This is a genomic window from Variovorax sp. J31P179 (genome assembly GCF_030316985.1).
Lineage (GTDB): Bacteria > Pseudomonadota > Gammaproteobacteria > Burkholderiales > Burkholderiaceae_C > Variovorax > Variovorax ginsengisoli_B.
The window spans coordinates 1-110,523 of sequence record NZ_JASZYL010000013.1 but is presented as its reverse complement, the minus strand read 5'-3'; the positions used below and the strand labels follow the sequence as shown (position 1 = coordinate 110,523).

The following is a 110,523-nucleotide window of genomic DNA, read 5'->3' as shown; positions in this document are numbered from 1 at the left end:
GATGCCGATGTCATCAAGACGTACGTGGAACTCGGCCTGGGCATCGGGATCGTCGCCGGCATCGCCTTCGAGACCGAGCGCGACACCCGGTTGCGCGCGGTCGATGCCGGCCGGCTGTTCGGAATCAACCTGACCAAGGTCGCGGTGCGGCGCGGCAGCTACCTGCGCGCCTACGTTTATGCCTTCATCGAAGCCTTTTCCCCCACCCTGTCGCGCGCGGCGGTGGAAGAAGCACTGGGCACCCGTGCAGCCGACGAGGGCGAGGCGGTGCCGGCGTCGGCGATGGAGCAGCTGCTGGCACACGCCCAGCACTGACGCGGCGCCTTGCGAAGTCGATCAGGGCCTCGGCGACGGCCGTCGATCGAGCAGGAACCGTCCGAAGTAGGCAGCCAGGCCGGCATGCGCGTCCAGCGGCAGCACGTTCGCAACGTACTGGTCGGGACGCACGACGACCATCGCACCTTGCGCACGGTCGATGCCGCGGAGATCGAAGATGTCGGGACCGTGCTTGAGGTCGGGGCAAAAGGCCTTCTCGTAGTCGATGAGACCGAAGCAGCCCTTGCGCGGCATCAGCATCGAAGGCAGCGCCTCCACCTTGAGCTCGAGGTGCCCCTGCTGGAAGATCGCGCGGACGTCGATGACGCTGTCGATGTCGACATCGGTCCCGGTGGGCGTGAAGCGGCGGATCGGCGAGTCCGGCGAATCCGCAAGGAACGCCATGAGGTCGCGCAGGCGCGTGCCGGCCGCATCGGCGAACGCATAGAGGCGCCAGGCCCCGTCGGCGCGCGCCGCATGGCCGAGCTGGACCGGCTTGGCATCGGCCAGGCGGACGACGGGGCCCGAGTGGAAGCGCATGCCGATCGTGAAACCCTTGGCCAGGTCCTGATGGGTCGACCCGGCCGTCAGCGGGGTCGTTGGCGTGTAGTGCGTCGCGACGCCGGCCGTATAGCGGCCCGACTTGACGAAGTAAGCCTGAAGCTCCTGCGGATCGACGCCGCCGAGTTCCGGATGCTCAGGGTCCCTGGGCGGCGACGCCATGATCTTCGACCACTCCTTGTCGAAGTCGATGAGCCGCTGGGCGATCGCGTGGCGCTCGACGTTGTAGGTGCGCAGCAGTTCAGGGCCGGCACGTCCTTCGAGCACCGATGCAAGCTTCCAGCCCAGGTTGAAGGCGTCCTGCATCGAGACGTTCATGCCCTGGCCGGCCTTCGCGCTGTGGGTGTGGCAGGCATCGCCGGCGATGAAGACCCGCGGCAGGCGCGAGCCAGCCTGGTCCGCGGGGACGTCGTCGAAGCGGTCGGTGACGCGCTGGCCGACCTGGTACACCGCAAACCACACCACCCGCTTGACGTCGAGCGAGTAGGGATGCAGAACGCGCTGGGCGGTGGCGATGACCTTTTCCTGGGTGAAATCCTTGATGGCTTCGCGATGGTTCGGGTCGATGTCGCCGAGGTCGACATAGAGCCGCACCATGTAGCCGCCCTCGCGCGGGATGAGCAGGATATTGCCCTCGTCCGCGGACTGGATGGCGGCCTTGAGCCGGATGTCCGGGAAGTCGGTGACGGCCAGCATGTCGACGACGCCCCAGGCATGGTTGGCGAAGTCACCCTGCGGCATGGCGCCGATCGATTCGCGCACCCCGCTGCGCGCGCCGTCGCAGCCCACCACGTACTTGGCGCGGACCGTGGTCTCGGAACCCTTGGCCACGTCGCGCAAGGTCACCACGACCGGGTGCTCGCCCTCGGGCTCGACCTTCAGGGTGACGAACTCCAGTCCGTAGCTGGCCTCGAGCCGGGTCGGCGACATGCGCATGTAGTCGAGCAGGTACTGCTGCAGCCGGGCCTGGTTGACGATGAGGTGCGGGAACTCGGACAGGCCGTCCTCGGTGTCCTGGACGCGGCCGGTGCGCTCGATGCGCGTACGGTCTTTCTTCGACGGCCGCCAGAAGACGGTCTCGTTGACCCAGTAGGCCTCGCGGATGAGCTTTTGCGCCAGGCCGAAGGCCTCGAACATCTCCACCGTGCGGCAGGCGATGCCGTCGGCCTGGCCGACCTTGAGCGGACCATCGCGGCGCTCGACCAGCCGGGTGCTGATGCTCGGGAAGTTCGACAACTGTGCCGCCAGCAGGGCCCCCGCGGGCCCGCTGCCGACGATGAGGACGTCGACGGTCTCGGGGAGCGCCTCCTTGATGATGTCGGGGTCTCCGGGCGCATAGCCATTGAGATAGAACTGCATGTTGCCTCCGTGATGACAAGAATACGTTGACCTGCGGCCTGGCTCAGGCGCAGGCGGTGCGGATGAATTCGGGCACGACCACCGCCTTGAGCTTCCCGCTGTCTTCTTTCACGCACAGCGCCCGGGTCTCGCGTCCTTCGCAGATCAGGGTGTCGCCCCGCATCACCCGATGGGTCTGGATGAAGACCTTGCCGCGCCATTCCTCGACGCTGGTGTGAATCCCGATGCGCTCGCCATAGGAGGCCGCCGTGTGGAAACGGGTGTGGATCTCCAGCAGCGGCGCGCCGATGCAGCCCGGCAAGTCGGTCATCGCGCGCCAGGGTGGCAGCCCGCAGGCGGTGAAGTAGTGGTGCGACGCGGCATCCATCCATCGCGAGTAGTTCGGAAAGAAGACAATGCCCGCGGGATCGCAGTCGCCGAACTGCACGTCGACGCCATAGGCGATGGTCTTGGTCATGGGTTTCAACTGCTCGCTTCGATAGGGATGATTGTTCTTCGCCATGCACAGGCGCACAGTCGATGTGCCGACACTCGATATAAGGGTTTTCCCTGCATGAAGGCGCTGCGCCCCAGGAGGAACGGATGACCCGCCAGCAACGCGCGCCCGCCATGTCGCTCACGCTCGACGAGTTGCTCGAACAGTCCGCGTGGTTCGTCGAGCTCGACGCGCCCGCGCAGGCGCAGGTTCGCCGCGATGCATCGGAGCGCGCGGTGGCGATGGGCGATTCGCTGGGCCACCACGGCGAGCAGCAGCACGCCTGGTACGGCGTTCTCGAAGGGCTGGTCAAGTGGGCGATCACCGCGCACGATGGGCGGACAGTGTCCCTGGGTGGCCAGTCGGTCGGCAGCTGGTTCGGAGAGGGCACGCTGATCCGCAACACGCCGCGCCAGTCGGACCTGGTGGCGCTGCGCTACAGCAGGGTGGCGCAGATCCCGTTCGACACCTTCGACTGGCTGCGCCGCAACCGACCGACATTCAACGACTTCATCCTGCTGCAGGTGAATGAGCGACTGCATTGGTTCATGGGCAACTACGCGGCGCAGGGCCTGCTGGACACCGACAGTCTGGTGGCCCGCGCACTCATGGGCATGGTGCATCCGCTCGCGAACCCGCGCGGCGAGCGCCATCTTCAGATATCGCAGGAAGAACTCGCCAATCTCGCCGCCGTCTCGCGGCAGAGCTGCAACAGCGCCTTGATGCGATTCAAGAACGCCGGCCTGGTGCGCAGCGAATACGCAGGCATCGTCGTGCTCGACCTTCCCGGCCTGCAACGGCTGGTGCCGTAGCCGACCCAGGGCCCGCACCGCACCTCGGGTTTTCCCTGATTCGAACTGTCGGCCGATCGACTGCGGCAAAACGGGCCGCCCGGAATGATGCGTGCCATGGCATGGCGCCATCACAAGGAGACACGCAATGAACCACGCAGCGTCGGTGGCCCATGGGGTCGCGGACATCCACCCGTCATCGCTCCGATCCGCGGAGGACGGCATCTATCGCAGGATCAGCTGGCGGGTGATGCCGATCGTGCTGGTCGCCTACGTCTTCGCCTTCCTCGACCGCATCAACGTCGGCTACGCCCAGCTCCAGATGAAGCAGGACCTGGCGTTCTCCGATGCGATCTACGGGCTGGGCGCCGGCCTCTTCTTCGTCACCTATCTGCTGTTCGAGGTGCCGAGCAACCTGCTGCTCGAAAAGATCGGTGCCCGCCTGACCTTCCTGCGCATCATGGTGCTGTGGGGCCTGGCCTCCTCGGCCACGGCCTTCGTCACCGAGCCCTGGCAGTTCTACGGCGTGCGGCTGCTGCTGGGCATGTTCGAGGCCGGCTTCTTCCCCGGCATCATCCTGTACCTCACCTACTGGTATCCGAGCCACCGCCGCGGCCGCGTGACCGGGCTGTTCCTCTTCGGCATGCCGATCACCGGCGTTCTCGGCGGGCCGCTGTCGGGAATGATCATGGGCGGCATGGAAGGCATGGCCGGGATGCACGGCTGGCAGTGGCTGTTCATCGTGCAGGGCCTGCCGACCGTCCTGATCGGCTTCCTGCTCTATCGTCTGCTGCCGAACAAGCCGGCGGAGGCCCCCTGGCTGAGCGACGCCGAGAAGGCGCACGTGCAATCGGTGCTCGACGCCGACCACAAAGCCGACGCGAAGTCCGGCCACCGCGGCAAGCTGGCCGCCGCGCTGTCGGACCCGAAGACCTACGTGCTGGCCTTCGTCTATTTCTGCTGCGCCTGCGCGGTCTACACCGTCACCTTCTGGCTGCCGACGATGATCAAGGGCCTGGGCGTTTCCTCGATCGGGGCGATCGGCTGGATCACCGCCATTCCCTATGTCTTCGGCGCGCTCGGCGTGCTGGTGATCAGCCGCAGTTCGGACCGGTTCAAGGAGCGTCGCTGGCATGTCGGCGGAACCCTTGTCGTGGGTGCCGCGGCGCTGTTCGCCACCTCCTTCCTCGGTACGGCCTTCGCGCCGGTGATGCTGCTGCTGTGCTTCGCGGCCTTCTTCATCTTCGGCGGCGGTTCGCTGTTCTGGTCGATTCCGCCGACCTACCTGAGCCGCGATGCGGCCGCCGCCGGCATTGCCGTGATCAGCTCGCTCGGCATCCTGGGGGGCTTCGTGAGTCCCACGGTGATCGGCTGGATCAAGAGCCTCACCGGCAGCATCCAGATGGGCCTGGGCGCCTTGACCGCGCTGGTCATCGTCGGTGGACTCACGATTTTGATCGCCTTGCCGAAGAGCGCGGTGCGCGTCGGCAGCGACGCCTGATTCCCTTCTTCCCTCCCTACAAGTCCTTTTACCGAGACCCGAGCCATGAGCAAACCCAAAGTCATCGTGACCATCGCCCCGACCGGCGGCATGGCGACCAAGAAGATGAACCCGAACCTGCCGACGCAGCCGCAGGAGATCGCCGACGACACCTACCGCTGCTACAACGCCGGCGCCAGCCTGGTGGCGGTGCATGCGCGCCGGCCCGACGACGAGGCGACCTGCGAGCCGTCGATCTACACCCGCATCAACCGGCTGATCCGCGACAAGTGCGACATCATCCTGAACAACTCCACCGGCGGCGGCATCAACGGCGACATGGTGCGCGAACTGCCCAACGGCCTGTGGGAGATCCAGTGGGAGGAGCGCCTGAAGGGCATGCAGGGCGAAGGCGTCGAGATGTGCACGCTCGATGCGCAGACCGTCATCGCCAGCTTCGGCGGCAAGGAAATCCTTGTGGCGACGCCGCCCACGTGGATCCGACAGATCGCAAGGATGATGAAGGAACGCGGCATCAAGCCCGAGTGGGAGGTGTTCGGCCTGGCGGACATCGTCCAGGACGTCCAGCGCTCGCTCGACGAAGGCCTCGACGACGCGCCTCACTTCATCAACATCGTCATCGGCGCCAACGCCTTCCAGGGCGCCTTGCCCTACACCCCGAAGCTGCTGCAGACGATGGTGGACCACCTGCCGGCGAAGACGGTGTTCAATGTCAGCGCCATCGGCGCGGCGCAGTTGCCGGCGGCGATGAACTCGCTGCTGCTGGGCGGCCATGTGCGTGTCGGGCTCGAGGACAACCTCTACTACGAGCACGGCGTGCTGGCCACCAACGTGCAGCTCGTCGAGCGGCTGGTCCGGCTGATTCGCGAGATGGGCTACGAGCCGGCCACGCCGGCCGAGGCGCGCGCGATCATCGGCCTGGGTCCGCTGTGTTGATGACACCCGGCATCATGAAACCAGCGAGCAGCAAGCTGGCGGTGGTCGGCACGGGGGTGATCGGTGCGGGCTGGGCCACGCACTTCCTCGCTCGCGGCTTCGACGTCACGGCGACCGATCCGGCCCCTGGTGCCGAGCAGCGCCTGCGGGGCCTGGTCGACGCCGGCTGGCCCACCGTCGAGGCCCTCGGCCTGGCCGACGGCGCGTCGCGAGACCGGCTGTCTTTCACGACCGATGTGGCGCAAGCCGTCCGGGACGCCACCTTCATCCAGGAGAGCGGCCCCGAAAGGCTGGACGTCAAGCACGAGTTGATCGCGACCATCGAATCGGCAGCGAAGGCCGATGTCCTCATCGCATCGTCGTCGTCCGGCCTGTCCGCCAGCGAGATCCAGGCGGGCGCCAGGCATCCGGAGCGCATCGTGCTCGGCCATCCCTTCAATCCCACCCACGTCATTCCACTGGTGGAGGTCGGCGGCGGCAAGCTGACGTCGGCCGAGAACGTGGCCAAGGCGATGGCGTTCTACGCGTCGACCGGCAAGAAGCCCATTCGCATCCACAAGGAGGTCAAGGGCCATATCGCGAACCGCCTGCAGGTCGCGCTCTGGCAAGAAGCCATCTCGCTGGTGCAAAGAGGCGTGGCCTCGGTGGAAGACATCGACACCGCGATATCGCACGGTCCCGGGCTGCGATGGGCCCTGCTCGGCCCGTTCATCAACCTGCACGCCTCCGGCGGTCCCGGCGGCATCACCCACCTGCTGCAGCATCTGGGTGCCTCCCAGCGGGAATGGGCACGCGACCTTGGCAAGTATCCGGAAACGGACGACTACATCCAGCAGATTGCGCAAGGCGTCGATGCCGAGCTGGCGGGTCGCGATTTCCCCGGGATGCTGCGCCAGCGCGATGAACTGCTGGTCCAGTTGATTGCGATGAAGGCGGTGCAGGCGCAGATTCCGTAGGGGCGAAAAGGTTTCCACGCAAGCGCCATCGTCGTAGGATGAGACTCGAGCGCCATCGACCGAGCCGGTCGCGTCCACCACGTCGCAAACGAGCTGATCGAAAGCGTTTGGCTATTTCCTGAGGAACGAATGCAAAGCCACTGCACGCGCCATCCTCAGCATTGGCTGTGGCGCAGTTCGGCCAGGTGCGGGCATTCGCCTCATTCGAATCCTGCCCTTCTCAGCCGTCGGTAGAACTCACGGCAATCCTCGATCCGAAAGATTCCGTTCGGCTCGTCTTGCGTGCGCCAGTTGGTCGATCGCACCCGCATGAGGTCCGGACGCTCTTCGACGCGGTAGAACGTGACGGCGACCAGGTAGGGGCCAGGAAACGTCAGCCTGAAGAACTCATGCTCAATCGTCCGCGCCTCATGGACTTCGAGAATTGGCTTGGGTCGCCAGTGGGCGACCAAGGAACTGGCCATTGCATGGGCGTCGTTCATGCCGGAGGAGCGGGGGTTGCGAAAGCGAATATTGCCACGCAGGCGGGAGCAGCGGTGCAGCCCGACGGCGCACTGTTCAAGCTGCCGCAAGGTGCCTGCGGGGGCCATCGTTGGCGATCGATCCCTGATCTCCAACATCGCTACAGCACGGCCTTGTCGGCGGCCGCCACCCTCGCGCTGGCCGCCGGGGCGCTCGGGTCGGCGCCGCCCTAGCCTGCGGACGCGGGCTCGGGCCAGGGCGCCTGCGGTCCGCGCACCGACTCGTAGAAGCGGGCCATCTGCAGCACGCCCAGGTCGTCGAAACGGCGTCCGGCGATCTGCAGGCCGATCGGCAGGCCCGAGGCCGAGTGCCCGCAGTGGATGGATGCCGCCGGCTGGCCGGACTGGTTGAATGGCACCGTGAAATGCGAATCGCGCGTGGACATCTCCGCATCGCTGCCGGTCGACTCCGCAGCGAAGGGCAGCACCGGCGAGACCGGCGCCAGCACGAAGTCATAGGGCCCCGTGGCGGCCGCCGTGGCCGCCTGCATCGACTGCATCCGCGTGAAGGCGCGGAAGCTGTCTTCCGGTGTCAGCGAGGCCGCGAACTCGGCCGCCCCGTGGATGTAGTCCGCCGCCTTCTTCGCCCGCTCGGGTTGCAGGGCGGCCAGGTCGACGCGGCAGCGCATGGTGAAGAAATGCACCAGCCCCAACTGCATCTCGTCCGTGGTCCAGTCCTTCAGCGGCTCGACGATGGCGCCGGCCGCCTCGAAGCAGCGCGCCGCCGCCTGCACCGCGGCGAGGATCTCCGCGTCCACTCGCCAGCCGGAAGCCGACGGTTCGACCCACAGGCCGATGCGCAGTCCGGCGGGCCCGCGCGCCAGGCGCTGCCACGCGATGTCCTGCGGGGGCAGGCCGAGGTAGTCGCGCGGATCGGGACGCGACACGACCTGCATGAGCAGCGCGGCATCGGCCACGGTGCGTGTCATCGGCCCGATCACCCGGGCGGGTGCCGGCGGATCGACCGGCACGCGTCCATGGCTGGGCTTGAGTCCGAACACGCCGCAGAAGCTGGAGGGAATGCGCACCGAGCCGCCAATGTCGGTGCCCAGGTGAAGCGGCCCGTAGCCCGCCGCCGCCGCGGCGCCGGCGCCGGAGCTGGAGCCGCCGGGACTGTGCGCCGTGTTCCAGGGGTTGCGCGTCAGGGGGTGGAAGCTCGACGGCGCGGCGCCCAGGAAGCCGAAGTCCGGCATCGTGGTCTTCGTCACGATCACGGCGCCCGCCTCGCGGACGCGGGCCGCCGCCGGCGCGTCGGCGGCGGCAGGCTTCAGCTCGGTGGCGGCGCTTCCGAGCGGCATGGGCGTACCGCGAGTGGCGATGTTCTCCTTGAGCGTGATCGGCACGCCATCGAGATCGCCTTGCGGCGCGCCCCGTGCCCAGCGCTGCTCGGAAGCCCGGGCGTCCTGCAGCGCGGCCTCGGCGTCGAGTGCGTAGCAGGCGCGGATGCTCGGCTCCCACTGCCCGATGCGGTCGAGCACGGACTGCACGACCTCCACCGGCGACAGGGATCGGTCGCGGTAGCGGGCCAGCAGTTCGATGGCGGACAGTTCGAAGAGGCGGGACGAGGACATGAGGGCGGCTCCTTTCTTGCGAAATATCAAGACCGATCGCCACGATAGCGCCCTGGCGCATCGCGATCTTGAGCGATACCGACCCGACGCGCACAATGACCTGACCAACAACGACAGGAGAGTGAGACATGGACAAGCGTTCTTTCCTCGCGTGCGGGCTTCTGGCAGTTCTCGCGACTGCGTGCACCACCACCTCCACCTCCAGCGGCGATCCAGCGGCCAAGCGCAGCAGCATCGACGCCTCGGTCGACAGCGCCATGTCCAAGCTCTATACCCAGGTGCAGGGCTCACGCGAACTGGTCGGCAAGGCCAGGGGCGTGCTGGTGTTCCCCTCGGTGGTTTCGGCCGGGCTGGGCGTTGGCGGCTCCTACGGACAGGGTGCGCTGCGCGTCGGCGGCAAGTCCGTCGGCTACTACAGCACCACCGCCGCCTCGGTCGGCCTGCTGGCCGGGGCCGACTCCAAGGCTGTCTTCCTGCTCTTCATGACCCAGGATGCGCTCGACAAATTCCGCGCGAGCAATGGCTGGACCGCCGGCGCCGATGCCTCGGTCACCATGCTCAAGGTCGGCGCCTCGGCAGGCATCGACACCCAGACCGCTCAACAACCCATCGTTGGCTTCGCCTGAGCAATGCCGGGCTGATGGCCAACCTGAGTCTTGACGGAACCAAGATCAGCAAGCTCGACCTGTGAGTCCCTGCGCCCCGGGGCGATGGCTGCTGGCGCTGGCGCTGGCGGCCCTGCTGGCTGGATGCTCGCTGCCGCCGCTCGAGGGGCGCAGCGAGTCGCGGGCGTTGTCGGCCGCAGAAGCGCGCGAAACGCCGCTGGGCCGGGCGGTCGGCGACCTGGCGGCGCCGCGTCCGGGACTGACTGGCGTCCATACGCTGGAAGACCCGCGCGAAGCCTTCGCGGCGCGGGTGCAGATGGCGCAGCTCGCCGAGCGCACGCTGGACGTGCAGTACTACATCTGGCGCGACGACATCACTGGCCACCTGCTGCTCGAGGCCTTGCGCGCGGCCGCCGATCGCGGGGTGCGCGTGCGCCTGCTGCTGGACGACTACGGCCATGCGGGGCTCGACGCGGAGCTGGCGGCGCTCGACGCGCATCCCGACGTGGAGGTGCGTCTGTTCAATCCCTTCCCGTTCCGTGCATTCAAGCCGCTGGGCTTCATCACCGACTTCTCGCGCGCCAACCGGCGGATGCACAACAAGAGCTTCACGGCCGACAACGCGATCACGATCCTGGGCGGACGCAACGTCGGCGACGAGTATTTCGGCGCCACCGATGGCGTGCTGTTCGCCGACCTCGATGTGTTGGCGATGGGGCCGGCGGTGGCGCAGGTCTCGAGCGCGTTCGACGCCTATTGGGTCAGTGCCTCGTCCTATCCCATCGCCTCGCTGGTGGCGCCACCCCCTGCCGAAGTCCTGGCCGCCATCCGGCAGCGGACGGCGCTGGTGGAGCGCTCCGAGCCGGCCGCAACGTACAAGCAGGCGGTGCGTGAGCTGCCTTGCTACGGCAGCCTGGTCCGCAAGGACTATTCGCTGGTCTGGGCCCCCGCGCACCTGGTGGTCGACGACCCGTCCAAGGGACTGGCGCTGGCCCAGCCGGAACAGCTGCTGCTGCATCACATGGCCGAGGCGGTCGGGGTGCCGGCGCGCAGCCTCGACCTGGTGTCGCCGTACTTCGTGCCAACCGATGCCGGCACCGACTACTTCGCCGGCCTGGCGCGGACCGGCGTGCGGGTGCGCATCCTCACCAATTCGCTGGCCGCGACCGACGTCCTGGTGGTGCATTCGGGCTATGCACGCCATCGGCAGCCGCTGCTGGCGGCGGGGGTGGCGCTGTACGAACTCCGGCCCGACCCTCGGGAGCAGGCCGCCAAGGCGGCGCGCCGGGACGAGGGCCCGCGCATGCCCGGCGGATCGGGCAGCTCCGGCTCCAGCCTGCATGCGAAAACCTTCGGCGTGGACATGGAGCGCGTCTTCGTCGGTTCTTTCAACTTCGATCCGCGCTCGGCCAAGCTGAACACCGAGCTGGGCCTCGTCATCGACAGCCCGGAGCTTGCCGGCGCGATCGCGCATGTCTTCGAGGTGCGCGCCCCGCGCAGCAGCTGGGAGCTGAGGCTCGACCCCGGGAGCGGGGGCCTGCGCTGGGTGGACGGCAGCGGCCGATCCGTGGCGGTCGAGCCCATGACGAGCTGGTGGCAGCGCGCCGCCGTGCGCTTGCTCGAGCCGCTGCCGATCGACTGGATGCTCTGAGGGCGCACCTTTTTCCGGCGGCAAGGCCTTCAGGAATCGCCGGCGCTGCCGATAGCAGAGGCAGCGCCCGCCTCGAACCCAGGTCTCGAGAGCGTCTTCGATGGCGCGTCGCAAGCTCAACCGGAAAGACCGATGACCGCAACCACTGTGCCTGCAGCCCCGACTCGCAGCGCGACGTCGATGACAGAAGTCTGCACGCCCGAGGAACTGCTGACCCGCCTCGAGGCGCAGGGCCGGATGCCGCTGGTTCGAATCGGGCAGGCGCTGACCTCGCTCGGGATCATCACGGACGCGCAATTGAACGCGGGCCTGGCCGCCCAGCAGCTCGATCGCGCCGTGCCGCTCGGCGAGACACTGGTTCGCATGGGCGCCCTGTCGCGCAGCGACCTGCAATCGGCCCTGGCCCACAAGATGGGCTACCCCCTGGTCGACCTCGACCGGTTCCCGGCCGCGGTGGAGGCGCTCAGGAAAGTCGGCCACAGCGCGGCCCAACGCCTGCAGGTCATGCCGTTGATGGTGTCGAACGGGCGATTGATCGCGGCGCTCGACGATCCGTCGGGTCGCCGTGCCGCCATCGACGAGCTCGAGTTCATCGCCCAGGCGAAGGTGATTCCGGTCCTGGCCCATTGCCGCAATCTCGACCAGGTGCTCAAGAAGGCCTACGAGGCGATCGGCGCGATGGACGCCAAGGCGGCCGCCGACGATCCGTCCAGGCCGATCGAGTTCGACATCGACGCCAGCGAACTGCTCGAGACGCTCGAGAAGGAGGGGCGCGAGCAGACCAGCGAAGAGCTGCCCATCGAGCAGTCGGACAATTCGCTGGTGCGGATGGTGAACCGGATGATCATCGAGGCGCACGCCGAAGGCGTCTCGGACATCCACATCGAGAGCTATCCGGGGCGCGAAAAGATCCGCATCCGCTTTCGCCGCGACGGCCGCCTGTTCACCTATCTCGAACTGCCGCCGAACTATCGCAATGCCATCATCGCGCGGATCAAGATCATGTGTGACCTCGACATCAGCGAGAAGCGCAAGCCGCAGGACGGCAAGATCATCTTCTCGAAGTTCTCGGCGCAGCATCCGCTGGAGCTTCGGGTGGCGACCATTCCGACCAACAACGGCCTGGAAGACGTGGTGATGCGCCTGCTGGCGTCGGCCAATGCGATCGCCCTGGAAAACCTGGGCCTGTCGCCGCGCAATCTCCAGAAGCTGCGCGAAGCCGTCGAGCGGCCGTACGGACTGGTGCTGTGCGTCGGCCCCACCGGCTCGGGCAAGACGACGACACTGCACTCGGCGCTGATGCACATCAACACCCCTGATCGCAAGATCTGGACCGCCGAGGACCCGGTCGAGATCACGCAGCCCGGGCTGCGGCAGGTCCAGGTGAACCCGCGCATCGACTGGACCTTCGCGAAAGCCCTGCGCGCTTTCCTGCGCGCCGATCCGGACGTGGTGATGGTGGGCGAGATCCGCGACGAGGAAACCGCGAAGATGGCGATCGAGGCTTCGCTCACCGGCCACCTGGTGCTGTCGACGCTGCACACCAACAGCGCCGCCGAGACCGTGACCCGGCTGCTCGACATGGGCCTGGACGCCTTCAACTTCGCCGATTCCCTGCTGGCCATCCAGGCGCAGCGATTGGTGCGCAAGCTCTGTTCGAAGTGCGTGACCAGCCGCCCGGCGACGGCGGCCGAAGTCGACGAACTGCTTTCGGACTATCTGCGCGCCTTCGCGGACGGTCTGGAGCCGCCGTCGCGCGATGCCGTGCTCGCGCATTGGCTGCGCCGCTACGGCCGCGAAGGCCAGCTCGTGAGCTCGACCTGCCCGGGCTGCGAGGCCTGCGGCCAGACCGGCTTCCGCGGACGGATCGGCATTCATGAGCTGATGGCGGTGTCGAAGGAGGTGCGCCGCCTGGTGCAGACCCGTTCGCCGCTGGAGACGATCCTCGCGGCAGCGCAGGCCGGCGGAATGCACACCCTGCGCCAGGACGGCATCGAGAAGGTGCTGCAGGGACTGACGACCCTCGGCGAGGTGCGGGCGACGAGCAACGGGTGAGGCTCTCGCGGCCTTGGCCGACAGGGATTGTCGGAAATGGCGGACAGCAACGCCCCGGGGCGACGAAAAACTGGCGGCTTCGCGATCTTGGAGGCCCGCCATGGCAGACGACCCGAAGAAGACCCGTCTCGACCGGAAGCTGATCGCCATCGACGAGCCCCACGAAGTGCGCAGCTGGTCCGAAACCCTCGGCTGCACGGCCGAGCAGCTCAAGGAAGCCGTGAAGGCGGTTGGCCACAGCGCGGAAGCCGTGCGGCTGTTCCTCAAGAAGAACTAGAAACGACCGGGCCTGTCGCCTCCGCGCCGCGCGGGGTCGGCGCGATCCACTACAGTCGGTGGTCATGGTTTGGAGGAAACGGGCGCGGGCCCGTGCATGTGGCGATGAAGACAAAGAAACTTCGGATCACCGGCCCCGGAGGGGCCACGTACAGGCTGGGCGACCCCATGCTGGTCCACGACGGAGAGCTGCTGGTCTGCACCCTTGACCCGGTGCCGGTCAGCCCGACGGGGTCCGAGATCCGGGTGGAGCACTTCACGCCCCCGCTGAGCGGTCTGGAGGAGGCCCGGCATCTGGGCCGGCTCGTCTTCCTGGAGATCTGCGCCTTCGTCGTCGAGCACTTCGAGCAGGTGCAGGCGGTGAGTTTTGCCTTCACGCGCCCCGTGACGATGCTGGCCGGCGCCACCCAGCACTCGGCCGATCGGGCCGAAATCATGCATCGCATCGGGATCGAGAACGTCCAGGTCGCGCCCAAGCCGTCCGCCGTGCCCGGGCACTTCGTCGTCACCGGCGTCTGGCTCTATACCGAACGCAACCTCGCCGCGCTGAACGAGGTGCTCGGCGAACTGCGCGCGCTGTACCGGGATCGCCCGATCGGCTCCGACCCCAAGGGCGGTGCCGGCGTGATCAGGCGGCTGATCGCCGGCTGGCGGGCAGAATCATGAGCGCCTGATCCAGGCCGGCCGCGCGCCGGCGAGGACCGCATCCATGAAGCACCCGCTCGTGACGCAGTTCGCCTTGGCGGCGATCGTCGCGGGTGCCGTGGCGGGCTCGGGCGCCCAGGGTCCGCAGGAGGTCCAGGCGATCTATGCGATCAACCGGCAGGCGGTGGTCCTGCTCGAGCAGGGCCGCTACGACGAAGCGGTCGCGGCCGCGAAGAACGCGGTCGCGCAAGCCGAAGCCCGCCTCGGCAAGGACCACCCGGGGTTGGCGGCCGCGCTGTCGAATCTCGGGCTGGCCTATCTCGACGGTGGCCAATACGACCAGGCGGAGGCGCCCTTGCGCCGCGCCGTCGACATCGGCCGCACCGGCTGGGGTGTCGGGCCGGCGGACATGGGGGCCCTGCTCAACAACCTGGGCTTGTTCTACGGCAGGGTGAACCGGCTCGATGACGCCGAGCGGCTCTACAAGCAGGCCCTGGGCCTCGGCGACGGCATCGGAACACCGCAGCTGTTCGTCGCCACCTGGCTCAACAACCTGGCCAACCTCTACATCCGCGAAGGCCGCTTCCAGGACGCCTGGTCGCTGGCCGAAAAGAGCATGGCGCTGCTGCCGGACCGGTCGAGCCGCGACCCCGCGATCGCCGAGACCTTCAGCCTGATGGCATCGCTGAAGGCGCGCGAAGGGGCGTACGACGACGCCCGGAGGCTGCTCGAATGGGCGCTGGAGATCCGGCTGCGCGCCTTCGGCGACAGCCATCCGGTGACGGCGACCTCGCTGCACGGGCTCGGCGTGGTCCTGGAGGAGCGCGGCGAGCACCGGAAGGCCGAAGACCTGATGCTGCGCGCACTGGCGATCCGAGAGCGGTTGCCCGCCGACCATCCCGACCTCGGACGCAGCCTGATCGACCTGGCCGCCCTCTGCCACGCGGCCGGCAAGCCGGACTGCGCGCAGGCCTACTTCGATCGGGCCTTTGCCAACCTGCGGGCGCGGCTCGCGCAGTACTTCGGCTTCATGAGCGAGGACGAGCGCCTGGGCCTGCTCGAAGACACGGACCGGTTCTTCTCGGCCTATTTCGAATTCGTGCTGGCCTACGCGGGACCGCGGCCGGAGCTTGCCGGCGGCATGTACGACGCGGTGCTGGCGCGCAAGGGGATGGTCGCGGTCAGCGTCCGCGCCCTGCTGGCGCGCATCGAACGCGAGGGCGACCCCCAGGCGATCGCGCTGACGGTGCGGTTGCGCGAACGGCGCACCCTGCTGGCGAACCTGCGGCGCCGCGGCACGACGGGCGACGCTGTCGACCGGCTGGCGCGCGAAGGCGCCGACCTGGAGCGGCAGCTGGCAAGACGCTCGGCTGCGTTCGCCGCGCAGGAGGAGCGAGGCGCCAGGCCGGCCCGATGGCGGGACGTTCGCGCGGCCCTGAAGGCGCAGGAGGCGGCAGTCGAGTACATCGCCTTCGAGCCACCGCGCGGCAACGACCGCGCCGCGCGCCGGCGCTTTGCCGCGCTGGTGCTGACGCCCGGCGACCGCCCTCCCCGGCTGGTCGCGCTCGGCGATGCCGCCAGCCTGGCCGCACCCATGCGGGACTACCGGCGGCGCGCCGGGCTGGCGCGCGATCCGCCGCCGGCCGGCGAACGCAGCTTCCGCGACGCGTTCTGGACACCGCTCGAGCCCGCGTTGGCGGATGCGAAGCGCATCCACCTGGCCCCGGACGACATCCTGAACCAGGTCGCCTGGGCCACCGTCGGGGACGGCGGCGGCCTGCTCGCCGAAAGGCTGGACCTGCGCCTGCTGTCGAGCACGCGCGACCTGCTCGCGGCCCCTGCGCCCGTGTCGGCGAACGGCGCCGTGCTGATCGGCAACGCGGACTTCGGCAGCGCATCGGGCAGGGCAGCCTTTTTTGCGCCGCTGCCGGGCACGCGCGAGGAGATCGCGGCGCTGTCGCGCCTGTTGGCCGGCGCCGGCTGGCAGGTGAAAAGCGTCGAGGGCAAGGCGGCGACCGAGTCCTACCTCAAGGGCGTTCGGCATCCGCGCGTGCTCCATGTGGCCAGCCACGGCTTCTTCGAGCGCCAGGGCGCGCGGCCGGGGACGCCCGAGGACCCGATGCTGCGCTCCGGCCTGGTGCTGGCCGGCGCCAACGAAGGCGCATCGGGCGCGAACGACGACGGCGTGCTGACCGCGCTGGAGGCGTCGATGCTCGATCTGCGCGGCACCGAGCTGGTGGTGCTGAGCGCCTGCGAGACCGGCCTCGGGCGGGTGCTGCAGAGCGAGGGCGTGCTCGGGCTGCGGCGGGCGTTCGAACTGGCCGGCGCGCAGAGCGTGATGATGAGCCTGTGGAAGGTGCCCGACGATGAGACCCGCGTGCTGATGACGCTCTTCTATCGCAAGTGGCTGTCAGGCATGGACAAGCACCTCGCGTTGCGGGATGCTCAGTTGGAACTCCGGCAGATGGTCATCAGGGATCGGGGCCGGGACCGCCCCCAAGCATGGGGCGCTTTCGTTCTCGTGGGACCCTGACGCGAGGAGGCATGACGATGAGACATCCGTTCCTGGCCGCGCTCATACTGGCCGCCGTGCCGCTGGTGCACGCCCAAACCACGTATACCGACCCCGACGGCCGCTACGCCTTGCAGGTGCCACCCGGCTGGCGGGTCGAGGCGCAGTCCGGGGGCGTGTCGTTCCTCAAGGGTCCCGCCTATGCGAGCGTGATGAAGGTCAGCGGCCGCGGTGCGCCCAAGGGGCTGGTCGAGGCGATCGGGCAGAAGTTCCCGTCGCAGTGGCCGCGCTTCGCCGGCACCAGTTCGGGCGATGCCCTCTTCGGCGGCAAGCCGGGCGCCTACGCCTGGTTCACCGGCGTCAATCCGCGCGGCACCGAGGCCGTGCTCAAGATCGTCGCCACGGTGGACGGCGAGACCGGCTATGTCCTGATGATTTCCGCGCCGCGCAGCGATTTCGCGACCTACAAGGGCGACCTGGAACAGATCGAGGCCAGCTTCCGCGTCACGGGGGGGCGCCAGTGAAGGGGCCGATCGGCGTGCAGGGGGCGGGCCAAAGGCTGGCATGCTTCGGCCCTGGATGCGGGTCGTCGCATCGCTCCCATCACTTCCAACGGAGAGTCCCATGTCCCTGTTCTCGCTGGCCGGAAAGGTGGCCATCGTCACCGGCTCGTCGCGCGGCATCGGCCGCGCCATCGCCCTGCGCCTGGCCGAGCACGGCGCCCGGGTCGTGATCTCGTCGCGCAAGGCCGACGCCTGCGCCGAGGTGCGCGACGAAATCAACCGTGCCCAGGGCCCGGGTGCGGCCCTGTCGATCCCCGCCAACATCTCGTCCAAGGACGAGCTGAAGCACCTGGTCGACGAGACCACGCGGCAGCTGGGCCGGATCGACATCGTGGTGTGCAACGCGGCATCGAACCCCTACTACGGCCCGCTCGGCGGCATCGAGGACGACCAGTTCCGCAAGATCCTCGAGAACAACGTCATCGCCAACCACTGGCTGATCAATTTCGCCGTGCCGCAGATGATCGAGCGCAGGGACGGTTCGATCATCATCGTCTCGTCGATCGGCGGGCTGCGCGGCTCGCCGGTGATCGGCGCCTACAACGTCTCGAAGGCGGCCGACTTCCAGCTGGCGCGCAACCTGGCCGTCGAATACGGGCCGCACAACGTGCGCGTGAACTGCATCGCGCCCGGCCTGATCAAGACCGACTTCGCGCGCGCGCTCTGGGAAGACCCCGAGACCCTGCGGCGGCGCACCGACAGCACGCCGCTGCGGCGCATCGGCGAGCCCGACGAGATCGCCGGCGCGGCGGTCTTCCTGGCTTCGCAGGCCGGCGCCTTCATGACCGGGCAGAGCCTGGTCATCGACGGTGGCGTGACCTGCTGATGTCCAAGCCATCGCCGTTGGCAAGGTACGCTTCTTGCCAGCGCGAAGTGCCGCATCACTGAACCCACTCCCCTTCACCGGAACACCATGGATCCCGCCATCAACCTGCCGCAAGTCCTCGCCGAAGTCGAGGCCGTCTTCGACGAATACGAGCGCGCGCTCACGAGCAACGACGTGCCCGCGCTCGACCGCCTGTTCTGGGTGTCTCCCCATACCCTGCGCTACGGCGCCGGCGAGAACCTCTATGGTTTCGAGGCGATCCAGGCGTTTCGCCGGGGCCGGCCTGCGAACAACCTCGAGCGCACCATCACGGCCCGCGCGATCACCACCTTCGGGCAGGACTTCGCGGTCGCCAACATCGAGTTCCGCCGCGAAGGCAGCGAGCGCATCGGCCGCCAGAGCCAGACCTGGGTGCGGATGACGGACGGCTGGCGCGTGGTGTCGGCGCACGTGAGCCTGATGTCATGAGCCGTCACCCAGTGGGCGGCGACGACCGCCTCCAGCGCCTGGCCGATGCCCTCGCCGGCGCCCGGCGCAGCGGCCAGGCCCTGCCGATGGCGCCCTGGCTCGGCTGCCTGCGCGATGCCGACGAGGCCTATGCGGTGCAGGACCGCGTGGCGGCCGCGCTCGGCTGGTTCGGCGGCACGCCGCCGCGCTTCTGGAAGTCGGGCGGGCCCTCGCGCCAGGCGGTGCTCACGCATGCCGGCCTGCCGCCGGCGGGCGTGCAGGCCGTGGCGCCGGGGCAGACGGCCTCGCTGCAGGGGCAGCACTTTCACCGTCGCGGCATCGAGGCCGAAGTCGCCCTGCGCACGCGGCGCGACGTGACGGCCGGGGAAGTCGCCGCATGGGCTGCCGGCACGACCCCTCCGGCGCGCGAACTCGTCGATGCGATGACCGTCTCGGTCGAGGTGGTGGACACCCGCTGGGCTGCGCCGGCGCCGGATGCGCCGGACGTCGCATGGCTGAAGCTCGCCGACCAGCAGTCGCACGGCGCGCTGGTGTTCGGCGAATGGCGCGCCTTCGACGAACGCGACTGGTCGCGCCAGCGCTGTGAAATCAGGATCGGAGGCGTGCAGCCCCAGTCGTTCGAGGGCACCCATCCGCTGGGCGACCCGACCTGGCTGCTGCCGTCGTGGCTGGCCCATGCGACGCGCGGCGGCCGCACGGTGCCCGGCGGCACCGTGGTCACCACCGGCAGCTGGAGCGGCCTCGGCGACGCCGTTTCGGGGGATCGCGTGGAAGTCCGTTTCGCCGACCTCGGCGCGCTCGCCCTGCAGTTCTGAACCGGGCGCCGTCCGGCGCTTCCAGCCCACCGCTCGGCTGCCGCCGCACCCGGCCGACGCCGCATGGCGATCGATTGAGGCATCGTCCGCCTTGTCGTTTGTCGCGCGAGGTGCCCCATGTTCCAGCACGCCCGATCCACGCTGCGCCTCCTGGGCGCGCCGGCCGCCTTGGCCGCTGGCCTGGTCCTGCAGCCGGCCGCCGCCGAGCCGATCTTCAAATGCGGCAAGACCTACACCAACGTGCCCTCCGGCGAGGGGGCGGCGCAGCTCAAATCGCGCGGCTGCGTGCTGGTCGACCCGGACCGGCCGCATGCAGACAAGACGGCAGACATCGCGATCGACGGTTCCCGGCAGATCACGGTGCCGATCGGCCAGGACGGCCGCTTCTGGATCCGTGGCTCGGTCAACGGCTTCCCGGTGCAGTTCGTGATCGACAAGGCATCGACCGTGCAGGCCGGCGTCGCCGTCACCGAGGCCTTCGCCGCCCGCTCCAACCTGATCGGCGGCGCGCCGGCCCATGTCCAGACCAGCGGCGGCATCATGGAAGGAAGGCGGATCGAGGGCGTTCCGATGACCTTCGGTCCGTTCAGGGTGCGGCAGGCGACGGTGGTCGTGGGGTCGCTGGGCGGCAAGTCGCCGGACGCCCTTCTGGGTCAGGAACTGCTGTCGATGTTCGAGGTCACGGCCAACGAGCGCGAGATGACGATCGTGAGCAGAAACGAGTCTGCGCGAGCGCCGTTTCTACCTGTTGACACATCGAAACCCAGAAGGTAGAGTGCCTCTTCACATGAACGAGAAAGCCATGTCTTCCGACCACGTCAAGGCCGAACAAACGATCCAGGAGTGGGGCAATGGCCTGGCGGTGCGACTGACTGCGCCGGTCGCCCGCGCCGCCCGCTTGGCGCGGGGCATGCCCATCACCGTGGAGGTCGTCGAAGGCGGCATTTTTCTGCGCGTTGCTGGCGAGGCCAAGCTGTCGCTCGCGCAGAAACTCAAGGCCTTCGAGCCCTCCAGGCATGGCGGCGAAGCCATGGCCGCAGAGCGTCTTGGCGCCGAATTGTTCTGATGGCAAAGGCGCCATCGTGGGTTCCTGACCGCAGGGACATCATCTGGATCGACTTCAATCCCCAGGTCGGCAGAGAAATGAAGGATCTGCACCCGATGCTGGTGCTTTCTCCCAAGGCATTCAATGATCGAACGAGCCTAGTCATCGGCTTGCCGATGACGACGGCGTCATACAACGACACCAACCCATTCGCCATTCGTTTCAGCGGGCCCAAGAACGTCGACAGCTACGTGCTTGCGCACCAGCCGAAATCCTTCGATTGGCGCTTGCGCAGAGCCAAGGCGCACCCCTGGAAACAGGTGCCGCCTTCGGTCTTCGAAGCGGCTTGCGAAACCTTGAATCAGATCATCGAGATCTGAGCGGCCTTCGCGCGGCCTGGTCCTGGCGGGGACGTCTTCGCCGTCGCCGCATCCAGCAGCAGCGCCGCCATCTCGCGCGCCGCAGCCGCCGCGCTGCCGCCCGTCCCCATCTGGCCGGACACCGAAGCGCCGTCGTAGAGCAGCACCAGCTGGCTCGCCAGGTGGTCGGCATCGGCCGCGCCGGCATCCCGGGCCAGGCCGGTGAACAAGTCCCTCATCCAGTTGCGGGCGTCGTCGCAGGCGCCCTTGACCGGGGTGCCCGGCTTCGACTCCGCCGCCGCCCGGTTGAAGGCGCAGCCGCGATAGCCGGGCGTGGACATGAGTTCTTCCATTGCATCGAAAACGCCCAGCAGCCGGTCGCGCGGGGTCGCGCAGGTCGCCAGCCTGGCGGTGATGCGTGCCTTGCGGGCCGCCTGCCGCGCCTCGAGGTAGGCCCGGATCAGTTCCTCCTTGCTGCCGAAGGTGTCGTAGAGCGAGGCCTTGGCCACGCCCGCGCGCTCGATCACGCGCTCGATGCCGACCGTGTGGATGCTGCCTTCGTAGAAAAGCTCGTCCGCCGCCGCCAGCAGGCGGTCGCGCGCCGAGCGGCGTTCCGGCGCCACCGCTTGTTTCGTTTCCATGGGCTTGACATTACCAGACCGGTCTGTACACTGCAAGCACCAGACAGATCGGTCTGTATGGTTTCTTGAATTCCCGGAGCACGTCCATGACCTCCCTCTGCCCGACCGCCCTCACAGCGCCTGTGCCCACACGCCGCCGCCTCTCGCCGAATGCCGCCTTCCTGCTGCAGGCCTCGATGACGCTGGGCTTTCTCGCGGGATCGAGCGCGCCGACGCCCTTCTATGCGATCTACCAGAAGCAATGGGGCTTCTCGGCCACGATGCTGACCTTGGCCTTCGGGATCTATGCGCTGGCGGTGCTGTCGGCGCTGCTGGTCGGCGGCCGGCTGTCGGACCACGTCGGGCGCCGGCCGATCCTGATCGCCGCCGCCGCGGCGCAGGCCGTGAGCATGCTGGTGTTCGCCACCGCCGACGGGCTGCCCGACCTGCTGCTGGCGCGCGTGGTCCAGGGGCTGTCGGCTGGCGCCGCGATCGCGGCGGCGGGCGCCGGCCTGCTCGACATCGACAAGGGCCGGGGTGCGATCGCGAACTCGGTCGCGCCGATGATGGGCACGGCGGCCGGCGGCCTCGTCGCAGGGCTGATGATCCAGTACCTGCCGGCACCGATGCACCTGGTCTACGCGCTGCTCGGCAGCATCTTCGTGCTGCAGGGCGTCGCGGTGTTCTTCATTGAAGAGACGGCCCCCGTGCGGACGGGCGCATGGGCCTCGCTCAGGCCACGGCTGGCGGTGCCGCTCGCGGTGCGCGGGCCGTTGCTGCTGGCGGCCCCCGCGCTGGTCGCGGTCTGGGCAATGGCCGGCTTCTACGCATCGCTCGGGCCGACGCTGATCCGCAGTTTCGCGGGCACGACCTCGATTCTCCTCGGCGGATTCGCGCTCTTCGTGCTGGCCGGCAGCGGCGCACTGGCGGTGTACCTGATCCGCGAAGCCTCGCCCAGGGCGCTGATGCGGCTCGGCGCCGTCGCCCTGATCGCCGGCATGGCCCTCGTGATGACCGCGATCGCGCAGCATTCGGTGCTGCTGTTCCTGCTCGGCAGCGCGGTCGCGGGGCTGGGCTTCGGAACCGGCTTCCAGGGCGCGCTGCGCAGCGTGGTGCTGCTGATCGCGCCGCAGGAGCGGGCCGGCGTGCTGTCGGTGCTGTTCGTGATCGCCTACCTGGCGATGGGGCTGCCCGCGATGGTGGCGGGGTACGACGTGGCGCACCAGGGCAACATCGTCGTGACGGCCTACGAGTTCGGCAGCGGCGTGGTCCTGCTGGCGCTGCTTGCGCTGTTGGGTACGGCTCGGCGCTGAGGACCGGGGCACCCGGCGCTCTCGTGTGATCCGACGGCGACCGTCGCGCGTATCACCTGCATGACGTCGCACCTCTGCTGGGCCGCCGTGCTGGCCGGCGCCCTTCTGGCAGGCTGCTCGCCTGCGCAAATCGTCAACGGCCTGGTGCCGAGCACCAGCTACCGGCTGGAAACAGGCATGGCCTACGGCCCGCAGCCGCGCCAGCAACTCGACGTCTACCGCCCGCTCGCCGACCGCCCACCCGCGGAAGGCAAGCGTCCGCTGGTCGTCTTTTTCTACGGCGGCAGCTGGACCACTGGCGAGCGGGCCGACTACAGGTTCGTCGGCGAGGCATTGGCGGCACGCGGCGCCGTGGTGGTGATTCCGGACTACCGGCTGTCGCCGCGGGCGACCTACCCCGTGTTCGTCCGCGACAGTGCCACGGCCACCCGATGGGGCATCGACAACGCCGCGCGGCTGGGGGCCGATCCGCGGCAAGTGTTCGTGATGGGCCACAGCGCCGGCGCCTACCTGGCCGCGATGGTGGCGCTGGACGCCCGCTGGCTGCGCGCCGACGGTGGTGATCCGTCGCAACTCGCGGGCTGGATCGGTCTGGCCGGCCCCTACGATTTCCTGCCGATCGGGGATCCGAAGACGCAGGTGGCCTTCAACTGGCCGGAAACGGCACCGGGCTCGCAACCGCTCGCCCATGCCTCCGCCGCTTCGCCGCCGGCGCTGCTGATGGTGGCCACCCACGACCGGTTGGTCGATCCGGCACGCAACACGGGCCGGATGGCCGAACGGCTGCGGACGAGCGGGGTGAAGGTCGAGGTGCGGGCGTTCGATGACCTCGACCACGTCACGTTGATCGGCGCGATGGCAAAGCCGCTCGAATGGATCGGCGGGCCGGTGTTGCCGCCGCTGCTGTCCTTCATCGGCCTGGCGCCCGACCCGCCCGCATCCGGCGAGCCATCAGCCAGCCATAGAGCACCGCATTGAACAGCAACACGCCCGCCCCCAGCCCGATCTGCACCGGGCGCGTCAGGCCTTCGGGATAGATCAGCCCGAGCAGGTAGTGCTCGATGAACCCGCCGCCATAGCCCGCCTCGCCGGCACTGCGGCGCAAGCTGTTCTCGAGCGGCGTCAGCGGACAGATCCAGCCGGCCGACACCACCCAGCCGGCCCAAGCCGCAGCCGGCAGGTGAAGCCATGCGAGGCGCGGCCAGCGCCACACACCCAGGCCGCCGAGGACGGCGAACAGGATGAACAGCCCGTGCAACAGCAGCACGGCGTCGGCCAGCAGGCGGGCGATCATTCCCATGGGAGGGAATGCTACCGCCCGCACCATCGTCAGGCCGGCCCTTCCACGAACACATCGGCATGGAAGCCGGCCGCATCGAGGCCGCAGTGCCTGACCGCCATCTCGCGCACCGCATGGACCATGGCGGGCGAGCCGCAGGCATAGACCTCGTGCCCCGCGAGGTCCGGACAGTGTGCGGCCAGCGCCGCGTCGACCCGGCCGGCAAAGGCGTCATCGCCCTCCCCGGCCGCGCCGTCGCTCAGCGCGGCGACGAAACGGAAGTCCGGCCACTGGCGCTGCCACCGGGCCACGGCCGGTCGCAGGTAGAGGCCTTCGGCCCGGTGCGCGCCCCAGATCAGCGTGATCGGCCGCACGACCCGGCGCTTGGCCATGTCGTCGATCAGGGACTTGACCGGCGCGAAGCCTGTGCCGCCGGCGACGAAGACGATCGGACGCGCCGAGGCGCTGTCGAGCGTGACCGCGCCGAAGGGCAGTTCGATTTCCAGCAGATCGCCCTGCTGCAGCCCCGACACGCGGGCGCTGAAGGCGCCGCCCGGCACGTGGCGGATGTGCAGCGTCAGCGCGTCGCTCTCGTGTGGCGCATTGGCCATCGAATAGCAGCGTGTCGTGCCGTTGCCGGCATCGACCTGCAGGTACTGGCCAGCGTGGAACTTCGCGCGCTGCCCGGCCGGCAGGCGCAGCTGCAGCACCGAGACATCCGGCGCAGCAAGCTGATTCCGGAACACCTTGGCCTGGAAGCGCTTGCGCGCCGTCGGGTCGACGCGGTGCCACGAGACCGGCGCGATCGCCAGGTCGGTGCGCGGCGCGCACATGCAGAAGAGCAGCTGGTCCGGCAGGCAGGCCTCGTTGCGGATCGATGCGCCGGCCAGGCCCTCGACCTCGCCAGCTTCGACCCGCCCGGCACAGTTGCCGCACACGCCCTTGCGGCATGAATGGGGCAGCTCGATGCCGGCGCGCAGGGCGGCATCGAGCACGGATTCGGCGTCGGCACAATCGAATGCAAGGTCGCTGCCGGCAATGGTCACGCGATGGGTCATGGCTTCAGTCTCTGGTGAGCGGTTGTTGCGGCGCACCGGACAGCAGCGCAATGGTTCGCAGCAGTGCCGTGCAGTCGGCGATGCCTCGGCCGGCGATGTCCATCGCACTGCCGTGGCCCACGCTCGACAGGAGCACGTCGGCGCCGATGCTGAGCGCGCTGGCCGCGTTCGGCGCCAGCAGCTTGATCGGGATGTGGCCCTGGTCGTGCAGCATCGCCACGTAGAGATCATGCCGGCGCTGTGCCAGCAGCATGTCGGCTCCGTGGGGGCCGTCGACGCACAGGCCTTCGGTCTGCAGCATGCGCACTGCGGGTTCGACGATGGCGGCATCTTCGGCGCCGAACAGGCCCCCTTCGGAGGCATGCGGGTTGATGCCGAAGACGCCGATCGAAGGAGCGGGAACGCCGAGCACGGCGCAGGCCCTCGCACCTGCACGCGCAGCCGCTGCCACCAACTCGGGCGTCAGCCGGCCGAGCGCGCTGCGCACGCTCTCGTGCAGGGTCGCATGCACGATCCGCAGCCCGCCGCCGACCAGCATCAGGAACACCGAATCCTCCGGCACGGTGCAGACGCGCGCGACCAGCGACGGATAGCCGCTGAAGGCGATGCCGGCCCGATGGATCGCGGTCTCGTGATGCGGGCAGGCGATCACCGCGTCGGCCTCGCCGCGCCGGCAGGCTTCGATCGCCGCGCTCGCCGATGCCACGGCCGAAGCACCCGCCGCGGCGTCGATGCGGCCGGGCCGGGCAGCCTCGGCCGGCAGTTGCCCGGCATCGACGATGCGCAGTTCGCCCAGCAGCGCGCTGCAGCCGAGTGCCGCGGCTGTGCGTTCCAGCACGCCGACGGGGCCGTACAGGGTGATGCCGGCGCGTGTTTCGGCCGGCAGTCCCGCCAGGGCCTTGAGCGCGATTTCAGGGCCGATGCCGTTGGGATCGCCAGCCGCCAGCGCCAGGCGGCGCGGCGGCGCATTCGTGCTCGCGTTCACAGCGGCAGCGCGAGCAGCGTGTCGGTCACCGTGCTGTCGCAGATGGCCACGCGCGACTGCAGCAGCAACCGCCCGTTCCGCCGCACGAAGCGGTCCTGGTAGACGCCGGTGGCGAACACGTCCGTCTGGCCGCTGGCCATGATGCGCGCCACCAGGAAGGGGGTGCGGGCCTCCGCCTGCTCGCCCTCGGCCTTCAGCAGCAGCGGCATGCCGAGGATGTGGCGCAAGCGCTGCCGCTCGTAGATGTTGGCTTCGCGCAGGGCCGCGATGCGGTCTTCGAGCATCGCGCGCGAGTCGGCGTAGACGATGCCGGCGGGCAGGCCCTCGCGCTCGTTCTCGATGTGCGTGATGCGGTAGTCGGCGTCTTCGGCGAAGAAGTCGGGCCACTGCTCGAGTGCATCGCTGTCGATGGCGTCGGCGTAGGCGGCATGGAAGGCGCAGAGCGCCAGCAAGTCGATCATCGTGTTCTTCCTCTGCGGGTCAGGCGCGCATGTGGTGGCGATAGGCCTTCCAGAAGCCGCGTACCGAGGCTTCGGTGGCGCGTCCCTCGCTGGAGACGGTGCTGTCACCGCCCATCTCTACGACCGCGTCGTGGTCGTGGGCGCCGGCGATGCCGCGCTGCACGAAGCCGCCGACCGCACCGTCCTCCATCGAGATGAAGCCGGCCGGTCCGATCAAGTTCGATTGCTTGAGCCGCACCTTGCGCTGCTCGGCCGTGTCGTCGGCGTAGCCCAGGTAGGTCCAGTTGAGCTCGGTGCGCGCCACGCCCTTGGGCAGCACCTGGCGCACCGCGAGGCAGTTCTGGATCTGCTGCAGCACGAAGCCGGGGAAGACCGAGAGGATCTGCAAGGTCACGCCGTCGCCGTACTCGGTGAAGCCGGCCAGCAGGCTCGGGTCCTTGAGGCGATAGCGGTCATTGTCCGAGCGCAGGGCCTGCTCCTTGTACGAGGCGTCCTTCTGGGCTGCCGGGTCGATCATCGAATAGCTCACGTGGTGGCCGCCGCTCTCGTCGACGATCACGCCGCCCTTCTGCGACAGGCGGTTGAGCTCGAAGGTGGTGAAGAACAGGTGCAGCAGGCTCGCGTGGTAGCTGTCCTTGACGTTCTCCACGTACAGCTTCCAGTTGTTCGGCAGCGCCTGCGTGAAGCGGCCGATGACCTCGACCGGCTTGTGCAGCACGCGCTCGATGCGTTGGCAGATCTCGTCCCCGAGGTACTCCTCGATGCCCGGCACGTCCTCGCTGAAGCTGCCGAAGACCAGCCCGCAGAAGGTCGCGATGCGCAGTTTGCGCGGGCCGTGTTCTTCCTTGCAGAAGCCCGCCGGCATGCCGCCCTGCCCCTTCACGCCCTTCTCGAAGGCGACGCCCGTGAGATCGCCCTGGCGGCTGTAGCTCCAGGCGTGGTAGACGCACTGGAAGTTCTCGGCGCGGCCGGACTTCTCGAGCGCGATCAGCGCGCCGCGGTGCGCGCAGCGGTTCTCGAAGGCATAGATCTCGCCGTCGCCGTCGCGCACCACCACCACGGGCGTCTCGCCCGCGAAGGTGGTGCGGTAGCTGCCGCTGTCGGGCAGTTCGGCGTCGAGGCACAGGTAGTTCCAGACCTCGCCGCGGAAGATGCGTACCTGCTCGTCGGCAGCGGTCTGCGCGTCGCTGTAGAGCGCGAACGGAATGCGCGTGAGGCCGGGGCCGGCCCAGTGGATCGGCTGAGTGTCTTGCGTCATGGTGTCAGTCCAGGGTGACGTTGGCGTTCTTGATGACCTTGGCCCACTTGGCCGACTCGGCCTGGATGAACTGTCCGGTCCGGGCGCTGTCCCAGCCGCGCGGCTCTGCGCCCTGCTCGGCGAACTGCCGCTTGACATCCGGCAACGCGAGTGCGTCGGCAAAGGCCTTCTGCGTCGCCTGCACCTTGGCGGCGGGCGTGCCCGGCGGCGCCACGAGCGCAAACCAGGTCACGGCGTTCATGGCCGGCAGCTTCTGCTCGGCGAAGGTGGGGACGTCGGGCAGGACCTGCGCGCGCTGCTCGTCGGCGATCGCGAGGATGCGCAGCCTGCCGCTCTGGTGGAACGGCAGCGACGAGCTCAGGTTGTCGAAGAAGACGTCGATCTGTCCGCCGACCAGGTCGACCAGCGCCGGCGCCGTGCCCTTGTACGGGACATGGACCATGTCGGTTCCGGTCAGCTGCATGAACATGCTGGCGGTCAGGTGCGAGGTGGTGCCGTTGCCCTGCGAGCCGTAGCTGAGCTTGCCGGGGTTCGCCTTCAGGTAGGCGATGAGCTCGGGCACGCTGCGGACCGGCAGCTTGGGGTTCACCACCAGCACGTTGGGCACAGTGGCGATCATCGTGACCGGCACCCATTTCGCGGGATCGAAGCTCAGCTTGCGGTAGAGGTGCTGGTTGATCGCGATCGGCGCCGGCGGCGACGCCAGCAGCGTCTCGCCGTCGGGCGGCGCGTTGAAGACCGATTCGGCGCCTATATTGCCGCCGGCACCGGTGCGGTTCTCGATCACGACGCCGGCAGGGAAGCTGTCGCGCAGCTTCGCGGCGACCACGCGCGGAAGGATGTCCGCGGTGCCGCCGGCCGGGAACGGAACCACGATTCTCAGGGGTTTGCCTGGTTGGGCAGCGGCCGCGCCGGCCAAGAAGGCAGCGGCCAGGCAGGCCGCGCCCAGGCGCCGGGCGAAGGGTTTGATCATGTCTCGGTATCTCCGTGTCATTCGTTCATCGGGGGAAGCCCAAGTGTCTTGATACAGCGCAAGGCAAACAAGCTAGATTTGCGCTATGCGCAAAAATGACGTTGGCGGCTCATCCGCCCCAGAGCCCGTGGACAAGAATTTCGTGGCCTCGCTGCAGAAGGGCATGGAGGTCCTGACCTGTTTCGGCCGCCAGCACAACCGCCTCACCGTGTCGGAGGTGGCGCGGCTCACGGGCGGCTCGCCGGCTTCGGCGCGGCGGTCGCTGCTGACCTTGCGCGCCCTCGGCTACCTCGACAGCGACGGCAAGCGCTTCTGGCTGCTGCCCAAGGTGCTGCTGGTCGCGCATGCTTATCTAGCGTCGCGGCCGACGCCGTCGCTGGCGCAGCCGCTGCTCGACGCGTTGTCGGAGCGCACGCGCGAATCCGCATCGCTCGGGACCTTGCTGGAGGACGACGCAATCATCATCGCGCGCTCGACCGCGCGGCGCAGCCTCAGCATCGGTCTGGGCATCGGGTCGCGGCTGCCGGCGTACTGCTCGGCGCTCGGTCGGGTGCTGCTGGCCAGCCTGCCGTCCGGCGAGGCCGAGCGCCGTGTGCGCGCGATGCCGCGTCGCGCCCTGACGCCGCGCACGGTGTTCGAGGCCGATGCGGTGCTGGCCTTGGTGGACCGCTGCCGCGACGAAGGCTATGCCGGCAGCGACGGCGAACTCGAACTCGGCGTGCGCTCGATGGCGGTGCCGGTGCTGGACCGCGATGGCGCGACGGTGGCCGGCATGAGCATCGCGGTGCGGTCGGAGCGGATGGAACTCATCGAGTTCCGGGATGCCTTCCTGCCGACGCTGCGAAAGGCGAGCGCCAAGCTGACGGCGCGGCTCTATCCGGGGTGAGTCGGGTGCCGCAGAGAATACTCAATCATGCGCACCCGTCTTCGGCGGGTCCATCCACCAGGTCGTCAGCAACGCAGAGCCCGCAAGCAGACGCTGCGGCAACTCGGCATCGGGGCGCCGCAGGTTGCGCTTGTGAAGCATGTAGTACTGCTTGCCGTAGTACAGGGGAACCACGTAGTGCTGATGCAGCAAGAACCTGTCGAGCAGCCGGACAGCCGTTGCAAGGGATGCGCGGTCAGGGCTCTTGACGATGATGTCGATGAGTTCATCGATCACCGGGTCGCTGATCCCGCTGAGGTTCTGGCTGCCCCGCTCGGCCGCGGACTTCGAGCCCAGGTCGTCGTAGAGCTCGTTGCCGGGACTCGATGAGCCGCCCAGGATCTGAATGGTCATGTCGAAGTCGAAGTCGTCGAGCCTCTTCTTGATCAGGGCGGCATCGCGAAGGCGATACTGCAGCGAGATCCCGAGCTTGCCCAGGTTTCTCGCGTAGGGCGCCAGCACGGGTTCCGAACTGCGGTCAGCGATGTCGATCTCGATCACGAATGGCTTGCCGTCGCCGTCGCGCAGCGCGCCATCCCGGTAGGACCAACCCGCCGCCTTCAGCAGCGCCTGCGCTTCGACCAGGTTGCGTCGCAGCCCCTCGGGCGTGTCACCGGTCGCAGCGGGCCGAGGCAATGGCCCCTGCACGACCTTGAGATAGTCCTGCCTGTGCACGAGCCGCGCGATCAGCGCCTGCTCGTCCGGGCCGAGCTCCGGCCTTGCCATCAGGTCGTCGCTGTTCTGGAAGTAGCTGAGGGTCCGAGCTCTGCGCCCATAGAAAAGATGCTGGTTCAGCCAGTCGAAGTCGAAGGCCAGCGCCAGCGCCTGACGCACCCGGATATCGGCGAAGCGGGGCTGGCGCAGGTTCAGTGCCAGGCCCAGCATGCCCGTGATGCGGCGGTGCGAAATCTCGGTCTTGACGATTTCGCCGGAGTCGAAGCGGCGGCCCTTGTAGCGGCGAACCCAGGCGGTGATCGACGTCTCTTCGAGGGCGTCGAGCGCGCCCACCTTGATCGACTCTTCCTCCCCGAGTCGATCCCTGAAGTACTGATAGCTGACCTTGTCGAAGTTGAACATCCCCTTGCGAACCGGAAGATCGGCGGCCCAGTAGTCCGGTCGCCGCCGGAACGAGATGGACTTGCCCAGGTCCACCCTGTCGACGACGTAGGGTCCGCTCGCCACAGGCGGCTCGTCCACGACCTGATCGAAGGGCTTGCCCCGACCCCAGGCTCGGGAGAACACAGGCAACTGCCCGATGATCATGTGCAGCTCTGAATTCCGGCGCTTGAACTCGAAGCGAATCCTGCGATCGTCGATCACGACAGCCGCCTTGATGTCGCTCCAGTAGGAACGAAAGGTCGGGCCGGCCTGCTGGCTCATCAAGGTATCGAAGGAGTGCTTGACGTCCTGCGCCAGCACGGGCGTGTTGTCCGAGAAGCGGGCCTTGGGGTTCAGGCGGAAAGTCACGCTCATCTGGTCAGGGGCGACGAGCACGTCTTCCGCCAGCAGCCCATAGTTCGAGAAAGGCTCGTCTTCGCTGGGCGTCATCAATGAATCGAAGACCAGGCCGTACTCCGCGAACACGAAGCCGTTGCTGCGGTAACCCATGCCGGCCGGGGGCGTTCCCTTGAGCGTGAACGGATTGAGCTTGTCGAAGCTCCCGCTCGCTGAAAGCGTCAGGTGCCCGCCCTTGGGCGCGTCGGGATTGACGTAGTCGAAATGCTTGAAGGAGTCCGGGTACTTGGGCTCGTATCCCATGCCCAGCCCCTGCGCCGCCCACGCAGGCATCGTCAGGGCAATCCACAATCCGACAAGCCAGATTCGCATCTCGGAATTCTGGCCGAGATTGATTCGAAGCCGCGGCGCGAGACACGCCTCCTCCGGGAAAAGAGAAATTTCCGGCGCAGGGAGGGCAACAGCTTGTTTCTAGCGCCCGAGGTCCTTCGCGCTGACCCCCGCGATGCCCCAGTTCTCCTTCGGCACGTCGTGCAGCCAGACCCGCACGTTCTCCCTGGGCGCGCCGACCGCCTCGACGATCGCGTGCGTGACCTTTTCGATCAGCGCCCGCTTCTGCTCCTCACTCCGGCCTTCGATGAGATAGATCTGTGCAAATGGCATGGCTGTCTCCTTCAGGCGAAGCGCAGGCCGACGCTGCCCATGCCCTGCACCCTGAGCGTGACCGAGTCGCCGGCCTTCACCGCCACCGCCTCGGTGATGCCGCCCGACAGGATCAGGGTGCCGGCAGGGATCTCCTCGCCGCGTGCGCCGAGGTGATTCGCCAGCATCGCGATCGCCGCCGCCGGGTGTCCCAGCACCGCGGCGCCGGCGCCGAAGGCCACCGGCTCGCCGTTCTTCTCCAGCACGATGCCGACCGTGCGCAGGTCGACCTCGGCCGCCGGCCGCGGCCGTCCGCCGACCACGAAGCGCGAGGCGGAGGTGTTGTCGGCGACCACGCTCTTCAGGTCGAACTTGAAGTCGCGGTAGCGGCTGTCGATGACCTCGATGCCGGGCAGCACGAAGTCGGTCGCGGCGAGCACCGCGCCGATGTGGCAGCCCGGACCCCTGAGCGGCGCGCGGGTGACGAAGGCGATCTCGGGCTCGACCTTGGGGTGGATCAACTCGGACATGCGGCATTCGCCGCCTTCGGGCACCGCGTAGCTGTCGGCCATGAAGCCGAATACCGGCGTGGTCACGCCCATCTGCTTCATCTTGGCGTGCGAGGTCAGGCCGGCCTTGAGCCCGATGATGCGATGGCCGCGGGCGATCTTGCGCCGCCGGATCTCGTTCTGGATCGCATAGGCGTCGTCCCAGTCCATCTCGGGATACTCGTCGGTGATCTTCGGCGTGTCCTTGGCGCCGAGTTCACAGCCCTCCAGGTGCTCGGCCAGCGCGGCGATGGTGTCGAGGTCGAGCTTCATGCGGCCACCTCCTGCATGGCGCTGCGCGCCCGGGCGAGCGTCATCGCCGTGTCTTCGATCATGTCTTCCTGGCCGCCGACCATGCCGCGGCGCCCGAGCTCGACCAGGATCTCGCGCGCCGGCACGCCGTACTTGGCCTCGGCGCGCTTGGCGAACAGCAGGAAGGACGAGTACACGCCCGCGTAGCCCAGCGTCAGCGAGTCGCGGTCGACCCGGATGACATGGTCCATGATCGGAACCACGCGGTCTTCGGCGACGTCCTGGATGCGGAACACATCGACGCCGGTCTCGATGCCCATGCGGTCGCAGACAGCGACGAAGACCTCCATCGGCGTGTTGCCCGCACCGGCTCCGAGCCCCGCGGCCGCGGCGTCGATGCGGTTGGCACCGGCCTCGACCGCAGCGATGGAATTGGCCACGCCCATCGCCAGGTTGTGGTGGCCGTGGAAGCCGAGTTCGGTCGAAGGCTTCAAGGCCGCGCGCACCGCGGCAATGCGCGCCTTCACGTCCTCCGGAAGCATGTGTCCGGCGGAGTCGGTCACGTAGATGCAGTTGGCGCCATAGCTTTCCATCAGCCGTGCCTGGCTCACCAGCTTCTCGGGGCTGGCCATGTGGGCCATCATGAGAAAGCCCACCGTGTCGAGCCCGAGCTTGCGCGCCATCGCGATGTGCTGCTCGGACACGTCGGCCTCGGTGCAATGGGTGGCGACGCGCACCGTGTGCACGCCGATCCCGTGCGCCATGCGCAGGTGGTCGACGGTGCCGATGCCCGGAATCAGCAGGGCCGAGACTTTCGCGTTCTTCATCAGCGGGATCACCGCGCCGAGGTAGTCCTCGTCGCTGTGCGCCGGAAAACCGTAGTTGACCGAGCTGCCGCCCAGCCCGTCGCCGTGCGTCACCTCGATCAGCGGCACGCCCGCTTCGTCGAGGCCGGTGGCGATGTGGCGCATCTGGTCGAGCGTCATCAGGTGGCGCTTGGGGTGCATGCCGTCGCGCAGCGTCATGTCGTGGACGGTGATCTTTCTGCCCTTGAGAGTCATGGTGCCTCCTATGCCGCAACGGCTTCGGGTTGAAGTTGGCCGGCCAGCATCGACTCGGCGAACAGTTCCGCCGTGCGTGCCGCGGCGGCGGTCATGATGTCGAGGTTGCCCGCGTACTTCGGCAGGTAGTCGCCCAGGCCTTCGACTTCGAGGTAGATCGACACGCGCCTGCCTTCGAACACCGGTCCGTTCACCAGCTTGTAGCCCGGCACGTACCTCTGAACCTCGGCGATCATCCGGTGCACCGACGCCATGATGGCCGCCTGGTCGGGCGCGTCCTCGGTCAGGCAGTGGACGGTGTCGCGCATGATCAGCGGCGGCTCGGCGGGGTTGACGATGATGATCGCCTTGCCCCTGGCGGCGCCGCCGACCTGCTCCACCGCGCCGGCCGTGGTGCGCGTGAACTCGTCGATGTTCCTGCGCGTGCCGGGGCCGACCGAGCGGCTGGCCACGGTGGCGACGATCTCGCCGTAGGCCACGGCCTGCACCTGCGACACGGCGGCCACCATCGGGATCGTGGCTTGGCCGCCGCAGGTGACCATGTTGACGTTCATCGGCGCGTCGCGCAGCTGGTCCTTCAGGTTGACCGAGGGCACGCAGAACGGCCCGATCGCTGCCGGCGTGAGGTCGATCATCCGCACGCCGAGCGCATTGAGCTTGCGCGAGTTCTCGGCATGCACGTAGGCGCTGGTGGCGTCGAAGGCGATCCGGATGTCGTCGGCCTCCACGTGCGGCAGCAGGCCGTCGACGCCGTCGGCGGTGGTCTTGAGCCCCATCTCGCGGGCCCGCTGCAACCCGTCGGACGCGGGGTCGATGCCGACCATCCAGACGGTTTCGAGCAGCGGGCTGCGCTGCAGCTTGGCCAGCAGGTCGGTTCCGATGTTGCCGGGCCCGATCAGGGCGCACTTGATCTTCTTCATGGGTGGATGTCCTTCAATGAAAGCGGACCGAGCAGCCGCCCAGGCCGCCGATCGAAACGCGGAAGTTGTCGCCGGCCGCGGCCGGGAACATCGCGGCCAGTGCACCGGACAGGATGACCTCGCCAGCCTTCAGTCCGATGCCGAGCCGGCCGAGCGTGTTGGCGAGCCAGGCGACGGCATTCACCGGCGAGCCGAGCGCAGCGGCGCCGGCGCCGGTGGCGACGATCTCGCCGTTCTTCTCGAGCACCATGCCGCAGGTGCCGAGGTCGATCCGGCGCGGATCGACCGCGCTGTCGCCGAGCACGAAGACGCCGCAGGAGGCGTTGTCGGCCACGGTGTCGGCAATCTTGATCTTCCAGTCGCGGATGCGCGAGTCGACGATCTCGAAGCAGGGCATGACGCATTCGGTGGCCGCCAGCACGTCGGCGTTGCCGATGCCCGGCCCCATCAGGTCGCGCTTCAGGATGAAGGCGATCTCGCCCTCGGCCTTGGGCTGGATCAGCGTCCGGCTGTCGATCGACTCGCCTTCGCCGACGATCATGCCGTCGAGCAGGTAGCCGAAGTCGGGCTGGAAGACGCCGAGCATGTTCATCACGGCGCGCGAGGTGACGCCGATCTTCTTGCCGACGATGCGCTCGCCGGCATCGAGCCGGCGCGCGATCATGCGCTGCTGCACGTGGTAGGCGTCCTCGATGGTGATGGCCTCGTGGCGGCTGCTGAGCGGCTCCACGACCTGGCGGTCGCGCAGCGCGGTGTAGAGCTCGTCGCCGAGCTGGTGGATGAGCGGGGTGTCCATGGTGGGCATCTCGTGTCGTTGGGATGAATCAATCGGCCTCGGCGAGGAAATCGCCGACCAGCCTCGCAAAGCGGGCACCGTGCTCGATCTGCGTCCAGTGGCCGCAGCGGCCGAACACGTGCAGCTGGCTGTTCGGAATCCAGTCGGCCAGGGTCAGCGAGGTGGCGAGCGGAATCACCTGGTCCTCGCGGCCGTGGATCACCAGCGTCTCGTGAGGCAATGCGCGGATGGCTGCCTCCGGGCTCGCCATGGCGTCGACCCAGCGCTGGCGCGGCGCCGGGAACATCGCGCCGAAGGATTCCTGGAAGCCTGGCTGGATGCTGGCCTCGTAGCGCAGCTGAGCGAGCTCGTCCGTGACCAGCGCGCGGTCATGGGCGAACACGTCCATGATGCGGCGCATGTTCTCGAACGAGGGCGTGTAGCCCCACACGGCATCCAGCCCCTGCGTGATCGCGAAGGGCACGCCCACGCTGCCCATCAGCACCAGCCGGCGCACCCGGTGCGGCGCGCGGATCGCGAGCGCCAGCGACAGCGCGCCGCCGAACGAGTTGCCCACCACGTCGGCGCGCTCGATGTCCAGCTCATCGAGCAGGTCGATCGCCTGCTGTACCCAGGTGTCCATCGTGTAGGCGATGCCCGGCGGGCGATCGGTGTAGCCGAAGCCCGCCATGTCGGGCGCGATGACGCGCCGCGTCTGCGCCAGCACCGGCAGCGCCAGCCGCCAGTTGGCCCAGGCGCTGACCCCGGGGCCCGAGCCATGGATGAACAGCGCCGGCGCGCCCTGCCCCAGGTCGTGCACGTTGGTGTCGAAGGCACCGGTGCGCACCCGCAGGCCGATCTCCGGATGGCTCATGGCCGTTCGCTCCTCACAGCTTGATGCAGACATTGCGCAACTCGGTATAGAACTCGAGCGAATGGACGCCGCCCTCGCGGCCGATCCCCGAGGCCTTGGCGCCGCCGAAGGCGGTCCGCAGGTCGCGCAGGAACCAGCTGTTGATCCAGCAGATGCCGACCTCCACCTGCCGCGCGACGCGGTGCGCCCGCCCAAGGTTCTCGGTCCACACCGTGGTGGCGAGGCCGTAGTCGGTGGCGTTGGCCAGCGCGATGGCTTCTTCCTCGGTGTCGAAGGGCGCGATGTGGCAGCACGGGCCGAAGATCTCCTCGCGGATGACCGCGGCGCTCTCGGGCAGGCCGGTCCAGATGGTCGGCTGCACCCAGTGGCCTTCGGCCAGCGCGCCGGTCATCTGCGGAACGCCGCCGCCGGTGACCACGGTGGCGCCCTCGTCCCTGGCCTTCTGGTAGTACGACAGCACCTTCTGCTGGTGCTCGCGCGAGATCAGCGGGCCGAGGTTCACGCCGGCTTCTTCGGAGGGCCCGGGCTTCAGCGCCTCGGCCCTGGCCTTCAACGCGGAGACGAAGCGCTCGAAGATCGGCCGCTGCACATAGACGCGCTCGGTGCCCAGGCACACCTGGCCGCAGTTCTCGAAGGCCGAGCGCGCGATGCCGGCCACCGCCTTGTCGAAGTCGGCGTCGGCGAACACCAGCCCGGCGTTCTTGCCGCCGAGTTCGAAGGACACCGGCCGCACGCCCTTCGCCGCCGCGGCCATGATGGCCTCGCCGGTGCGCGTCTCGCCCGTGAAGGTGATGCCGTCGACGCCCGGATGCGTGGTCAGGAACTCGCCGGCCGACTGCGGCCCGAAGCCGTGCACCACGTTGTAGACGCCGGGCGGGATGCCGACCGCGTTCATCACTTCGCCGAGCAGGGTGGCGGTGGCCGGCGTCTCTTCCGAGGGCTTGACGACCACCGTGTTGCCGCAGGCCAGCGCCGGTCCGACCTTCCAGGTCATGAGCAGCAGCGGCAGGTTCCACGGGCAGACCACGCCGATCACGCCCAGCGGCGAGCGGATCGCGTAGTTGAGTGCCTGGCCGCCGTCGGGCGTGGCGGTCTCGAAGGTCTCGGTCGGCACGTTCTTGACGATGTCCGCGAACACCTTGAAGTTGGCGGCGCCGCGCGGGATGTCGATGTGCGAGGCCAGCGAATGCGGCTTGCCGGTGTCGGCCATCTCGGCCTGCAGGAAGTCGTCGAACCGACGGTTGATCTCGTCGGCCACGGCGTGCAGCAGCTCGATCCTGCGGCCCACGCTCATGCGACCCCACTCGCCTTGCAGCGCCGCTCGGGCAGCGCGCACGGCGGCGTCGACCTCGGCCGCACCAGCCTCGTGGACGCGGCCGAGCAGCCGGTTGTCGGCCGGCGCGCGGTTGTCGAAGGTCTTCGAGGTGGCGACGAATTCGCCGCCGATGAAGTTGAGGAAATGCTTCACGTCCGGCCCCTCAGGTCACCACCGAAAGGAAGTTCTCGTTGAGCTTGCGGTCGTGATAGAAGATCGCGCGGCCCAGTTCGTCGTCGGTCCATGTCAGCGGCGGCTTGTCCGGATAGAACACGTAGCCGCCCGAGAAGACTTCGTTGCGGTTGCCGCTCGGGTCGAAGAAGTAGATCGTCTCGCCGCGCGTGATGCCGTGCCGCGTCGGCCCGATGTCCAGCGAGACGCGCTTCTTGGTGATGATGTCGGCCGCCTTCAGCACTTCGCCCCAGTTGTCCAGCAGGAAGGACGCGTGGTGGAACTTGTTCTTCTCCGGGTGGCGGATGAAGGCGATGTCGTGCGGCTTGGTCGAGCAGGTCAGGAAGGCGGCGATCGCCATCCGCTCCGGCCCGGCCACCACGCTCTCGGCCAGGTTGAAGCCCAGCACCTCGGTGAAGAGCTTCATCGTGCCGTCGAGGTCGTCGCCGTACAGCAGGCAGTGATCGAAGCGCGAGGGCGCCATGCCCTTGAGATCGTCGGGGGAGATCTCGGGGTTCTCGTAGGGCATACCGTTGCCGACCTTCTCCTTCTCGGCGAAGAGCTCGATCGCATGGCCGGTGGGCACCGTGAAGCGGAAGCGCTTGCCGGTCCGCAGGTGCTCGCCGGCGGCGATCCATTGCATGTCGGTCGCCAGGCCGCTGGCCTCGAGGTCGGCCGCCAGCTTCTCGAGCGTGGCGGGGGAGTCGACCCGGAAGCCCATGAAGTCCATGCCGGCCGTGTCGGCCTCGCGCAGCACCACGCTGTGGTGGTCGTGCTCGTCCCAGGCCTTGAAGTAGATGCGGCCTTGCGCATCGCGCGCGGTCTCGATCAGGCCGAGAACGTCGCGGTAGTGCTTGATGGCCGCTTCCAGGTCGAGCACGCGCAATTGAACGTGGCCCGGTCGCAGTACGCCAGTGAGTGCCATGGTGAGTCTCCTTCGGTGGTTGAAGTTCAGGTGGGGGAACGGGTAGCGTCGGCGAGATGCCGCTCGATGCAGCGCGCCATCCGGGCGACCGCCAGCAGTTGAAGGTCGCTTTGCGGATAGGCGCGGCAGGCCAGCACGTAGCCTTCGGCCTCCTCGTCGGCGCTGATGTGGCTGCGGCTCATGCGCTCGCAGCGGGTGCGGCCGGCTTCGATGCGCACCTTGCAGATGCCGCAGCCGCCGCCGCGGCAGCCGACCGGTATGCCCTTGCGGCCGAGCTGCTCCATGCCGCCGAGCAGGGTCTGGTCGCCGCGGCAGGCATAGCGTTCGCTCGTGTTGCCGATGGCGATCGAGAAGCACGGTGTCGCGGTCATCTCAAAGCGCCTTGAAAAGCGGGCTGCGCGGCGCGGCGGTGGCGGCGTCGGCGGCGGTGAAGAACTTCTCGGTGTAGATGTCGCGCTCGAACAGCCGGCCCTGCATCAGGGTCGCGATGCAGGCCTCGGTCATCGGCGGCGGTCCGCACAGATAGGCCTTGTGGCCGCGGAAGTCGTTCGCGAAGTGCGCCTTCAGCGCCTCATGGGCGTAGCCGCGTGCGCCGCTCCAATCGGCATCCGGCGCCAGGTCGGACAGCACCGGAACGTAGCTGAAGTTCGGATGGCGTTCCGCGAGCGCCTCGAAGACCTCGCTGAAGTAGAGCTCTTCATGGTTGCGCGCGCCCTGGATCAGGGTGATCGGGAGTTCGCAGCCCTCGTTCAGGAGGTCGAGCACCATGGCCTTGGGGCTCGACAGGCCCGAGCCGCCGGCCACGAAGATCATCGGCAGGCGCGCCGACTTGCGAACGAAGAAGCGGCCGTTCGGCGCCGTGAAGCGCAGCGTCTGGCCGACCTGCAACTCGTCGTGCAGCCAGCCCGTGGCGCGGCCCTGAGGCACGCGGCGGATGTGCAGCTCGATCAGGTCCTCATGCGGTGCATTGGCGATCGAAAAAGCCCGCTCGCCCTCGACGCCGGGCACATGCAGCATCAGGTACTGGCCGGCCTGGAACGCAGCAGGCTTGGCGGTGCGCAGCCAGAGCCCGCGGATCGTCGGCGTCAGCATGCGGGCCTCGACCAGCTCGGCGTCGAAGTCCTCGAGCGGCAGGAACTGCGCGTCGGGGTCTTCGTCGATCTCGGCCTCGATCACGAGGTCGGCCTGCGCCGTGGCGCAGCAGGCGAGGATCTTGCCTTCGTCGCGCTCGAAATCCATCAGCGCGAAGTTGGAGGCCTCGCCGTGCTCGCATTCGCCCTCGAGCACCTGCACCTTGCAGGTGCCGCAGACGCCGTGGCCGCAGGCGTGCGGCAGCCAGACGCCGGCGCGCAGGCAGGCGTCCAACACCGTCTGGCCGTCGCGGGCGGCGACGCCTTGTCCGAGCGGCTCGATCATGATCTGGAAGCTCATGGCGTTGGTCCTCGCGGCTTCAGCTGTGCGAGCCCTTGATGCCCTTGAGGCCGGGCACCCGGAAGCGGATCACGGACTTGTGGACCAGGCCGTTGTCGGCCAGCGACTTCGCCGGATCGGGCACGAAGGGCTTGCCCGAGTCGAGCCACTGGGCTTGCCCCCAATCGATCTTCTCGAAGTCGGGATGGCTGCCGTAGACGCCGGGCAGCACCTCGCTCAGGAGCGCGCCGAAGGGCATGGTCGCGGGCAGCGGCAGGCACACGGGCGAGCAGAACAGCAGGTGGTCGTCCCAGCCGATGTAGAGAAGGCGGTTGCCGTGGAAGCGGTCTTCGCTGTCCGCGACGGTGCCGGTGTAGCCGGGGGCGAGTGCAACAACAGACATGGGTTTCTCCTGTGTCGGGTTCGGTGAGCTTCAGGCGACCTTCGGCTGCGCAGGCTGCGCCGACAGGTCCTGGCCGGTCCAGCGCTCCCAGTTCGCCTTGTCCGGCGAGGTGTTGAATTCGCCGTTGTCCGCGCCGTCGTTGATGTGGTAATACTTCAGCACCGCGGCCAGCGGGTCGAAGCCCGGCACCGTCGGGTCGGTGCCCTCGGGGAAGCAGTTGCCCTGGTAGATCTGGTGCACCGGCAGCCAGGCCTGAACGTATTTCTCGGGCTCGTCGTCGAAGATGTCCTTGCAGCCGTCGGAGCAGAAGTGATGCTTCATGCCGTGGTAGCTGCTCTCGCGGTAGCAGATCTTTGTCGGGTCGTCGGGCTCGGTGAAGAACATCGGCACCTGGCAGGTCTGGCACAGCATCGGCAAGGTGTTGTTGAACCAGCGCTTGCCCTGGCGCTCCTGCTCGGCGAGCCACTCGAAGCGCGGGCGATACATCCGGTCGAAGGTCTCGGGGTACTTCTCCGACAGCCAGTCCATTTCTTCGGGCCGCGGCACCCAGACATTGAAGTCGGCAGCGTGGCCGTAGTTGTTGAAGGTGGCCCACGCCTCGTGCGAGAGGCGGCTCTTCTCCTTCGTCGCGACTTCGTGGTACTTGGGCATGCGGATGCCGTAGCGCGCCAGATCCTGGAACAGCGCACCGCCGTTCTTCTCGAAGTACATCTCCCAGGCCTCGGACCAGCTCATCACGCGCTTGGGCAGCATGTAGTCCATCATCATCGCGACCAGGGTCAGCAGGCGGTAGCCGCGCCAGAACCACTTGTCGACCCACTTCTGAACTACGGCCACGTTGTCCGGGTCCTGCTCCAGGATGAACTTCACCACCTCGAGGCCCAGCGTCATGTGGCGCGACTCGTCGCTCTGGGCCGAGAAGCCGAAGGTCACGGTCGCCATGTCGCCGTTGTAGGCGGCGCCGCTCATGAAGGGCATGAACAGCAGGTTGGTCAGAACGTATTCGAACGAGAACGAGATCGCGGTGATGAACTCGAAGGGCCCGGCGCTCATCGCGTCCTCGAAGTAGCTCTTGGGCACCGAGAGGTACCAAACCCGGTCGTGCATGTGCTGCGGATCGTGCAGCCCGTTGAAGTACTTGTTGAAGTGGCTGATGGTGTGGAACTGCGTCTGCGCATGGCGCAGCTCGTCGATCGACTGCATCTGGCAGGCCACGCGGGCGCCGACGCCGCGCAGCGATCGCCCGGCCATCGCATAGCCGCGGTGGGCCGCGTATTCGAGCGGCGAGACGCCGGTCAGGAACAGCTTCAGCGTGTTCAGGTAGCGCGGGTCGCTGATGTTGAACTGGCCGTTGTTCTGCTGGAACGCGTCGATGATCGCGTAGAGCTTCTTTTCCTTCTCGCCCTGGAACTTCCAGTAGGCGTCCATCGTGAGGCGGAACGGGTCTTCCCACTGGTCCCAGTCGTGGATCTTGATGCCCTCGAACTTGTCGAAGGGAAAGACATCGTCCATCGCCTGGTAGGTGGTGTCCCAGCCGAGGCCGCGGGTCATCATCGCGTAGCGTTCCTTCAGGCCGAGCCGGGCGGCGGGGCGCTTGGTGTTGTCTGCGTGGGTCATGGCGTCGTGTCCTTGAATGCGGTGATGCGGTGATGCAGTGGTGCGGTGATGCAGTGGTGCAGTGGTGCGGTGCGCTCAGGCGCCCCAATGGAGGATGAATTCGTCGTCGGTCTCTTCGATGCTTCCGGACAGCGAGATCAGGCTCAGGTGGATCTCCTGCAGGTCCCAGCGGCGGCCGACGCGCTCCTCGACCGAGGCCTGGCGGATCACCAGCCGGCCCGGTGCATCGACCTTGACCATCGCCGGGTAGTCGATGGCGGTGGCGCCGGGGTTGTCGGCGAGGATGGCCTCGACGATGGCGCGTGCGGTCTCGCTGGTCTGCAGCGCGATGAAGACCGGCGGGCGGGCGATGTCTGCGGTGGCGGTGGTCATTCGGGTCTCCTGGGTTGTTGTCATCAAGCGGCGATGCCGAGGCGCGCGGCGCGGGCGTCGAGTTCGGCGGCGACGGCCTGCAGCGCTTCGGCGCCGCCGGCGCCCAGCGCCAAGGCCGACAGCGGTCCGAGCGCATCGACGATCTGCTCGCGCCAGGTCCGGTACCAGGCTGCGAGCTGCGCCTTGTTGGCCGGCGATTCGTCGGCCGCGGTCTTGACCGTGGCGTCGACCCAGCGCAGGTTCTCGTCGAACCAGTCGTTCTGGAACTCGGTCAGCATCGCCAGCGCATTGCCGGTGGCGGCGCTGCGCTCGTTCACGTAGCGCCTGTAGACCAGCGGATACAGCAGGCCGTCGAAGACCAGGTTCTGCGCCACGAAGACCTCGAACCAGTCGCGCGTGACGAACAGGTTTTCCATCAGGCGGCGGACGCCCTGCCAGGCCGGGTGCGAGAGCCAGGCTTCCTTGCCGGCGTCCAGCGCGGCGCCCGAGTTGCCGTCGAGCTGCAGGCCGACGCGCGACAGGTACTGCGCGATGCCCAGCCGGTCCATGGCGGCGAAGATGAAGGGCTGCGTCACCGCGGTGCCGTAGCCGTAGCCGCAGCAGTAGCTGTGGTTCATGTTGGCGCCCCATTCGTAGTGGCGCAGCGGCACCAGCACCTGCTGCAATGATTCGCGGGTGCCGGCGTCGGCCTGGGCCAGCAGCCGGCGCTTCTCGGCGAACTCGAACTGCCGGTCGGCGCCTTCCTGCTGCCGGGCGCGGGTCATCGTGTAGACGCCGTAGTAGAAGTGGCGCGGGTCCTTGAAGCTGTACCAGTCGGCCATCACGATCGCGGTGCGGCGCTTGTCGTAGAGCTCGTACTCGGGCTGCCACAGCGGCCGGTAGTGGAAGTTGGCGGTCGGCTGCATGTCCAGCGTGGCTTCCTGGTAGCGCGAGGCCGGCTTGTCGCCGAGCCGCCGGGCGACGTGCGAGAAGGTCTGGCGGATCGGCCGGATGTCGGTGGTCTTGATGTCGACTTGCACGGGGTGTCTCCTCGGGTGGGGTTCAGGGTCTAGTGATCGATGCCGGGGGCGCCGTAGCGCCACTTCATGCGCTCGAAGTCGAGCCGGGCGCCCTCCTCGGTCGTCAGGTGGCGCACCTGGTGGCGCTCGCAGAATTCGCGGAACTGATCGAACTGCATGACCAGCTCGACCGCCAGTTCGGGGTCGCCGATGGCGAACTCGAACTCGACGAAGCGCGCCTCGCGGGTGCCCGTGACGCGCACGAAGCACGGCTGTCCGGTCATCGCGCTGGCACTGCCGCTGTGCCGGTCCGGCGGGGTTGAAAGGGTCACGTGTTCAATCCATCAAATCCGGGTCGGCAACAGCGCCGCCCCGACCAATAAGGGCAACGCGCGTGCCAGCGCGGCTAAGTGATTGATTTGTATGGACCCGGCCGGTGACCGGGCCGGGTGGTCCGGGTTGTCCCGGATGATGGGGTGATCATTTGCTGCGGTGCAGCGTGATCAAATGGTGAAATCCGCGGGCGCAGGCGCAGGGGCCCGCGGACTCAGGACGCCGGCAGTCCTTCCTTCTTCAACCGGTAGGCCAGCTGCGGCCGCGTGATGCCCAGCAGCCGCGCCGCCTGCGACAGGTTGCCCTTGGCCCGCTGCATGGCCATCTGCATCAGCCGCTGCTCGAGCGATGCGATGTCGATGCTTTCCTCGAGGACGCGCTCGCACAGCGCGTCCAGCGTGCCGCCTTCGGATTGCGTGATCTGGCCGCCGGCACCGAGTTGGCCCTCGACCGGCGCGCCCGAAGGCGAACTCCACAGGTACGCGGCCTCGATGTCGCCATGGTCGGGCGCCAGCAGCACCGCGCGCTCGATCACATTCTCGAGTTCGCGGATGTTGCCCGGCCACGCGTGCTTCATGACCTCGCGCATCGCCTTGTCGGTCAGGCCGCGCAGCTTCTTGCCGTACAGCGTGCTGTACTTCTCGACGAAGCGCCCGACCAGCGCCGGGATGTCGGCCGTGCGCTCGCGCAGCGGCGGAATGGTGATCGGGAAGGTGTTGAGGCGGTAGAAGAGATCGCTCCTGAACTTGCCGGCCTGCATCGCCCGCGGCAGGTCGACGTTGGTCGCCGCGACGATGCGGACATCGACCCGCGTCGCCTGGTCGGCGCCGAGGCGCTCGATCTCGCCGGTCTGCAGCACGCGCAGCAGCTTCACCTGGGTCGCCGGCGGCAGGTCGCCCGCCTCATCGAGAAACAGGGTGCCGCCGTGGGCGCGCTCGAAGCGGCCCGCGCGCGCATGGTGGGCGCCGGTGTAGGCGCCCTTCTCGACCCCGAACAGCTCGGCCTCGATCAGCTCCGCCGGGATCGCGGCGCAGTTGACCGCGATGAAGGGCTGCTTGGCGCGCGGCCCGTTGTCGTGCAGCCAGCGCGCGAACAGCTCCTTGCCGACCCCGGTCTCGCCGAGCAGCAGCACGGTGATGGCGCTCCGGGCGGCCGTCCGCAGCAGGTCGAAGGCCGCGCGAAAGCCCGGCGAGACGCCGACCAGCTTCTGGTCGTATTCGCGGCGCGGCTGCAGGGCGCGCAGGTGTTCGAGCCCGAGGTTGAACTCGATCAGCCGCTCCGCGACGTGGTGCTGCCGGAAGTAGTCGAGGTAGCGCTCGTCCTGCCACTCCTCTGCGACGTGGCCGACGATGCGGCAGCGGCTGTCGCCCATGCTGGTGCACTCGACCTCCTTGAAGACCACCAGCCGGCCCATGAAGGCGCTGGTGTAGCCCGACGCATAGCCGATCTGCGACCAGCATTGCGGATCGTCGCCGTATCCGAAGTCGGCCACGTGGGCCTCGCACTCCCAGGAGTTCTCCCAGACGAACTCGCCGAAGAACTGCTTGTTCTCGAGGTCCATCTCGAGCTTGATCATCTCGACGCTGACGATGCCCTCGATCGAGTGCAGGCGCGGGCCGAGCATGAAGGCGTCTTCGGTGCGCAGGCCGGCGCGGCGCTCCTTGACGGCCAGCTCGCCGTCGCGCTGCCCGGACGCGAAGCCCATGCGCACCAGCAGGCCACGCGCGCGCTCGACGCCCAGCGAATCCAGCAACTCCTTGCGAAGCTCGGCAAAGGCACGCGCATGCAGCAGCAGCATGCGCTGCTCGTCCAGCCAGATGTGGCCGGAGCCCGCGTTGAAGCGCAGGAGAGAAAGAAGTTCTCCCACGTTGTCTCCTTGTATGAAAACCGGTTGCCGATGCAACGCGATGCTATCAGCAGCATCGGCCGGCAGGCGGCCGCGGGAGACTCAGTCGGGCGACTGCGAGACCCGGTCGCGGTACATCTCGCGCAGCCGCGTCTTGAGGAACTTGCCGGTCCCGGTCTTGGGGATCGCGTCGACCCATTCGAAGTCGTCGGGCAACTGGAAACGCGCCAGCTTCGGGCGCAGGAATTCGCGCAGCGCCGGTGCATCGACCTCGGCGCCGGGACGCCGCACCGCCACCACCAGCGGCCGCTCGCCCCACTTGGGGTGGGCGATCGCGACCACCGAGGCCTCGGCCACCGCGGGATGGCCCATGACCAGGTTCTCGAGCTCGACCGAGCTGATCCACTCGCCGCCCGACTTGATCATGTCCTTGCTGCGGTCGACCAGGTGCATGTAGCCGTCGGGGTCGATGGTGCCGATGTCGCCGGTGCGCAGCCAGCCGTCGGCGGTGAACTTGCCCGGGTCGTCCGGCGTCGCGTGGTAGCCGCCCGTGACCCACGGCCCGCGCACCTGCACTTCGCCCGACGCCTTGCCGTCCCAGGGCTGCAGGCCCGCGGCCTCGTCGACGATGCGCATCTCGACCAGCGGCGTGGCGATGCCCTGCATGGCGCGCAGCGCATGCCGCGCCTCGTCGGGCAGCGCGAGATGCTTGGGCTTGATGACCGGCACGCTGCCGAGCGGCGAGGTCTCGGTCATGCCCCAGCCCTGCACGATGTGCATGTCGTGCGAAGCGAAGTTGGCGATCATCGACGGCGGCACCGCGGCGCCGCCGACCAGCATCCGCATGCCCTTCACGAGGCGGCGCTCGCGGGTCGGCTTCTGCATGGCCTGCCAGATCATCATCCAGATGGTCGGCACGCCGAGCGCCATCGTGACCTGGCCTTCTTCCATCAGGTCGAGCAGGTCGTCGCCGCCGAGGTGGGGACCGGGCAGGACCTGTCCGGCGCCGACCATCATGGCCGAGAACGGCACGGCCCAGGCGTTGGCGTGGAACATGGGCGTGACCATCATCACCTGGTCGCGCGCCGACAGCGCGAACAGGTCGGGGATGCAGCCGGTGATGGCGTGCAGCACCATCGAGCGGTGCGAATACACCACGCCCTTCGGCCGGCCCGTGGTGCCCGAGGTGTAGCACATGCCGACAGCCTCGTTCTCGTCCTGCTCGGGGTAGCGGTAGCCGGTGGCGTCGCCTTCGATGAAGTCCTCGTAGCTCTGCAGGCCCGCCGGCAAGGCGGCACCGCTGAACGGCACGACGATGACGCGCGGCTGCTGCCTGAGCAGCGGCGACACGCGCTCCCAGACCGGCAGCAGCACGTCGTCGACGATCAGCACGCGGTCGCCGGCATCGTCCATGATGTAGGCGATGTCCTCGGGTGACAGCCGCAGGTTCAGGGTGTGCAGCACCGCGCCCGCGGCCGGGATGCCGAAGTAGCTCTCGAGGTGCCAGGCATGGTTCCAGCTCATGGTGGCGACCGGGTCGCCGCGGGCGATGCCGGCCTTGTCGCGCAGGGCCTGGGCCAGCTGCCGGGCCCGGCGCCGGATCTCGCGGTAGCTGCGACGGTAGGTCGACTTGTCGGGCAGCCGGCCCAGCACGTTCTGGTCGCCGAAATAGGTGCCGGCGCGGTCGAGGATCTGGTTGGTGCTGAGCTGCACCGGCATCATGGTGGACTTCATCGTCTGTCTCCGTCGAGGGGCGCGAACGAACCGGGGCCGGGCCGGATGATAGGGCTGGGCGAGCCCGGCGCGTTCAAGGGATTCCGAGCAGTTCCAGCGCGAGCGCGTGGGTGCGCGAATGCGGGTCGGCGATCTCATGCAGCACGTCCATGTGGTTGCGCCCCGCCACCGTTTCGGCGGCGACGACCACCGGCCCCCAGGCGCTCGCGATCAGCGCGGACTGGCGCCGGAACTCCTCGCTCTCGTCGCCGCCGACCACGGTCGCCAGCCTGCCGCGGGCGGGCGCGGGCCACAGTGCCGGGCTGAGGCGCCGTGCCGACGCCGCGCTGAGTCCGATATCGGCGGCGAGGAAGGGCGCATGCCGCAGCGGCTCCAGTTCATAGAGGCCCGAGATGGCCAGCGCCGACTTGACCAGATCCGCAGGAAGGTCCACCGCCACCGCCTGCCAGTCGCAGGCCAGCAGCATCGCCGCCAGATGCCCGCCCGCCGAATGGCCGGCCACCACGATGCGCTCGCGGTCGCCGCCGTGGTCGGCCGCGTGCCGCCAGACCCAGGCCAGCGCCTGCGTCAGCTGCATTGCGATGTGCTCGATGCCGACGGCCGGACACAGGGCGTAGTTGAGCTGCGCGACCATCGCGCCCGCGTCGGCGAAAGGCGGCGCCACGAAGGCCTGGTCGCGCTTGTCGAGGGCGCGCCAGTAGCCGCCATGGATGTAGACCAGGACCGGCGCTCCCGCGGCGCCGGCGGCCGGGAGGATGTCGAGCCGTTCGCTGGCGTCATCGCCATAGGCCAGGTCGAGCACCCAGCCGGATCGGGCCAGCGCACGGGCAGAAGCATCGGCCCAATGCCGGAGGATCGCGGGATGCTCCGGGACGCCGGCCCGGGCGTTGTATTGGGCATCGAACCATGCAGGCGACGGGCGCGGCATGGCGTTCAACCGCCCTTGGCGGCCAGCGCCGTCGCCCGGGCGCCATTGGCCTTGGCCGGGCGGCGCCGGGCCGGCTTCTGCTCGGCATCGCGCAGCGCGGCGTCGATCAGCGCGTCGGCCATCCACAGGGCGGTGCGCTCCACCTCGCGGTCGCCGAGGCCCCAGATGTCCTTCAGGATCACGTAGGGCTCGATGCCGTAGACCACCGACAGCGCATGGTGCAGCCGGTTGCGCACGGCCGGGCTCATCAACGGCGCCAGCGGCTCGATCGCATGCTCGAGGATGCGCACGCGATGGCCGCGGCGGTAGGGCTCCTCCTCCAGCAGGCCGGCCCGCTCCAGCCCCCACTGTTCCAGCGAGAGCTGGGCGGCGGCGCGCAGCTGCGCCTCGAACTCCTTGAAGCGCGGGAAGGTCTGGAGAAACAGCTCGTGCACGCGGTCGCGGCCGTTCGGGTTGGCCGATGCCAGCTTGCGCACCGGCCCGAGCGAGCTGTCGATCACCGCGGTGACCAGTGCGCTGCGGCTCGGGAAATAGCGGTAGGCCGTGGCCCGCGACACCTTCGAGCGGGCCGCGGCCTCGGCCACCGAAGGGATGTGGCCGCTCTCCTGGATGATCGTCATGGCGGTGTCGAGCAGCAGCCGGAAAGTGGCCGCCTTGACCCCGCGCTCGGGGGGGAGCGGGGGTTCGCTCAGCTTGTGTTTCAGTCTCGCCATCGGGTTTGTACGGGGCTTTGGAGGGCTCGGAATCTATTGTGAACAGCGGATGCCGGATCGTATGATGCAGCGATCCCGATTTGAGACGCAAGTCTCAAACATGACTTCCGAGACTTCGAGGCCGCGGCGCACGCCGTTGGACCCCGGGGCAATATGGAGACAAAGTCGATGCGCCTGGCAAGCTGGAATTGGGGTGGACGCGACCACGTGGGAACGATCTCGCCCGACGGGCGGGAGGCCACGCCCCTGGGCGTGCGCGACCCTTCGCTCGGGGCCTTGCCGCTGATCCGGGCGCTGGCAGCCGGCGAACCGCTGCCGCTGCCGTCGGGCACGCGACTGCCGGTCGAGGTCATCACGCTTCGCGCTCCGCTGCCGCGCCCCTTGCGCAGCCTGTTCTGCGTCGGCCGCAATTACCGCGCCCATGCGGCCGAACTGGCCGGCTCCGTGTTCCGTGCCGCGATGCCCGAGACCGACCCCTGGCCGATCGTCTTCGGCAAGCTCGGCGAATGCGTGGTCGGGCCGCACGACGCGGTCCGCCTGCCCTCCCCCGCCGCCTCGATCCAGATCGACTACGAATCCGAACTCGCTGTGGTCATCGGCCGTGGCGGGCGCGACATCCTGGCGGCCCATGCGATGGACCACGTGTTCGGCTACACGGTGGTCAACGACGTCACGGCGCGCGACGTCCAGATGCGCCACCAGCAGTGGGACCTCGGCAAGAGCTTCGACACCTTCTGCCCGATGGGCCCGTGGATCGTGACCGCCGACGAACTCGACGGCCGTTCCACACGGGTGCGCGGCTGGGTCAACGGCGCGCTGCGGCAGGACGGCCAGACGCGCGACATGATCTTCGACATCCCGACCCTGATCGAGACCTGCTCGCGCGGTATCACGCTGTACCCCGGCGACGTCATCGCCACCGGCACGCCCTCGGGCGTGGGCATGGGCCTGAAGCCGCCGCAATGGCTGCGCTCGGGCGACGTGGTGCGCATCGAGATCGATGGCCTCGGCGTCATCGAGAACCGGTTCGAGTAGGCCATGGGCTTCCAGCTGATCGACCGCATCGCGGTGGAAGAAGAAGGCGAGGGCCCGGCCATCGTCTGCGTGCACGGGCTCGGCGGCAGCGGCAACACCTACACGCCCCTGATGCCGGCGATGGCGCGGCACCGGGTGATCCGGATCGACCTGCCGGGCAGCGGCCGCTCGCAACGCGCCGAGGGCGCGCTGTCGATCGAGCGCTATGTCGCGACCGTGCTCGACGTCTGCGATCGCCTCAAGGTGGCGCGAGCCCACTGGGTCGGCCATTCGATGGGGACCATCGTCTGCCAGCACATCGCTGCCCTGCATCCGAAGCGGGTCGCGAGCGTGGCGCTGTTCGGACCGCTGATCGCGCCGCCGGACGCTGCGCGCAACGCGATGACTGCACGGGCCGCCAAGGCGCGCGAAGGCGCGACGGGCATGCAGGAGATCACGCAGGCGCTGCTGCAGGGCGCCATCTCCGCCGACACCCGCCAGCGGCTTCCGGTGGCGGTCGCCTACGTGCGCGAGAGCCTGATGCGCCAGGACGGCGAGGCGTATGCCCGAAGCTGCGAGGCGTTGGCCGGCGCCCAGGCCGCCGCGGTCGAGCAGATCGAGGCGCCGGTGCTGCTGGTGACCGGCGACGAGGACGGCGTCGCGCCGCCGCAAGCCGTGCGCGCAATGGCCGAACGGCTGCACCGTGCCGCCAGCAAGCGGGTCGTGGTGCTGCCGCGCTGCGGCCACTGGACCCCGATCGAACGGCCCGAGGAATGCCAGCGCGAACTGCGCGAGTTTCTCGCGGCGCAGGGGAGGAGCGTCTAGGATGACACCGAGCTTTTGCGGGTCGGGGCGGGCTCACGCCGACGGTGTGCTCTGCTCCGCTCATGTCCCCCGGCCTTCGGCCTCCTCCTTTACTTCGCTGCGCAGAGCACACCATCGGCGTGAGCCGTCAAGTCGGTGGTTCATCCTCGGCCAGCACGACACGACGCTGCCCGTGCCGAGGGCACCGGTTGGCCCCCGCAGCGAAGTAAAGGAGGAGCCGAAGGCGGGGGACATGAGCGGAGGGGGCCACCCGGTGCCCTCGGCACGCGCCCCGGCAACCGCAAGCGCCCCCACAACAGCGTGCAAAAGAGCAAGCAACAGCCAGGTAGGAGACTGACCATGGCCGAAGTCCTGTTCACCAACGTGCGAATCTTCGACGGCGGCGGCGAGGCGCCCTTCAGCGGCGACGTGCTGGTGCAGGGCAACCGCATCGCGCGGGTCGTCAAGACCGGCTACGGCGCGCGTCCGGCACCGGTGTCCGGCGCGCAGGTGATCGACGGCGCCGGCGCCTTCCTGATGCCCGGCATGGTCGAGGCCCACACGCATTTCTCGTGGAACGACCAGCCCAGCCTCGATGCCATCCAGCGCATGCCGCCCGAGGAGCACATCCTCTGGTGCGCCGAGGTCGCCAAGCGCTACCTCGACATGGGCTGGACCAGCTGCGTCGGCGCCGCCACCGCCAAGCCGCGGCTCGATGTCGTGATTCGCAACGCGATCAACGACGGCACCATCGTCGGCCCACGCTACCTCGCGGCCAGCCAGGAGATCACCGTGCCCGGCGGCCTGGGCGACACCACCCGGCCGCACCTGCCGCAACCGGAGTTTGCCTTCGGCGCGATCGTCAGCGGCGCCGAGGAGATGCGCCGCTGCGTGCGCATGTTCGCCAAGTACGGCGTCGACTCCGTGAAGATCAACCTCTCGGGCGAGTCGATCACCGGCATGCCGAGCGAGATGAGCCAGTTCACCGAGGAAGAGATCACGGTCTGCGTGCAGGAGGCCAAGGCCTGGGGCAAGCGCGTCGCCGCGCATGCGCGCTCCACCTGGTCGATCAAGCAGTGCGTCAAGCAAGGCATCGAGGTGATCTACCACGCCAGCTTCACCGACACCGAGGCGCTGGACATGCTCGAGGCCCACAAGACAGAGCACTTCATCGCGCCGGGGCTGGCCTGGCTCATCAACACCTCCCATCACGCGAGCCAGTGGGGCCTGACACCCGAGGTGACGAAGAAGATGGGCTACCACCGCGAGCTCGAGGCGGCGGTCGAGAGCATGCGCGCGCTGCGCAAGCGCGGCGTCCGCATCCTGCCGGGCGGCGACTACGGCTTCGCCTGGACGCCGCACGGTACCAACGCCAAGGACCTCGAATACTTCGTCAAGTACGTCGGCATGAGCCCCATGGAAGCGCTGCTGTCGGCCACCGCCTGGGGCGGTCCGATGATGCGCATGGGCAAGGTTCTCGGCTACATCCGCGAAGGCTACCTGGCCGACATCCTGCTGATCGACGGCGATCCGCTGGCCGACATCACGGTGCTGCAGGACAAGGCCCGCATCCTGGCCGTCATGAAGGACGGCGAGTTCCACCGCGCGCCGCCGCTGCGCTCGGCGCGCACCACGCGCTGGGCCACGGCCTGACAGGAGAAGCATATGGCCGATGTCGTCTTCACCAATGTCCGCATCCTCGACGGCACGGGGCAGAACCCCTACACCGGCAGCGTGCTGGTGCGCGGCAACCGCATCCGCCAGGTCGGCCGCAGCACGGCGCCGATCGCGCCCGGCGGCGCCACCGTGATCGACGGCGCCGGCGCCACGCTGATGCCCGGCATGTGCGAGGCCCACACGCACTTCTCGTGGAACGATGCCGCGACGCTGGCCGAAATCCAGACCCTGCCGCTGGAGGAGCACGTGCTGTGGTGCGCCAAGGTCGCCAGGCGCTACCTCGAGGCCGGCTTTACCTCCTGCGTCGGCGCCGCCTGCGCCAAGCCGCGGCTCGACGTCGTGATCCGCAATGCGATCAACGCCGGCCAGATCCCCGGCCCGCGCTATCTCGCCGCCAGCCAGGAGATCACCGTGGTCGGCGGCCTCGGCGACGAGACCCTGCCCCACCTGCCCTTCCCCGAGTTCAGCTTCGGCGTCAACATCTCGGGCCCCGAGGAAATGCGCAAGGCGGTGCGGTTGTTCCTGAAGTACGGGGTCGACTCGGTCAAGCTCAACCTGTCGGGCGACAACTTCACGCCCCAGTCGCCGTCCGAGACCACCTGGATGATGGACGAGGAGGTCGAGGCCGCGATGCGCGAGGTGCGCATCCGGGGCAAGCGCGGCATCGCCCATGCGCGTTCGTCCGAGAGCGTCAAGCAGGCGCTGCGGCACGGCATCGACCTGATCTACCACGCCAGCTTCGTCGACGACGAGGCGATCGACATGCTCGAGGCCGCCAAGGACCGGGTCTTCGTCGCGCCTGGCATCGCGATCCTGTACGCCATGCTGTACGAGGCCGAGCCCTACGGCGTCACGCACGAGATGGCGGTCGGCATGGGCTACGAGACCGAATGGGAAGCCGCGATCGTCTCGCTGGCCAAGATGCACAAGCGCGGCATCCGCGTGCTGCCCGGCGGCGACTACGGCTTCGCCTTCACGCCGCACTGCCAGAACGCGCGCGATCTCGAGTTCTTCGTCAAGTACCTGGGCTTCACGCCGATGGAAGCGATCCGCTCGACCACGCTCTACGGCGGCCAGATCATGATGCGGCCCGACGAACTCGGCTGCATCAAGGACGGCTACCTGGCCGACCTGCTGCTGGTCGACGGCGATCCGTTGGCCAACCTGTCGATCCTGCGCGACCCGAAGCGGATCCTCGCCGTGATGAAGGACGGCGAGTTCGCCAAGGCGCCCGAGATCGCCTCGCGACGGGCCTGGGAGCGTGCCGCATGAGCCGAAAGAGCCTGGCGCTCTGGCTGCTCTTCGGGCTGCCGATCGCGGTGTTCGTGGTCTGGGCGATCGCCGACAACTACACGCTTTTCTTCAAGACCCTGCTCAACGGAATGACCCTGGCGTCGCTCTATTTCCTGGTCGCCAGTGGCTTCACGCTGGTCTTCGGCCTGATGCGCAACGTCAACCTGGCGCACGGCTCGCTCTACCTCTTCGGCGCCTATGTGGGATGGTTCGTCGGCGAACGCACCGGCTCCTGGGTGCTGGCGGTCATCGCCGGCTTCCTCGCCGCGGCGCTGATGGGCCTGCTGATGCAGGTGCTGGTGTTCCGCCACATGCAAGGCCAGGACCTGCGGCAGACCCTGGTCACGATCGGCCTGTCGATCGTGCTGGCCGACTTGATGCTGTGGGTCTGGGGCGCCGAGATCTACACCTTCGATCCGCCCTCGTGGATCTACGGCTCGACCACCCTGCCGCTGGTCGCCAAGTTCCCGACCTATCGCCTCTTCGTGCTGTTCGCCTCGATCGTGATCGGCGTCGGGCTCTGGCTGCTGCTGGCGCGCACACGCATCGGCATGATGATCCGCGCCGGCGTCGACGACCGCGCGATGCTGTCCGCCTCGGGCGTCAACGTGCAGCGGGTCTTCGCGCTCACCTTCGCGATTGGTGCCGGACTGGCCGGGCTGGCAGGCGTGGTCGGCGGCACGGCGCTGTCGATCTCGCCCGGCGAGGACACGCGCTACCTGCTGGCCTCGCTGGTGGTGGTGATCGTGGGCGGCATGGGCAGCGTCGTGGGCGCCGCGATCGGCGCACTGCTGATCGGCCTCGCCGAGCAGTTCGGTCTCGCCTACGCGCCGACCTACAGCGTGGTCTTCACCTTCGTGATCATGGTGGTGGCGCTGGCCTTCAAGCCGCGCGGGCTGATGGGGAGGAGCCAGTGAGCGCGGCACGCTGGCGGCGGGCGATGAACGGGTCGGCCGCGGCGGCTCGCGGCGGCCGCGGCTCGGGGGTGGTACCGGTGCCGTCCCTGCCCCGTGGCGCCGGTGCCGCGGCGCCCGCGCCCGCAGTGGCCTGGTGGCGCCGGGCGCTGTCGGCGATCCGGCTGCGCCACCTTCTGGTGCTGGTGTTCGTGGTCGGCTACCCCTTCGTGGCCACGCCCTTCTTCACCTTCCAGATCGGCGCCCAGTCGCTGGCGCTGGGCCTGATCGCACTGTCGCTGACCTTTCTTGGCGGCTACGGCGGCATGGTGTCGCTGGCCCAGATGACGGTCGCCGGCTTCGCCGCCTACATGCTGGCGATCTTCGGCAGCAGCAGCAACCTGGCGATCAGCCTGGGCTGGCCCTGGTGGCTGGCGCTGGTCGTGGCGGTGGCGCTGGCCACCGTGGTGGCGGCGGGCATCGGCTGGCTGTCGGTGCGCACCGAGGGCATCTACACGATCATGATCACGCTGGCCGTGGGCGTGGCCTTCTTCTACCTCGCGCAGCAGAACTACACGGTCTTCAACGGCTTCCAGGGCTTCAGCCGGATCGCGCCGCCCACGGTATTCGGGCTCGACTTCGGCCAGCCCATGCCCTTCTATTTCCTGGTGCTGGCCTGCGCGCTGGCGGGCTACTTCTTCGTCAAGCACCTGATCCGCGCGCCCTTCGGCATTGCGCTGCAGGGCATCCGCGACAACCCGCGCCGCATGCAGGCGCTGGGCTTCGACGTCACGGCGCACCGGGTCGCCGCTTATGCGGTGGCGGGCTTCCTGGCGGCGGTCGGCGGCGTGCTGATGGTCTGGTACAACGGCCGCATCTCGCCCGGCACCGTGGGTGTCGGCGCGATGATCAACATCCTCATCATCGCCGTGCTCGGCGGCATGAAGCATCCGATCGGCGCCTTCGTCGGCGCGATCGTGTTCGTGCTGCTGCAGAACTTCGCCATCGACCTGGTCGACCGCGAGCGCTTCAATCTCGTGATCGGCGGGGTCTTCCTCGCGATCGTGCTGTTTTCCCCGGACGGTTTGCTGGGCCTCTGGCAGGGCCTGCGCCATCGTCTGGGCGCCTCTTTCACCCCCCGCGGCCGTGGCCGCATTCATCGATGAAAAGAAGGAGCGAGACATGAGCAGAGGCAAGAGACTTTTCGGGCGCAGCATCCTGGCTTGCGCGGCACTGATCGCGATGGGCGGCCTCGCGCAAGCCCAGGAGACCTTGAAGATCGGGCTGCTGGCTTCGCTGGAGGGGCCGTTCGCGGCGCCCGGCCAGGACGGCATGCGCGGCGCCGACCTGGCGCTGAAGGAAAAGAACGGCATGGCCGGGGGCAAGAAGATCGAGTTCGTCAAGGTGTCGTCCGACGCCACGCCGGACAAGGCGGTCAACTCGACGCGCAAGGCGGTCGAGCAGGACAAGGTCCAGATCATGATCGGCCCGCTGTCGGGCGATGAAGGCATCGCGGTCAAGAACTACGCCAAGACGCAGCCCAACATCACCTTCATCAACGGCTCCTCGGGCGCGCAGGCGGCGACGCTGGGCGACCCGGCGCCCAATTTCTACCGCTTCAACACCGAAGGCGCGCAGTGGATGGTGGGGCTGGGCGAGCATGCGCTCTCCAAGGGCTACAAGAAGACCTTCCTGATCGCCGAGGACTACGGCTTCCCGTACTCGCAGGTGCAGGGCTTCATGGCCAGCTACTGCGCCAAGGGCGGCAAGGTGGTCGACAAGGCCTGGGTGCCGCTGGGCACCAAGGACTACGCCTCGGTGATCGCCAAGATCCCGAAGGACGTCGATGCGCTGGTGGTGGTCCTGGGCGGCTCCGACGCGGTCAACTTCCTCACGCAGTACGAGCAGGCCGGCGGCGACAAGCCGATGGTCGGCGGCTCGATCACGGTCGACCAGACGGTGCTGAACTTCAAGGGCAAGCGGCGCGAATCGCTGCTCGGCACCGCCTCGGCCGGCCCGATGGCCGACTCGATCGACACACCCGAGTGGAAGAAGTTCGTGGCCGACTACAAGGCCAACTTCAAGGACGGCTTCCCGAGCCCGTCGCTGTTCGCCTACCTGTACTACATCAACACCAAGGCCGCGCTCGACGGCCTCGATGCGGTCAAGGGCGACCTGTCGAACGGCCAGAAGGCCTACCGCGAGGCGCTGCAGAAGACCAACTTCAAGGGCCCGGCCGGCGACGTCAAGATCGATGCCAACCGCAACGGCGTCGGCACCACCTACATCACCGAAGTGACCAAGGCGCCCGACGGCTCGTTCTACAACAAGGTCGTGAAGTCGGTGCCGAACATCACGCAAACGCTGGGCCTGCCCGAGGCGGAGTTCAAGAAGATGGGCCTCGGGACGCGCGACGTGCCGGACTGCAGGACCTGAACCGGCATGGCCACGATCACCCCGCTCAGGCCGGCCGCATCGCGCGTCGGCGCGGCTGCCGGCGGCGCCGCGCAGCTGCTCTCCGGCGATGCGCTGCGGCTGGACGGGGTGACGCGTGCCTTCGGTGCGCTGCGCGCGGTCGACGACGTGTCGTTGACCGTCGCGGCCGGGCAGAGGTACGCGATCCTCGGCTCCAACGGGGCCGGCAAGACCACGCTCTTCAACGCCGTCACCGGCGACTTCCCGCCGACCGCGGGACGCATCCATTTCTTCGGCGAGGACATCACGGAGCTGGCGCCGCAGGACCGCATCCGCAAGGGGCTGCGGCGCACCTACCAGTCCTCGCTGCTGTTTCGCGACCTGACGGTCCGCGACAACCTGTTCCTGGCGGTGCGCGGCGTGGCCAGCGGCCGCTTCAGCTTCCTGCGGGCGCGCGCCGGCCATGCCTCGACCCGCGCCACCCGCGACCTGCTCGACCGCGCGCGCCTGAGCCACATCGCCGACGAGCGCGTGGCCAACCTGGCCCACGGGCAGCAGCGCCAGCTCGAGATCGGCATGGCACTGGCCGGCGCGCCGCGCCTGATCCTGTTCGACGAGCCGGCGGCCGGGCTGTCGCCGGTCGAGCGGCGCGAACTGGTCGCCCTGCTGGCTTCGCTGCCGGCCCACATGAGCTTCGTGCTGATCGAGCACGACCTCGACATCGCGCTGCGCGTGGTCGACCGGGTCACCGTGATGCACAACGGCCGGGTGCTGCGCACCGGGACGCCGGCCGAGATCGAGAACGATGCGCAGGTGCAGGCGATCTACATGGGGAGCAGGCACTGATGGCATGGTTTCGCAGCGGCCGGGATCCCGGCCCGGCCGGCACCGGGCCGACCCTGGCGATCGACGGCCTCGACGTGTACTACGGCCGCGCCCATGCGCTGCAGGGTGTCGCCTTGACGCTGGAGCGCGGCGTGCTGGGCATCGTCGGGCGCAACGGGATGGGCAAGACCACGCTGTGCAACGCGATCACCGGGCTGGTGCCGGCACGCGGCAGTATCCGCCTGGCCGGCGAGCAGATCCTCGGCCTGGCGCCCAACGAGATCACCAAGCGCGGCATCGCCTACGTGCCGCAGGGGCGCCGGGTGTGGCCGTCGCTGTCGGTCGACGAGACCTTGCGCCTGGTGGCCGGCCGCCGGCGCGAGGTCGACCGCGTCTATGCCATGTTCCCGCGGCTGGCCGAACGGCGCGGCCATGGCGGCGCCCAACTGTCGGGCGGCGAGCAGCAGATGCTGGCGATCGGGCGCGCGCTGCTGCTGAACCCGAAGCTGCTGGTGATGGACGAGCCGACCGAAGGGCTGGCGCCGGTGATCGTCGAGCAGGTGGCGCAGGCCCTGCGCGAGCTGGCGGCCGAGGGCCGCATCGCGGTGCTGCTGATCGAGCAGAACCTCGGCGTCGCCATCTCGGTGGCCGATCGCATCGGCCTGATGGTCAACGGCCGCATCACCAGGGAGATGCCGGCGGCCGAGCTGGCGGCCGACCGCGAACTGCAGGAGCGGCTGCTCGGCGTGCGCTCCGGCGGCGAGGGCGACGACTTCGAAGACCCGCTGGCCGCCCCGGCTGACGACAGTCCCCCGCCGACCCAGGTCTTCACCGTCCGCCGCGCCCACGGTGACGGCGCCCCGTCGCTCGACGACCTGGCGCCCAGCACGGTGCGCGGCTTCACGCGCTGGAACGCCGGCGGCACCGCCGCGCCGGTGGCCGACATCGTGCGCCTGGTGGCGCCCGCGCCGGAACCCGCCCCGCCGCAGCCGGCGGCCACGTCGCCGCGCGTGTTCGAGTTCCCGGTCGCGGCCAGCAGCGAACGCTCGGCCTATGTCGCGGGCACCTTCGACACCAAGGGCCGCGAGCTGTCCTTCCTGCGCCAGTGCATCGAGAAGCTGGGCCTGCGCGTGGTCACGGTCGACCTGTCGACCTCCGGCAAGCCCTCGCCCGCCAGCGTGCATCCGCGCGAGGTGGCGCGACATCATCCGCAGGGCGAATCGGCGGTGTTCAGCAACGACCGGGGCAGCGCCACCGCGGCGATGGCGCTGGCCTTCGAAGCCTTCCTCGCCACCCGCCGCGACCTGGGGGGCATCATCTCGGCCGGCGGTTCCGGCGGCACCTCGATGGCGACCCAGGGCATGCGCGCACTGCCGATCGGCGTGCCGAAGATGATGGTCTCGACCATGGCCAGCGGCGACACCCGTCCCTATGTCGGCCCGAGCGACATCTGCATGATGTATTCGGTCACCGACGTGCAGGGCATCCACCGCATCAGCGAGCGGGTGCTGGCCAATGCGGCCCATGCGCTGGCCGGCATGATCGCGCATCCGCCGGTCGAGTCGACCGTGACCAAGGCGGCGATCGGGCTGACGATGTTCGGCGTCACCACGCCCTGCGTGCAGGCCGTGACCCATCGCCTCGAAGAAGCCTACGACTGCCTGGTGTTTCACGCCACCGGGGTCGGCGGGCAGTCGATGGAGAAGCTGGCCGAGTCGGGCCTGATCGCCGGCGTGATCGATGTCTCGACCACCGAGATCGCCGACGAGATCGTCGGCGGCGTACTGTCGGCCGGCCCCACCCGGCTCGACGTCTTCGCGCGCCATGCCCTGCCCTACGTCGGCTCCTGCGGAGCGCTCGACATGGTCAACTTCGGCGCCTGGGACACGGTGCCGGAGCGCTTCAAGGGCCGCCGGCTCTACCGCCACAACCCGACCGTGACCCTGATGCGGACCTCGGCCGAAGAATGCCGCGCGATCGGCGAGTTCATCGCCGCCAAGCTCAATGCGATGCGCGGGCCGGTGCGCTTCCTGATCCCCGAGGGCGGCGTGTCGGCGATCGACCGGCCCGGCCAGCCGTTCCACGACCCCGAGGCCGACCAACAGCTGTTCGCGAGCATCGAGCGGGCGTTCCGTAGCGGCCCCGACCGCCAGCTGCAGCGCCTGCCGCTGCACATCAACGACGAGGCCTTCGCCGAGGCCCTGGTGGCGGCCTGGCACGCGGTGTCGCGCACGCCGGCCGACGCCCGGCGCGCCTGAACTCACGAGGAGGAACCGCTCATGCCCCGCATCTCCCGCTCGACCCTGCTGGCCGGCCTGCGCGCCAAGATCGAGGCCGGCCGGCCGATCATCGGCGGCGGCGCCGGCACCGGCCTGTCGGCCAAGTGCGAGGAAGCCGGCGGCATCGACCTGATCGTGATCTACAACTCGGGCCGCTACCGCATGGCCGGGCGCGGCTCGCTGGCGGGGCTGCTGGCCTACGGCAACGCCAACGAGATCGTCTGCGAGATGGCGCGCGAGGTGCTGCCGGTGGTCCGGCACACGCCCGTGCTGGCCGGTGTGAACGGCACCGACCCGTTCATGATTCCCGACGAGTTCCTGGCCCGGCTGGTGTCGCTGGGCTTCTCGGGGGTGCAGAACTTCCCGACCGTCGGGCTGATCGACGGCGTCTTCCGGGCCAACCTCGAAGAGACCGGCATGGGCTACGGTCTCGAGGTCGAGTTGATCGCCCGCGCCCGGGCGCTCGACCTGCTGACCACCCCCTACGTGTTCTGCGAGGCCGATGCGCGGGCCATGGCGGCGGCCGGTGCCGACATCGTGGTGTGCCACCTCGGCCTCACGACCGGTGGCGCGATCGGCGCCGGCACCGCGCTCACGCTGGCCGACTGCGTGCCGCGGATCAATGCCTGGGCGGTGGCGGCGCAGGCGGTCAACCCCGAAGTGATCGTGTTGTGCCACGGCGGGCCTATCGCCACCCCCGAGGACGCGCAGTACGTGCTCGCGCGCTGCCCGGCCTGCCACGGCTTCTACGGCGCGAGTTCGATGGAGCGGCTGCCGACCGAGGTGGCGCTTACCGAGACCACGCGACGCTTTGTTGCGATAGCCAGATGACTTTGCGGGACAGACCAAGAAACTGCGCAGCAGTTTTTGCGCTGGCCTCAACTGGACAGATGACTTTGCGGGACAGACCAAGAAACTGCGCAGCAGTTTTTGCTCTGTCCTCAACTTATTAAAAGGAGACCAGGTTTATGTCAGGCGCTCAATTCGGAAGTTTCATCCTCGCGCTGATCGTCGTCGCGATCGTCGTGGCGATCGCGGTCTGGCTGCTGCACTGGCTCTACCTGCGCAGTTCCAAGGAGCGGTCCTTCGTGCGCACCGGCCTTGGCGGCCAGAAGGTGGTGCTGGGCGGCGGCGCCTTCGTGCTGCCGATCGTGCACGACGTGATCCCGGTCAACATGAACACGCTGCGGCTGGAGGTCAGCCGCGGCCGCGACAAGGCGCTGATCACCAAGGACCGCATGCGCGTCGACGTCATGGCCGAGTTCTACGTCCGCGTGGCGACCAGCGAGGAGGCGGTGGCGGCGGCGGCGCAGACGCTCGGCCTGCGCACGCTGGAGCCCGACCAGCTGCGCGAACTGGTCGAAGGCAAGTTCGTCGACGCCCTGCGCACCGCGGCGGCCGAGATGACGATGGAGGAACTGCACGAGCGGCGCGGCGCCTACGTCAAGCGCGTGCGCGACGCGGTCGCCGAAGACCTGACCAAGAACGGCCTCGAGCTCGAGGCCGCCTCGCTGACCCAGCTCGACCAGACCGGCATGGAGTTCTTCAACCCGAGCAATGCCTTCGACGCCGAGGGCCTGACCCGCCTCACCGAGCAGATCGAGCACCGCAAGAAGCAGCGCAACGATGTCGAACAAGACACGCTGATCGCGATCCGCAACAAGAACCTCGAGGCCGAGAAGCTGTCGCTCGACATCGACCGCGAGGGCGAGCATGCGCGCCTGGCGCAGCAGCGCGAGCTGGAGATCGCGCGCGCCCGCCAGCGCGCCGAGGTGTCGGCCGAGCGGGCCCAGCGCGAGCAGGATGCCGAAGCGGCGCAGATCGCGGCCAAGCAGAGCATCGACCAGGCCCGCATCCGCTCCGAGCAGACGCTGGAGGAAGACCGTATCGGCAAGGAGCGCGCGATCCAGGGCGCCGAGATCGAACGGCGCATGTCGCTCGAACTGGCCGAGCAGCAGCGCGCGATCTCGGTCGCGCGCGAGAGCAAGGCCCAGAGCGAGGCCCAGGCCGAGGCCGAGATCGCCCGGGCGCTGGCGGTGTCGGCCGAAGAAAAGGTGTTCACCGCGCGCGAGGTCGAGATGGCCGAGCGCAAGAAGGCGATCGACCTGATCGGCGCCCAGCAGGTGGCCGAACGCGACGCCCTGCGCCTGACCTCGGCGGCGCAGGCCGAGAGCGATGCCAGCGCCGCCCGCGGCGCCGCGGTGCGGGCCCAGGCCGAGGCCGATGCAGACGCCGACAAGATCCGCTCGATGGCGATGCGGGTGCGCGCCGAGATCGAGGCCGAGGCGGCGCGCATGATGAACGAGTCGCACAACATGCTGTCGCCCGAGGCGCGGATGTCGGCGCTGCGCATGAAGCTGGTCGAGAAGGCCGAGGCGATCATCCGCGAATCGGTGCGGCCGCTGGAGCGCATCGAGGGCATCAAGATCCTGCATGTCGACGGGCTCGGCGGCTCGGGCGGCGATGGGGTGCGCAATGGCGAAGGCGGCGGCTTCGCCGACGGCCTGGTCAACTCGGCGCTGCGCTTCCGGGCCCAGGCGCCGCTGGTCGACCAGCTGCTGCGCGAGATCGGCATCGAGGGCGGCGACATCCAGCGCCTGGTCGGCGATGCCAGCGGCGCCCACGCCGCCCTGCCCTCGGCCGCGCCGAAGGAATAGCGCATGGTCAACGTCTACGTGTCCAGCGTGATCGATGCCAGCGCCGACAGCGTCTGGACGCGGGTGCGCGACTTCAACGGCATGCCGCAATGGCATCCGGCCATCGCCGACAGCCGGATCGAGAACGGCCAGCCGGCCGACCGCGTCGGCTGCATCCGGCACTTCCACCTGAAGGACGGCGGCATGATCCGCGAGCGGCTGCTGGCGCTCTCCGACTACGACTACAGCTGCACCTACGAGATCCTCGAAAGCCCGATGGGCGTCGCCAACTACACCGCCACGCTCAAGCTCACGCCGGTGACCGATGGCGGGCGCTGCTTTGCCGAGTGGAGCGCCGAGTTCGACTGCGACCCCGGCCGCGAAGGCGAGCTGGTTCGTTCGATCGGCGAAGGCGTGTTCCAGGCCGGCTTCGACGCCCTGAAGCGGCGCTCGCTGCGCTGACACGCGCCATGCTGCAGAAGGTCGTCCGCTCCGCGATCATCGATGCGCCCATCGAGCGCGTCTGGGCCGTGCTGCGCGACTTCAACAGCCATGACCAGTGGCACAGCGCGATCGAATCCAGCCACATCGAGGGCGGCGAGCGCAGCGACCAGGTCGGCTGCGTGCGCAATTTCATCTTGAAGGACGGCCACCACATCCGCGAGCAGTTGCTGACCTTGTCCGACCGCGAGCACCAGAGCACCTACTGCATCGTCGAGGCCAGCCTGCCGCTGCAGCGCTATGTCGCGACCGTGACGCTGAAGCCGGTGACCGATGGCAACCGGACCTTCTGGCACTGGACGTCGAGCTTCGCGACGCCGCCGGGCATGGAGCACGAACTGCGCGACACCGTGGCGCAGGGCGTCTACGAGACCGGCTTCGAGGACCTGCGCCGCTACCTGCGGGGCGGCGCGGACCAACGCTCGCGCGGCGCCGGCCCGATGCCGACGGCGCTGCCGGTGCCGACTCGCCGCATCGGGGTCGCGCGCCATGGCGGCCCTGATGTGCTGTGGCCGCAGAACGCCGAGGCCGCTGCGCCCGGCGCCGGCGAAGTGCGCATCCGCCAGCGTGCGGTCGGCGTCAATTTCATCGATGTCTACCTGCGGCGCGGCTGGGTGCCTACGATGTTCCCGGTGTCCGAGGGCGCGCCGGGCGTGCCGGGCATGGAGGCCGCGGGCGGCGTGCTCGATGTCGGCCCGCAGGTCTCCGGCTTCCTGCCCGGGGACCGCGTCGCCTACCTCGGTCCGGTGCCGGGCGCCTACTGCGGCGTGCGCAGCGTGCCGGCCGACTGGGTGGTGCGGCTGCCGCCAGAGATCGAGGACGAGACGGCGGCTGCCCTGCTCCTGAAGGGCATCACGGCCGACTACCTGCTGCACGACCTCGGCCATGTGCAGCGCGGCACCCGGCTGCTGGTGCACGCGGCGGCCGGTGGGGTCGGCCTGCTGGTCTGCGCCTGGGCGCGCCGTCTCGGTGCCGTGGTGATCGGCACGGTGTCGAGCGAGGACAAGGCCCGGGTGGCGCGCGAGCATGGCTGCGAGCATGTGATCGTGACCCGCGACTACCGCTTCGCGGAAGCGGTGCAGCGTGTCTGCGGCGGCGCCGACGTGGTGATCGACGGCCTGGGCGACGCCGCCCGCGACGAAAACCTGGCGGCCCTGGCGCGCCGCGGGCACTGGATCAGCCTCGGCCAGGCCAGCGGGCCGCTGGCGCCGCTGGCGCCGGATGCGCTGGTGGCCAAGTCGCTGAGCTTCTCGCGCCCGGTGGTGTTCGACTACGTGGCCACTCAGGCCCAACTCGCCGAGCGCGCGCAGCGGGTCTGGCAGGCGCTCGCCGACGGCGCGATCCGCCTGCCGCCGATCGAACGCTTCCCGCTCGACGCGGCGGCCGAGGCGCACGCCCGGCTCGAAGCTCGTGCCAGCATCGGCGCGCTGGTGCTGCTGCCCTGAACACTCGAACGAAGGAGTCAACGCGATGATCGTCGGCATGAACCACTTCACCGTGACCGCGGAGGACGAGCAACAGACGCTGGCCTTCTACACCGGCCTGCTCGGGCTGCGCGTCGGCCACCGGCCGGACCTGGGCTTTCCGGGCGCCTGGCTCTATGGCGACGGGCCGCAGGCGGTGCTGCACCTGTACTTCGGCAGGCCGGTGCCGGCCCAGCGCACCGGCGTCATCGACCACATGGCGTTCACGGCGCAGGACCTGCGCGCGGTCAAGGCGCGCTTCGACCAGAGCGGCGTTGCCTACGAGCTGCGCCAGCAGGCCGGCGCGGGCACCTGGCAGCTGTTCTGCCACGACCCGAACGGGGCCAAGGTCGAGCTGGATTTCGATCCGTCGGAGACCCTCTAGGCCTTGCCGCCGCCCGCGGACGCCGCGATCAACTGGCGGATGGCGTCGGACATGCCCGGGGTCGCAGGGTCCCAGCTGTGGCGGGGCCCGACCAGGATGCCGCCATCCACCACCAGGTGGGTTCCCGTGACGAACGCGGCATCCTCGCTGGCCAGAAAGGCCACGGCGCCGGCGATGTCCTCGGGCGTCCCGCCCCGTGCCACCGGCTGGGCCCGGTCGGCGATGCCGGCGAGCATGCCGTTGACCTGTTCCTTCAGCCGGGGCAGATCGCGTTCACGTCGGTCCGCTTGAAGACGATGCGTCCTTCGGACTGTGCCGTAAGCGCCTCGCCGCCGGCGGCATCGATGTCGGCGGCGATGACCTGCGCCCCTTCCGCGGCCAGGCGAAGCGCGCTCGCCCTGCCGATGCCCGAGGCCGCGCCCGTGACAACCGCTGTCTTGCCGTTGAATCTCATCTTGCACGCTCCGTCTGATTGGACCCCGGCGCCGGGCGCTCGTCGATCTCGGTCAGGGCCGCCAGCGCCGCGTCGAAGTCGAAGGCGGCGGCGGCGCGCGCGGCGCGCTGCAGGGCCGGCCCCCACGGCGTGCCGCGGGCGCGCGCGGCGAGCGGGTCGGCCAACTCGGCGGCCGCGCTGTCGTCGGCCTCCAGCAGCGTGCGCAGCCGCCGCACCAGGCCGGCCAGTTCAGGTGTCGCGGTCGCTGCCTCCGGCACCGCCCCACCGGTGCTGTCTTCGCCAGCGGCCGCCAGGCCCGCGAGCACGCCCGCCAGCGCCTGCTCGACCGTGTGCAGCCACGGGGCCAGGACTGCGGGGTCCCGGCCTTCCAGGCTGGCCTGCTCGAGCGCGCCGGCGGCCGCCTGCACGTCCCGCGCGCCAATGTTGCCGGCGGTTGCCTTCAAGGTGTGGGCGGCGCGGGTGGCGGCCTCCGGGTCCGCGGACTGGAGCGCGGCGCGGAAACGGTCGCCGAAGTCCGCCTGGCCGGCGGCGAAGCGCCGCAGCAGCCGCCGGTACAGGCCCGGATCCCCGCCGCTGGTGGCGAGGCCTCGGTCGACGTCGATGCCGGCCAGCGCCGGCAGGCTGGACGGCGGAATGGGCGCAGCCTCTGTGGGCGGCGCCGCCGGCGCGCCGCTACGCGGCCGGATCCAGCGCGCCATCGTGACGAACATCGACCGCAGATCCAGCGGCTTGGCGATGCGGTCGTCCATGCCGGCGGCGCGTTCGCGCGTGCTCGCGCCTTCCATCACGTTGGCGGTCATCGCGATCACGGGCAGCCGCGCCCAGCGCGGGTCGGCGCGGATCGCCCGGGTCGCCGCGTAGCCGTCCATCACCGGCATCTGGCAGTCCATCAGCACGCCGTCGAAGCGGTCGTCGCGAGCCAGCAGGTCGAGCGCCTCGCGGCCGTTGCCCGCCACCGCGAACGCGATCCCGGCCCGCTGCAGCAGCTCGCCGGCCAGTTCCTGGTTCAGGTCGTTGTCCTCGACCAGCAGCACCCGGGCGCCACGCAGCGCGGCCAGGGCGCCTTCGTGGTCGTGGCCCGGTTCGGCCACCGCCTCGTCGAGCGCGACGCTGCGGCCCAGCGCCTCGGCGATCGCACGCAGCAGGCCGGCGGCCGTCACCGGCTTGGTCAGCACCGACTGGAGCCGGACACGGCGCTGCTCGGCGGCGGCGAGGGCGTCCTCGCGGCCGAAGGCGGTCACCATGATGATCGACGGCATGTCGTGCTGCAGCCGGTCGTGCAGGCGGGCGGCGGTCTCGACGCCGTCCATCACCGGCATCTTCCAGTCCATCAGCACGACGTCGTAAGGCAGGCCGCGCTGCTGGCCCGAGCGCGCCATCTCGAGCGCCTGCTCGCCGTCGCGGGCGACGTCGGCCTCCAGGCCATGCTGCTGCGCCATGCCGGCCAGGATCTCGCGCGCCGCGGCGTTGTCGTCCACCACCAGGGCGCGCACGCCGAGCAGCAGCTCGCGCCGCACCGGCTGGCGCGGCGCCGGGCGGGCCTGGACACCGAAGCGGGCATGGAACTGAAAGGTGGAGCCAACGCCCGGCGTGCTGTCGACCCAGATGCGGCCGTCCATCAGCGCGACCAGGTCCTTGCAGATCGCCAGGCCCAGGCCGGTGCCGCCATAGCGGCGCGTGATCGAGCTGTCGGCCTGGCTGAACGACCGGAACAGCTGGCCGCACTGCGCGGCGTCGATGCCGATGCCGGTGTCGCGTACCGCAAAGTGCAGCTCGACCCCGTCGGCCTCGCGCGCGGCCAGGCGCACCGCGACGACGACCTCGCCGCGCTCGGTGAACTTGACCGCATTGCTGGCCAGGTTCACCAGCACCTGGCCGAGCCGCAGCGGGTCGCCGACCAGTGCGGTCGGCACCTCGGGATCGATCGTGAACAACAGCTCCAGCGCCTTGTCCTCGGCCTTCATGCCGACCACGCTCGCCAGCTGGTCCATCACGTCCTCGAGCCGGAAGTCGGTGCGCTCGAGGCTGAGCTTGCCGGCCTCGATCTTCGAGAAGTCGAGGATGTCGTTGATGATGCCGAGCAGGTTCTCCGCCGCGCGGTGCACCTTCTCGACGTAGTTGCGCTGGCGCGGCTCCATCGCGGTCTGCAGCGCCAGGTGCGACATGCCGATGATGGCGTTCATCGGCGTGCGGATCTCGTGGCTCATGTTGGCGAGGAAGTCGCTCTTGGCCCGGGTGGCTTCCTCGGCGATCTCCTTGGCCTCGCGCATCGCAGTCTCGGCGGCCTTGCGCTCGGTGATGTCGATCAGCCAGCCCATCGTGCCATCCCGGCCCTCGTGGGTCATGCGCACGAAGGTGGCGAGATAGTCGCGCAGCGCACCGCCCGCGGCCAGCAGGCGCAGCTCGATGTCGTGCACGAAGCCTTCGGCGGCGATGCGTTCGAGCAGGGCGTCGCGTTGGGCCCGCTCGGCGTAGATGTCGCCGCCGTCGGCGCCCTTGTCGAGGCCGAAGGCCTGCTGGAACTTCGGGTTGGCATAGTGGAACTGGCCACCCGTGGCAAAGGCGATCGCTATCGGGCTGCGCTCAAGGATGTTCTGGAGCTCCACGCGCTGCTCGGCCAGCACCGCCTCGGTGCGGCGGCGCTCGGTGATGTCACGCACCGATGCGCAGACGAAGCCCGTGCGCTCGGGTGAGGCCGGCAGCTGCGCGAGGCTGATCTCGACGGCGAACTCGCTGCCATCGGCACGCCGGCCGCGCAGGTCGACCTCGCCACCGCCCATCTGGCGCGGCCGTCCGTCGCGCAGGTAGCCGGCACGCAGGCCGGCATGGACTGGGCGCGAGGACGCGGGAACCAGTACTTCCACCGGCTGGCCGACCAGGGATCCGTCCGGGTAGCCGAACATCCGCGCCAGCTGCGCGTTGGCGATCGCGATCCGGCCGTCGGCATCGATCACCAGCATGCCGTCGGGGGCCGACTCGATGATGCCGCGGTACCAGGCTTCGGTGGCCTCGAGGCGGCGGCGCTGGGCGTCGAGTTCGGCCGCCTGGGCCTCGAGGCGCAGCGCCTGCTCGCGGGTCGCGTCGAGCAGGTGCCGGGTACTGGCGCTTCGCTGCGCGATCTCCAGGCTCATCGCGAGCGTCGGCAGCGCCGCGTCGAGCAGCGCGAGGGCTTGCCCGTCGAAGGCGCCGAAGCCGGCGAACTCGAGCACGCCGAGCAGCCGATCGCCGCGCTGCAGCGGCACCAGCAGCAGCGCGCGCGCGTCGGCGCTCCCCAGGCTGGAGCCCAGGCGGGCGTAGCCGGCCGGCGCGTCGGCGATGCGCAGCATGCGGCGCTCGAGCGCACATTGCCCGACCAGGCCGGCGCCGAAGGGGATGGTGGCCGGCGCGGGCGCGTCCGGGTCGAGCGCATAGCCGACCAGCAGCTGCAGGCGGGCCGCCTCGTCGTCGGCCAGGTAGAAGCTCGCCCGCCCGGCGCCCATCGCCGGTGCGACCCGCGACAGGAATCGCCGGCCCAGCTCGGCCGGATCGCCCGCGGTCTGCAGCGCCGTCGACAGCTCGGCGACCTCGGTCTTCACGCGGCTCTGCCAGGCGATCTCGCGGGCGCCGGCCTGCAGCGTGTCGATCGTGCGCGCCAGGTCGCCGACGTCGTTGTCGTAGCCGGTGTAGGGGACCACCGCATCGAAGCGGCCGGCCGTCAGCGACTCGACATGGTGGCGCAGCCGGGCCGCGGGACGGCGGATCGAGCGGATGGTCAGCCACGCGGCCACGATGCCGAGCAGCGTGGTCGACAAGACCAGCAGCACGATGGTCTGCGTGCTGCGCCGGGCATGCTCGCTGGCCTGCGTGGCCAGCTGCGCCGCGTCGGCCTGCTTCAGCGCGGCGACGCCCTCGAGCTCGGCCGCGGCCGCATCCGCGGTGGCGAGCAGTTCGTCGCGCTGCACGGCCTCGGCGAGCTCGACGAACCGCCCCTCGCGCACCAGCACCAGCAGGTCGTCGAGCTGGTGGCGGTACAGAAGGTAGTGCCGGTCGAACGCCTGCAGCCGTTCGAGACCCTCGCGGCCCGGTGTTCGCCGCCGCAGGTCGGCCACGGTCTTGTCGAGCTCGGTCTGCGCTTCGGTCATCAGGCCGAGCGCCTTCTGCTGGCCCGTGCGGTCGGCCGCCAGCGCAAGCTGGCGCAGCGCCCGCCCCAGGCGCACCAGCTGGACCTGGCCCTCCTTGGCGTCCATCGAGGCCTGCATGTCGACGTGGTAGACGTGGTCGAGGCGCTCGGCCGTCGAACGGGTCGCGTACAGCCCGTAGGCGCCGACGACGAACACCGCCACCGCCAGCGGCAGCAGCGAGACCACCAGCAGGAAGCCGAGCGACCGGCGCTCGAGCCGTTCCCGCAGCGCCCCCATCCACCGGCTGTCGCGCGATCCGTCGGCCGCCTCCCGCATGCCGGTCAGATCCGGATCGTCTCGGCGATCGACTCGAGCTGCGCCGCCTTGGCCGCGAGATCCGCCTCGCTGTCGCGCAAGCGCTCGGCGATCGTCCGGAACTGCTCGGCGATGGCGAGGAAGGCATCGACGACATCGGGGTCGAAATGCGTGCCGCGGCCGTCGCGCATGATCCCGACCGCCTGCTCGTGCGGCATGCCTTCCTTGTAGACGCGCCGGCTGATCAGCGCGTCGTACACGTCCGCGACCGCCATCAGCCGGGCCGAGATCGGGATCTCGTCCCCCCGCAGGCCCTGCGGGTAGCCGCTGCCGTCCCATTTCTCCTGGTGGCCATAGGCGATCTCCTTCGCGCAGACCAGGAACTCGACCGTCGTGCCGAGCCGGGCCTCGGCGCCGGCGATCGCGTCGCGGCCGATCGTGGTGTGGGTCTTCATGACCTCGAAGTCCTCCGGCGTGAGCCGGCCGGGGTGGAGCAGGATGCGGTCGGGGATGCCGATCTTCCCGATGTCGTGCAGCGGCGCCGACTTGTAGAGCGTCTCGATCTGGCGCGGCGACAGGTAGTGCGCGAAGCGCGGATGCCCCGCCAGCTGCTCGGCCAGCGCCTTCACGTACTGCTGGGTGCGGCGGATGTGGTTGCCGGTCTCGTTGTCGCGCGCCTCGGCGAGCGAGGCCATCATCGTGATCGTCACGTCCTGCACGGCGGCCAGTTCGCGCGTGCGGCGGGCGACCTCCTGCTCGAGGTAGGCATTGCGATCGTGCAGGAAGTCCGCCGCGGCCTTGAGCTGCAGCTGGTTGCGCACCCGCTGCAGGCAGATGGCCGGCTTGATCGGCTTGGTGATGTAGTCGACCGCGCCGAGCTCGAGGCCCATCCGCTCGTCGTCGGCGCCGTCGAGCGCGCTGAGGAAGATCACCGGCACCCGCTCGGTGCGCGCCGAGGCCTTGATCGCGATGCAGACGTCGTAGCCGCTCATGCCGGGCATCATGATGTCGAGCAGCACCAGGTCGGGCAGCGGCGCTGCCTCCAGAACACGCAGGGCCTTCTCGCCGCTGTTCGCGACCTTGACGCGGAACTCGTCGCGCAGCAGCTCGGACATCAGCGCCAGGTTGTCGGGTGTGTCGTCGACGACCAGAATCGTCGGCTTGTCGATCAGCGTATCGGCCGTCATGGACTTCGATGCTCCTGCGAAGTGGCGATGCGCGCCCATGGTGCCAGCATCCGCCCGCTTCGTCGAGGCAGCGCCCGATGCGTGCATGGCGCGGTTGCGCGTCCGGTCGCGCTAAAGTCGGCCTCATGAACCGGCTTTCACTCCTGTCCTTCGCCATCGCGCTCGCGGGCTGCGGCGCGCCGTCCAACGAAGTCGTCCGCATGAAGGACGGCGTCCTGCGGGCCACCACCACCGCCGAGGCGGCCGCGTACTGCCAGAAGGACCGCACGAGCCTGCGGGTGGTCGGCAAGGCGCCGGCCGAAAGCGGCGTGCTGTTCGTCTGCGATCGCTGAGCGCGGGCCTGCCCGCGCGCGGGGCGAGACAAAAGACCTCGAAACCGGGATGATGCGGGCGGCCCGGTCGCCACCCCATCGAACGAAGGAGTCCCCATGTTCGGCTTGACCCCGCTCGGCCTCGTCCACACCGCCATCAGCCTGGTGGCGCTGGCGGCCGGCCTCGCGTCCCTGCTGCGCTTCGGCGAGATCGCCGCCCGGCATCCGCTCGGGCGCACCTACGTCTGGGCCACGGTGCTGACCTGCCTCACGGGCTTCGGCATCTTCAGGCACGGCGGCTTCGGCGCCCCGCATGCGCTGGGCATCCTGACGCTGCTCGTGCTGGCGCTGGCGGCGCTGGCCGGCGGCGGCAAGTTCGGCCGCGCTTCGCGCGCGATCGAGATCATCGCCTACTCGACCACGCTGTTCTTCCACATGATTCCCGGGCTCACCGAAACCTTTACCCGTCTGCCGCAGGGCGCACCCTGGTTCAGCGGGCCGGACGACCCGGGCCTGCAGAAGGCGGTGGGCGTGTGCTTCGTGCTGCTGGTGATCGGCTGCGTGCTGCAGCTGCGCGGCCTGGCGAAGCGGGCGCCGGCGGGGCTGCCCGGTGGCGTCGGCGGCTAAGGCGTCGCGTAGCGCTTCTGCGCGGCGGCGAACAGGCGGGTGCGCAGCAGCTGCACCGCCTGGCCCCGGCGCTGGCTCTCGACCGAAGCCGTTGCGCTGGTCGCAATCACCAGATCCAGCGGCGGATGGACCCAGATCGTCTGGCCGCCGTAGCCGCTGGCCATGAAAGTGCGCCGCGGCGCCTCGGTCGGCAGCACCCACCACAGGTAGCCATAGGGCATCGACACCGGCGGCCCGCCCGCGTTCTGCGGCTGGGTGGCGGCCATGACGTAGGACTCGGGCACCAGCGCCCTGCCATCCCAGGCGCCCTTCTGCAGGAAGAGCTGGCCGAGCCTGGCCATGTCTTCGGTGCGCAGGTGCAGGCCGCGCCGGTACGAAGGCTCCTGCATCGCGAGCGGCGTGACGAGTTCGCGCCTGGCATAGTCGGCCAGCGGCATGCCGGTCGCTTTTTCGAGCAGCGCCGCCAGCACCGGGACCAGGGCGTTGTCGTAGGCGAAGCGCTGACCGGGGGCGCTGCCGAGCGGGCGGGCCCAGGCGTCCTGCGGCCGGCCGGGTGCCGCCGTGCCCGTCGGGTCGTCGATGGCGAAGCCCGCCGTCATGGTCAGCAGGTGCCGCAGCGTGATCGCGGCGGCGCGCGGGTCGGCGTTCAGCGGCGCCCACTCGGGCATCAGCGCCAGCACCGGCTGGTCCAGGCTCGCGAGACGGCCCTGCGCCAGCGCGATCCCGACCAGTGCCGACAAGGCGCTCTTGGCCACCGACTGCACGTCGTGCAGGGTGTCTGCGCGGCCGTCGCGATGATAGGCATAGACGACGCGCCCCTTCAGCAGCACGACCGCCGCCTGCACGTCCGGAAGGCGCACCGAGATGGCCTGGTCCATGCCCTGGAAGGCTTCGGCGTCGAGCGCCTGCTCGGCGGGCGAGGAGTCGCGCAACTGGGCGGCGCCCAGGGCCGGCGCGAGCAGGGCCAGCATCGGAATGATCAGGCGTGCGAGGCGCTTCATGGAGTCTCCTTCTTTCGGGGAGCCGTGACGCGGGCCGGCAGCCGCCCCCTTCGCTCCAGTCCCTCGCGCAGCATGAACTCGACCTGCGCATTCGCGCTGCGCAACTCTTGCGCGGCGAGCCGCTCGATCTCGGCCCACAGCACCGGATCGATGCGCAACGGAAAGGACTTCTTGCCTGGGCTGGCCATCGGACGAACGCGCCGCTGCGGCTCAGGTGTAGAGCGTGCCGGTGTTGATCACGGGTTGGGCGTCGTTGTCCGAGCACAGCACGACCAGCAGGTTCGACACCATCGCCGCCTTGCGCTCGTCGTCCAGGGTCACGAGGTTGCGTTCGGACAGGCCCTTGAGTGCCGCCTCGACCATGCCCACCGCGCCCGCCACGATCTGGTGCCGGGCGCTGACGATGGCCGTCGCCTGCTGGCGCCGCAGCATCACCTGGGCGATCTCGGGCGCGTAGGCCAGGTGCGTGAGCTTGGCGTCGAGCACCTCGACCCCGGCGCTGGCGAAGCGCTGGTTGAGTTCTGCCTTCAGGGCATCCGCCACCACGTCGAGTCCGGCCCGCAGCGTGGTCTCGTCGCCTTCGAGGTCCTCGCCGCTGTCGTAGGCATAGAGCGTGGCCAGGTGGCGGATCGCGGCCTCGGCCTGGATGCTCACGAACTTCGTGTAGTCGTCGATCTCGAACACCGCCTGGGCCGTGTCGTGCACGCGCCAGACCACCGCGGCGCCGATCTCCACCGGGTTGCCGCGCTTGTCATTGACCTTCAGCGGCGGCGTGTTGAGGTTGCGTGCGCGCAGCGAGATCTTCTGGCCGCTCAGCAGCGGGTTGGTCCAGCGCAGGCCCTCGGAGCGGTCGGTGCCCTTGTATTCGCCAAACAGCGTGAAGATGATGCCTTCGTTCGGCTTGAGCATGTAGAAGCCCGGCACCAGCGCCGCGCCGGCCAGCACCAGCACCACGCCCACCGCCGGATGGGCCAGGTGGCGGACGAACACCAGCGCACCGAATGCGAACAGCAGCAGCGCGGCCAGTGCCATGGCATAGCCGCTGATGGACTGGTAGCGGCGTTCGCTGCGGACGACGCGCGCATGGACGGGGGCTTCGGTCATTCGGTCTCCTCCAGAAAAGTGATATCACTTTAATATCTGTCGGAAGTGAAGTCAACGGCCCTGCTCGGCCGTCGTTCCGGGCGGCGGGAGCGCCGGCGCGGCCGTGGGTGAGTCGCGCCGGGTCAGCTTGCCGTCGACGGTCGCGCCGGCGTCCATGCGCAGTTGCAGGTAGTCGATGTTGCCCGTGACATGCGCGTTCGCCTGCAGTTCGACGAAGTGGTCCGCCACCACGTCGCCAATGATCTTTCCGTTGATCACGATGTCGTGTCCGTGGACGTTGCCCGTGACCGAGCCGCGATCGCTCAGCACCAGCAGCGTCTCGCTGCCGGCCTTGCCGCTGATGTTGCCCTGCACGTGGCCGTCGAGGCGCAGGCCCTCGCTGAACTCGAGGTTGCCGGAGAGTTGGACATCGTGCGCGATCAGGGTCGCGAATTTCGCTTGGCGGATGCCTGTCGATTTCTTCTTGCCGAACATGGACGATTCTTCACTGGGAGATGATGGAGGGACGGCTCAACGCCGCTTCGCGCCCTGCCCGCGCAGGAAGCTCAGTTCGGTGCGCAGGCGGGTGACTTCGGCGGCGGCCTCGTCGGCGGTCTTTTGCAGGGCGAGGCGCGCGGATTCTTCCTGTGCCAGCGCGAGGCGGGTGCGTGCCAGCTCGGCCTGCACGAGGTCTTCGGAGGGCGGCGGCGCCACGCAGGGCGGGGGCGCCGCGGCACCCTGCCGTGCCTGCCAGGTCGCGGCCGCTGCGCCGACCGCCAGGCAGGACGCGCAGGCAAGGGCCCCTATGGCCGCACGGGCCGAAAGGGAGCGCACCGGGCGTGGTGCATAGCCGCCTGTCGCGAGTCGGTCGGTACGGGCGCCGCCGCGCCGATATTCAGTCATGGGAATTCGCTGCAAACAGGCTCAGGTAGTTGGCGGGATCGATCTGCTCGCCGCCCTCGAGCACCTCGAAGTGCAGGTGCGGCCCGGTCGAGCGGCCGGTCGAACCGACGTCGGCGATATGCTGCCGCGGCAGCACCAGGTCGCCCTCGCGGGCGATCAGGCGCGAGGCATGGCCGTAGCGGGTCACCAGGTTGTTGCCATGCGCGATCTCGATCATGTTGCCGTAGCCGGCCTTCTGGCCGGAGAAGCTCACGCGTCCGCCGGCGGTGGCCAGGATCGGCGTGCCCGTCGGCGCGGCGAGGTCGATGCCCGAATGAAAGCTCAGGCGATGGTCGAATGGGTCGAGGCGGTTGCCGAAGGGCGAACCGGGCCGGGCGCCATCGACCGGCGAGCGCCCCGGCAGCGCGGCCCAGGCGACCGCCTGCGTGATGGCTTCCTGCTCGAGCCGCGTCAGTGTCCGGACCATGCAGTCGAGCTCGCGGCGCGTGCTTTCGATTTGCGCCGGCACCCGCTCGGCCCTGGCGCCGGCGCAAGGCCGCGGCGGCAACGCGGGGCCGCCCGCGGCGGAGCCGGGGTCGGCGCTCGCACCCAGGGGCGCGAGCCGGGCGGCGACCTTCGACGCCTGGAGGCGTGCCTGCAGACGGCGCAGCTCGCTCACATGGTCGGCCAGCCGCGCCATGCGTGGCTCGATCTGGGCCACCGACGCGTTCAGCCTGCCAAGCTCGTCGACCACGTACGCGCGTTCGGCACCGGTGGCGGTGTGGCGGTTGGCCGCCTCGCGCTCCGCCCAGTGGATGCCGATCGCGGTGCCGGTCGCGAGCGCGATGGCCGACGCGGCCGCGGTGCATGCAATCGCCATCACGGCGGCCGTTCGGCGCGTGACGAAACGGATTGATCCGTTGCTGAAGTGGTGGCGGGCACCGAAAAGAAATGAAGGGTGTACGCGCATAGGGATAGGGTTCGAGGCCGAGGGCCATCGAAAAGGCGCCACACCGTTCGCCTGATGACGAATCTGCGGCGCGGGCGCATGGATTTTCCCGGCGCGCCCGTGTTCGGCACAGGGGAATGGTCTCAAAGTCATGGCAATGCGTCTGAAAACCCGGGGTGACCAGGAGAAAGTGCCCTGCGCCCAGGCAAGGCACCGCCCCCCGACTGCGGATTGCTAAAATCCCTTCCCATGCCCCGTTGGCTCGTCTCCGCTGTCCTCGCATTCGTGCTCTGCTGCCTCGGCTTCTCGGCCGCGGCCCAGGGGTACGCGGGAGCGCGCCAGCACGGCTGCGACGCCGCGGCCTCGGCCCAGGCGTTCGAACAGGTGCTCTCGAAGGCCTTCGATGCCGGCGCGCCGAGCGAGCCGGGTGACGAATCCCCCGGCAACGACGAGCAGCGCCACGACTGCAGCGAGATCCTGATCGGTCTCCCCGGTCTCTTCGTCCCGATGACGATGTCGGAGCCCGCGGCACCACCGCCGCCGGCCCTGGGTGCCTCGGCCTTCCTCGAGCACCCCAAGCGGCCACCCCGCGCCTAGGCCCTTCACGCCCCAGGCCCGCTGCGCGCGCGGAAGCGCCTCGTTTCCTCGCACGCCAGCACTCCGCAGCAAGACGTTTCGCACGTCGGCCTGCACCCCCCGGCGGCGCCATGGCGCCCCAAATCAGAAAGAATCACCGATGCGTCTCACCACCAAAGGCCGCTTCGCAGTCACCGCCATGATCGACGTGGCGCTCAATGGCCGCACTGGCCCGGTCAACCTGTCCTCCATCCACCAGCGCCAGCGGATTTCGCTGTCCTACCTCGAGCAGCTGTTCGGCAAGCTGCGCCGCCAGGGGCTTGTCGAATCGACCCGCGGGCCGGGCGGCGGCTATTCGCTCGGGCGCCAGGCGTCGGCCATCAACGTGGCCGAAATCATCCTGTCGATCGAAGACGAGACCGAACTCAAGAACCGCGCCCAGCGCCCCGACGCGCCGGGCGCCGTGCACCGCTGCACCACCGACGAGCTGTGGGAATCGGTCAACCGCCGCGCGGTCGAGTTCCTGGAGTCGATCACGCTGCAGAGCCTGGTCGACGAGCAGATCAGCAAAGGCGTGCGGGCGGCCCGCAAGAACAGCGTGCCGGTGCTCCCGGGCCGGGTCAAGTCGCCGCCGGTGAATGCGCCGAACTCGGTGTTCGCGATGGGCGCACTGCTGGCCAAGCGCTGAGCCCTTCGCCGCCCGGGGCCGAGGCTTGAAAAATCAGGTCCCGGCGGCGAACCTGGCCAGCGCGATCAGGCCTGCCACCAGCAGCAGCACCAGCACCAGCGCAATGGCGATGGTCGGTATCGCGCCGGCCTGGTCGACCCGCTCGTCGGCGTCGGCCCGCCGGCCGCCCAGGCCGATGAAACCCCACAGGACGGCGCGCAGATAGCGAAGAAACTTGGACATGGGTCAGTGTGGCCCATCGCCGCGCCCGGGTAAAGAAGCAGATCGCGCCGATTCGACCGTGGCAGATGCGGCGGCGCCGCTGTATCTGCGCCTTCCAGCCTTCCATTTACGCTTTCTTTACGCCCCCTCGCCCACTCTGTTCCCCGTCTTTACGCCCGTCTCCCGACACTGACTGCCTGTTTCGTATGCAGGAGAGTGATCGATGGACATCGTCTGGATAGCCGCCCTGGCGGCGATGTGGGCCGCGACCGCGGCCATGGTGTGGGGGCTGGGCCGGCTCGAGGCGCCCCGGGGAGAGCGCTCATGATCGGCCTCGAAGTGCTTTACGGCTTTGCCGGGCTGATCGCGATCGCGCTGTTCGCCTACCTGGTCTTCGCCCTCATCTGCGCCGAGGAGTTCTGATGGACACCCCGGCCTGGGGCCTGCTGGCCCTCTTCCTGACCGTGCTGGGCCTGCTGGCCTGGCCGCTCGGCCGCTACCTGGCACTGCTGTGCAACGGTGCGCTGCCGCGCTGGATGCAGCGCGTCGAAATGCCGCTGTTCCGGCTGGCGGGGACCTCGCCCGGCCAACCGATGCACTGGCGCCCCTATGCGCTGGCGCTGCTGGCCTTCAACGCCACCGGCGCGCTGGCGCTCTACGGCCTGCAGCGGCTGCAGGCGGTGCTGCCGCTGGATCCCGCGGGCATGGTGGCGGTGTCGCCGGATTCTTCGTTCAACACCGCGGTCAGCTTCGTCTCGAACACCAACTGGCAAGGCTATGCCGGCGAGTCGACGATGAGCTACCTGACGCAGATGCTCGGCCTCACGGTGCAGAACTTCTTCTCGGCCGCCACCGGCATCGCGGTGGCCTTCGCGCTGGCCCGCGGCTTCGCGGCGCGCAGCACCGACGGCCGCGGCGTGGTCGGCAACTTCTGGGTCGACCTCACCCGCATCACCCTGTGGCTGCTGCTGCCGCTGTCATTCGTGCTGGCGGTCTTCTTCTCGGCCCAGGGCGTGATCCAGAACTTCGACGCCTACAAGACCGTCGCCACGGTCGAGGCCACCGCCTACCAGACACCGAAGCTCGACGCGGTGGGCCAACCGCTGAAGGACGCAGCGGGCAACCCGGTGCTGGAGGACGCCCGCACGACGACCCAGACGCTGGCGATGGGCCCGGTCGCCTCGCAGGAGGCGATCAAGATGCTCGGCACCAACGGGGGCGGCTTCTTCAACGCCAATTCGGCGCATCCCTACGAGAACCCGACGGCGCTCGCCAACTTCGCCCAGATGCTGGCGATCTTCCTGATCCCGGCCGCGTTGTGCTTCGCCTTCGGGCGGGTGGTGGGCGACCTGCGCCAAGGCTGGGCGGTGCTGGCGGCCATGACCGTGCTGTTCGTCGCGGCGGTGGTCGTGGTGATTCCGGCCGAGCAGGCAGGCAACCCGCTCTTCGGCGCCCTCGGCGTCGACCAGGCCGCCAGCGCGCTGCAGGCCGGCGGCAACATGGAGGGCAAGGAACTGCGCTTCGGCATCACGGCCTCTGCCCTCTTCGCCGCCGTCACCACGGCGGCCTCGTGCGGCGCGGTGAACGCCATGCACGATGCCTTCACGCCGCTCGGCGGCATGGTGCCGATGGTGCTGATGCAGCTCGGCGAGGTGGTCTTCGGCGGCGTCGGCACCGGGCTCTACAGCATGCTGGTGTTCGCGATCCTGGCGGTCTTCATCGCCGGCCTGATGATCGGCCGCACGCCGGAGTACCTCGGCAAGAAGATCGAGGTGCACGAGATGAAGCTGACCTCGATCGCGATCCTGGTGACGCCGATCCTGGTGCTGGCGGGCACCGCGGTGGCGGTGATCGCCGACGCCGGCAAGGCCGGCATCGCGAACCCGGGCGCCCATGGCTTCTCCGAGATCCTCTATGCGCTGACCTCGGCCGGGAACAACAACGGCAGCGCCTTCGCCGGCCTGTCGGCCAACACGCCCTTCTACAACGCGCTGCTGGCGGTGGCGATGTGGTTCGGCCGCTTCGCGGTGATCGTGCCGGTGCTGGCGATCGCCGGCGCCCTGGCGGCCAAGAAGCGGCTGCCGGTCACGGCCGGAACGATGCCCACGCACGGCCCGCTGTTCGTCACCCTGCTGGTGGGCACCGTGCTGCTGGTGGGACTCCTGAACTACGTGCCGGCGCTGGCCCTCGGGCCGGTGGTCGAGCACCTGATGCTGTGGGCGAAGTGAGGCCCCGACCATGATCAAGACATCCATTCCCGCGTCGATGTTCGACGCCTCGCTGGTCCGTCCCGCCCTGTGGGCCGCCATCACCAAGCTCAGCCCGCGGGTCCAGTGGCGCAATCCGGTGATGTTCATCGTCTACATCGGCAGCATCCTGACCACGCTGCTGTGGCTGCACGCACTCGGCTTCGAGGGCGACGGCGGCATGCCGCCGGGCTTCGTGCTCGCGGTGTCGGTCTGGCTCTGGTTCACCGTGCTGTTCGCCAATTTCGCCGAGGCGCTGGCCGAGGGCCGCAGCAAGGCCCAGGCCGCCTCCCTGCGCGGCCTGCGCAAGGACACCTGGGCCAAGAAGCTGACCCAGCCCTTCCACGGCGCCACCTTCCTGCCCGAGCAGGCGCCCAACCTGCGCCGCGGCGACGCGGTGCTGGTCGAGACCGGCGACGTGATCCCGCTCGACGGCGAGGTGATCGAGGGCGTGGCCTCGGTCGACGAGAGCGCGATCACCGGCGAATCGGCGCCGGTGGTGCGCGAGTCGGGCGGCGACTTCTCGGCCGTCACCGGAGGCACCCGGGTGCTGTCGGACTGGCTGGTGGTGCGCATCGCGGTGAACCCGGGCGAGTCCTTCCTCGATCGCATGATCGGCATGGTGGAAGCAGCCAAGCGCCAGAAGACGCCGAACGAGATCGCGCTCACGATCCTGCTGGTGGCGCTGACGCTGGTGTTCCTGGTGGTCACCGCCACCCTGCTGCCTTTCTCGCAGTTCAGCGTCTCGGCGGCGGGTGCCGGCACGGTGGTGTCGCTGACGGCACTGGTGGCGCTGCTGGTGTGCCTGATCCCGACCACCATCGGCGGCCTGCTGTCGGCCGTCGGCGTGGCCGGCATGAGCCGCATGATGCAGGCCAACGTGATCGCCACCTCGGGCCGCGCGGTCGAGGCCGCGGGCGACGTCGACGTGCTGCTGCTCGACAAGACCGGCACCATCACGCACGGCAACCGCCAGGCCAGTGCCTTCCTGACGGCGCCGGGCGTGTCGCAAGCGAAGTTGGCGCGTGCCGCAGTCCTCGCGTCGCTGGCCGACGAGACACCCGAAGGCCGCAGCATCGTCGAGTTGGCCCGTCGGGGCGGCGTCGACGACAAGGGGGTCGAGGGTGCGCACTTCGTGCCTTTCACGGCGCAGACCCGGATGAGCGGCGTCAACCTGCCGCCTGCGCCTAACAGCCTGGACGCCGACGCGATCGTCTTGCGCAAGGGCGCGGTCGATGCGGTGCGCCGGCATGTCGAGGCGCTCGGCGGCACGGTGCCCGGCGCACTGCTGCAGGCCGCCGATCAGGTGGCGCGGCGCGGCAGCACGCCGCTGGCGGTGGCCGAAGGCGCCCGCGTGCTCGGCATCGTCGAGCTCAAGGACATCGTCAAGACCGGCATCAAGGACCGCTTCGCCGAACTGCGCCGCATGGGCATCAAGACCGTGATGATCACCGGCGACAACAAGCTCACGGCGGCGGCGATCGCAGCCGAGGCCGGGGTCGACGACTTCCTGGCCGAGGCCACGCCCGAAGACAAGCTGGCGCTGATCCGCCGCTACCAGGCCGAGGGCCGGCTGGTCGCGATGACCGGCGACGGCACCAACGACGCACCGGCGCTGGCGCAGGCCGATGTCGCGGTGGCGATGGGCAGCGGCACCCAGGCCGCCAAGGAGGCCGGCAACATGGTCGACCTCGACTCCAACCCGACCAAGCTGCTGGAGGTGGTCGAGACCGGCAAGGCGCTCCTGATGACCCGCGGCTCGCTCACCACCTTCTCGATCGCCAACGACGTGGCGAAGTACTTCGCGATCATCCCGGCGATCTTCGTCTCGACCTACCCGCAGCTCGGGGCGCTGAACCTGATGCGGCTGGCGAGCCCGTCGTCGGCGATCCTGTCGGCGGTGATCTTCAATGCGCTGGTGATCGTGTTCCTGATCCCGCTGGCGCTCAAGGGCGTGCGCTACCGCCCGGTCGGCGCGGCCGCCCTGCTGCGCCGCAACCTCGCGATCTACGGCCTCGGCGGCCTGGTCGTTCCCTTCATCGGCATCAAATTCATCGACTGGCTGCTGGTTGCAGCCGGACTGGTCTGAAAGCATCACCATGGCCAACATCCTTCGTCCCGCGCTGGTCCTGTTCGCGCTGCTCGGTGCGCTCACCGGCATCGTCTATCCGCTGGCCGTGACCGGCGTCGCGCAGGCCGTGTTCCCGGCCCAGGCCGGCGGCAGCCTGGTGCTGCGCGACGGCGCGCCGGTCGGCTCGACGCTGATCGGCCAGAACTTCAGCGACCCGGCCCACTTCTGGGGCCGGCCGTCGGCCACGGCGCCGATGCCCTACAACGCGGCCGCCTCGGGCGGCGCCAACCAGGGGCCGCTGAATCCGGCGCTGGTCGACGCCGTCAAGGCACGTGTCGAAGCGCTGCGCGCGGCCGATCCGGGCAACACCGTGCCAGTGCCGGTCGACCTGGTGACGACCTCGGCGAGCGGGCTCGATCCGCACATCAGCCCGGCCGCCGCGCACTACCAGGCGCCGCGCGTGGCAAGGCAGCGGCAGCTGCCGCTCGAAGCTGTCGAGCGACTGATCGACGCCCACACCGAAGCCCCGCAGTGGCGCCTGCTCGGCGAGCCGCGCGTCAACGTGCTGGCGCTCAACCTGGCACTCGACCTGCAACCCGCGCCGTGATGGCGAGCGCAGCGGCCGATGGGATAACCTTCGACGCCCTGCCCGCTCCATGATCGACGACACCCGCCCCGACCCCGATGCCCTGATTGCCCAGTTGCGGGCGGACGAGCAGCGCGCCCAGCGCGGCAGGCTGCGCATCTACTTCGGCGCCAGCGCCGGTGTCGGCAAGACCTGGGCCATGCTGAGCGCCGCGCAGCGCGAACGGGACGCCGGGCGGGATGTGCTGATCGGGGTGGTCGAGACCCACGGCCGCAGCGAGACCGCGGCCCTGCTGGCGGGGCTCGAATCGCTGCCCTTGCGCGAGGTCGCCTACCGCGGCCGCACGCTCGGCGAGTTCGACCTCGACGCCGCGCTGGCGCGCAAGCCGGCGCTGCTGCTGGTCGACGAACTGGCGCACACCAATGCACCCGGCTCGCGCCATGCCAAGCGCTGGCAGGACGTGCAGGAGCTGCTCGCCGCCGGCGTCGAGGTCTGGTCGGCGCTCAACGTGCAGCACCTGGAGAGCCTGAACGGCACGGTCGGCGCCATCACCGGCGTGCGGGTGCACGAGACCGTGCCCGACAGCGTGCTCGACGATGCCGACGAGGTGGTGCTGGTCGACGTCACGCCCGACGAGCTGACGTCGCGGCTGGCGGCCGGCAAGGTCTACCTGCCGCAGCAGGCCGAGCGCGCGGCGCAGAACTTCTTCCGCAAGGGCAACCTCATCGCGCTGCGCGAGATCGCCCTGCGGCGCACCGCCGAGCATGTGGAAGACGACGTGCGCGGCTGGCGGGTCGAGCAGTCGGGCCCGCAGGGGGATGCCGGGCCACCGGCCTGGAACACCTCGGGCGCCATCCTCGCCTGCGTCGGTCCGCACGAAGGCGCGGGACAGACCGTGCGCACCGCCGCCCGCCTGGCGGGCCAACTGAACGTGCGCTGGCACGCGGCCTATGTGGAGACGCCCCGGCTCCAGCGGCTCGCCGCCGCCGAGCGCGACCGCATCCTGGCCGTGCTCAAGCTGGCCGAGGAGCTCGGCGCGCAGACCGCGGTGCTGACCGGCGTCGACATCGCGCAGGCGCTGGCCGCGCAGGCGCAGCGGCTCAACTGTGCCACGCTGGTGGTCGGCCGCGCCGAGCCGGCCGGTGGCTGGGCGCGCTGGTGGCCCGGGGCCATGCTGGTGCGCGAGCTGGCGCGCCACGCCCCGGCCGTCGACATCGTCGAAGTCGCGCCCGCCGACAGTTCGCGCCGACTGGCCAAGCTCCGTCCGGTCCCGCGGGCCGACGGCGAGCCGCACGAGGAAGCCGGCTCGGCGCAGGCGCGGTGGCCGGGCTACGCCTGGACGGTGGCGGTCGGCGCCGCCATCACGCTGCTGGCCACGCCGCTGGCCAACGTGCTGGAGCTGACCAACATCGTCATGCTGTTCCTGCTCGGCGTGGTGGGCGTGGCGATGCGCTTCGGCCGCGGGCCGGCCGCCTTGTCGGCGCTGCTCAACGTGGCGGCCTTCGACTTCTTCTTCGTCTCGCCGCGCCTGTCGCTGGCGGTCAGCGACGTCCAGTACCTCGTGACCTTCGCCGTGATGCTCGTGGTCGGCCTGCTGGTGGGCCAGCTGACCGCCGGTCTGCGCTTCGCCGCCGGTGTGTCGACCAGCCGCGAGCGCCGCGCGCGCTCTCTGTTCGAACTCACCCGCGAGCTGTCGGCGGCGCTCGAGAGCGCGCAGGTGGTCGCGCTCGGCGCAGCCGCGGTGCAAGGCCATTTCGGCGGCCGGGCGGTGGTGCTGGTGACCGACGCCAACGACCGGCTGCTGATGCCCGTGCCGGCGCCGCCGGGCTTCGATGCCAGCGTCGCGGACTGGTGCTTTCGGCACGGACAGCCGGCCGGGCTGGGGACCGCCACGCTGGCCGCCCAGCCCTGGCACTACGTGCCGCTGCAGGCGCCGATGCGGGTGCGCGGCGTGCTCGCGCTGGCGCCGGCACAGCCGCGCTGGCTGCTGATTCCCGAGCAGGCCCAGCAGCTCGACACGCTGGCGCGCCAGATCGCGATCGCGCTGGAACGGGTGCACTACGTGGAGGTGGCGCAGCAGGCGGTGGTCGAGATGGAGTCCGAGCGCCTGCGCAATGCGCTGCTGGGGGCGATCTCGCACGACGTTCGCACCCCGCTGACCGCCCTCATCGCGTTGGCCGAATCCCTGCAGGCGTTGCCCGAGGGCTCGGATGCACGGCAGGCGGCGCGTGCGATCGTCGCCCAGGCGCACCAGCTGCACGCGCTGGTCAGCAATCTGCTTGACATGGCGCGGCTCGAAAGCGGCATCGCGGGAGGCGCCGTCAACCTGCGCCGGGACTGGCAGTCGGTCGAGGAAGTGGTCGGATCGGCGATCCGATCGGCGCGGCCGGCGCTGGGCGACATGCCGGTCCGGACCGAGCTCCCGGCGGACCTGCCGCTGGTCGAGTTCGACGCGGTGCTGATCGAGCGCGTGCTGGTCAACCTGCTCGAAAACGCGGCCAAGTACGGCGCACCGCCGATCGTGGTCGGCGCACAGGCGACCGAGCGGGCGCTGGTGCTGCGGGTGCGCGACCACGGGGCCGGCCTGCCCGCCGGGCTGCAGGGGCGGGAGACGACCCTGTTCGACAAGTTCACGCGCGGCCAGGCTGAATCGGCGACGCCCGGGGTCGGGCTCGGCCTGGCGATCTGCAAGGCGGTGGTCAGCGCCCACGGCGGCGAAATCGAGGCGGCCAATGCGGTCGGCGGCGGGGCAGAATTCACGGTCACGCTGCCGCGCCGCGAGCCGCCCGAACCGATTGAACTTCCACCCTGAAACATGCCTGTGCCCGTTGCCATCGTGATCGAGGACGAGCCGCAGATCCGCCGCTTCGTGCGCGGCGCGCTCGAGGCCGAGGGCTGGCAGGTGCACGAGGCCGGCACCTTGCGCGATGGGCTGGCGGCCGCCGGCACGCGGCAGCCCGACCTGCTGGTGCTGGACCTCGGGCTGCCGGACGGCGACGGCGTCTCGCTGATTCGCGACGTGCGCGGCTGGTCGGCGGTGCCGATCATCGTGCTCTCGGCGCGCACCGACGAGGCCGACAAGATCGCCGCGCTCGATGCCGGCGCCGACGACTACCTCACCAAGCCCTTCGGCACCGGCGAACTGCTGGCCCGGGTGCGCGCCAACCTGCGCCGGCCACGGGCGGCCGCGGGCGGCGAAGAGCCCGAGGCCGTGTTCCGCTTCGGCGAGGTCGAGATCGACCGCAGTGCGCGGCTGGTGCGGCGGGCCGGCTCAGAGGTGCACCTGACACCGACGGAGTACCGCCTGCTGTCGGTGCTGGTCGCCAATGCCGGGCGGGTGCTGACCCAGCGGCAACTGCTGCGCGAGGTATGGGGACCGTCGCATGGCGAGCAGAGCCACTACCTGCGGATCTACATGGGGCACCTGCGGCAGAAGCTGGAGCAGGACCCCGCGCAGCCGAAGCACCTGATCACCGAGATCGCGGTGGGGTACAGGCTCGTGGTGTGAAGACGGCAGGGCGAAGCGATGTGTTCTCTTATGATATACCGCACCATGGACAGGCCGCCCGGCACTCGGTATGCTGCCGCTCCATCCATGCCCCACACCATCGCCGTCTCCCGTGAAGCGTCCCTGCCCTGGCTGAAGAATCCGGTCGAAGCCCACCGGCAGTGGCGTTCGACCTTGAGTTGGAAGAAGGACGTCGGCAGCGACGACGCACCGCTCTACACCGCGCACAGCAACAGGCTCTACCAGTCGTTCTGGGGCAAGTTCTGCCGCTGGCTGGCCGGCCGCTCGCTGCGGCTCGACGAGGTGAGGCAGGCCCATGTCGAATCCTTCCTGGACAGCTTGCGCGGCCGGGCCGATGCGCCCGCCAGCGTGCGCACCATGCGCACCTACCTGGCGGAGATCCATCGCGTGTTCACGCACCTGCAAGCCATCGGCGTGGTGGCGGCCAATCCCGCATCCGTGGTGCTCGAACGCAAGCGGCGCCAGCCCGAGACCCGCTTCGCCACCGATCCCCCGTTGCCGCCCGGCCCGAGCTTCCTCGCGGCCTACGAGCGGATGGCCGCGCGTTTGTTCGAGGAGGAATCGGACCAGCTTCCCGATGGCTGGACGCCAGCACGTAACCTGGCCCTGCGCCTGGTGGTGGCGGAGTGCGGCCTGAAGCTGTCCGAAGTCTGCAAGCTGATCCCGCGCAACATCACGCTCCGGCCTGACGGCAGCGTGGTGGTCCGTGCCCCAGGGCACCGCCAGGTCGAGGCCCGCGTGCTCGTCGGCCGCGCCCCGCTGGCGAAGGCGCTGCAACGGTGGCTGGCCATCCGGAGCACGCTGCGGGTGGTGCGCACCCGGCGCGAACGGGAAGAGAACGCGCGCAACTCCAATCGACTGTTCCTCGGGCAGGCCGACATGGTGCAATCGACCGAACTGGTCGGCGGCGGGCTCGGCGCCGCCTGCAGCCCGGTCGCGCCCGACCTGGCCGAGCGCGTCGTGACGAGTTGTGTCAAGCGCACCCTCGAATCGCTGGGCCACGAGGCCGCCTTCCATGGGCCGCAGCTGGTGCGCAATGCCTATGCCGCGCGGCTGATCGCGCGCGGCATGAGCGATGCGGAGGTCTCCGACCAGCTCGGAATGAAGACGACCTTCACTGCGCGGGCCATCCGCGACAAGGTGGCGCCGGTGCCGGAGTCCGCGTCCTAGGACCGGAAACGAAGAAGCCCGGCGAGTCGCCCCGCCGGGCCTGGGTTCTCGCACGTGCTGCGTCTGCCTTCGAGAGGCTGCACTGCCTACGTGAGAGGCGCACCGGAGAACCTGGGTGAAATATGGTGCAGCGCGCTGTGCGTTTCTGTCGGACGCGACCGCGTCTTGGAGACCAGCGCGTTCATTCAAGGCTTGACCCGCGGCGGGTCGCCGCATGGCGAGGTCGCGGGGCGGGCCGAGGCGCCGGCGTGCGGTAGGCAGCCGCCGACGGGAGTCGGACAGCGCGGCGCCAGGTTGGCGGACTCCTCCTGCCCTCGAAACTTCGGCGGCGGGGCCACAATTCACGCGTCCACTTTCCAGATTCAAGGATTTCAGAAGGAGACACCATGCCGATGGAGTTTCTTCGCCAAGTCGCCGAACAGAAGCTGCCGTTTACGGTCTATGCACCCTCGGACATCGACAAGCTGCGCGTGCTTCGCGCCGCGGGCCTGGTCACCGCTTTCATTCCACCGGCCGAGGAGATGCGCTCCGGCGCGGAAATGCAGAAGGCGGCCCAGGTGCTGGCGATCACGGCCAAGGGCATCGCGGCGCTGCACGGGGAGCTCGACGACACGGATCTGCTGGCGCCCAGCGGCCCCGAAGACGCGGGCAGCGCAAGGTACCTGTAGCGTCCACGACTGGACTGCCATCATGTCGACGCGCTTTTCACCGCAGCGATTCGCGGCCGCGGTCTGCATCGGAGGCCTGCTCGCCGGGTGCACGACCGCTCCGACTCGGCAGGAGTCGACTGCACAGCCCGCCGCGCCGCAAGCGACCCAGCCGGCGCCCCCGCCAGGGCCCCCCGCAACGAAACCAGGCCTCGACCGCAGCGGCAGCAAGCAGGTCGGCAAGGCGTCCTTCTATGCCGACAAGTTCAGCGGCCGCAAGATGGCGGACGGCAGCCGGATGGACCCGCGCGACGACAACGCCGCCAGCAAGACGCTGCCGCTCGGCACCACCGCGAAGGTGACCAACCTGGAGACCGGTCGCAGCGCGGTGGTCACCATCCAGGATCGCGGCCCCTACGTGAAGGGCCGCATCGTCGACCTCTCCCCGGCCACCGCGCGCGAGATCGGCATCTCGCGGGAAAACGGCGTGGCGAAGGTCGAAGTCACACCGCTGTCGATACCACAGCCCGATGGGAAGAAGCCCGCCAGCGACGCCGGCCGATGAGCGCCGCCGCGCCGATCAGCTGTACACCGGCTCGCCGAGGTTGAGCATCAGCCGGTTGGCCCAGGCAAAGATCGCGACCGCGTGGAGGGTGTCGAGGATCTCGAGGTTCGTGAGCCCGGCGGCGCGCACCGCCTGCAGCTGGGCCGCGCCGAATCCCGCCGGGTCGCGGGTGAGCGCGATCGCCAGCCGGACGATCGCGCGCTCGCGCGCCGTGGTGCCCGCGGTCTCCGGCTCTTCGAAGACCTGCGCGATGACGTCGTTGCGCCGCGCCAGCTGCTCGAAGCGCTGCGCATGCACCGAGGCGCAGTAGACGCACCCGTTGACACGCGAGACCACCGCGCTCGCCAGCTCGCGCTCGGCGCGCGACAGGCCGCCGGGCGCGTACATGATCGCGTTGAACACCGTGGCCCGCTCCTGCAGGATGCGCGGCTGCAGCACCAGCAGCAGGTAGTAGTCGGAGCTGCGCGCCTTCGGATGGCTGCTGTCGAGGACGCGCACCTGCTCGGGCGATGCCTGCGTGAGGTCGAGGGTCGGCAGCCAGGCCTTCCAGCCCAGCGTCTCGCTGGTGTAGCCGTTGATGCGCAGCGGCTCGCCGGGCGGCGGCAGGTTCGCCGGATGCACGAACGGCGCCGGGTCTTCGTCCGCGGCCGGCGCCGCGCCGTCGCCGCCGAGTTCGGCCAGCGCCCGCAGGCCCGCGACCACCCGCACCTGGTAGGCCACGAAGGCGATCAGCTGGGCCAGCGCCACGACCTCCGGCGTCGACAGTCCGGCCGCCGGCAGCTTCAGCAGCGCCTCGCGGTCGCCTTCGACCGGATGATCGGTCAGTGTGCGGGCGAAGCGCAGCACGGCCTGCAGGCGAGGGTCCTGCCCCAGCGCTTCGGGCGCCGCGCCGTCCGCCGCGGCCTGCTGCGCCGGGCTCAGCGGCGCCAGGGCATCGAGCCGCGCGCGGTAGTGCGCGTGCAGCGCATCGCTGCCCGCACTGCGCGCGATGGCGTCGGCGACAAGCAGCCGCTCCACCAGCGGCGAGCCCGAGAGCTCGGGTTCGAACAGGGCCTCGTAGCTGCCTTGCGTTGCGGCCACCACCTTGTGGCGCTGGTGGCGCAACGCATGCGTGGCGCTGCCCGCCGCGAGCGGCACGGAGGCGTCGACCAGGTCGACGGAAGGATTCGAATCGGTCATGGGCTTGTGTCTCCAGGGGATGCGATGCGCGCGGCCACGGCCTGCTGCAGGAAGCGCAGAACGCCCTGCCAGGAAGCCTCGTCCGCATGCGCGTTGTGGGGGGGCGTGCCGCCCGAAGTGCTGCGGCGGCCCGACACCGGGTGGGCATAGGCTAGCTGCGTGGTCGGCACGAAGGGGAACAGGATCGAGTGGCCCGCGCCCTCGAAATCCAGGTGCGCCACCGCATGCGGGTGCCCGAACTGCGCCAGCCGCTCGGTCACCATGCGGCCGTAGAGGCTCGACGGCCAGGAGCCGTCGTCGGTGGCCGACAGCACCATCACCGGGCCACGGATCTTTTCCACCGGGATGCGCGCGCGTTCTACTGCTTCCGGATCCTGCAGCGCCGTCAGCAGCGCATCGGCATGGCGGCGCGGCTCGGGGCCTTGGTCCCAGGGCGCCCAGGTCGCGGTGCGGTTGTTCTCCCACACATGCGGCAGCGGGCGGCCGCGGAAGATCCAGGCCGGGCCTTCGCGGCCGAGCGCCGGATCGCAGGCGTTCTGCGCGCAGTGCACCACAGCGCCGGGCACATAGCCGATAACGGCCGACACCGACGCCGGGAACAGCGTGCCGAGCAGCAGCACCAGTTCGCCGCCGCGCGACTGGCCGCTGAGGGCGACGAAGCCCTGCAGCGGCTTCAGCGTGCGGTGCATCCAGGCCAGCGCCGTCTCGAAGTACTCGAGCCGGGTGGCCGAGATGTAGTCCGACAGGCCCGGCGCCTTGAAGTAGCCGAGCGCGAAGGCCGCGTAGCCATGCGAGGCATACAGCGCGGCACGCGGCTCGTTGATGCCGCCGCCCGAGCCGTTGAGGATCATCACGGCGGGATGCGGACCGGGCCCGGCGGGCAGGAACAGCGTGCCGACCAGGCCCTCTTCGCGAACCTCGCGGCGCGTCACGCCTGCCGCGGCCAGGCGCTGCACGAAGCCGCCGCGCACCGGTCGGGCGTCGCCGTCGCGCCGCGCGAGGATGTCGGTTGCGAGCGCCGCCGCCGGCTCGGCGTCGAAAAGCTCGCGCGCACCGGCCGTGTCCGGCACCTGGGCCCAGACCAGGCCCATCGCCGACACGCCCTGGTAGCTGCCCGCGACCGGCGCGTCGCGCCAGAGATCGACCGTGCCTTCGGCATCGGCGACGAAACGCGCCGCCGCGCGCCAAGGCACGCCCGCCCCGCGCAGCGTGCAGCTGGCGACCTCGACCTGCTCGCCCGGCGCCAGGCCGTCGAGCGCGATCCGCCGCGGCACGTCGATCAGCGCGGCCTCGGGCGTGATGCTGAGCCTCATGCGCCGGCCTTCACTTGACTTGCGTAACCTGCATCGCGGTCGTGCGGTCGCTCAGCAGCGGCACGACCTTCAGGCCCTTCTTCGCGGCCCAGATGTTCTGGTAGTGGTAGAGCGGGATCTGGCCAACGTCGTCGGTCACCAGCTTGGCGGCATGGCGGAAGATGGCTTCGCGGCGCTTGGCGTCGAACTCGACGGTGGCTGCATCCAGCGCCTTGTCGACCGCCTCGTTGCTGTAGCCGCCCCAGTTGTTCGAGCCGCGTCCGCGCTTGGCGTCGGGCGTTGCCAGGGTCTGCAGCAGGCCGTAGCCGGCCTCGCCGGTGCCGTTGCCCCAGGCGATCACGCTGACCGCGTAGTCGTTCTTGGTCGCCCGGCTCGAATACACCGACCAGGGCACCACCTCGACCTTGGTCTTCACGCCGATGCGGCTCCAGAACTGCGCCACCGCCTGCACCGTCTCGGGCGCCTGCGGATAGCGGTCGCCCGGCACGTGGATCGCGATCTGGAAGCCCTGCGGGAAGCCCGCCTCGGCCAGCAGCTTCTTGGCCTGCTCGATGTTGTAGGGGATTGCGGGCACCTCGGGGTTGTAGCCGAAGCTGCCCTTGGGCATCCACTGGTTGGCCTCGGTCACGGTGCCCTGCAGGATGCGGTCGACGATCGCCTTGCGGTTGATGGCCAGCGACAGCGCCTGGCGAACCCTGACGTCGAGCAGCGGGTTCTTCTCGAGCGGCTTGCCCGCGTTGTCGGTGATGAATTCGTTCGACCCGGCTTTGAAGTTCGGCTGCAGCAGCAGCACGCGCAGGCCAGGGTAGGTGTAGACGCTGACCTTCGGGTCCTTGCGCAGCTTCTCCACGTCGGTCACCGCGACCTTGTCGATCACGTCGACGTCGCCGGCCAGCAGTGCCGCCGTGCGTGCCGCGCCGTTGCTGATGAAGCGGTAGTTGACCTTCTCCCACAGCGGCTTCGGACCGTAGTAGCCGGGATTGCGCTCGAACACCGTGCGGTCGCCGGGCACGTAGGAGATGAACTTGTAGGGGCCCGAGCCGACCACGGCGCGGCCGGCGTTGTAGTCCTCGGTCCTGGACTTCTCGCCGACATGCTTGCTCACGACGTAGATCGACGCGATGTCCAGCGGCAGCATCGGGTTGGGCGTGTTGGTCTTGACGATCAGCGTGGCCGGGTCCTTGGCAGTGACCGACTCGACCGTGCGCAGCGCGCCCGAATAAGAAGCCACGCTGCCCGGCACGCTGCGTGCGCGCTGGAACGAGAACACGATGTCGTCGGCCGTGAAGGGCGTGCCGTCCTGCCACTTGATGTCGGTGCGCAGCTTGAATTCCCAGGTCTTGTCGTCGAGCGCCTTCCAGCTCGATGCCAGTGCGGGCTCCAGCTTGCCGCCGTCGCGCGAATTGATGATCGAGTCCCAGAAATGCAGCGCCAGCGAACGGTCGCCCGCATGGTTGTTGAGCTCCGGGTCGACCGATGAGATCGGGTCGGCGAAGCCGATGGACAGCGTCTGGGCGGACGCGGCGACGCCGCTGGCGAGCAGCGCGGCGGCAACGATGGGAAGCAGGCGGTTCATGTGGATACCCTCAGGAAGGACAAGTGAAGCAGGGACTCAGTGGGCGTCGTGCAGATGGCACGCGCTCGCGTGATGGATGGCGATGCCGCGCAGCCGCGGCGTCTCGGTGCGGCAGCGCGGCATCGCCTGCGGACAGCGTGGATGGAAGTGGCAGCCCGACGGCGGCGCGATCGGGCTCGGGATCTCGCCGCGGATCGCGCTGAAGCGCGCGCCGCGCGCCTCGATGCTCGGGATCTCGGCCAGCAGCGCCTGAGTGTAGGGATGCGCGGGCCGCGCGAACAGCTCGGCCACCGGCGCGCTCTCGACCACCCGGCCGAGGTACATCACGGCCACGCGGTCGCACAGGTGCTCGATCACGCCGAGGTCATGGCTGATGAACAGGTAGGCCAGGCCCAGCTGGTCGCGCAGGTCCATGAAGAGGTTCAGGATCTGGGCCTGGATCGACACGTCCAGCGCCGCCACCGCCTCGTCGCTCACCAGCATCGACGGCTGGACCGCCAGCGCGCGGGCGATGCCGATGCGCTGGCGCTGGCCGCCGCTGAACTGGTGCGGGTAGCGGTGACGCAGCGCGGGGTCGAGCCCGGCGCGCTGCAACTGGGCGCAGACGTAGTCGTCCAGCCCGGCGGCGTCGGTCAGGCCATGCAGCAAGGCGGCCTCGCCGACGATGCGCGAGACGCGCAGCCGCGGGTTCAGGCTCGCATACGGGTCCTGGAACACCATCTGGATGCGCAGCCGCGCGGCCAGCTGCTCGGCCGGCGTGAAGTCCGCGGCCGGCGTGCCGCCCACGATCACCTCGCCTTCGGTGGGCCTGAGCAGGCCGGCCGCGATGCGGCCCAGGGTCGACTTGCCGCAGCCGGATTCGCCGACCAGACCGACCACTTCGCCGGGCCGCACCGACAGGTCGACGCCGTCGACCGCATGCGTGACGACCGGCGGCCGGTTCCAGCCGACGCTGCGCAGCGCGCGCCCGACCACACCGGGCGGCGGCGTCGCGCCGAAGCGCTGCGCGACCTGCCGCAGCGCGATCAGCGGTGGCGCCTGGTCGTTGGCCGCCGGCGCCCGCGGCGCCGCTGGCAGGCGCGGCGCTGCCGGCGCCGCCGGCCTGCCCTGCTGCGGATGGAAGCAGCGCACTTGGTGCCAGGGTGCCTCGTGGCGCGGCCGCGAGATCTCCGGGCGTGCTTCGCAGGCCGCGTCCGCATGGGGGCAGCGCGGCGCGAAGGCGCAGCCGACCGGCATGTTCAGCAGGCTTGGCGTCATGCCCTGGATCTGCCGCAGCCGCGCGCCGCGCGCGTTGGCGCCGGGCAGGCTGTCGATCAGGCCGCGGGTGTACGGATGGCGGGGATGGTCGAGCACGTCGTCCACCGTGCCGTGTTCGACGATGCGCCCCGCGTACATCACGGCGATCTCGTCGGCCAGGCCGGCCACCACCGACAGGTCGTGGCTGATCCAGATCAGCGAAGTGCCGGTGTCGCGCACCAGCTTCTGCACTTCGGAGAGGATCTGCGCCTGGATCGTCACGTCCAGCGCCGTGGTCGGCTCGTCCGCGATGATCAGGTCGGGGCCGTGCAGCATCGCGATGGCGATCGCCACCCGCTGGCGCATGCCGCCCGAGAGCTGGTGCGGGTAGGCGCGCAGCCGCTCGTCCGGGCTCGGGATGCCCATCCGCCCCAGCGTGTCGCGGGCATGGCGGCGCGCCTCCTCCGCCGAGACCCGCCGGTGCGCCTGCACCGCCTCGATCATCTGCGTGTCGACCCGCAGCACCGGGTTGAGCGTGGCCATCGGGTCCTGGAAGATCATCGCGATGCGGTTGCCCCGCAGCGCGCGCCGTTCGCCGGTCGCCAGCTGGGTCAGGTCGCGGCCCTGGAACAACACCTGGCCGCCCTCCACCCGGCCCGGCGGATCGACCAGGCCCATGATCGAGAAGCCGGTCACCGACTTGCCGGAGCCCGACTCGCCGACCAGCCCCAGCACCTTGCCGCGGCCCAGCGTGAACGACACGCCGTCGACCACCGGCAGCACGCCGGCGCGGGTGTGGAAGCGCGTCTGCAGGTTGCGCACTTCCAGCGTCGGCACTTCGAGTTCGGGCGCGAGAACGGCGCTCATTTCTGCAACCTCGGGTTGAGCACGTCGCGCAGCTGGTCGCCCACCAGGTTGATCGCGACGATGGCGGCCAACAGGGCGACGCCGGGAAAGAAGCTGATCCAGTACTCGTTCGACAACAGGTACTGGTAGCCGTTGGAGATCAGCAGGCCGAGCGAGGGCTCGGTGATCGGCACACCCAGCCCCAGGAACGACAGCGTCGCTTCCAGCGTGATGGCGCGCGCGATCTGCAGCGCGCCGATGACCAGCAGCGGCGGCAGGCAGTTCGGCAGGATGTGGCCGGTGAGGATGCGCCAGCGCGGAATGCCCTGCCCTTGCGCCGCATCGACGTACTCGCGCCGCGCCTCGACCAGGGCCTGGCCCCGTGCGGTGCGCGCGTAGTAGGCCCATTCGAGCAGCACCAGTGTCAGCATGACGTTGCCCACGCCCTTGCCGACGTAGGCCAGGATCATCAGCGCCATCAGGATGGTCGGGAACGACAGCAGCAGGTCGACCAGCCGCATCAGCAGCGCGTCGACCTTGCCGCCCGCGTAGGCGGCCACGAGTCCGACCAGCGTGCCGATCACCGCCGCGATCAGTGCCGAGCCGACGCCGACCGTCAGGCTGATGCGCAGCCCGTAGATGATGGCCGAGTACAGGTCCCTGCCCTGCCCGTCGGTGCCGAGCCAGTAGGTGTAGCCGCCCTCGCTGCTGCGCGAACCGGGCGGCAGGCGGGCGTCGAGCACGTCCAGCTGCAGCAGGTCGTAGGGGTTCTGCGGCGTGATCCAGGGCGCTAGCAGCGCGGCCAGCACCACGATGCCCAGCACCACCAGGCCACCCACCGCGATGCGCGAGTGCAGGAAGTCGGCGGCGACCCGCCACCAGATCGAGCGCTCGTCGTAGGTCTTTGCCATGCTCACGCCGCTCATCGGGCGCCTTCCAGCCGCACCCGCGGATCGAGCAGCTTGTAGAGCAGGTCCACGATCAGGTTGAGCGTCACGAAGATCACGACCACCACCATCAGGTAGGCCACCACCACCGGCCGGTCGAGCGAGTTGATGCTGTCGAGGATCAGCTTGCCGGCCCCCGGCCAGGCGAAGATGGTCTCGGTGACCACCGCGTAGGCGATGGTCGCGCCCAGCTCCAGCCCGAGCACCGTGACCAGCGGGATCATGGTGTTGCGCATGACGTGCATCAGCATCACGCGGGTCGGCGACAGGCCCTTGGCGCGCGCGAACTTCACGAAATCCTGCGGCAGCACCTCGCGCACGCCGGCGCGCGTGAGCCGCAGCACCAGCGAGATCTTGAACAGCGCGAGATTGAAGGCCGGCAGCAGCAGGTGCTGCAGCCCGTCGAGCGTGAGCCAGGACCACTGGACGCCGAACAGCGCACGGGTCTCGCCGCGCCCGCTGGCGGGCAGCCAGCCCAGCTGCACGCTGAACACCATGATCAGCATCAGCGCCACCCAGAAGGCCGGCAGCGAGAAGCCGACGATGCTGGTGGCCATCAGCGTGCGCGACACCGGGTGCTCCGGCTTCATGCCCGCGAACAGCCCCAGCGGCACGCCGACCACGATCGCCATCAGCAGCGCCGCGAAGGCCAGCTCCATGGTCGCGGGCAGGCGCTGCAGGATCAGGCGCACCGCGTCCTCCTGGTAGACGAAGCTGCGACCCAGGCTGCCGTGCAGCGCGCCGTCCACGAAGGCCAGGTACTGGCGCCACAGCGGCTGGTCGAGCCCGAGCCGCGCGATGGCGGCGAGCCGTTCCTGCTGGTTCATGTCCTCGCCGATCAGGATGTCGATCGGGTTGCCGATGGCATGCAGGCCGATGAAGACGATCAGCGTCATCGCCACCACCACGAGCAGCGCCTGCAACAACCGGCGCAGCAGCCAGCCGGTCACCGGGCGACCTCGGGGTCGGCGGCTTCGACGTACGGCGGCAGCACCGAGGGCGTCCATTCGTCGCCATCGAGCTCAGGCTCGGCATAGCGTTGCATGGCGGCGAAGTGCAGCTCGGCGTCCTCGCTCAGCAGCTTGGCCGCGAGGCCGCGCGCAAGCCGCTGTGCGCCGTCGGTGATCTGCGGGATGTCGCCGGCCGCGGCGCCGTGCGAGAGCGAGGCGGCGTAGTTGAAGCAGTGCACGCGCTCCAGGCCCGGGCAGGCGCCCGGCGTCTTCGGCTGGAACTCGAACAGCGGGCCGAGGTCGGGCGACTCGGCCAGTTCGGTGTCGGCCGTGCCCTCGGGCGGTGCGAAGCGGTCCTGCCAGACCCGCACCTGCGGCGCGAAGGCGGCGAACTCGGGACGCAGCGCCCAGTCGGTGCGGAAGCCGGTGCTGAAGACCACGAAGTCGACCGCCAGCGGGCCCCGGCTGGTGTCGAGCCGCAGCGCGCCGTCGGCCCGCCGGACGGCGCCGAGCACCGAGGTGCCGAGCTGGAAATGGGCCGCGGCATGGCGCGACACGCGCAGCGTGCTGCCGTGCGGCGGCGGCACCTGCTGGACATTGATGTAGTGGCGCATGCGCCATTTCCACTCGTCCGGCAGCTGCCAGAAGCCATGCACCATCCCCGGGCTGCCCGCGCCCTTGCCCTTGTTGACCCGCGGCAGGTCGGCGCGCCGGATCAGCAGGTCGACCCGCCCGGCACCGGCTTCGAGCGCCGAGGCGGCGGCGTCCATCGCCGAGGCGCCGCCGCCGACGACCGCGACCCGCCGGCCCCGCAGGCTTTCGGCGTCCCAGAGATCGGACGAATGGGCCCATCGATCGCGCGGCAGCGCGGCCGCCCAGTCGGGCACCCAGGCGCCGCCCAGGCCGTCGCGGCCGGTGGCGAGCACCACGTGGCGCGCCTGGACGGTGTAGGCCTTGCCATCGGCCGTGCCGTCCAGCAGGTCGAGCTGCACCACGCCGTCGGCGCGCGGCAGCACCGCCCGCACCTGCTGTTCGTTGCGCACGTCGAGGCCCAGCACGCTGCGATACCAACGCAGGTACTCGGCCCACTGCAGGCGCGGGATCTTGTCGAGCGCGTCCCAGGCCGCCAACCCGAACTGGGCCTCGAACCAGGCGCGGAAGGTCAGCGCCGGCAGGCCCAGCGCAGGGCCGGTGAGTTCCTTGGGCGAGCGCAGCGTCTCCATGCGCGCGGTCGTGGCCCAGGGGCCTTCGAAGCCGGCCGGCGAACGGTCGTAGATGCGGGCGCGCAGGCCCAGGTGCGTGAGCGTCGCCAGCAGGGCCAGGCCCGCCATGCCGCCGCCGACGATGGCCACGTCCAGCGGCGCCTCGCCCGGCCCGTCCTTCACGGGCACCCAGGGCTTGGCGGGCAGGCCGAGCCAGGCCAGGTCCTGGCGCAGGCGTGCCTCGAGCGCCGCCAGCCCGGCGGGCGCTTCGGCGATCGGTGGTGGGAGCTTGGCCTTCATCGCGGATGCTTTCAGAAAGAGGTGTCGTCGCCGGACGGCCGCGCAGCGTCGCCATAGACGCTCTGTAACAGGGCCGCATGGGCGGAGGGGTCGTGGCGCACGAAATGCGGCAGGGCGCTGGCCGCTTCGAGCAGCGCGTCGATCAACGCGCGCACGGGCGGCGTGACCGGCCGGGCCTGGGGCGTGACCACGCCGAAGATGAAAGGGATGTCGGTGTCCAGCGGCCGCACCGCCAGGCCTTCCATCGGGGCGCCGCGGGCGGTCAGCGGCTCCAGCACCGCCACGCCGAGGCCGGCCCGCGCGAGTGCTTGGGCGTTGACCGAGGAGTTGGTCTCGATCAGCGCGGACTGCTGCGTCGGCGGGTGGCCGGCGCGCGCCAGAGTGGCGTCGAGCCGGCGGCGCAGACGAAAGGGATTGCTCATCGTGATGAGCCGGCGCTGCGCCAGCGCCGCCAGCGGCACCACCGCGTGGGCGGCCAGCGGATCGTCGTGCGGCAGCACGGCCACGCAGGGCATCTCGCCGATCCAGTGCACGTCGAGGCCGCGATGCTCCAGCGGCAGGCTGCTGGCGCCCAGCTGGACCGCGCCGCTGAGCACCGCATGGACGACCTGTTCGGGCGAGGCGCTGCGCAGCTGGATCGGCGCGGCGCCGGCCTGCGCTTCCAGCCGCTGCAAGGCCTGCGGCAGCAGCCCGACCGCCAGCGCGGAGGTGGTGGCCAGCACCAGGGGCTGCGCGTTGCCGCGCGCGATCTCGGCGGCGCGAAGGTGGATCTGCTGGAGGCCGCCCAAGGCGCGCTCCACGTCTTCATACAGCAGGAAGCCCTGCTCGCTGGGCGTCACGCGGGGACCATGGCGGGTGAACAAGGCATAGCCGATCTCGGCTTCGAGTTCCTGCACCAGCCTGGACACCGCCGGCTGCGAGCGCGCCAGCAGCCGGGCGGCGCCAGTGACGCTGCCGGTCGACATGACGGCGGCGAAAGCCTCAAGCTGGCGCAGTTCCATGGGATTGACTATCCATATTGATAATCATCAGGCATTTATCATGCCATTTACAAATACTTCCTTTCCATAAGCTTAGAGGGAACTGTCTTAGTTGCCGTGAGAGTCGGGAAAATGTCGATGATCCGCCAAAAGCTCAGCACAGATGGCTGGGGCCGAGTCCGCTCTTTCCCTTGTGGGCGGCGAACATCGGCTGCATGCCGAAGGCCTTGGCGATCTCGGCCACGCGCTGGCCCAGCACGCCTTCGCCCACGATGCCGAGCCGCGCGCCGGCCAGGTCGCGGATCGGGTGGTCGAAATAGCAGAACTGGCCCGACTCCTGCCACCGCCCCGCCAGCACGGATTCGCGGTAGGCGACCACGTTGCGCCGCAGCGCGAGGATCAGCGCGAAGGTGTGCTCCGGCACGGTGTTGACCGCGTAGCCGCGGATGTTCGCCACCGCGACGCCGCGCGCCGCGCAGGCCGCCTTGTCGACGCAGTCGGTGCCGGTCGCGGCCACCGCCACCAGCCGCAGCGCGGGCAGGCGGTCCAGTGTCGCGGCCGTGATCGGCACCTTGTTGGTGATGGCGATGGTTGCGCCTTGCAGTCGGCCGGCCACTTCGTCGGCGGCGGTGCGTTGGTGCTCGACCAGTTCATGGTCGAAGGCCGGGCGGCGCAGCCGGATCTGCGGCGCGATCGTTGCGCGGTCGAGAAAGACGATGCGTTGAATGGGGAGGCTCAGGGTTGGATCTTCGACAGGCGCTTCGCCTCGGCGGCGACGGCCGTGGGCGTGATGCCGAACAGTTCGTACAAGGCATCGGCCGGGCCCGACGCGCCGAAGCCCGCCATGCCGACGAAGCCGCCGCGCTCACCGAGGTAGCGGTCCCAGCCGAAACGCACCGCCGCCTCCACCGCCACCCGCACGCCGCCCGGCGGCAGCACGGCGGCCCGGTAGCGGGCGTCCTGGGCGTCGAAGCGCTCGCAGCAGGGCATCGACACGACCGCGGTCGGGATGCCTTCGGCCTGCAGCTGCAGGCGCGCCTGCAGCGCGACCGCCACTTCGGAGCCGGTCGCCAGCAAGGTGACGGCGCGCGCCCCGCCCTCGGCTTCCGCCAGGACATAGGCGCCCCGGCGCGAGAGGTTGTCGTCGCCCGGATGTCGCCGCACGGTCGGCAGGGCCTGCCGTGCGAACACGAGCGTCGTCGGGCCGCTGCGCTGTTCGAGCGCGATCTCCCAGCATTCCGCGGCTTCGACCGCATCGGCCGGCCGCAGCACCAGCATGTTGGGCATGGCCCGCAGCGAGGCCAGGATCTCCACCGGCTGGTGAGTCGGCCCGTTCTTGCCGACACCGATCGAGTCGTGGCTGAACACGAACTTCACCGGCAGCCCCATCAGCGCAGCCATCCGCATGGCTGGGCGCTCGTAGTCGGCGAAGGCGAGGTAGGTCACGGCCAGCGGGATCACGCCGCCGTGCGCCGCCAAGCCGTTGGCCATGGCGCCCATCAGGTGCTCGCGCACCCCGCAGTGCACGTAGGCGCCCGCGCGGTGGTCGGCCGTGAAGGCCGCGAGCCGGCGCTTGTGGCTGGTCGGCGCCTCGAGGTCGGCGCAGCCCACCATGCGTTCGGGCAGCACCTCGGTCAGCAGGTCGTTGATCTCGGCCGAGATCAAGATGCCGCCCGGCGCCTCTTCGCGGTCGACCGCGCGGCGCTTGCAGGCCTGCAGCACCTCGCGCCATCCCGCGGGCAATTCGCCCGCCATCACCCGATCGAACTCGGCGCGCTGGTCGGCGCTCAGGGCCGCATGGCGTGCCTGCCAGGCCTGGTGCGCGCCGCGGCCGCGCTCGCCGGCGGCACGCCACGGGCCCAACACCTCCGGGGGAATCTCGAACGGTGCATGGGGCCAGTCGAGCTCGCGGCGCGCGATCTCGGCGTCCTCGGGATGCAGCCGCCCGCTGTGGCCGCCGCGCTGGCCCTGCAGCCGTGCGATGCCGCGGGCGATGATGGTGCGGCAGGCGATCAGCGAAGGACGGGGGTCCGACTTCGCGGCCGCCAGTGCTGCCGACACGGCGTCGATGTCATGCCCGTCGACCTCGACCACGTGCCAGTCGGCGACCCTGAAGCGCGCGGCCACGTCCTCGCTGATCGACAGCGCCGTGCTGCCGTCGTCGGTGATGCGGTTGTCGTCCCACAGCAGGACCAGCTTGCCGAGCTTCAGATGCCCGGCCAGCGAGATCATTTCCTGGCCCACCCCTTCCTGCAGGCAGCCGTCGCCGACGAAGGCATAGGTGTGGTGGTCGACGAGTCCATCGCCGAAGCGCGCGTTCAGGTAGGCCTCGGCCACCGCCATGCCGAAGGCGTTCGCGATGCCCTGGCCCAGCGGCCCGGTCGTCACCTCGATGCCGCTGGCCGGGTCGATCTCGGGGTGGCCTTCGCAATGGGCGCCCAGTTCGCGGAAGCGCCGGATCTCCTCGATCGGGAACTGCGCGTAGCCGGTCAGGTGGAGCAGCGCATAGAGCAGCATCGACCCGTGGCCGTTGGAAAGAACCACCCGGTCGCGGTCGGGCCAGGTCGGGTCGGCGGGCAGGAACTTCAGGTGCCGCGTATAGAGGGCCGTCGCGATTTCGGCCATGCCCAGCGGCACGCCCTGGTGGCCCTCGGTGGCGCGCACGATGGCGTCGATGGCGAGGAAGCGGATCGCGTTGGCGAGCGGCGCGGTGGCGGGCTGGTCGGGCTGGTCGGGCTGGGCCATGGCGAGGACCTCAGGCAAGGACGCCGGTGTTCTGTTCCAGCAGGGCCCAGGCCTCGTCGCCGAACTTGGCGCGCCAGTCCTTGTAGAAGCTGGTCTTGCCGAGGGCGGCCTTGAAGACTTTCTTGTCGACCTCGATGAACTGCAGGCCCTTGCCCTGCAGCTCGGCGCGCAGCGACTTGCTGAGCGCGGCGATGTCGGCGCGCTCGTCGTCGGCCGCCTTGTCGAACTCGCGGAAGACGATCTCCTGGATGTCCTTCGGCAGCCGGTCCACCGCCTTGCGGTTGCCGAGGATCCAGTAGGCGTCCCAGACGTGGTTGGTCAGGCTGCAGTACTTCTGCACCTCGTACAGGCGCGCCGTGGCGATGATGGCGAGCGGGTTCTCCTGCCCTTCGACCAGCTTGGTCTGCAGCGCCGAGTAGACCTCGTTGAAGTTGATCGGCGTCGGGCTGGCGCCGAGGGCGGTGAACAGGGTCGAGAGCATCGGTGCCGACGGCACGCGCAGCTTCAGGCCCTTGAGGTCGTCCGGCGTGTTGACCGGCTTGGTGGAGGTCGTGATCTGGCGGAAGCCGTTCTCCCACGGCTTCGACATCGTCATCAGCCCGACCTTCTCGATCTGTGCACGCACATACTTGCCCAGGCCGCCGTCCATGGCCTTCCAGACCTGCTCGCTGTCGCTGAACGCGAAGCCGGTGTTGACGATGCCGGCCGCAGGCACCAGCGTCGACAGCACCGAACTGGCCTGGTTGAAGAACTCGATGCCGCCGTTGCGCACCTGGGACAGCAGGTCGGTGTCGGAGCCGAGCTGGTTGGCCGGGAACAGCCGGATCTCCAACCGGCCGTTGGTGGCCGCCTTGATGCGGTCGATCGCCTCCTGGGCGCGCTTGTTGACCGGGTGGGTGGGGTCCTGCCCGGTGGCGAGCTTGTAGTTGAACTCGGCCGCATGGGCGCGCTTGGGCAGGATGGCGAAGAGCGGCAGCGCGGCGGCGCCGGCCAGGCATTGGCGGCGGCTCAGGCCCGCGGTCGGGGTCTTGTTCGGGGTCATGGCTTGTCTCCTTGGGGGGCGTTGCGATCAGTGGATCAACATGCCGCCGTTCACGTCGAGCGTGACGCCGGTGCAGTACTTCGCGAGCGCACTCGCCAGGAACACGACGCAGCCGGCGACATCCGCCGGCTCGCCGATCCGGTTCAGCGGGATCTGGTCGAGGATCCCCTGCATGCGGTCGTCCGGGATCAGGCCCTTGTTGATGTCGGTGGCGATCAGGCCCGGCGTCACGCAGTTGACGCGGATGCCGTCGATGCCGGCCTCGCGCGCCAGCGCCCTGGCCAGGCCCAGCACGCCGGCCTTCGCGGCCGAGTAGTGCGGGCCGCCGAGGATGCCGCCGCCGCGCTGGGCCGACACCGAGGAGATGCAGACGATGGCGCCCGACTTCGCCGAGCGCATCGCCGGCAGCACCGCCTGCGACATGTAGAGCGTGCCGCGCAGGCTGACGTCGAGCACCGCGTCGTAGTCGGCGCCCGTGATGTCGACGAACTTGCGCGGCTGCGTGATGCCGGCGTTGTTGACGAGGATGTCGATGCGCCCGCATTGCGCGAGCACCTCCTTGGCGGCGCGCTCGCACGAGGCCTTGTCGGTCACGTCGGCCACCAGGCCCAGGTGCTGCGGCCCGAGGCGAGCGGCGGCGCCCGCCGGGTCGGCCCGTTCGAGGTCGAGGATCACGACGCGCGCGCCCTGCGCGGCCATCAGCGAGGCGGTGGCGAAACCGAGGCCGGCCAGACCGGCACCGCCGGTGATGAGGGCAACTTTGTCAGCGAGAAGCATGGTGTGGACTCCGGAAAAATGAAGGGTGGTGACGGGGACGGATGTGGAAGGCGGCGTGCTGTCAGCCCAGCCAGCCCTTGATGCGGGCCGCGAGCGCGTCCAGGCTGATGCCGTAGCGCTCGTGCAGCGTCGGCAGCGCGCCGGCATCGAGGAAGGCGTCGGGCAGGCCCGCCAGTTCGAAGCCGGCCGGCTGGACCCGATGGCGCAGCAGGGTGCTGGCCACCGCCTCGCCCAGGCCGCCGATCACCGAGTGGTTCTCGGCGACGACGACCAGCCGGTGCCGGTAGCGCACGGCTTCGAGGATGGTCGCTTCGTCGAGCGGCTTGATGGTCGGGCAGTGCAGCACGGCGACACCGATCCGGTCGGCCGCCAGCTTCTGCGCGACCTCGAGCGCACGCATGGTCATGAAGCCGCTGGAGATGACCAGCACATCGTCGCCGTCGCGCAGCAGCTTTGCCTTGCCGAGCTCGAACTTGTAGTCGTACTCGTCGAGCACCAGCGGCACATTGCCGCGCAGCAGGCGCATGTAGACCGGGCCGTTGTGGGCGGCGATCTGCGGCACGGCCTGCTCGATGTCCAGCGCATCGCAGGGATCGACGATGGTCAGCCCGGGAATGCCCCGCATCATCGCGATGTCCTCGGTCGCCTGGTGGCTGGGGCCGTAGCCGGTGGTCAGGCCCGGCAAGGCGCAGCAGATCTTGACGTTGAGCTTTTCCTCGGCGATCACCTGGTGGATGAAGTCGTAGGCGCGGCGGGTGCCGAAGACGGCATAGGTGGTCGCGAACGGCACCAGCCCTTCCTTGGCCATGCCGCCGGCAGCCGCCATCAGCAGCTGCTCGGCCATGCCCATCTGGTGGAAGCGCTCGGGATAGGCCTGCGCGAACAGGTGCAGGTCGGTGTACTTCGCCAGGTCGGCCGTCAGGCCGACGATCTCGGGCCGGCTGGCACCGAGCGCGACCAGCGCCTTGCCGAACGGCGCGGCCTTGACGCGCTGCCCCTCGGTGGCGATCGAGGCGATCATCGCCGAGGTGGTCAGGCGCGGCTTCTTTTCGGCGACGGGGGCGTTCATGCCAGGGCTCCTTCGGTTTGCGATTGGTCGAGCGTCTCGATGGCCTGCTGCCACTCGGGCGGGTCGACGCGGATGAAGTGGTTCTTCTCGCGCTGCTCGAGGAAGGGCACGCCCTTGCCCATCAGCGTGTCGAACAGGATCACCCGCGGCTTCGCTTCGCCCAGCTGGCGCGCGATGTCGAAAGCCTTCAGCACCGCCGGCAGGTCGTTGCCGTCGACGCGCTGCACGTGCCAGCCGAAGGCGGTCCACTTGTCGGCCAGCGGCTCGAAGCCGAGCACCTTGCCCGAGGGGCCGTCGGCCTGCTGGTTGTTGATGTCGACCAGGCAGATGAGGTTGGCGAGACGGTGGTGGGCGGCGCCCATCGCGGCTTCCCAGGTCGAGCCCTCGTCGAGCTCGCCGTCGGACATCGAGTTGTAGACGAAGGCCGGATTGCCCTTCTGCCGCAGCCCGAGCGCCATGCCGACGCCGATCGCCAGCCCGTGGCCGAGCGAGCCGCCCGAGATCTCCATGCCCGGCGTGTAGGTCGCCATGCCCGACATCGGCAGCCGGCTGTCGTCGCTGCCATAGGTCTCGAGCTCGCTCTCGGCGATGATGCCGGCTTCGATCAACGCGGCGTAGAACGCGATCGCATAGTGGCCGTGCGACAGCAGGAATCGGTCGCGGCCCTCCCATTCGGGTTCGTCGGGGCGCAGGTTCAGCGCGTGGCCGTAGGCCACCGCCAGCACGTCGGCCCAGCCGAGCGCCTGGCCGATGTAGCCCTGGCCCTGCACTTCGCCCATGCGCAGGGCGTAGCGGCGGATGCGGTAGGCCCGCTCGCGCAAACGGGTCGTCAAATCAGACATGGAATGGTCCTTGGTCGTGGAAGGGGATGGAGGAAAGCTCAGCCCAGGAGCCCGATCGAGATCCAGGGCACGAAGGCGACGATCAGCAGGCCGGCCAGCAGTGCGCCCAGGTAGGGCCAGATGCGGCGCAGCGCGACGTCGGGATGGGCGCGGCCGATGGTGCAGGCCGCGTAGTAGCCGAGGCCGAAGGGCGGCGCGAACAGGCCGATGCCCATGGCGAGGATGATCACCATCGCGTAGTGCACCTCATGCACGCCGATCGCCTTGGCGACCGGGAACAGCAGCGGCGCGAACAGCACCATCGCCGGGATGCCCTCGAGCACGCTGCCGAGCACCACGAAGGCCGCGATGGACACCAGCAGGAAGCCGTACTTGCCGCCGGGCACGCTGGTCATCACGCTGGCCAGGCTGTGCGAGAAGCCGGACTGCGTCAGCGCCCAGGACATGCCGGTGGCGGTGCCGATGATGAACAGGATCGCGCCCGACAGCGCCGCGGTGTCGATCAGCATCGGGTACAGCCGCCGCCAGTCGAAGCGCCGGTAGATGAAGAGGCCGGCGACCACGGCATAGGCGATGCCGATGGTCGAGACCTCGGTGGCGGTCGCTATGCCCTCGACCACCGCGGTGCGGATCAGCACCGGCAGCGCCAGCGCCGGCAGCGCGACCAGCAGCGTGCGGCCGACGACGCCGAGCGGCGCACGCTTCAGGCCGTGCGCAACCTCGGCGCTGCGGTAGCGCGCCAGCATGGCCAGCATGATCGCCAGCACCACGCCGGGCAGGATGCCGCCGGTGAACAGCGCGCCGATCGAGATGCCGGCGACCGAGCCGATGGTGATCAGCACCAGCGACGGCGGGATCGTCTCGGCCATCGCGCCGGAGGCCGCGAGCAGCGAGATCAGCTCGCCTTCGTCGTTGCCGCGCTTCTTCATCTCGGGCAGCAGCACCGGCGCCACCGCCGCCATGTCGGCGGTCTTGGCGCCGGAGATGCCCGAGACCAGCAGCATCGCGCCCAGCAGCACATAGTTCAGTCCGCCACGCACATGGCCCAGCAGGGAGGCCAGGAAGTCGACCATCGCCTTGGCCATGCCGGTCATCTCGACCAGGTGCCCGAGCAGGATGAACAGCGGCACGGCGAGCAGGATCAGCGAGCTCATCCCCTCGTCCATGCGCCCGCTCACCACCGCCAGCGGCGTCGAGGTGGTGGACAGCAGGAAGGCCACGGTCGCCAGGCCGAAGCAGAAGGCGATCGGCACGCCGAGCAGCACGCCGGCGCCCAGCAGCAGGGCGAAGAAGATGAAGAGGCTCCAGTTGCCGATGCCCTGCAGCCAGTCCGCGCCGAGGTACAGCAGCCCGGCCAGCGCCGCCATCGCCACCGCCACGCCGATCAGGTCGGCCGCGCCCAGCCGGGCCAGGCGCAGCAGCTCGAGCGCGATCATCAAGGCGCTGGCCACCGGCACCGCGGCCGCCCGGATCGTGTTGGGCCAGGACAGCGCGGGTGTCTGCACGACCCATTCGTCGCGGGCGTACTCGGTCATCGGCCCGATCAGGATCATCAGCAGCAGGCAAGGGGCTGCGATGGCGAGTGCCTCGGCCCAGGCCTGCGCCCGCGAGCTCCAGCGCGAGACCAGCGCCGTGGTTCGCATGTGCGTGCCGCGCCGCAGCGCGACGGCGGCGCCGAGGTTCGCGAGCCACAGGAAAAGGATCGAGGCCAGCTCGTCGGCCCACGGAATCGGGCTGTTGAAGATGAAGCGCGAGATCACGCCGGCCAGCAGGACGACGACTTCGCCGACCACCAGCGCGGCCGCCGGCACCTCGATGGCATGCCCGAGCCAATCCTCGCAGCGGGCGGCCAGCGAGCCGGCGGGTCCGACGCGGTGCGGCGTCAGCAGCAGGCCGCTCATCGCGCACCTCGCGGGCAGGTGATGCGGGGTCGACCCGCAAAGCGTTCAGTCATGCCTGTCTCCTGTTGTGTGGGGGTGTCGTCGCGGACGTCCAGGGTCCGTGGCGCCGATGGTCGGCGTTGCATCACATGACGACAAGCGAAGTCTCTTCAGCCTAAGATGACGGTTTGTCATCCAACGACAGGGTTGACCCCATGGCCACCATTCCACCGGTCCCCAACCTCAGGGCTTTCGAGGCCGTCGCGCGGCGGCGCAGCTTTGCCCATGCGGCGGCCGAGCTCCATCTCACCGCGTCGGCGGTCAGCCATCAGGTCTCGCGCCTCGAGGCCCATCTCGGCGTGCGCCTGTTCGAGCGCAGCGCCCATGGCGTACGGCTCAGCGCGGCGGGCGATCGCTACCTGCTGCGCATCAGCGGCGCGCTATCGGCCCTGCTGGCCGCCACGGACGACCTGCAGCAAGGCGTCGAGAACAGCCTGTACGTGCACTCGACACCCAGCTTCGCCAGCCTGTGGCTGGTGCCGCGATTGCGGGCCTTCGCCCGGGCCTGTCCGGACATCACGCTGAACCTGTCGGCCGCGCACACGCACAGCGACTTCGCGCAGGGGGAGGCCGACCTGGACATCCGCTACGGCGTCCCGCAGTGGCCCGACATGGTGATCGAGCCTTTGTTCGAGGAGCGCATCGTCCCGCTGGCCAGCCCGGCGTTCATCCGCGAGCATCGTCTCAAGCGGATCGACCAGCTGGCCGACGTGCCGCTGATCCAGAGCAACGTCAGCGTGGTCCAGTGGTCCGACTGGCTGGCCGCCTTCGCGGACCTGCGCGCGCCGGAGCGCTTCTCGGTGCGATTCGATCGCGCCATGATGTCGCTGGACGCCGCCGCGCAAGGGCTCGGCGTCGCGCTCGAAAGCACGACCATCGGTGCCGGCCACCTCGCCGACCGCCGCTTGAAGCCGATCTTCGGACTCGACAAGGCGGTTCGCGTGAAGGCGCACTTCGTGGTCTACCCGGCCCGGCATGCGCGCCGGCCGCCCGTGGAAGCGTTCCTGAGCTGGCTGCACGGGGAGGCGTCGAAGGCCGAGGGCCGGGCTGGCACCCGGCGTACGATGGCCGTCTCGACCCCACCCTCGACCGCGACGAAATGACAAACTCTCTCCAGCGCATCAGTGCCATGAGCCTGTTCGTCGAAGACCTGCAGGCCGCCAAGACCTTCTACCAGGCCGTCTTCGGCATTCAGGTCATTTTCGAGGACCAGAACTCGGTGGCGGTCGGCTTCGAGAACCTGATCGTCAACCTGCTGAAGGTCGACAGCGCCCGCGAGCTCGTCCAGCCTGGCCGCGTGGCCGCAGCGGATGCCGGCTCCCGCTTCCAGCTCAGCATCTGGGTCCTCGACGTCGATGCGGTCTGCCGAGAGTTGCAGCAACGCGGCGTGACCTTGCTGGCCGGCCCTGTGGACAAGCCCTGGGGCATGCGCTGCGCGAGCTTCGTCGATCCCGCGGGCCACAGCTGGGAAGTGGCAGCGAAGATCCATCCGGCGTAGCGACGGCGCCACGCCAGGACGCGTCCGCAGCCGCGGGGCTCAAGCCTCGTTCGAGAAACCCAGGCGCCACTGGCTGTCGACTGCGAAGCTGCGCGCCAGGAAATCCACGAACTCCCGCACTTTCGGCGACGGATGGCGAGGCTGGGGAAACACGGCATACAAGGTGCGTGACTCCGGCGTCCAGCCCGGCAGCACGACGCACAGGTCGCCGGCGGCGATGTCGGCGGCGACCAGGAAGGTCGGCAGCAGGCCGATGCCCGCGCCTTCGAGCAGCGATTCACGCAGCACCTGGCTGTTGTTGCAGCGGCAGTCGCCGGTGACGCGCACGGTGCGGTCGCCGCCGGGCCCGATCAGGTGCCACTCGTCGGGCACCTGGCCCCGGTTGTAGACCAGGCAGTTGTGTCGCTTCAGGTCCGGCACAGCTGCCGGCTCGCCGTGCCGGGCCAGATACGACGGCGCCGCCACCACGGCGCGCGCCATGCGGCCGATCGGCCGCGCACCGCGCATCGGCTCGCGATCGTTGGCAGCGATGGCGATCGCGACGTCGAAACCCTGCTCGGCCGGGTCGACGAAGAAGTCGTTCATCGTGAGTTCGAGCTTGACCTCGGGAAAGCGCGCGAGGAAATCGGCGATGGTGCGGCCCAGGTGCGCCGAGCCCAGCGAGATCGGTGCCCGCACCTTCAAGAGACCGCGCGGCGTGGGGTGCAGCTGGCCGGTGGATTTCTCGGCCTCCTCGATGTCGTCGAGGATGCGCACGCACTTGGCGTAGTAGGTGCCGCCCGCCTCCGTCAGGCTGATGCGCCGGGTGGTGCGCGCCAGCAGCGGCGTGCCGATATGGGTCTCGAGCGCGGCCACGTACTTGCTCACCGAACCGGCCGACATCGTGAGTTCCGCGGCCGCGTCGCTGAAGCTGTTGCGCTCGACGACCTTGCGAAAAACCGCCATGCAGGTGAGTCGGTCCACATTCTTTCCAATCAGGAAATCAATTCTTCTCAGAAGGCTTATTTATATCCCAATGAGAAACGTTCAGTATGCGCCCTGCCCCCTGTGAAACGACGATGACAACAAGAGGAGCTCCATGAAGCGGATCCTGATCCAGCACGCGAACATCCTGTCGATGGACCCCGCCGTCGGCGACTTCGACGACGCCGACATCCTGATCGAGGGCGACAAGATCCTCGCCGTGGGCCCGAACATCGAGGCCGGCGACGCCGAGGTGGTCGACGGCCGCGGCCGCATCGTCACGCCGGGGCTGGTCAACGCCCACATCCACACCTGGGAGTACCAGCTGCGCGGCATCGGCAGCGACTGGGTGGGTTTTCGCGACTACGTGGCCAACATGCACGGCAACCTCGCCACGCGCTACGGCGTGCGCGACGTCTATCTGGGTAACCTGCTCGGCTCGCTGAACCAATTGCGCAACGGCACCACCACCATCGTCGACTGGTGCCATATCCTGCGCGATGCCGAGATGACCGACACCGCCATCGATGCCCTCGAGGAATCCGGCGTGCGCGCCGTCTTCGCCCGCGGCACCGTCAAGCCGCCCGAGCGACCCGGCGAGGTGCCCTATCACAAGAAGCCCTTCCCCCGCGAGGAGATCGAGCGCCTGCGCAAGGGCCGCCTGGCCTCCGACGACCGCCTGGTCACCCTGGCCATGGCCATCCTCGGGCCCGACTGGGGCGAGTACGACGTCGCCGCCCACGACATCCGACTGGCGCGCGAGTTCGGCCTCATC

Annotated in this window: 107 protein-coding genes and 4 pseudogenes (1 of these 111 only partly in view); 52 read left to right on the top strand and 59 right to left on the bottom strand. The window is 69.5% G+C overall.

Features of this window, described 5'->3' with window-relative positions:
- Positions 1 to 315 carry the final stretch of a CysB family HTH-type transcriptional regulator gene (locus tag QTI17_RS27565; protein WP_286536852.1) on the top strand. Its footprint begins 672 nt before the window's first position, so 315 of the gene's 987 nt are visible here — the last part of the coding sequence; the start codon falls outside the window, past its left edge; it ends in the stop codon at positions 313 to 315.
- A gap of 21 nt (positions 316 to 336) precedes the next feature.
- Here QTI17_RS27565 and QTI17_RS27560 read toward each other — a convergent pair whose 3' ends face one another.
- Together QTI17_RS27560 and QTI17_RS27555 are read right to left on the bottom strand one after the other, a co-directional pair.
- Positions 337 to 2,235 (bottom strand): FAD-binding monooxygenase, encoded by a 1,899-nt coding sequence (locus QTI17_RS27560; RefSeq protein WP_286536851.1) that lies wholly within the window; start codon positions 2,233 to 2,235, stop codon positions 337 to 339.
- 43 nt (positions 2,236 to 2,278) lie between these two features.
- Entirely contained in the window at positions 2,279 to 2,692 is a 414-nt protein-coding gene (locus QTI17_RS27555) for an acyl-CoA thioesterase (RefSeq protein WP_286536850.1), read from the bottom strand.
- A gap of 125 nt (positions 2,693 to 2,817) precedes the next feature.
- Here QTI17_RS27555 and QTI17_RS27550 point away from each other — a divergent pair, with 125 nt between their 5' ends.
- The 4 genes from QTI17_RS27550 to QTI17_RS27535 all read left to right on the top strand — a co-directional run bounded on the left by QTI17_RS27550 (position 2,818) and on the right by QTI17_RS27535 (position 6,894).
- Positions 2,818 to 3,522 carry a Crp/Fnr family transcriptional regulator gene (locus QTI17_RS27550; RefSeq protein WP_286536849.1) on the top strand — a complete coding sequence of 235 codons (705 nt, stop codon included), beginning with the start codon at positions 2,818 to 2,820 and terminating at the stop codon, positions 3,520 to 3,522.
- 127 nt (positions 3,523 to 3,649) lie between these two features.
- Entirely contained in the window at positions 3,650 to 5,002 is a 1,353-nt protein-coding gene (locus QTI17_RS27545; RefSeq protein WP_286536848.1) for an MFS transporter, read from the top strand.
- 45 nt (positions 5,003 to 5,047) lie between these two features.
- Positions 5,048 to 5,938, top strand: a complete 891-nt coding sequence (locus QTI17_RS27540; RefSeq protein ID WP_286536847.1) for a beta-keto acid cleavage family enzyme — start codon at positions 5,048 to 5,050, stop codon at positions 5,936 to 5,938.
- 14 nt (positions 5,939 to 5,952) lie between these two features.
- Positions 5,953 to 6,894: a 3-hydroxyacyl-CoA dehydrogenase NAD-binding domain-containing protein gene (locus QTI17_RS27535; protein ID WP_286536846.1), complete on the top strand. Its 942-nt coding sequence runs from the start codon at positions 5,953 to 5,955 to the stop codon at positions 6,892 to 6,894.
- 200 nt (positions 6,895 to 7,094) lie between these two features.
- On the opposite strand, the gene QTI17_RS27530 is transcribed toward QTI17_RS27535, so the two are convergent.
- Together QTI17_RS27530 and QTI17_RS27525 are read right to left on the bottom strand one after the other, a co-directional pair.
- The gene (locus QTI17_RS27530) at positions 7,095 to 7,484 is read right to left on the bottom strand and encodes a hypothetical protein (RefSeq protein ID WP_286536845.1); all 390 of its coding nucleotides are present in this window, start codon (positions 7,482 to 7,484) and stop codon (positions 7,095 to 7,097) included.
- Positions 7,485 to 7,585: 101 nt separating this feature from the next.
- A complete protein-coding gene (locus QTI17_RS27525) occupies positions 7,586 to 8,986 on the bottom strand; it encodes an amidase (protein WP_286536844.1) in 1,401 nt (466 codons plus the stop codon).
- A 128-nt stretch (positions 8,987 to 9,114) separates the two neighbouring features.
- Between QTI17_RS27525 and QTI17_RS27520 the strand changes: the two are divergent.
- The 13 genes and pseudogenes from QTI17_RS27520 to QTI17_RS27460 all read left to right on the top strand — a co-directional run bounded on the left by QTI17_RS27520 (position 9,115) and on the right by QTI17_RS27460 (position 20,827).
- Positions 9,115 to 9,677: pseudogene (locus QTI17_RS27520) on the top strand (BPSL1445 family SYLF domain-containing lipoprotein).
- Positions 9,674 to 11,242 (top strand): phospholipase D family protein, encoded by a 1,569-nt coding sequence (locus tag QTI17_RS27515; protein WP_286536843.1) that lies wholly within the window; start codon positions 9,674 to 9,676, stop codon positions 11,240 to 11,242. The pseudogene QTI17_RS27520 and the gene QTI17_RS27515 overlap by 4 nt, the downstream one beginning before the upstream one ends.
- Positions 11,243 to 11,374: 132 nt before the next feature.
- Entirely contained in the window at positions 11,375 to 13,297 is a 1,923-nt protein-coding gene (locus QTI17_RS27510) for a GspE/PulE family protein (protein WP_286536842.1), read from the top strand.
- A gap of 100 nt (positions 13,298 to 13,397) precedes the next feature.
- A complete protein-coding gene (locus QTI17_RS27505; protein ID WP_286536841.1) occupies positions 13,398 to 13,574 on the top strand; it encodes a DUF3606 domain-containing protein in 177 nt (58 codons plus the stop codon).
- 167 nt (positions 13,575 to 13,741) lie between these two features.
- A complete protein-coding gene (locus QTI17_RS27500) occupies positions 13,742 to 14,239 on the top strand; it encodes a hypothetical protein (protein WP_286536840.1) in 498 nt (165 codons plus the stop codon).
- 43 nt (positions 14,240 to 14,282) lie between these two features.
- On the top strand, positions 14,283 to 16,751 hold the full coding sequence (locus QTI17_RS27495) for a CHAT domain-containing protein (RefSeq protein WP_286536839.1): 2,469 nt from the start codon (positions 14,283 to 14,285) through the stop codon (positions 16,749 to 16,751).
- A 17-nt stretch (positions 16,752 to 16,768) separates the two neighbouring features.
- Positions 16,769 to 17,254 (top strand): DcrB/PsbP domain-containing protein, encoded by a 486-nt coding sequence (locus tag QTI17_RS27490; protein ID WP_286536838.1) that lies wholly within the window; start codon positions 16,769 to 16,771, stop codon positions 17,252 to 17,254.
- Positions 17,255 to 17,354: 100 nt separating this feature from the next.
- A complete protein-coding gene (locus tag QTI17_RS27485) occupies positions 17,355 to 18,119 on the top strand; it encodes an SDR family NAD(P)-dependent oxidoreductase (protein ID WP_286536837.1) in 765 nt (254 codons plus the stop codon).
- Between the two features lie 87 nt (positions 18,120 to 18,206).
- Entirely contained in the window at positions 18,207 to 18,587 is a 381-nt protein-coding gene (gene hpxZ, locus QTI17_RS27480; RefSeq protein WP_286536836.1) for an oxalurate catabolism protein HpxZ, read from the top strand.
- Positions 18,584 to 19,402, top strand: a complete 819-nt coding sequence (locus QTI17_RS27475; protein WP_286536835.1) for a fumarylacetoacetate hydrolase family protein — start codon at positions 18,584 to 18,586, stop codon at positions 19,400 to 19,402. The genes hpxZ and QTI17_RS27475 overlap by 4 nt, the downstream gene beginning before the upstream one ends.
- A gap of 117 nt (positions 19,403 to 19,519) precedes the next feature.
- Positions 19,520 to 20,176 (top strand): retropepsin-like aspartic protease family protein, encoded by a 657-nt coding sequence (locus tag QTI17_RS27470; protein WP_286536834.1) that lies wholly within the window; start codon positions 19,520 to 19,522, stop codon positions 20,174 to 20,176.
- Positions 20,177 to 20,189: 13 nt separating this feature from the next.
- On the top strand, positions 20,190 to 20,468 hold the full coding sequence (locus QTI17_RS27465) for an AbrB/MazE/SpoVT family DNA-binding domain-containing protein (RefSeq protein WP_286536833.1): 279 nt from the start codon (positions 20,190 to 20,192) through the stop codon (positions 20,466 to 20,468).
- Complete coding sequence (locus QTI17_RS27460) at positions 20,468 to 20,827, top strand: type II toxin-antitoxin system PemK/MazF family toxin (RefSeq protein WP_286536832.1); 360 nt, start codon at positions 20,468 to 20,470, stop codon at positions 20,825 to 20,827. The genes QTI17_RS27465 and QTI17_RS27460 overlap by 1 nt, the downstream gene beginning before the upstream one ends.
- Here QTI17_RS27460 and QTI17_RS27455 read toward each other — a convergent pair.
- Complete coding sequence (locus QTI17_RS27455; RefSeq protein WP_286536831.1) at positions 20,809 to 21,447, bottom strand: TetR/AcrR family transcriptional regulator; 639 nt, start codon at positions 21,445 to 21,447, stop codon at positions 20,809 to 20,811. The genes QTI17_RS27460 and QTI17_RS27455 overlap by 19 nt on opposite strands.
- Before the next feature lie 86 nt (positions 21,448 to 21,533).
- Between QTI17_RS27455 and QTI17_RS27450 the strand changes: the two genes are divergently transcribed.
- Together QTI17_RS27450 and QTI17_RS27445 are read left to right on the top strand one after the other, a co-directional pair.
- A complete protein-coding gene (locus QTI17_RS27450; RefSeq protein WP_286536830.1) occupies positions 21,534 to 22,739 on the top strand; it encodes an MFS transporter in 1,206 nt (401 codons plus the stop codon).
- 60 nt (positions 22,740 to 22,799) lie between these two features.
- Complete coding sequence (locus QTI17_RS27445; RefSeq protein ID WP_286536829.1) at positions 22,800 to 23,717, top strand: alpha/beta hydrolase; 918 nt, start codon at positions 22,800 to 22,802, stop codon at positions 23,715 to 23,717.
- Here QTI17_RS27445 and QTI17_RS27440 read toward each other — a convergent pair.
- The 6 genes from QTI17_RS27440 to QTI17_RS27415 are packed head-to-tail and all read right to left on the bottom strand — an operon-like array spanning position 23,650 to position 28,753.
- Entirely contained in the window at positions 23,650 to 24,033 is a 384-nt protein-coding gene (locus tag QTI17_RS27440; RefSeq protein ID WP_286536904.1) for a DUF2784 domain-containing protein, read from the bottom strand. The genes QTI17_RS27445 and QTI17_RS27440 overlap by 68 nt on opposite strands.
- A gap of 35 nt (positions 24,034 to 24,068) precedes the next feature.
- Positions 24,069 to 25,076: a 2Fe-2S iron-sulfur cluster-binding protein gene (locus QTI17_RS27435; RefSeq protein ID WP_286536828.1), complete on the bottom strand. Its 1,008-nt coding sequence runs from the start codon at positions 25,074 to 25,076 to the stop codon at positions 24,069 to 24,071.
- A gap of 4 nt (positions 25,077 to 25,080) precedes the next feature.
- Positions 25,081 to 26,061, bottom strand: coding sequence for a PdxA family dehydrogenase (locus QTI17_RS27430; protein ID WP_286536827.1), 981 nt, complete (start codon positions 26,059 to 26,061; stop codon positions 25,081 to 25,083).
- Entirely contained in the window at positions 26,058 to 26,522 is a 465-nt protein-coding gene (locus QTI17_RS27425) for an aromatic-ring-hydroxylating dioxygenase subunit beta (protein WP_286536826.1), read from the bottom strand. The genes QTI17_RS27430 and QTI17_RS27425 overlap by 4 nt, the downstream gene beginning before the upstream one ends.
- Before the next feature lie 19 nt (positions 26,523 to 26,541).
- On the bottom strand, positions 26,542 to 27,780 hold the full coding sequence (locus tag QTI17_RS27420; RefSeq protein ID WP_286536825.1) for an aromatic ring-hydroxylating dioxygenase subunit alpha: 1,239 nt from the start codon (positions 27,778 to 27,780) through the stop codon (positions 26,542 to 26,544).
- A 4-nt stretch (positions 27,781 to 27,784) separates the two neighbouring features.
- The gene (locus QTI17_RS27415; RefSeq protein WP_286536824.1) at positions 27,785 to 28,753 is read right to left on the bottom strand and encodes a Bug family tripartite tricarboxylate transporter substrate binding protein; all 969 of its coding nucleotides are present in this window, start codon (positions 28,751 to 28,753) and stop codon (positions 27,785 to 27,787) included.
- Positions 28,754 to 28,880: 127 nt separating this feature from the next.
- Between QTI17_RS27415 and QTI17_RS27410 the strand changes: the two genes are divergently transcribed.
- Positions 28,881 to 29,639 (top strand): IclR family transcriptional regulator domain-containing protein, encoded by a 759-nt coding sequence (locus tag QTI17_RS27410; RefSeq protein ID WP_286536823.1) that lies wholly within the window; start codon positions 28,881 to 28,883, stop codon positions 29,637 to 29,639.
- A gap of 21 nt (positions 29,640 to 29,660) precedes the next feature.
- Here the strand turns inward: QTI17_RS27410 and QTI17_RS27405 are convergent, their stop codons facing one another.
- The 20 genes from QTI17_RS27405 to QTI17_RS27310 form a co-directional block, all read right to left on the bottom strand.
- Positions 29,661 to 31,505, bottom strand: coding sequence for an extracellular solute-binding protein (locus QTI17_RS27405; protein ID WP_286536822.1), 1,845 nt, complete (start codon positions 31,503 to 31,505; stop codon positions 29,661 to 29,663).
- A 99-nt stretch (positions 31,506 to 31,604) separates the two neighbouring features.
- Entirely contained in the window at positions 31,605 to 31,796 is a 192-nt protein-coding gene (thmT, locus tag QTI17_RS27400) for a 2-hydroxymuconate tautomerase (protein WP_286536821.1), read from the bottom strand.
- An 11-nt stretch (positions 31,797 to 31,807) separates the two neighbouring features.
- Positions 31,808 to 32,596, bottom strand: a complete 789-nt coding sequence (dmpH, locus tag QTI17_RS27395) for a 2-oxo-3-hexenedioate decarboxylase (protein ID WP_286536820.1) — start codon at positions 32,594 to 32,596, stop codon at positions 31,808 to 31,810.
- Positions 32,593 to 33,636 carry a 4-hydroxy-2-oxovalerate aldolase gene (dmpG, locus tag QTI17_RS27390; RefSeq protein ID WP_286536819.1) on the bottom strand — a complete coding sequence of 348 codons (1,044 nt, stop codon included), beginning with the start codon at positions 33,634 to 33,636 and terminating at the stop codon, positions 32,593 to 32,595. The genes dmpH and dmpG overlap by 4 nt, the downstream gene beginning before the upstream one ends.
- A gap of 8 nt (positions 33,637 to 33,644) precedes the next feature.
- Complete coding sequence (locus QTI17_RS27385; protein WP_286536818.1) at positions 33,645 to 34,556, bottom strand: acetaldehyde dehydrogenase (acetylating); 912 nt, start codon at positions 34,554 to 34,556, stop codon at positions 33,645 to 33,647.
- A 13-nt stretch (positions 34,557 to 34,569) separates the two neighbouring features.
- Positions 34,570 to 35,352, bottom strand: a complete 783-nt coding sequence (gene dmpE / locus QTI17_RS27380; protein ID WP_286536817.1) for a 2-oxopent-4-enoate hydratase — start codon at positions 35,350 to 35,352, stop codon at positions 34,570 to 34,572.
- A 28-nt stretch (positions 35,353 to 35,380) separates the two neighbouring features.
- Positions 35,381 to 36,205, bottom strand: coding sequence for an alpha/beta fold hydrolase (locus tag QTI17_RS27375; RefSeq protein ID WP_286536816.1), 825 nt, complete (start codon positions 36,203 to 36,205; stop codon positions 35,381 to 35,383).
- Between the two features lie 13 nt (positions 36,206 to 36,218).
- Positions 36,219 to 37,673: a 2-hydroxymuconic semialdehyde dehydrogenase gene (locus QTI17_RS27370; protein ID WP_286536815.1), complete on the bottom strand. Its 1,455-nt coding sequence runs from the start codon at positions 37,671 to 37,673 to the stop codon at positions 36,219 to 36,221.
- Positions 37,674 to 37,683: 10 nt separating this feature from the next.
- Positions 37,684 to 38,616 (bottom strand): catechol 2,3-dioxygenase, encoded by a 933-nt coding sequence (locus QTI17_RS27365; protein ID WP_286536814.1) that lies wholly within the window; start codon positions 38,614 to 38,616, stop codon positions 37,684 to 37,686.
- Positions 38,617 to 38,642: 26 nt separating this feature from the next.
- Positions 38,643 to 38,987: a 2Fe-2S iron-sulfur cluster binding domain-containing protein gene (locus QTI17_RS27360; protein WP_286373634.1), complete on the bottom strand. Its 345-nt coding sequence runs from the start codon at positions 38,985 to 38,987 to the stop codon at positions 38,643 to 38,645.
- Between the two features lies 1 nt (position 38,988).
- Complete coding sequence (locus tag QTI17_RS27355) at positions 38,989 to 40,047, bottom strand: NADH:ubiquinone reductase (Na(+)-transporting) subunit F (RefSeq protein WP_286536813.1); 1,059 nt, start codon at positions 40,045 to 40,047, stop codon at positions 38,989 to 38,991.
- Between the two features lie 19 nt (positions 40,048 to 40,066).
- Positions 40,067 to 40,429 (bottom strand): phenol hydroxylase subunit P4, encoded by a 363-nt coding sequence (locus tag QTI17_RS27350; RefSeq protein WP_286536812.1) that lies wholly within the window; start codon positions 40,427 to 40,429, stop codon positions 40,067 to 40,069.
- Between the two features lie 30 nt (positions 40,430 to 40,459).
- Positions 40,460 to 42,046, bottom strand: coding sequence for an aromatic/alkene/methane monooxygenase hydroxylase/oxygenase subunit alpha (locus QTI17_RS27345; protein WP_286536811.1), 1,587 nt, complete (start codon positions 42,044 to 42,046; stop codon positions 40,460 to 40,462).
- A 75-nt stretch (positions 42,047 to 42,121) separates the two neighbouring features.
- On the bottom strand, positions 42,122 to 42,418 hold the full coding sequence (locus tag QTI17_RS27340; RefSeq protein WP_286373638.1) for an MmoB/DmpM family protein: 297 nt from the start codon (positions 42,416 to 42,418) through the stop codon (positions 42,122 to 42,124).
- A 23-nt stretch (positions 42,419 to 42,441) separates the two neighbouring features.
- The gene (locus tag QTI17_RS27335) at positions 42,442 to 43,437 is read right to left on the bottom strand and encodes an aromatic/alkene monooxygenase hydroxylase subunit beta (RefSeq protein ID WP_286536810.1); all 996 of its coding nucleotides are present in this window, start codon (positions 43,435 to 43,437) and stop codon (positions 42,442 to 42,444) included.
- Between the two features lie 29 nt (positions 43,438 to 43,466).
- Positions 43,467 to 43,748 (bottom strand): phenol hydroxylase subunit, encoded by a 282-nt coding sequence (locus QTI17_RS27330; RefSeq protein ID WP_286373640.1) that lies wholly within the window; start codon positions 43,746 to 43,748, stop codon positions 43,467 to 43,469.
- Positions 43,749 to 43,963: 215 nt separating this feature from the next.
- Complete coding sequence (locus tag QTI17_RS27325; protein ID WP_286536809.1) at positions 43,964 to 45,616, bottom strand: sigma-54-dependent Fis family transcriptional regulator; 1,653 nt, start codon at positions 45,614 to 45,616, stop codon at positions 43,964 to 43,966.
- A gap of 81 nt (positions 45,617 to 45,697) precedes the next feature.
- Entirely contained in the window at positions 45,698 to 47,329 is a 1,632-nt protein-coding gene (locus QTI17_RS27320; RefSeq protein WP_286536808.1) for a long-chain fatty acid--CoA ligase, read from the bottom strand.
- 73 nt (positions 47,330 to 47,402) lie between these two features.
- Positions 47,403 to 48,257 (bottom strand): alpha/beta hydrolase, encoded by an 855-nt coding sequence (locus tag QTI17_RS27315; RefSeq protein ID WP_286536807.1) that lies wholly within the window; start codon positions 48,255 to 48,257, stop codon positions 47,403 to 47,405.
- Between the two features lie 5 nt (positions 48,258 to 48,262).
- Positions 48,263 to 48,970, bottom strand: a complete 708-nt coding sequence (locus QTI17_RS27310; RefSeq protein ID WP_286373071.1) for a TetR/AcrR family transcriptional regulator — start codon at positions 48,968 to 48,970, stop codon at positions 48,263 to 48,265.
- Positions 48,971 to 49,138: 168 nt separating this feature from the next.
- Between QTI17_RS27310 and QTI17_RS27305 the strand changes: the two genes are divergently transcribed.
- The 15 genes and pseudogenes from QTI17_RS27305 (at position 49,139) to QTI17_RS27235 (ending at position 65,155) form a co-directional block, all read left to right on the top strand.
- Positions 49,139 to 50,005: a fumarylacetoacetate hydrolase family protein gene (locus QTI17_RS27305; protein WP_286536806.1), complete on the top strand. Its 867-nt coding sequence runs from the start codon at positions 49,139 to 49,141 to the stop codon at positions 50,003 to 50,005.
- A 3-nt stretch (positions 50,006 to 50,008) separates the two neighbouring features.
- Positions 50,009 to 50,809 (top strand): alpha/beta fold hydrolase, encoded by an 801-nt coding sequence (locus QTI17_RS27300; RefSeq protein ID WP_286536805.1) that lies wholly within the window; start codon positions 50,009 to 50,011, stop codon positions 50,807 to 50,809.
- Positions 50,810 to 51,148: 339 nt separating this feature from the next.
- Positions 51,149 to 52,441, top strand: coding sequence for a metal-dependent hydrolase family protein (locus QTI17_RS27295; RefSeq protein WP_286536804.1), 1,293 nt, complete (start codon positions 51,149 to 51,151; stop codon positions 52,439 to 52,441).
- Between the two features lie 12 nt (positions 52,442 to 52,453).
- Positions 52,454 to 53,737, top strand: coding sequence for a metal-dependent hydrolase family protein (locus QTI17_RS27290; protein WP_286536803.1), 1,284 nt, complete (start codon positions 52,454 to 52,456; stop codon positions 53,735 to 53,737).
- Complete coding sequence (locus QTI17_RS27285; protein WP_286536802.1) at positions 53,734 to 54,675, top strand: branched-chain amino acid ABC transporter permease; 942 nt, start codon at positions 53,734 to 53,736, stop codon at positions 54,673 to 54,675. Before QTI17_RS27290 ends, QTI17_RS27285 begins: the two co-directional genes overlap by 4 nt.
- Positions 54,672 to 55,817 (top strand): branched-chain amino acid ABC transporter permease, encoded by a 1,146-nt coding sequence (locus QTI17_RS27280; protein ID WP_286536801.1) that lies wholly within the window; start codon positions 54,672 to 54,674, stop codon positions 55,815 to 55,817. Before QTI17_RS27285 ends, QTI17_RS27280 begins: the two co-directional genes overlap by 4 nt.
- A gap of 16 nt (positions 55,818 to 55,833) precedes the next feature.
- Complete coding sequence (locus QTI17_RS27275) at positions 55,834 to 57,087, top strand: ABC transporter substrate-binding protein (protein WP_286536800.1); 1,254 nt, start codon at positions 55,834 to 55,836, stop codon at positions 57,085 to 57,087.
- Between the two features lie 6 nt (positions 57,088 to 57,093).
- Entirely contained in the window at positions 57,094 to 57,912 is an 819-nt protein-coding gene (locus QTI17_RS27270) for an ABC transporter ATP-binding protein (RefSeq protein ID WP_286536799.1), read from the top strand.
- Positions 57,912 to 58,409: pseudogene (locus QTI17_RS35100) on the top strand (ABC transporter ATP-binding protein); the annotation flags it as partial. The gene QTI17_RS27270 and the pseudogene QTI17_RS35100, both read left to right, overlap by 1 nt.
- Before the next feature lie 492 nt (positions 58,410 to 58,901).
- On the top strand, positions 58,902 to 60,149 hold the full coding sequence (locus QTI17_RS27260) for a Tm-1-like ATP-binding domain-containing protein (RefSeq protein WP_286536903.1): 1,248 nt from the start codon (positions 58,902 to 58,904) through the stop codon (positions 60,147 to 60,149).
- A 21-nt stretch (positions 60,150 to 60,170) separates the two neighbouring features.
- Entirely contained in the window at positions 60,171 to 61,001 is an 831-nt protein-coding gene (locus QTI17_RS27255) for a phosphoenolpyruvate hydrolase family protein (RefSeq protein ID WP_286536798.1), read from the top strand.
- A gap of 137 nt (positions 61,002 to 61,138) precedes the next feature.
- Positions 61,139 to 62,827, top strand: a complete 1,689-nt coding sequence (locus tag QTI17_RS27250; RefSeq protein WP_286536797.1) for a flotillin family protein — start codon at positions 61,139 to 61,141, stop codon at positions 62,825 to 62,827.
- Positions 62,828 to 62,830: 3 nt separating this feature from the next.
- Positions 62,831 to 63,268, top strand: a complete 438-nt coding sequence (locus tag QTI17_RS27245; RefSeq protein ID WP_286536796.1) for an SRPBCC family protein — start codon at positions 62,831 to 62,833, stop codon at positions 63,266 to 63,268.
- Between the two features lie 8 nt (positions 63,269 to 63,276).
- Positions 63,277 to 64,752 carry an SRPBCC family protein gene (locus tag QTI17_RS27240; protein WP_286536795.1) on the top strand — a complete coding sequence of 492 codons (1,476 nt, stop codon included), beginning with the start codon at positions 63,277 to 63,279 and terminating at the stop codon, positions 64,750 to 64,752.
- Positions 64,753 to 64,777: 25 nt separating this feature from the next.
- On the top strand, positions 64,778 to 65,155 hold the full coding sequence (locus QTI17_RS27235; RefSeq protein WP_286536794.1) for a VOC family protein: 378 nt from the start codon (positions 64,778 to 64,780) through the stop codon (positions 65,153 to 65,155).
- On the opposite strand, the gene QTI17_RS35095 is transcribed toward QTI17_RS27235, so the two are convergent.
- From QTI17_RS35095 to QTI17_RS27215, 4 genes are read right to left on the bottom strand one after another with little or no spacing between them, the layout of a single operon-like run.
- Positions 65,152 to 65,391: an SDR family oxidoreductase gene (locus QTI17_RS35095; RefSeq protein ID WP_353506731.1), complete on the bottom strand. Its 240-nt coding sequence runs from the start codon at positions 65,389 to 65,391 to the stop codon at positions 65,152 to 65,154. The two genes, QTI17_RS27235 and QTI17_RS35095, sit on opposite strands and share 4 nt — an antisense overlap.
- 17 nt (positions 65,392 to 65,408) lie before the next feature.
- Positions 65,409 to 65,609 carry an SDR family NAD(P)-dependent oxidoreductase gene (locus tag QTI17_RS27225; protein WP_286536793.1) on the bottom strand — a complete coding sequence of 67 codons (201 nt, stop codon included), beginning with the start codon at positions 65,607 to 65,609 and terminating at the stop codon, positions 65,409 to 65,411.
- Positions 65,606 to 70,045: a response regulator gene (locus QTI17_RS27220; RefSeq protein ID WP_286536792.1), complete on the bottom strand. Its 4,440-nt coding sequence runs from the start codon at positions 70,043 to 70,045 to the stop codon at positions 65,606 to 65,608. Before QTI17_RS27220 ends, QTI17_RS27225 begins: the two co-directional genes overlap by 4 nt.
- Positions 70,046 to 70,050: 5 nt before the next feature.
- A complete protein-coding gene (locus tag QTI17_RS27215; RefSeq protein WP_286536791.1) occupies positions 70,051 to 71,211 on the bottom strand; it encodes a response regulator in 1,161 nt (386 codons plus the stop codon).
- Between the two features lie 125 nt (positions 71,212 to 71,336).
- Here QTI17_RS27215 and QTI17_RS27210 point away from each other — a divergent pair, with 125 nt between their 5' ends.
- Complete coding sequence (locus QTI17_RS27210; protein WP_286536790.1) at positions 71,337 to 71,543, top strand: hypothetical protein; 207 nt, start codon at positions 71,337 to 71,339, stop codon at positions 71,541 to 71,543.
- Positions 71,544 to 71,639: 96 nt separating this feature from the next.
- Positions 71,640 to 72,149: a hypothetical protein gene (locus QTI17_RS27205; protein WP_286536789.1), complete on the top strand. Its 510-nt coding sequence runs from the start codon at positions 71,640 to 71,642 to the stop codon at positions 72,147 to 72,149.
- Here the strand turns inward: QTI17_RS27205 and QTI17_RS27200 are convergent.
- Genes QTI17_RS27200 through QTI17_RS27175 form a run of 6 tightly spaced genes read right to left on the bottom strand, consistent with a single transcriptional unit; the run spans position 72,146 to position 75,995 of the window.
- Positions 72,146 to 73,150, bottom strand: a complete 1,005-nt coding sequence (locus QTI17_RS27200; RefSeq protein WP_286536788.1) for a serine hydrolase domain-containing protein — start codon at positions 73,148 to 73,150, stop codon at positions 72,146 to 72,148. The genes QTI17_RS27205 and QTI17_RS27200 overlap by 4 nt on opposite strands.
- Positions 73,147 to 73,338 (bottom strand): type II toxin-antitoxin system antitoxin, encoded by a 192-nt coding sequence (locus tag QTI17_RS27195; RefSeq protein ID WP_286536787.1) that lies wholly within the window; start codon positions 73,336 to 73,338, stop codon positions 73,147 to 73,149. The genes QTI17_RS27200 and QTI17_RS27195 overlap by 4 nt, the downstream gene beginning before the upstream one ends.
- Positions 73,339 to 73,360: 22 nt before the next feature.
- A complete protein-coding gene (locus QTI17_RS27190; RefSeq protein ID WP_286536786.1) occupies positions 73,361 to 74,254 on the bottom strand; it encodes an SPFH domain-containing protein in 894 nt (297 codons plus the stop codon).
- Positions 74,255 to 74,305: 51 nt separating this feature from the next.
- Entirely contained in the window at positions 74,306 to 74,728 is a 423-nt protein-coding gene (locus QTI17_RS27185; RefSeq protein WP_286536785.1) for a bactofilin family protein, read from the bottom strand.
- 36 nt (positions 74,729 to 74,764) lie between these two features.
- A complete protein-coding gene (locus QTI17_RS27180) occupies positions 74,765 to 75,136 on the bottom strand; it encodes a hypothetical protein (RefSeq protein WP_286536784.1) in 372 nt (123 codons plus the stop codon).
- A complete protein-coding gene (locus QTI17_RS27175) occupies positions 75,129 to 75,995 on the bottom strand; it encodes a M23 family metallopeptidase (protein WP_286536783.1) in 867 nt (288 codons plus the stop codon). The genes QTI17_RS27180 and QTI17_RS27175 overlap by 8 nt, the downstream gene beginning before the upstream one ends.
- 318 nt (positions 75,996 to 76,313) lie before the next feature.
- On the opposite strand from QTI17_RS27175, the gene QTI17_RS27170 reads away from it, so the two are divergent.
- Both QTI17_RS27170 and QTI17_RS27165 read left to right on the top strand, forming a co-directional pair.
- A complete protein-coding gene (locus QTI17_RS27170; protein ID WP_286536782.1) occupies positions 76,314 to 76,661 on the top strand; it encodes a hypothetical protein in 348 nt (115 codons plus the stop codon).
- A 139-nt stretch (positions 76,662 to 76,800) separates the two neighbouring features.
- Entirely contained in the window at positions 76,801 to 77,328 is a 528-nt protein-coding gene (locus QTI17_RS27165; RefSeq protein ID WP_286536781.1) for an Rrf2 family transcriptional regulator, read from the top strand.
- A 33-nt stretch (positions 77,329 to 77,361) separates the two neighbouring features.
- Here QTI17_RS27165 and QTI17_RS27160 read toward each other — a convergent pair whose 3' ends face one another.
- Positions 77,362 to 77,550, bottom strand: coding sequence for a DUF2970 domain-containing protein (locus QTI17_RS27160; protein WP_286536780.1), 189 nt, complete (start codon positions 77,548 to 77,550; stop codon positions 77,362 to 77,364).
- A gap of 303 nt (positions 77,551 to 77,853) precedes the next feature.
- Here QTI17_RS27160 and kdpF point away from each other — a divergent pair, with 303 nt between their 5' ends.
- From kdpF to QTI17_RS27115, 9 genes are all read left to right on the top strand, one after another.
- Positions 77,854 to 77,952, top strand: coding sequence for a K(+)-transporting ATPase subunit F (gene kdpF / locus QTI17_RS27155; RefSeq protein WP_286508843.1), 99 nt, complete (start codon positions 77,854 to 77,856; stop codon positions 77,950 to 77,952).
- Positions 77,952 to 79,757: a potassium-transporting ATPase subunit KdpA gene (gene kdpA / locus QTI17_RS27150; protein ID WP_286536779.1), complete on the top strand. Its 1,806-nt coding sequence runs from the start codon at positions 77,952 to 77,954 to the stop codon at positions 79,755 to 79,757. The genes kdpF and kdpA overlap by 1 nt, the downstream gene beginning before the upstream one ends.
- A 10-nt stretch (positions 79,758 to 79,767) precedes the next feature.
- A complete protein-coding gene (kdpB, locus tag QTI17_RS27145; RefSeq protein WP_286536778.1) occupies positions 79,768 to 81,864 on the top strand; it encodes a potassium-transporting ATPase subunit KdpB in 2,097 nt (698 codons plus the stop codon).
- Between the two features lie 10 nt (positions 81,865 to 81,874).
- Positions 81,875 to 82,453 carry a potassium-transporting ATPase subunit KdpC gene (gene kdpC, locus QTI17_RS27140; protein ID WP_286536777.1) on the top strand — a complete coding sequence of 193 codons (579 nt, stop codon included), beginning with the start codon at positions 81,875 to 81,877 and terminating at the stop codon, positions 82,451 to 82,453.
- Positions 82,454 to 82,502: 49 nt separating this feature from the next.
- Positions 82,503 to 85,244 carry a DUF4118 domain-containing protein gene (locus QTI17_RS27135; protein ID WP_286536776.1) on the top strand — a complete coding sequence of 914 codons (2,742 nt, stop codon included), beginning with the start codon at positions 82,503 to 82,505 and terminating at the stop codon, positions 85,242 to 85,244.
- A 3-nt stretch (positions 85,245 to 85,247) separates the two neighbouring features.
- Positions 85,248 to 85,940 (top strand): two-component system response regulator KdpE, encoded by a 693-nt coding sequence (gene kdpE, locus QTI17_RS27130; RefSeq protein ID WP_286536775.1) that lies wholly within the window; start codon positions 85,248 to 85,250, stop codon positions 85,938 to 85,940.
- An 87-nt stretch (positions 85,941 to 86,027) separates the two neighbouring features.
- Complete coding sequence (locus QTI17_RS27125) at positions 86,028 to 87,131, top strand: site-specific integrase (RefSeq protein ID WP_286536774.1); 1,104 nt, start codon at positions 86,028 to 86,030, stop codon at positions 87,129 to 87,131.
- Between the two features lie 386 nt (positions 87,132 to 87,517).
- Complete coding sequence (locus QTI17_RS27120; RefSeq protein ID WP_286536773.1) at positions 87,518 to 87,799, top strand: hypothetical protein; 282 nt, start codon at positions 87,518 to 87,520, stop codon at positions 87,797 to 87,799.
- A gap of 22 nt (positions 87,800 to 87,821) precedes the next feature.
- On the top strand, positions 87,822 to 88,343 hold the full coding sequence (locus QTI17_RS27115; RefSeq protein WP_286536772.1) for a septal ring lytic transglycosylase RlpA family protein: 522 nt from the start codon (positions 87,822 to 87,824) through the stop codon (positions 88,341 to 88,343).
- A gap of 15 nt (positions 88,344 to 88,358) precedes the next feature.
- Here the strand turns inward: QTI17_RS27115 and QTI17_RS27110 are convergent, their stop codons facing one another.
- The 16 genes and pseudogenes from QTI17_RS27110 to QTI17_RS27035 all read right to left on the bottom strand — a co-directional run bounded on the left by QTI17_RS27110 (position 88,359) and on the right by QTI17_RS27035 (position 107,248).
- Positions 88,359 to 89,522 (bottom strand): CMD domain protein, encoded by a 1,164-nt coding sequence (locus QTI17_RS27110; protein WP_286536771.1) that lies wholly within the window; start codon positions 89,520 to 89,522, stop codon positions 88,359 to 88,361.
- Positions 89,519 to 90,835: an acyl-CoA thioesterase/bile acid-CoA:amino acid N-acyltransferase family protein gene (locus QTI17_RS27105; protein ID WP_286536770.1), complete on the bottom strand. Its 1,317-nt coding sequence runs from the start codon at positions 90,833 to 90,835 to the stop codon at positions 89,519 to 89,521. Before QTI17_RS27105 ends, QTI17_RS27110 begins: the two co-directional genes overlap by 4 nt.
- A 10-nt stretch (positions 90,836 to 90,845) precedes the next feature.
- Complete coding sequence (locus QTI17_RS27100) at positions 90,846 to 92,411, bottom strand: ABC transporter substrate-binding protein (protein WP_286536769.1); 1,566 nt, start codon at positions 92,409 to 92,411, stop codon at positions 90,846 to 90,848.
- Positions 92,412 to 92,447: 36 nt separating this feature from the next.
- On the bottom strand, positions 92,448 to 93,488 hold the full coding sequence (locus QTI17_RS27095) for an ABC transporter ATP-binding protein (protein WP_286536902.1): 1,041 nt from the start codon (positions 93,486 to 93,488) through the stop codon (positions 92,448 to 92,450).
- Positions 93,489 to 93,518: 30 nt separating this feature from the next.
- A pseudogene (locus QTI17_RS27090) lies at positions 93,519 to 94,514 on the bottom strand (ABC transporter ATP-binding protein); the annotation flags it as partial.
- Positions 94,511 to 95,419, bottom strand: coding sequence for an ABC transporter permease (locus QTI17_RS27085; RefSeq protein ID WP_436411623.1), 909 nt, complete (start codon positions 95,417 to 95,419; stop codon positions 94,511 to 94,513). The gene QTI17_RS27085 and the pseudogene QTI17_RS27090, both read right to left, overlap by 4 nt.
- Entirely contained in the window at positions 95,416 to 96,390 is a 975-nt protein-coding gene (locus QTI17_RS27080; RefSeq protein WP_286529266.1) for an ABC transporter permease, read from the bottom strand. The genes QTI17_RS27085 and QTI17_RS27080 overlap by 4 nt, the downstream gene beginning before the upstream one ends.
- Positions 96,387 to 97,892 (bottom strand): flavin-containing monooxygenase, encoded by a 1,506-nt coding sequence (locus tag QTI17_RS27075; protein WP_286536767.1) that lies wholly within the window; start codon positions 97,890 to 97,892, stop codon positions 96,387 to 96,389. Before QTI17_RS27075 ends, QTI17_RS27080 begins: the two co-directional genes overlap by 4 nt.
- 11 nt (positions 97,893 to 97,903) lie before the next feature.
- Entirely contained in the window at positions 97,904 to 98,893 is a 990-nt protein-coding gene (locus QTI17_RS27070; RefSeq protein WP_286536766.1) for a LysR family transcriptional regulator, read from the bottom strand.
- A gap of 148 nt (positions 98,894 to 99,041) precedes the next feature.
- Positions 99,042 to 99,599, bottom strand: a pseudogene (locus QTI17_RS27065) (NAD(P)-dependent oxidoreductase); the annotation flags it as partial.
- Positions 99,600 to 99,607: 8 nt separating this feature from the next.
- A complete protein-coding gene (gene tkt, locus QTI17_RS27060; protein WP_286536765.1) occupies positions 99,608 to 101,617 on the bottom strand; it encodes a transketolase in 2,010 nt (669 codons plus the stop codon).
- 10 nt (positions 101,618 to 101,627) lie between these two features.
- Entirely contained in the window at positions 101,628 to 102,659 is a 1,032-nt protein-coding gene (locus QTI17_RS27055; RefSeq protein WP_286536764.1) for a TRAP transporter substrate-binding protein, read from the bottom strand.
- 27 nt (positions 102,660 to 102,686) lie between these two features.
- Positions 102,687 to 103,436 (bottom strand): SDR family NAD(P)-dependent oxidoreductase, encoded by a 750-nt coding sequence (locus QTI17_RS27050; RefSeq protein WP_286536763.1) that lies wholly within the window; start codon positions 103,434 to 103,436, stop codon positions 102,687 to 102,689.
- A 61-nt stretch (positions 103,437 to 103,497) separates the two neighbouring features.
- Positions 103,498 to 104,505, bottom strand: coding sequence for a transketolase family protein (locus tag QTI17_RS27045; RefSeq protein WP_286536762.1), 1,008 nt, complete (start codon positions 104,503 to 104,505; stop codon positions 103,498 to 103,500).
- Positions 104,502 to 105,347, bottom strand: coding sequence for a transketolase (locus QTI17_RS27040; protein WP_286536761.1), 846 nt, complete (start codon positions 105,345 to 105,347; stop codon positions 104,502 to 104,504). Before QTI17_RS27040 ends, QTI17_RS27045 begins: the two co-directional genes overlap by 4 nt.
- Before the next feature lie 38 nt (positions 105,348 to 105,385).
- Positions 105,386 to 107,248 (bottom strand): TRAP transporter large permease, encoded by a 1,863-nt coding sequence (locus QTI17_RS27035; protein ID WP_286536760.1) that lies wholly within the window; start codon positions 107,246 to 107,248, stop codon positions 105,386 to 105,388.
- Positions 107,249 to 107,442: 194 nt separating this feature from the next.
- Here QTI17_RS27035 and QTI17_RS27030 point away from each other — a divergent pair, with 194 nt between their 5' ends.
- Positions 107,443 to 108,390, top strand: a complete 948-nt coding sequence (locus QTI17_RS27030; protein WP_286536759.1) for a LysR substrate-binding domain-containing protein — start codon at positions 107,443 to 107,445, stop codon at positions 108,388 to 108,390.
- Positions 108,387 to 108,785 (top strand): VOC family protein, encoded by a 399-nt coding sequence (locus tag QTI17_RS27025; RefSeq protein ID WP_286536758.1) that lies wholly within the window; start codon positions 108,387 to 108,389, stop codon positions 108,783 to 108,785. The genes QTI17_RS27030 and QTI17_RS27025 overlap by 4 nt, the downstream gene beginning before the upstream one ends.
- A 39-nt stretch (positions 108,786 to 108,824) precedes the next feature.
- Here QTI17_RS27025 and QTI17_RS27020 read toward each other — a convergent pair whose 3' ends face one another.
- Positions 108,825 to 109,748: a LysR family transcriptional regulator gene (locus QTI17_RS27020; RefSeq protein ID WP_286536757.1), complete on the bottom strand. Its 924-nt coding sequence runs from the start codon at positions 109,746 to 109,748 to the stop codon at positions 108,825 to 108,827.
- A 115-nt stretch (positions 109,749 to 109,863) separates the two neighbouring features.
- Between QTI17_RS27020 and QTI17_RS27015 the strand changes: the two genes are divergently transcribed.
- Positions 109,864 to 110,523, top strand: a 660-nt coding sequence (locus QTI17_RS27015; RefSeq protein ID WP_286536756.1) for an amidohydrolase family protein, incomplete at its 3' end; no start/stop codon positions are given.

What these genes read in the sequence shown, in the direction of transcription:
- QTI17_RS27560 (WP_286536851.1), bottom strand. Translation starts at nt 2,235, where the DNA reads ATGCAGTTCTATCTCAATGGCTATGCGCCCGGAGACCCCGACATCATC.
- QTI17_RS27555 (WP_286536850.1), bottom strand. Translation starts at nt 2,692, where the DNA reads ATGACCAAGACCATCGCCTATGGCGTCGACGTGCAGTTCGGCGACTGC.
- QTI17_RS27550 (WP_286536849.1), top strand. Translation starts at nt 2,818, where the DNA reads ATGACCCGCCAGCAACGCGCGCCCGCCATGTCGCTCACGCTCGACGAG.
- QTI17_RS27545 (WP_286536848.1), top strand. Translation starts at nt 3,650, where the DNA reads ATGAACCACGCAGCGTCGGTGGCCCATGGGGTCGCGGACATCCACCCG.
- QTI17_RS27540 (WP_286536847.1), top strand. Translation starts at nt 5,048, where the DNA reads ATGAGCAAACCCAAAGTCATCGTGACCATCGCCCCGACCGGCGGCATG.
- QTI17_RS27535 (WP_286536846.1), top strand. Translation starts at nt 5,953, where the DNA reads ATGAAACCAGCGAGCAGCAAGCTGGCGGTGGTCGGCACGGGGGTGATC.
- QTI17_RS27530 (WP_286536845.1), bottom strand. Translation starts at nt 7,484, where the DNA reads ATGGCCCCCGCAGGCACCTTGCGGCAGCTTGAACAGTGCGCCGTCGGG.
- QTI17_RS27525 (WP_286536844.1), bottom strand. Translation starts at nt 8,986, where the DNA reads ATGTCCTCGTCCCGCCTCTTCGAACTGTCCGCCATCGAACTGCTGGCC.
- QTI17_RS27510 (WP_286536842.1), top strand. Translation starts at nt 11,375, where the DNA reads ATGACCGCAACCACTGTGCCTGCAGCCCCGACTCGCAGCGCGACGTCG.
- QTI17_RS27505 (WP_286536841.1), top strand. Translation starts at nt 13,398, where the DNA reads ATGGCAGACGACCCGAAGAAGACCCGTCTCGACCGGAAGCTGATCGCC.
- QTI17_RS27500 (WP_286536840.1), top strand. Translation starts at nt 13,742, where the DNA reads ATGCTGGTCCACGACGGAGAGCTGCTGGTCTGCACCCTTGACCCGGTG.
- QTI17_RS27495 (WP_286536839.1), top strand. Translation starts at nt 14,283, where the DNA reads ATGAAGCACCCGCTCGTGACGCAGTTCGCCTTGGCGGCGATCGTCGCG.
- QTI17_RS27490 (WP_286536838.1), top strand. Translation starts at nt 16,769, where the DNA reads ATGAGACATCCGTTCCTGGCCGCGCTCATACTGGCCGCCGTGCCGCTG.
- QTI17_RS27485 (WP_286536837.1), top strand. Translation starts at nt 17,355, where the DNA reads ATGTCCCTGTTCTCGCTGGCCGGAAAGGTGGCCATCGTCACCGGCTCG.
- hpxZ (WP_286536836.1), top strand. Translation starts at nt 18,207, where the DNA reads ATGGATCCCGCCATCAACCTGCCGCAAGTCCTCGCCGAAGTCGAGGCC.
- QTI17_RS27475 (WP_286536835.1), top strand. Translation starts at nt 18,584, where the DNA reads ATGAGCCGTCACCCAGTGGGCGGCGACGACCGCCTCCAGCGCCTGGCC.
- QTI17_RS27470 (WP_286536834.1), top strand. Translation starts at nt 19,520, where the DNA reads ATGTTCCAGCACGCCCGATCCACGCTGCGCCTCCTGGGCGCGCCGGCC.
- QTI17_RS27465 (WP_286536833.1), top strand. Translation starts at nt 20,190, where the DNA reads ATGAACGAGAAAGCCATGTCTTCCGACCACGTCAAGGCCGAACAAACG.
- QTI17_RS27460 (WP_286536832.1), top strand. Translation starts at nt 20,468, where the DNA reads ATGGCAAAGGCGCCATCGTGGGTTCCTGACCGCAGGGACATCATCTGG.
- QTI17_RS27455 (WP_286536831.1), bottom strand. Translation starts at nt 21,447, where the DNA reads ATGGAAACGAAACAAGCGGTGGCGCCGGAACGCCGCTCGGCGCGCGAC.
- QTI17_RS27450 (WP_286536830.1), top strand. Translation starts at nt 21,534, where the DNA reads ATGACCTCCCTCTGCCCGACCGCCCTCACAGCGCCTGTGCCCACACGC.
- QTI17_RS27445 (WP_286536829.1), top strand. Translation starts at nt 22,800, where the DNA reads ATGACGTCGCACCTCTGCTGGGCCGCCGTGCTGGCCGGCGCCCTTCTG.
- QTI17_RS27440 (WP_286536904.1), bottom strand. Translation starts at nt 24,033, where the DNA reads ATGATCGCCCGCCTGCTGGCCGACGCCGTGCTGCTGTTGCACGGGCTG.
- QTI17_RS27435 (WP_286536828.1), bottom strand. Translation starts at nt 25,076, where the DNA reads ATGACCCATCGCGTGACCATTGCCGGCAGCGACCTTGCATTCGATTGT.
- QTI17_RS27425 (WP_286536826.1), bottom strand. Translation starts at nt 26,522, where the DNA reads ATGATCGACTTGCTGGCGCTCTGCGCCTTCCATGCCGCCTACGCCGAC.
- QTI17_RS27420 (WP_286536825.1), bottom strand. Translation starts at nt 27,780, where the DNA reads ATGACGCAAGACACTCAGCCGATCCACTGGGCCGGCCCCGGCCTCACG.
- QTI17_RS27415 (WP_286536824.1), bottom strand. Translation starts at nt 28,753, where the DNA reads ATGATCAAACCCTTCGCCCGGCGCCTGGGCGCGGCCTGCCTGGCCGCT.
- QTI17_RS27405 (WP_286536822.1), bottom strand. Translation starts at nt 31,505, where the DNA reads ATGCGAATCTGGCTTGTCGGATTGTGGATTGCCCTGACGATGCCTGCG.
- thmT (WP_286536821.1), bottom strand. Translation starts at nt 31,796, where the DNA reads ATGCCATTTGCACAGATCTATCTCATCGAAGGCCGGAGTGAGGAGCAG.
- dmpH (WP_286536820.1), bottom strand. Translation starts at nt 32,596, where the DNA reads ATGAAGCTCGACCTCGACACCATCGCCGCGCTGGCCGAGCACCTGGAG.
- dmpG (WP_286536819.1), bottom strand. Translation starts at nt 33,636, where the DNA reads ATGACTCTCAAGGGCAGAAAGATCACCGTCCACGACATGACGCTGCGC.
- QTI17_RS27385 (WP_286536818.1), bottom strand. Translation starts at nt 34,556, where the DNA reads ATGAAGAAGATCAAGTGCGCCCTGATCGGGCCCGGCAACATCGGAACC.
- dmpE (WP_286536817.1), bottom strand. Translation starts at nt 35,352, where the DNA reads ATGGACACCCCGCTCATCCACCAGCTCGGCGACGAGCTCTACACCGCG.
- QTI17_RS27375 (WP_286536816.1), bottom strand. Translation starts at nt 36,205, where the DNA reads ATGAGCCATCCGGAGATCGGCCTGCGGGTGCGCACCGGTGCCTTCGAC.
- QTI17_RS27365 (WP_286536814.1), bottom strand. Translation starts at nt 38,616, where the DNA reads ATGGCACTCACTGGCGTACTGCGACCGGGCCACGTTCAATTGCGCGTG.
- QTI17_RS27360 (WP_286373634.1), bottom strand. Translation starts at nt 38,987, where the DNA reads ATGACCGCGACACCGTGCTTCTCGATCGCCATCGGCAACACGAGCGAA.
- QTI17_RS27355 (WP_286536813.1), bottom strand. Translation starts at nt 40,047, where the DNA reads ATGAGCTTCCAGATCATGATCGAGCCGCTCGGACAAGGCGTCGCCGCC.
- QTI17_RS27350 (WP_286536812.1), bottom strand. Translation starts at nt 40,429, where the DNA reads ATGTCTGTTGTTGCACTCGCCCCCGGCTACACCGGCACCGTCGCGGAC.
- QTI17_RS27345 (WP_286536811.1), bottom strand. Translation starts at nt 42,046, where the DNA reads ATGACCCACGCAGACAACACCAAGCGCCCCGCCGCCCGGCTCGGCCTG.
- QTI17_RS27340 (WP_286373638.1), bottom strand. Translation starts at nt 42,418, where the DNA reads ATGACCACCGCCACCGCAGACATCGCCCGCCCGCCGGTCTTCATCGCG.
- QTI17_RS27320 (WP_286536808.1), bottom strand. Translation starts at nt 47,329, where the DNA reads ATGAAGTCCACCATGATGCCGGTGCAGCTCAGCACCAACCAGATCCTC.
- QTI17_RS27315 (WP_286536807.1), bottom strand. Translation starts at nt 48,257, where the DNA reads ATGCCGCGCCCGTCGCCTGCATGGTTCGATGCCCAATACAACGCCCGG.
- QTI17_RS27310 (WP_286373071.1), bottom strand. Translation starts at nt 48,970, where the DNA reads ATGGCGAGACTGAAACACAAGCTGAGCGAACCCCCGCTCCCCCCCGAG.
- QTI17_RS27305 (WP_286536806.1), top strand. Translation starts at nt 49,139, where the DNA reads ATGCGCCTGGCAAGCTGGAATTGGGGTGGACGCGACCACGTGGGAACG.
- QTI17_RS27300 (WP_286536805.1), top strand. Translation starts at nt 50,009, where the DNA reads ATGGGCTTCCAGCTGATCGACCGCATCGCGGTGGAAGAAGAAGGCGAG.
- QTI17_RS27295 (WP_286536804.1), top strand. Translation starts at nt 51,149, where the DNA reads ATGGCCGAAGTCCTGTTCACCAACGTGCGAATCTTCGACGGCGGCGGC.
- QTI17_RS27290 (WP_286536803.1), top strand. Translation starts at nt 52,454, where the DNA reads ATGGCCGATGTCGTCTTCACCAATGTCCGCATCCTCGACGGCACGGGG.
- QTI17_RS27285 (WP_286536802.1), top strand. Translation starts at nt 53,734, where the DNA reads ATGAGCCGAAAGAGCCTGGCGCTCTGGCTGCTCTTCGGGCTGCCGATC.
- QTI17_RS27275 (WP_286536800.1), top strand. Translation starts at nt 55,834, where the DNA reads ATGAGCAGAGGCAAGAGACTTTTCGGGCGCAGCATCCTGGCTTGCGCG.
- QTI17_RS27270 (WP_286536799.1), top strand. Translation starts at nt 57,094, where the DNA reads ATGGCCACGATCACCCCGCTCAGGCCGGCCGCATCGCGCGTCGGCGCG.
- QTI17_RS27255 (WP_286536798.1), top strand. Translation starts at nt 60,171, where the DNA reads ATGCCCCGCATCTCCCGCTCGACCCTGCTGGCCGGCCTGCGCGCCAAG.
- QTI17_RS27250 (WP_286536797.1), top strand. Translation starts at nt 61,139, where the DNA reads ATGTCAGGCGCTCAATTCGGAAGTTTCATCCTCGCGCTGATCGTCGTC.
- QTI17_RS27245 (WP_286536796.1), top strand. Translation starts at nt 62,831, where the DNA reads ATGGTCAACGTCTACGTGTCCAGCGTGATCGATGCCAGCGCCGACAGC.
- QTI17_RS27240 (WP_286536795.1), top strand. Translation starts at nt 63,277, where the DNA reads ATGCTGCAGAAGGTCGTCCGCTCCGCGATCATCGATGCGCCCATCGAG.
- QTI17_RS27235 (WP_286536794.1), top strand. Translation starts at nt 64,778, where the DNA reads ATGATCGTCGGCATGAACCACTTCACCGTGACCGCGGAGGACGAGCAA.
- QTI17_RS35095 (WP_353506731.1), bottom strand. Translation starts at nt 65,391, where the DNA reads ATGCTCGCCGGCATCGCCGACCGGGCCCAGCCGGTGGCACGGGGCGGG.
- QTI17_RS27225 (WP_286536793.1), bottom strand. Translation starts at nt 65,609, where the DNA reads ATGAGATTCAACGGCAAGACAGCGGTTGTCACGGGCGCGGCCTCGGGC.
- QTI17_RS27220 (WP_286536792.1), bottom strand. Translation starts at nt 70,045, where the DNA reads ATGCGGGAGGCGGCCGACGGATCGCGCGACAGCCGGTGGATGGGGGCG.
- QTI17_RS27215 (WP_286536791.1), bottom strand. Translation starts at nt 71,211, where the DNA reads ATGACGGCCGATACGCTGATCGACAAGCCGACGATTCTGGTCGTCGAC.
- QTI17_RS27210 (WP_286536790.1), top strand. Translation starts at nt 71,337, where the DNA reads ATGAACCGGCTTTCACTCCTGTCCTTCGCCATCGCGCTCGCGGGCTGC.
- QTI17_RS27205 (WP_286536789.1), top strand. Translation starts at nt 71,640, where the DNA reads ATGTTCGGCTTGACCCCGCTCGGCCTCGTCCACACCGCCATCAGCCTG.
- QTI17_RS27200 (WP_286536788.1), bottom strand. Translation starts at nt 73,150, where the DNA reads ATGAAGCGCCTCGCACGCCTGATCATTCCGATGCTGGCCCTGCTCGCG.
- QTI17_RS27195 (WP_286536787.1), bottom strand. Translation starts at nt 73,338, where the DNA reads ATGGCCAGCCCAGGCAAGAAGTCCTTTCCGTTGCGCATCGATCCGGTG.
- QTI17_RS27190 (WP_286536786.1), bottom strand. Translation starts at nt 74,254, where the DNA reads ATGACCGAAGCCCCCGTCCATGCGCGCGTCGTCCGCAGCGAACGCCGC.
- QTI17_RS27185 (WP_286536785.1), bottom strand. Translation starts at nt 74,728, where the DNA reads ATGTTCGGCAAGAAGAAATCGACAGGCATCCGCCAAGCGAAATTCGCG.
- QTI17_RS27180 (WP_286536784.1), bottom strand. Translation starts at nt 75,136, where the DNA reads ATGACTGAATATCGGCGCGGCGGCGCCCGTACCGACCGACTCGCGACA.
- QTI17_RS27175 (WP_286536783.1), bottom strand. Translation starts at nt 75,995, where the DNA reads ATGGCGATTGCATGCACCGCGGCCGCGTCGGCCATCGCGCTCGCGACC.
- QTI17_RS27170 (WP_286536782.1), top strand. Translation starts at nt 76,314, where the DNA reads ATGCCCCGTTGGCTCGTCTCCGCTGTCCTCGCATTCGTGCTCTGCTGC.
- QTI17_RS27165 (WP_286536781.1), top strand. Translation starts at nt 76,801, where the DNA reads ATGCGTCTCACCACCAAAGGCCGCTTCGCAGTCACCGCCATGATCGAC.
- QTI17_RS27160 (WP_286536780.1), bottom strand. Translation starts at nt 77,550, where the DNA reads ATGTCCAAGTTTCTTCGCTATCTGCGCGCCGTCCTGTGGGGTTTCATC.
- kdpF (WP_286508843.1), top strand. Translation starts at nt 77,854, where the DNA reads ATGATCGGCCTCGAAGTGCTTTACGGCTTTGCCGGGCTGATCGCGATC.
- kdpA (WP_286536779.1), top strand. Translation starts at nt 77,952, where the DNA reads ATGGACACCCCGGCCTGGGGCCTGCTGGCCCTCTTCCTGACCGTGCTG.
- kdpB (WP_286536778.1), top strand. Translation starts at nt 79,768, where the DNA reads ATGATCAAGACATCCATTCCCGCGTCGATGTTCGACGCCTCGCTGGTC.
- kdpC (WP_286536777.1), top strand. Translation starts at nt 81,875, where the DNA reads ATGGCCAACATCCTTCGTCCCGCGCTGGTCCTGTTCGCGCTGCTCGGT.
- QTI17_RS27135 (WP_286536776.1), top strand. Translation starts at nt 82,503, where the DNA reads ATGATCGACGACACCCGCCCCGACCCCGATGCCCTGATTGCCCAGTTG.
- kdpE (WP_286536775.1), top strand. Translation starts at nt 85,248, where the DNA reads ATGCCTGTGCCCGTTGCCATCGTGATCGAGGACGAGCCGCAGATCCGC.
- QTI17_RS27125 (WP_286536774.1), top strand. Translation starts at nt 86,028, where the DNA reads ATGCCCCACACCATCGCCGTCTCCCGTGAAGCGTCCCTGCCCTGGCTG.
- QTI17_RS27120 (WP_286536773.1), top strand. Translation starts at nt 87,518, where the DNA reads ATGCCGATGGAGTTTCTTCGCCAAGTCGCCGAACAGAAGCTGCCGTTT.
- QTI17_RS27115 (WP_286536772.1), top strand. Translation starts at nt 87,822, where the DNA reads ATGTCGACGCGCTTTTCACCGCAGCGATTCGCGGCCGCGGTCTGCATC.
- QTI17_RS27110 (WP_286536771.1), bottom strand. Translation starts at nt 89,522, where the DNA reads ATGACCGATTCGAATCCTTCCGTCGACCTGGTCGACGCCTCCGTGCCG.
- QTI17_RS27105 (WP_286536770.1), bottom strand. Translation starts at nt 90,835, where the DNA reads ATGAGGCTCAGCATCACGCCCGAGGCCGCGCTGATCGACGTGCCGCGG.
- QTI17_RS27100 (WP_286536769.1), bottom strand. Translation starts at nt 92,411, where the DNA reads ATGAACCGCCTGCTTCCCATCGTTGCCGCCGCGCTGCTCGCCAGCGGC.
- QTI17_RS27085 (WP_436411623.1), bottom strand. Translation starts at nt 95,419, where the DNA reads ATGAGCGGCGTGAGCATGGCAAAGACCTACGACGAGCGCTCGATCTGG.
- QTI17_RS27075 (WP_286536767.1), bottom strand. Translation starts at nt 97,892, where the DNA reads ATGAAGGCCAAGCTCCCACCACCGATCGCCGAAGCGCCCGCCGGGCTG.
- QTI17_RS27070 (WP_286536766.1), bottom strand. Translation starts at nt 98,893, where the DNA reads ATGGAACTGCGCCAGCTTGAGGCTTTCGCCGCCGTCATGTCGACCGGC.
- tkt (WP_286536765.1), bottom strand. Translation starts at nt 101,617, where the DNA reads ATGGCCCAGCCCGACCAGCCCGACCAGCCCGCCACCGCGCCGCTCGCC.
- QTI17_RS27055 (WP_286536764.1), bottom strand. Translation starts at nt 102,659, where the DNA reads ATGACCCCGAACAAGACCCCGACCGCGGGCCTGAGCCGCCGCCAATGC.
- QTI17_RS27050 (WP_286536763.1), bottom strand. Translation starts at nt 103,436, where the DNA reads ATGCTTCTCGCTGACAAAGTTGCCCTCATCACCGGCGGTGCCGGTCTG.
- QTI17_RS27045 (WP_286536762.1), bottom strand. Translation starts at nt 104,505, where the DNA reads ATGAACGCCCCCGTCGCCGAAAAGAAGCCGCGCCTGACCACCTCGGCG.
- QTI17_RS27040 (WP_286536761.1), bottom strand. Translation starts at nt 105,347, where the DNA reads ATGTCTGATTTGACGACCCGTTTGCGCGAGCGGGCCTACCGCATCCGC.
- QTI17_RS27035 (WP_286536760.1), bottom strand. Translation starts at nt 107,248, where the DNA reads ATGAGCGGCCTGCTGCTGACGCCGCACCGCGTCGGACCCGCCGGCTCG.
- QTI17_RS27030 (WP_286536759.1), top strand. Translation starts at nt 107,443, where the DNA reads ATGGCCACCATTCCACCGGTCCCCAACCTCAGGGCTTTCGAGGCCGTC.
- QTI17_RS27025 (WP_286536758.1), top strand. Translation starts at nt 108,387, where the DNA reads ATGACAAACTCTCTCCAGCGCATCAGTGCCATGAGCCTGTTCGTCGAA.